The sequence below is a fragment of the Streptomyces sp. BK239 genome (assembly GCF_004217285.1).
Lineage (GTDB): Bacteria > Actinomycetota > Actinomycetes > Streptomycetales > Streptomycetaceae > Streptomyces.
Genome location: NZ_SHKS01000001.1, coordinates 168,523 through 283,611, shown reverse-complemented (window position 1 = coordinate 283,611; position 115,089 = coordinate 168,523). Strand labels below are relative to the sequence as shown.

General features: G+C 72.1%; 98 protein-coding genes, 2 tRNA genes and 1 pseudogene (2 of these 101 cut by a window edge). 58 read left to right on the top strand and 43 right to left on the bottom strand.

From position 1 onward, the window contains the following. From iolD to iolC, 4 genes are all read right to left on the bottom strand, one after another. A protein-coding gene (gene iolD, locus EV567_RS01265) for a 3D-(3,5/4)-trihydroxycyclohexane-1,2-dione acylhydrolase (decyclizing) (RefSeq protein WP_130436692.1) crosses the window boundary here: on the bottom strand, positions 1-1,597 show its 5' portion. 281 nt of this gene lie to the left of the window's left edge; 1,597 of the gene's 1,878 nt are visible here — the first part of the coding sequence; the start codon lies at positions 1,595-1,597; its stop codon lies off the left edge, out of view. Then, a complete protein-coding gene (iolB, locus tag EV567_RS01260) occupies positions 1,594-2,415 on the bottom strand; it encodes a 5-deoxy-glucuronate isomerase (RefSeq protein ID WP_130436691.1) in 822 nt (273 codons plus the stop codon). Before iolB ends, iolD begins: the two co-directional genes overlap by 4 nt. A gap of 7 nt (positions 2,416-2,422) precedes the next feature. Next, complete coding sequence (locus EV567_RS01255) at positions 2,423-3,283, bottom strand: deoxyribose-phosphate aldolase (RefSeq protein ID WP_130437523.1); 861 nt, start codon at positions 3,281-3,283, stop codon at positions 2,423-2,425. Positions 3,284-3,396: 113 nt separating this feature from the next. Beyond that, the gene (gene iolC, locus EV567_RS01250; RefSeq protein ID WP_130436690.1) at positions 3,397-4,347 is read right to left on the bottom strand and encodes a 5-dehydro-2-deoxygluconokinase; all 951 of its coding nucleotides are present in this window, start codon (positions 4,345-4,347) and stop codon (positions 3,397-3,399) included. A 186-nt stretch (positions 4,348-4,533) separates the two neighbouring features. Between iolC and EV567_RS01245 the strand changes: the two genes are divergently transcribed. The 3 genes from EV567_RS01245 (at position 4,534) to EV567_RS01235 (ending at position 6,749) form a co-directional block, all read left to right on the top strand. After that, positions 4,534-5,472 (top strand): sugar phosphate isomerase/epimerase, encoded by a 939-nt coding sequence (locus tag EV567_RS01245; RefSeq protein ID WP_130436689.1) that lies wholly within the window; start codon positions 4,534-4,536, stop codon positions 5,470-5,472. A gap of 460 nt (positions 5,473-5,932) precedes the next feature. Continuing rightward, on the top strand, positions 5,933-6,133 hold the full coding sequence (locus EV567_RS01240; protein ID WP_130436688.1) for an AlpA family transcriptional regulator: 201 nt from the start codon (positions 5,933-5,935) through the stop codon (positions 6,131-6,133). A gap of 52 nt (positions 6,134-6,185) precedes the next feature. After that, the gene (locus tag EV567_RS01235) at positions 6,186-6,749 is read left to right on the top strand and encodes a GNAT family N-acetyltransferase (RefSeq protein ID WP_207228646.1); all 564 of its coding nucleotides are present in this window, start codon (positions 6,186-6,188) and stop codon (positions 6,747-6,749) included. On the opposite strand, the gene EV567_RS01230 is transcribed toward EV567_RS01235, so the two are convergent. After that, positions 6,730-7,770: a zinc-dependent alcohol dehydrogenase family protein gene (locus EV567_RS01230; RefSeq protein ID WP_130436687.1), complete on the bottom strand. Its 1,041-nt coding sequence runs from the start codon at positions 7,768-7,770 to the stop codon at positions 6,730-6,732. The two genes, EV567_RS01235 and EV567_RS01230, sit on opposite strands and share 20 nt — an antisense overlap. Before the next feature lie 101 nt (positions 7,771-7,871). Continuing rightward, on the bottom strand, positions 7,872-10,106 hold the full coding sequence (locus EV567_RS01225; protein ID WP_130436686.1) for an MMPL family transporter: 2,235 nt from the start codon (positions 10,104-10,106) through the stop codon (positions 7,872-7,874). A 261-nt stretch (positions 10,107-10,367) separates the two neighbouring features. Here EV567_RS01225 and EV567_RS01220 point away from each other — a divergent pair, with 261 nt between their 5' ends. The 3 genes from EV567_RS01220 (at position 10,368) to EV567_RS01210 (ending at position 13,878) form a co-directional block, all read left to right on the top strand. After that, entirely contained in the window at positions 10,368-11,051 is a 684-nt protein-coding gene (locus EV567_RS01220; RefSeq protein WP_242620637.1) for a TetR/AcrR family transcriptional regulator, read from the top strand. Positions 11,052-11,178: 127 nt separating this feature from the next. Beyond that, positions 11,179-11,418 (top strand): heavy-metal-associated domain-containing protein, encoded by a 240-nt coding sequence (locus EV567_RS01215; protein ID WP_130436684.1) that lies wholly within the window; start codon positions 11,179-11,181, stop codon positions 11,416-11,418. 183 nt (positions 11,419-11,601) lie between these two features. Next, positions 11,602-13,878, top strand: a complete 2,277-nt coding sequence (locus EV567_RS01210) for a cation-translocating P-type ATPase (protein ID WP_130436683.1) — start codon at positions 11,602-11,604, stop codon at positions 13,876-13,878. Positions 13,879-14,827: 949 nt separating this feature from the next. Here EV567_RS01210 and EV567_RS01205 read toward each other — a convergent pair. The 3 genes from EV567_RS01205 to EV567_RS01195 all read right to left on the bottom strand — a co-directional run bounded on the left by EV567_RS01205 (position 14,828) and on the right by EV567_RS01195 (position 19,029). Beyond that, positions 14,828-16,126, bottom strand: a complete 1,299-nt coding sequence (locus tag EV567_RS01205) for a citrate synthase (protein ID WP_130436682.1) — start codon at positions 16,124-16,126, stop codon at positions 14,828-14,830. Positions 16,127-16,388: 262 nt separating this feature from the next. Further along, entirely contained in the window at positions 16,389-18,644 is a 2,256-nt protein-coding gene (locus EV567_RS01200; protein ID WP_130436681.1) for an ATP-dependent RecD-like DNA helicase, read from the bottom strand. A 61-nt stretch (positions 18,645-18,705) separates the two neighbouring features. Beyond that, positions 18,706-19,029 carry a hypothetical protein gene (locus tag EV567_RS01195; RefSeq protein ID WP_130436680.1) on the bottom strand — a complete coding sequence of 108 codons (324 nt, stop codon included), beginning with the start codon at positions 19,027-19,029 and terminating at the stop codon, positions 18,706-18,708. 217 nt (positions 19,030-19,246) lie between these two features. Between EV567_RS01195 and EV567_RS01190 the strand changes: the two genes are divergently transcribed. The 5 genes from EV567_RS01190 (at position 19,247) to rbsD (ending at position 25,145) form a co-directional block, all read left to right on the top strand. Continuing rightward, on the top strand, positions 19,247-20,287 hold the full coding sequence (locus EV567_RS01190; protein WP_130436679.1) for a LacI family DNA-binding transcriptional regulator: 1,041 nt from the start codon (positions 19,247-19,249) through the stop codon (positions 20,285-20,287). Then, positions 20,284-21,858 carry a sugar ABC transporter ATP-binding protein gene (locus EV567_RS01185; protein WP_130436678.1) on the top strand — a complete coding sequence of 525 codons (1,575 nt, stop codon included), beginning with the start codon at positions 20,284-20,286 and terminating at the stop codon, positions 21,856-21,858. The genes EV567_RS01190 and EV567_RS01185 overlap by 4 nt, the downstream gene beginning before the upstream one ends. Then, positions 21,848-23,791: a substrate-binding domain-containing protein gene (locus EV567_RS01180; RefSeq protein ID WP_130436677.1), complete on the top strand. Its 1,944-nt coding sequence runs from the start codon at positions 21,848-21,850 to the stop codon at positions 23,789-23,791. The genes EV567_RS01185 and EV567_RS01180 overlap by 11 nt, the downstream gene beginning before the upstream one ends. Positions 23,792-23,856: 65 nt before the next feature. Beyond that, positions 23,857-24,759 carry a ribokinase gene (locus tag EV567_RS01175; RefSeq protein ID WP_130436676.1) on the top strand — a complete coding sequence of 301 codons (903 nt, stop codon included), beginning with the start codon at positions 23,857-23,859 and terminating at the stop codon, positions 24,757-24,759. Next, on the top strand, positions 24,756-25,145 hold the full coding sequence (gene rbsD / locus EV567_RS01170; protein WP_130436675.1) for a D-ribose pyranase: 390 nt from the start codon (positions 24,756-24,758) through the stop codon (positions 25,143-25,145). Before EV567_RS01175 ends, rbsD begins: the two co-directional genes overlap by 4 nt. Positions 25,146-25,300: 155 nt before the next feature. Here rbsD and EV567_RS01165 read toward each other — a convergent pair whose 3' ends face one another. Further along, the gene (locus EV567_RS01165) at positions 25,301-25,558 is read right to left on the bottom strand and encodes a winged helix-turn-helix domain-containing protein (protein WP_130436674.1); all 258 of its coding nucleotides are present in this window, start codon (positions 25,556-25,558) and stop codon (positions 25,301-25,303) included. A gap of 164 nt (positions 25,559-25,722) precedes the next feature. On the opposite strand from EV567_RS01165, the gene EV567_RS01160 reads away from it, so the two are divergent. The 3 genes from EV567_RS01160 to EV567_RS01150 all read left to right on the top strand — a co-directional run bounded on the left by EV567_RS01160 (position 25,723) and on the right by EV567_RS01150 (position 26,931). Next, positions 25,723-25,944, top strand: coding sequence for a hypothetical protein (locus EV567_RS01160; protein ID WP_207228645.1), 222 nt, complete (start codon positions 25,723-25,725; stop codon positions 25,942-25,944). After that, positions 25,941-26,201 (top strand): hypothetical protein, encoded by a 261-nt coding sequence (locus tag EV567_RS01155; RefSeq protein ID WP_130436673.1) that lies wholly within the window; start codon positions 25,941-25,943, stop codon positions 26,199-26,201. Before EV567_RS01160 ends, EV567_RS01155 begins: the two co-directional genes overlap by 4 nt. 364 nt (positions 26,202-26,565) lie before the next feature. Beyond that, positions 26,566-26,931 (top strand): toxin-antitoxin system YwqK family antitoxin, encoded by a 366-nt coding sequence (locus EV567_RS01150; RefSeq protein WP_130436672.1) that lies wholly within the window; start codon positions 26,566-26,568, stop codon positions 26,929-26,931. Positions 26,932-27,006: 75 nt separating this feature from the next. Here the strand turns inward: EV567_RS01150 and EV567_RS01145 are convergent, their stop codons facing one another. Next, entirely contained in the window at positions 27,007-28,827 is a 1,821-nt protein-coding gene (locus EV567_RS01145) for an alpha/beta fold hydrolase (RefSeq protein ID WP_130436671.1), read from the bottom strand. A gap of 249 nt (positions 28,828-29,076) precedes the next feature. On the opposite strand from EV567_RS01145, the gene EV567_RS01140 reads away from it, so the two are divergent. Next, entirely contained in the window at positions 29,077-29,550 is a 474-nt protein-coding gene (locus tag EV567_RS01140; protein ID WP_130436670.1) for a carboxymuconolactone decarboxylase family protein, read from the top strand. A 65-nt stretch (positions 29,551-29,615) separates the two neighbouring features. Here EV567_RS01140 and EV567_RS01135 read toward each other — a convergent pair whose 3' ends face one another. The 3 genes from EV567_RS01135 to EV567_RS01125 are packed head-to-tail and all read right to left on the bottom strand — an operon-like array spanning position 29,616 to position 32,757. Further along, entirely contained in the window at positions 29,616-30,416 is an 801-nt protein-coding gene (locus EV567_RS01135; RefSeq protein WP_130437521.1) for a sugar phosphate isomerase/epimerase, read from the bottom strand. A 35-nt stretch (positions 30,417-30,451) separates the two neighbouring features. Continuing rightward, positions 30,452-31,603: a dihydrodipicolinate synthase family protein gene (locus EV567_RS01130; protein WP_130436669.1), complete on the bottom strand. Its 1,152-nt coding sequence runs from the start codon at positions 31,601-31,603 to the stop codon at positions 30,452-30,454. Next, positions 31,600-32,757, bottom strand: coding sequence for a Gfo/Idh/MocA family protein (locus EV567_RS01125; RefSeq protein ID WP_130436668.1), 1,158 nt, complete (start codon positions 32,755-32,757; stop codon positions 31,600-31,602). The genes EV567_RS01130 and EV567_RS01125 overlap by 4 nt, the downstream gene beginning before the upstream one ends. 308 nt (positions 32,758-33,065) lie before the next feature. On the opposite strand from EV567_RS01125, the gene EV567_RS01120 reads away from it, so the two are divergent. Next, entirely contained in the window at positions 33,066-34,112 is a 1,047-nt protein-coding gene (locus tag EV567_RS01120; RefSeq protein WP_130436667.1) for a LacI family DNA-binding transcriptional regulator, read from the top strand. Between the two features lie 574 nt (positions 34,113-34,686). Here EV567_RS01120 and EV567_RS01115 read toward each other — a convergent pair. Continuing rightward, complete coding sequence (locus EV567_RS01115; RefSeq protein ID WP_130436666.1) at positions 34,687-34,890, bottom strand: hypothetical protein; 204 nt, start codon at positions 34,888-34,890, stop codon at positions 34,687-34,689. A gap of 11 nt (positions 34,891-34,901) precedes the next feature. Further along, positions 34,902-35,552: a transcriptional regulator gene (locus EV567_RS01110; protein WP_130436665.1), complete on the bottom strand. Its 651-nt coding sequence runs from the start codon at positions 35,550-35,552 to the stop codon at positions 34,902-34,904. Between the two features lie 60 nt (positions 35,553-35,612). Between EV567_RS01110 and EV567_RS01105 the strand changes: the two genes are divergently transcribed. Both EV567_RS01105 and EV567_RS01100 read left to right on the top strand, forming a co-directional pair. Continuing rightward, positions 35,613-36,413 (top strand): sugar phosphate isomerase/epimerase, encoded by an 801-nt coding sequence (locus EV567_RS01105; RefSeq protein WP_130436664.1) that lies wholly within the window; start codon positions 35,613-35,615, stop codon positions 36,411-36,413. Between the two features lie 176 nt (positions 36,414-36,589). Then, a complete protein-coding gene (locus tag EV567_RS01100; protein ID WP_130436663.1) occupies positions 36,590-38,011 on the top strand; it encodes an MFS transporter in 1,422 nt (473 codons plus the stop codon). A 43-nt stretch (positions 38,012-38,054) separates the two neighbouring features. On the opposite strand, the gene EV567_RS01095 is transcribed toward EV567_RS01100, so the two are convergent. Next, complete coding sequence (locus tag EV567_RS01095) at positions 38,055-38,687, bottom strand: GNAT family N-acetyltransferase (RefSeq protein WP_130436662.1); 633 nt, start codon at positions 38,685-38,687, stop codon at positions 38,055-38,057. Positions 38,688-39,076: 389 nt separating this feature from the next. Next, positions 39,077-39,991: pseudogene (locus EV567_RS01090) on the bottom strand (EamA family transporter); the annotation flags it as partial. Between the two features lie 94 nt (positions 39,992-40,085). Here EV567_RS01090 and EV567_RS01085 point away from each other — a divergent pair. Beyond that, positions 40,086-40,997 (top strand): LysR family transcriptional regulator, encoded by a 912-nt coding sequence (locus EV567_RS01085; protein WP_130437520.1) that lies wholly within the window; start codon positions 40,086-40,088, stop codon positions 40,995-40,997. Positions 40,998-41,392: 395 nt separating this feature from the next. After that, entirely contained in the window at positions 41,393-43,180 is a 1,788-nt protein-coding gene (locus tag EV567_RS01080; protein ID WP_130436661.1) for a glycoside hydrolase family 3 protein, read from the top strand. Between the two features lie 44 nt (positions 43,181-43,224). On the opposite strand, the gene EV567_RS01075 is transcribed toward EV567_RS01080, so the two are convergent. From EV567_RS01075 to EV567_RS01060, 4 genes are all read right to left on the bottom strand, one after another. Next, positions 43,225-44,649, bottom strand: a complete 1,425-nt coding sequence (locus EV567_RS01075; RefSeq protein WP_130436660.1) for a S28 family serine protease — start codon at positions 44,647-44,649, stop codon at positions 43,225-43,227. 104 nt (positions 44,650-44,753) lie between these two features. Continuing rightward, entirely contained in the window at positions 44,754-45,155 is a 402-nt protein-coding gene (locus EV567_RS01070; protein WP_242620636.1) for a hypothetical protein, read from the bottom strand. A 168-nt stretch (positions 45,156-45,323) separates the two neighbouring features. Further along, positions 45,324-49,037 (bottom strand): ABC transporter ATP-binding protein, encoded by a 3,714-nt coding sequence (locus EV567_RS01065; protein ID WP_130436659.1) that lies wholly within the window; start codon positions 49,035-49,037, stop codon positions 45,324-45,326. Positions 49,038-49,142: 105 nt separating this feature from the next. Next, a complete protein-coding gene (locus EV567_RS01060) occupies positions 49,143-49,997 on the bottom strand; it encodes a serine hydrolase (protein ID WP_130436658.1) in 855 nt (284 codons plus the stop codon). A gap of 181 nt (positions 49,998-50,178) precedes the next feature. Between EV567_RS01060 and EV567_RS01055 the strand changes: the two genes are divergently transcribed. Both EV567_RS01055 and EV567_RS01050 read left to right on the top strand, forming a co-directional pair. Then, a complete protein-coding gene (locus EV567_RS01055) occupies positions 50,179-52,509 on the top strand; it encodes a glycosyltransferase family 39 protein (RefSeq protein ID WP_130436657.1) in 2,331 nt (776 codons plus the stop codon). A gap of 208 nt (positions 52,510-52,717) precedes the next feature. Further along, positions 52,718-53,527 (top strand): endonuclease I family protein, encoded by an 810-nt coding sequence (locus tag EV567_RS01050; RefSeq protein WP_130436656.1) that lies wholly within the window; start codon positions 52,718-52,720, stop codon positions 53,525-53,527. 28 nt (positions 53,528-53,555) lie between these two features. On the opposite strand, the gene EV567_RS01045 is transcribed toward EV567_RS01050, so the two are convergent. Together EV567_RS01045 and speB are read right to left on the bottom strand one after the other, a co-directional pair. Beyond that, on the bottom strand, positions 53,556-55,241 hold the full coding sequence (locus EV567_RS01045; RefSeq protein WP_130436655.1) for a thiamine pyrophosphate-binding protein: 1,686 nt from the start codon (positions 55,239-55,241) through the stop codon (positions 53,556-53,558). Next, positions 55,238-56,218 carry an agmatinase gene (gene speB, locus EV567_RS01040; RefSeq protein ID WP_130436654.1) on the bottom strand — a complete coding sequence of 327 codons (981 nt, stop codon included), beginning with the start codon at positions 56,216-56,218 and terminating at the stop codon, positions 55,238-55,240. The genes EV567_RS01045 and speB overlap by 4 nt, the downstream gene beginning before the upstream one ends. A gap of 176 nt (positions 56,219-56,394) precedes the next feature. On the opposite strand from speB, the gene EV567_RS01035 reads away from it, so the two are divergent. Both EV567_RS01035 and EV567_RS01030 read left to right on the top strand, forming a co-directional pair. Then, positions 56,395-57,894 carry a PucR family transcriptional regulator gene (locus EV567_RS01035; protein ID WP_130436653.1) on the top strand — a complete coding sequence of 500 codons (1,500 nt, stop codon included), beginning with the start codon at positions 56,395-56,397 and terminating at the stop codon, positions 57,892-57,894. Between the two features lie 100 nt (positions 57,895-57,994). Further along, entirely contained in the window at positions 57,995-58,783 is a 789-nt protein-coding gene (locus tag EV567_RS01030) for a phosphatase (RefSeq protein WP_130436652.1), read from the top strand. Positions 58,784-58,798: 15 nt separating this feature from the next. Here EV567_RS01030 and EV567_RS01025 read toward each other — a convergent pair whose 3' ends face one another. The 4 genes from EV567_RS01025 to EV567_RS01010 all read right to left on the bottom strand — a co-directional run bounded on the left by EV567_RS01025 (position 58,799) and on the right by EV567_RS01010 (position 62,215). Beyond that, a complete protein-coding gene (locus EV567_RS01025) occupies positions 58,799-59,080 on the bottom strand; it encodes a hypothetical protein (RefSeq protein ID WP_207228644.1) in 282 nt (93 codons plus the stop codon). A gap of 308 nt (positions 59,081-59,388) precedes the next feature. Beyond that, the gene (locus EV567_RS01020; RefSeq protein WP_130436651.1) at positions 59,389-60,255 is read right to left on the bottom strand and encodes an acyl-CoA thioesterase II; all 867 of its coding nucleotides are present in this window, start codon (positions 60,253-60,255) and stop codon (positions 59,389-59,391) included. 35 nt (positions 60,256-60,290) lie between these two features. Continuing rightward, positions 60,291-61,448 (bottom strand): acyl-CoA dehydrogenase family protein, encoded by a 1,158-nt coding sequence (locus tag EV567_RS01015; RefSeq protein ID WP_130436650.1) that lies wholly within the window; start codon positions 61,446-61,448, stop codon positions 60,291-60,293. 164 nt (positions 61,449-61,612) lie between these two features. Further along, on the bottom strand, positions 61,613-62,215 hold the full coding sequence (locus tag EV567_RS01010; protein WP_130436649.1) for a TetR/AcrR family transcriptional regulator: 603 nt from the start codon (positions 62,213-62,215) through the stop codon (positions 61,613-61,615). Positions 62,216-62,311: 96 nt separating this feature from the next. Here EV567_RS01010 and EV567_RS01005 point away from each other — a divergent pair, with 96 nt between their 5' ends. The 11 genes from EV567_RS01005 to EV567_RS00955 all read left to right on the top strand — a co-directional run bounded on the left by EV567_RS01005 (position 62,312) and on the right by EV567_RS00955 (position 76,432). Next, positions 62,312-63,928: a carboxyl transferase domain-containing protein gene (locus EV567_RS01005; RefSeq protein ID WP_130436648.1), complete on the top strand. Its 1,617-nt coding sequence runs from the start codon at positions 62,312-62,314 to the stop codon at positions 63,926-63,928. 11 nt (positions 63,929-63,939) lie between these two features. After that, entirely contained in the window at positions 63,940-65,871 is a 1,932-nt protein-coding gene (locus EV567_RS01000) for an acetyl-CoA carboxylase biotin carboxylase subunit (protein ID WP_130436647.1), read from the top strand. Further along, positions 65,868-66,821 (top strand): hydroxymethylglutaryl-CoA lyase, encoded by a 954-nt coding sequence (locus tag EV567_RS00995; RefSeq protein ID WP_130436646.1) that lies wholly within the window; start codon positions 65,868-65,870, stop codon positions 66,819-66,821. The genes EV567_RS01000 and EV567_RS00995 overlap by 4 nt, the downstream gene beginning before the upstream one ends. Beyond that, on the top strand, positions 66,821-67,981 hold the full coding sequence (locus tag EV567_RS00990; RefSeq protein WP_130436645.1) for an acyl-CoA dehydrogenase family protein: 1,161 nt from the start codon (positions 66,821-66,823) through the stop codon (positions 67,979-67,981). Before EV567_RS00995 ends, EV567_RS00990 begins: the two co-directional genes overlap by 1 nt. A 178-nt stretch (positions 67,982-68,159) precedes the next feature. Continuing rightward, the gene (locus EV567_RS00985) at positions 68,160-69,206 is read left to right on the top strand and encodes an ABC transporter substrate-binding protein (protein ID WP_130436644.1); all 1,047 of its coding nucleotides are present in this window, start codon (positions 68,160-68,162) and stop codon (positions 69,204-69,206) included. Positions 69,207-69,358: 152 nt separating this feature from the next. Beyond that, positions 69,359-70,222 (top strand): siderophore-interacting protein, encoded by an 864-nt coding sequence (locus EV567_RS00980; RefSeq protein ID WP_130436643.1) that lies wholly within the window; start codon positions 69,359-69,361, stop codon positions 70,220-70,222. A 192-nt stretch (positions 70,223-70,414) separates the two neighbouring features. Further along, on the top strand, positions 70,415-71,881 hold the full coding sequence (desA, locus tag EV567_RS00975) for a lysine decarboxylase DesA (RefSeq protein WP_130436642.1): 1,467 nt from the start codon (positions 70,415-70,417) through the stop codon (positions 71,879-71,881). Beyond that, positions 71,865-73,142 (top strand): lysine N(6)-hydroxylase/L-ornithine N(5)-oxygenase family protein, encoded by a 1,278-nt coding sequence (locus EV567_RS00970; RefSeq protein ID WP_207228643.1) that lies wholly within the window; start codon positions 71,865-71,867, stop codon positions 73,140-73,142. The genes desA and EV567_RS00970 overlap by 17 nt, the downstream gene beginning before the upstream one ends. Then, positions 73,139-73,702: a GNAT family N-acetyltransferase gene (locus EV567_RS00965; RefSeq protein WP_130436641.1), complete on the top strand. Its 564-nt coding sequence runs from the start codon at positions 73,139-73,141 to the stop codon at positions 73,700-73,702. Before EV567_RS00970 ends, EV567_RS00965 begins: the two co-directional genes overlap by 4 nt. Beyond that, positions 73,699-75,474 (top strand): IucA/IucC family siderophore biosynthesis protein, encoded by a 1,776-nt coding sequence (locus tag EV567_RS00960; RefSeq protein ID WP_130436640.1) that lies wholly within the window; start codon positions 73,699-73,701, stop codon positions 75,472-75,474. Before EV567_RS00965 ends, EV567_RS00960 begins: the two co-directional genes overlap by 4 nt. Positions 75,475-75,544: 70 nt before the next feature. Continuing rightward, on the top strand, positions 75,545-76,432 hold the full coding sequence (locus EV567_RS00955) for a DUF4429 domain-containing protein (protein WP_130436639.1): 888 nt from the start codon (positions 75,545-75,547) through the stop codon (positions 76,430-76,432). Between the two features lie 21 nt (positions 76,433-76,453). Here the strand turns inward: EV567_RS00955 and EV567_RS00950 are convergent, their stop codons facing one another. After that, entirely contained in the window at positions 76,454-78,016 is a 1,563-nt protein-coding gene (locus EV567_RS00950) for a metallophosphoesterase family protein (RefSeq protein WP_130436638.1), read from the bottom strand. A gap of 186 nt (positions 78,017-78,202) precedes the next feature. Here EV567_RS00950 and EV567_RS00945 point away from each other — a divergent pair, with 186 nt between their 5' ends. Together EV567_RS00945 and glmS are read left to right on the top strand one after the other, a co-directional pair. Beyond that, entirely contained in the window at positions 78,203-78,460 is a 258-nt protein-coding gene (locus tag EV567_RS00945) for a hypothetical protein (protein ID WP_130437517.1), read from the top strand. 24 nt (positions 78,461-78,484) lie between these two features. Then, positions 78,485-80,302, top strand: coding sequence for a glutamine--fructose-6-phosphate transaminase (isomerizing) (glmS, locus tag EV567_RS00940; protein ID WP_130436637.1), 1,818 nt, complete (start codon positions 78,485-78,487; stop codon positions 80,300-80,302). Between the two features lie 93 nt (positions 80,303-80,395). Here glmS and EV567_RS00935 read toward each other — a convergent pair whose 3' ends face one another. Beyond that, complete coding sequence (locus tag EV567_RS00935) at positions 80,396-80,923, bottom strand: universal stress protein (protein ID WP_130436636.1); 528 nt, start codon at positions 80,921-80,923, stop codon at positions 80,396-80,398. 310 nt (positions 80,924-81,233) lie between these two features. Here EV567_RS00935 and EV567_RS00930 point away from each other — a divergent pair, with 310 nt between their 5' ends. The 4 genes from EV567_RS00930 (at position 81,234) to EV567_RS00915 (ending at position 84,198) form a co-directional block, all read left to right on the top strand. After that, positions 81,234-81,626 (top strand): hypothetical protein, encoded by a 393-nt coding sequence (locus EV567_RS00930; protein WP_130436635.1) that lies wholly within the window; start codon positions 81,234-81,236, stop codon positions 81,624-81,626. A 386-nt stretch (positions 81,627-82,012) separates the two neighbouring features. Next, entirely contained in the window at positions 82,013-83,275 is a 1,263-nt protein-coding gene (locus tag EV567_RS00925; RefSeq protein ID WP_130436634.1) for a helix-turn-helix domain-containing protein, read from the top strand. 140 nt (positions 83,276-83,415) lie between these two features. Beyond that, positions 83,416-84,018, top strand: coding sequence for an oligoribonuclease (gene orn / locus EV567_RS00920; RefSeq protein ID WP_130436633.1), 603 nt, complete (start codon positions 83,416-83,418; stop codon positions 84,016-84,018). Between the two features lie 107 nt (positions 84,019-84,125). After that, positions 84,126-84,198: transfer RNA gene (locus EV567_RS00915), tRNA-His, on the top strand. 156 nt (positions 84,199-84,354) lie between these two features. Here the strand turns inward: EV567_RS00915 and EV567_RS00910 are convergent. Continuing rightward, a complete protein-coding gene (locus EV567_RS00910) occupies positions 84,355-85,410 on the bottom strand; it encodes a LacI family DNA-binding transcriptional regulator (protein WP_130436632.1) in 1,056 nt (351 codons plus the stop codon). Positions 85,411-85,800: 390 nt separating this feature from the next. On the opposite strand from EV567_RS00910, the gene EV567_RS00905 reads away from it, so the two are divergent. The 4 genes from EV567_RS00905 to EV567_RS00890 all read left to right on the top strand — a co-directional run bounded on the left by EV567_RS00905 (position 85,801) and on the right by EV567_RS00890 (position 90,670). Further along, positions 85,801-87,171 (top strand): ABC transporter substrate-binding protein, encoded by a 1,371-nt coding sequence (locus tag EV567_RS00905; RefSeq protein ID WP_130436631.1) that lies wholly within the window; start codon positions 85,801-85,803, stop codon positions 87,169-87,171. A gap of 5 nt (positions 87,172-87,176) precedes the next feature. Beyond that, positions 87,177-88,187, top strand: a complete 1,011-nt coding sequence (locus EV567_RS00900) for a carbohydrate ABC transporter permease (protein WP_130437516.1) — start codon at positions 87,177-87,179, stop codon at positions 88,185-88,187. 11 nt (positions 88,188-88,198) lie between these two features. Next, a complete protein-coding gene (locus EV567_RS00895; protein ID WP_130436630.1) occupies positions 88,199-89,101 on the top strand; it encodes a carbohydrate ABC transporter permease in 903 nt (300 codons plus the stop codon). 132 nt (positions 89,102-89,233) lie between these two features. Continuing rightward, positions 89,234-90,670, top strand: coding sequence for a GH1 family beta-glucosidase (locus EV567_RS00890; RefSeq protein WP_130436629.1), 1,437 nt, complete (start codon positions 89,234-89,236; stop codon positions 90,668-90,670). 74 nt (positions 90,671-90,744) lie between these two features. Here the strand turns inward: EV567_RS00890 and EV567_RS00885 are convergent, their stop codons facing one another. The 6 genes from EV567_RS00885 to EV567_RS00860 form a co-directional block, all read right to left on the bottom strand. Beyond that, positions 90,745-90,996, bottom strand: a complete 252-nt coding sequence (locus tag EV567_RS00885; protein ID WP_130436628.1) for a hypothetical protein — start codon at positions 90,994-90,996, stop codon at positions 90,745-90,747. A gap of 190 nt (positions 90,997-91,186) precedes the next feature. Then, on the bottom strand, positions 91,187-92,074 hold the full coding sequence (locus EV567_RS00880) for a carbohydrate ABC transporter permease (protein WP_130436627.1): 888 nt from the start codon (positions 92,072-92,074) through the stop codon (positions 91,187-91,189). Then, on the bottom strand, positions 92,071-92,991 hold the full coding sequence (locus tag EV567_RS00875; RefSeq protein WP_130436626.1) for a carbohydrate ABC transporter permease: 921 nt from the start codon (positions 92,989-92,991) through the stop codon (positions 92,071-92,073). The genes EV567_RS00880 and EV567_RS00875 overlap by 4 nt, the downstream gene beginning before the upstream one ends. Next, entirely contained in the window at positions 92,991-94,307 is a 1,317-nt protein-coding gene (locus tag EV567_RS00870; protein ID WP_130436625.1) for an ABC transporter substrate-binding protein, read from the bottom strand. The genes EV567_RS00875 and EV567_RS00870 overlap by 1 nt, the downstream gene beginning before the upstream one ends. A 204-nt stretch (positions 94,308-94,511) precedes the next feature. Then, positions 94,512-95,909: a HAMP domain-containing sensor histidine kinase gene (locus EV567_RS00865; protein WP_130436624.1), complete on the bottom strand. Its 1,398-nt coding sequence runs from the start codon at positions 95,907-95,909 to the stop codon at positions 94,512-94,514. Further along, the gene (locus EV567_RS00860) at positions 95,906-96,631 is read right to left on the bottom strand and encodes a response regulator transcription factor (RefSeq protein WP_130436623.1); all 726 of its coding nucleotides are present in this window, start codon (positions 96,629-96,631) and stop codon (positions 95,906-95,908) included. The genes EV567_RS00865 and EV567_RS00860 overlap by 4 nt, the downstream gene beginning before the upstream one ends. A gap of 133 nt (positions 96,632-96,764) precedes the next feature. On the opposite strand from EV567_RS00860, the gene EV567_RS00855 reads away from it, so the two are divergent. Next, a complete protein-coding gene (locus EV567_RS00855; protein ID WP_130437515.1) occupies positions 96,765-97,346 on the top strand; it encodes a hypothetical protein in 582 nt (193 codons plus the stop codon). Positions 97,347-97,368: 22 nt separating this feature from the next. Here the strand turns inward: EV567_RS00855 and EV567_RS00850 are convergent, their stop codons facing one another. Beyond that, entirely contained in the window at positions 97,369-98,235 is an 867-nt protein-coding gene (locus EV567_RS00850) for a spermidine synthase (RefSeq protein WP_130436622.1), read from the bottom strand. Positions 98,236-98,266: 31 nt separating this feature from the next. Then, positions 98,267-98,659 carry a hypothetical protein gene (locus EV567_RS00845; protein ID WP_130436621.1) on the bottom strand — a complete coding sequence of 131 codons (393 nt, stop codon included), beginning with the start codon at positions 98,657-98,659 and terminating at the stop codon, positions 98,267-98,269. Positions 98,660-98,956: 297 nt separating this feature from the next. On the opposite strand from EV567_RS00845, the gene EV567_RS00840 reads away from it, so the two are divergent. Next, complete coding sequence (locus tag EV567_RS00840; protein ID WP_130436620.1) at positions 98,957-100,423, top strand: tetratricopeptide repeat protein; 1,467 nt, start codon at positions 98,957-98,959, stop codon at positions 100,421-100,423. Positions 100,424-100,531: 108 nt separating this feature from the next. Here the strand turns inward: EV567_RS00840 and EV567_RS00835 are convergent, their stop codons facing one another. After that, on the bottom strand, positions 100,532-101,125 hold the full coding sequence (locus tag EV567_RS00835) for a histidine phosphatase family protein (RefSeq protein WP_130436619.1): 594 nt from the start codon (positions 101,123-101,125) through the stop codon (positions 100,532-100,534). A 212-nt stretch (positions 101,126-101,337) separates the two neighbouring features. Between EV567_RS00835 and EV567_RS00830 the strand changes: the two genes are divergently transcribed. The 8 genes from EV567_RS00830 to EV567_RS00800 all read left to right on the top strand — a co-directional run bounded on the left by EV567_RS00830 (position 101,338) and on the right by EV567_RS00800 (position 107,841). Further along, positions 101,338-102,294, top strand: coding sequence for a phosphatase PAP2 family protein (locus tag EV567_RS00830; protein ID WP_130436618.1), 957 nt, complete (start codon positions 101,338-101,340; stop codon positions 102,292-102,294). Beyond that, complete coding sequence (locus EV567_RS00825) at positions 102,245-103,366, top strand: hypothetical protein (RefSeq protein ID WP_130436617.1); 1,122 nt, start codon at positions 102,245-102,247, stop codon at positions 103,364-103,366. Before EV567_RS00830 ends, EV567_RS00825 begins: the two co-directional genes overlap by 50 nt. Further along, the gene (locus EV567_RS00820; RefSeq protein WP_130436616.1) at positions 103,357-104,970 is read left to right on the top strand and encodes a hypothetical protein; all 1,614 of its coding nucleotides are present in this window, start codon (positions 103,357-103,359) and stop codon (positions 104,968-104,970) included. Before EV567_RS00825 ends, EV567_RS00820 begins: the two co-directional genes overlap by 10 nt. Continuing rightward, positions 104,967-106,307 (top strand): AAA domain-containing protein, encoded by a 1,341-nt coding sequence (locus EV567_RS00815; protein ID WP_130436615.1) that lies wholly within the window; start codon positions 104,967-104,969, stop codon positions 106,305-106,307. Before EV567_RS00820 ends, EV567_RS00815 begins: the two co-directional genes overlap by 4 nt. After that, on the top strand, positions 106,295-106,444 hold the full coding sequence (locus tag EV567_RS27730; RefSeq protein ID WP_165430282.1) for a hypothetical protein: 150 nt from the start codon (positions 106,295-106,297) through the stop codon (positions 106,442-106,444). Before EV567_RS00815 ends, EV567_RS27730 begins: the two co-directional genes overlap by 13 nt. 178 nt (positions 106,445-106,622) lie before the next feature. Beyond that, positions 106,623-106,991, top strand: coding sequence for a hypothetical protein (locus tag EV567_RS00810; RefSeq protein ID WP_130436614.1), 369 nt, complete (start codon positions 106,623-106,625; stop codon positions 106,989-106,991). A 153-nt stretch (positions 106,992-107,144) separates the two neighbouring features. Beyond that, a complete protein-coding gene (locus EV567_RS00805; RefSeq protein ID WP_242620635.1) occupies positions 107,145-107,777 on the top strand; it encodes a bifunctional DNA primase/polymerase in 633 nt (210 codons plus the stop codon). Beyond that, positions 107,768-107,841, top strand: a tRNA-Lys gene (locus tag EV567_RS00800). Before EV567_RS00805 ends, EV567_RS00800 begins: the two co-directional genes overlap by 10 nt. Positions 107,842-107,929: 88 nt before the next feature. Here EV567_RS00800 and EV567_RS00795 read toward each other — a convergent pair. After that, positions 107,930-109,198 carry a M6 family metalloprotease domain-containing protein gene (locus tag EV567_RS00795; protein ID WP_130437513.1) on the bottom strand — a complete coding sequence of 423 codons (1,269 nt, stop codon included), beginning with the start codon at positions 109,196-109,198 and terminating at the stop codon, positions 107,930-107,932. Positions 109,199-109,512: 314 nt separating this feature from the next. On the opposite strand from EV567_RS00795, the gene EV567_RS00790 reads away from it, so the two are divergent. Beyond that, positions 109,513-111,375, top strand: coding sequence for a bifunctional diguanylate cyclase/phosphodiesterase (locus EV567_RS00790; RefSeq protein WP_130436613.1), 1,863 nt, complete (start codon positions 109,513-109,515; stop codon positions 111,373-111,375). Here the strand turns inward: EV567_RS00790 and EV567_RS00785 are convergent. Together EV567_RS00785 and EV567_RS00780 are read right to left on the bottom strand one after the other, a co-directional pair. Then, positions 111,354-112,427, bottom strand: a complete 1,074-nt coding sequence (locus tag EV567_RS00785) for an LLM class flavin-dependent oxidoreductase (RefSeq protein ID WP_165430308.1) — start codon at positions 112,425-112,427, stop codon at positions 111,354-111,356. The genes EV567_RS00790 and EV567_RS00785 overlap by 22 nt on opposite strands. Before the next feature lie 204 nt (positions 112,428-112,631). Next, complete coding sequence (locus EV567_RS00780) at positions 112,632-113,363, bottom strand: aspartate/glutamate racemase family protein (protein ID WP_130436611.1); 732 nt, start codon at positions 113,361-113,363, stop codon at positions 112,632-112,634. A gap of 329 nt (positions 113,364-113,692) precedes the next feature. Here EV567_RS00780 and ehuB point away from each other — a divergent pair, with 329 nt between their 5' ends. Together ehuB and ehuC are read left to right on the top strand one after the other, a co-directional pair. After that, the gene (ehuB, locus tag EV567_RS00770) at positions 113,693-114,607 is read left to right on the top strand and encodes an ectoine/hydroxyectoine ABC transporter substrate-binding protein EhuB (protein ID WP_130436610.1); all 915 of its coding nucleotides are present in this window, start codon (positions 113,693-113,695) and stop codon (positions 114,605-114,607) included. Next, positions 114,604-115,089, top strand: the 5' portion of a protein-coding gene (ehuC, locus tag EV567_RS00765; protein ID WP_130436609.1) for an ectoine/hydroxyectoine ABC transporter permease subunit EhuC. The gene runs 159 nt beyond the window's last position; the window shows 486 of its 645 coding nt (coding positions 1-486); it begins with the start codon at positions 114,604-114,606; its stop codon lies beyond the right edge, outside the window. The genes ehuB and ehuC overlap by 4 nt, the downstream gene beginning before the upstream one ends.

Below are 115,089 nucleotides of genomic sequence, written 5' to 3'. Positions count from 1 at the left end.
GCGCGCCGGTGAACGTGCCGTCGTCGGAGGTGAACCGGTACGCGGTGCCGAACCGCTCACCGCCCACCGACTCCGACAGACCGCCGATCGAGGCGTATCCGTGGTTCTGCACGAGGATCATCTTGATCGCGATCCCCTCCTGCACCGCCGTGACGATCTCCGTCGGCATCATCAGGTACGTGCCGTCGCCGACCAGCGCCCAGACGTTGCGCTCGGGAGCCGCGAGCTTCACACCGATCGCGGCGGGGATCTCGTAGCCCATGCAGGAGTAGCCGTACTCCAGGTGGTACTGGTCCCGTGAGCGCGCCCGCCACAGTTTGTGCAGGTCGCCGGGGAGCGAACCGGCCGCGTTGATGATCACGTCCGACTCGTCGACGAGGGCGTCCAGCGCGCCGAGCACCTGCGGCTGCGTCGGGCGTACGTCCGGCTCCTCGGCCTCGTAGCAGGCGTCGACGCGCTGCTCCCAGCGCTCCTTGTCCTCGGTGTACTGGGTGACGTACTCCTCCGCGACCCGGTGGCCGTGCGTGAGCAGCGCCGCGGTCAGCTCCTCGAGGCCGCTGCGGGCGTCCGCGACCAGCGGGAGTCCGGAGAGCTTGTGACCGTCGTAGGGGGCGATGTTGAGGTTGAGGAAGCGGACGCCGTCGGCGGCGAAGAGGGTGTTGGAGGCGGTGGTGAAGTCGCTGTACCGGGTGCCCACGCCGATGACCAGGTCGGCGGTGCGGGCCAGTTCGTCGGCGGTCGCGGTGCCGGTGTGGCCGACGCCGCCGACGTCCTGCGGGTGGTCGTGGCGCAGGGAGCCCTTGCCGGCCTGGGTGGAGGCGACCGGGATGCCGGTGGCGCCGGCGAACTCGGCGAGGGCCTCCTCGGCGCGGCTGTGGTGGACGCCGCCGCCCGCGACGAGCAGCGGCCGCCGGGCCGACCTGATCGCGCGGACCGCCTCGGCGAGTTCGGCCGGATCGGCCCCCGGGCGACGTACGGCCCAGGTGCGCTCGGCGAAGAACTCCTCCGGCCAGTCGTAGGCCTCGGCCTGGACGTCCTGGGGCAGGGCGAGGGTCACCGCGCCCGTCTCCACGGGGTCGGTGAGCACGCGCATCGCCTGGAGGGCGGCCGGGATCAGGGCCTCGGGGCGGGTGATCCGGTCGAAGTACCTGGACACCGGCCGCAGGCAGTCGTTGACGGACACATCGCCCGCGTAGGGCACTTCGAGCTGCTGGAGCACCGGGTCCGCGGGCCGCGTGGCGAAGACGTCGCCGGGCAGGAGGAGCACCGGGAGGTGGTTGATCGTGGCGAGCGCGGCGCCGGTGACCAGATTGGTCGCGCCGGGGCCGATGGACGTCGTCACGGCGTGCGTGGACAGCCGGCCCGACTGGCGGGCGTAACCGACGGCCGCGTGGACCATCGACTGCTCGTTGCGCCCCTGGTGGAAGGGCATGTCGTCGGCGTACTCGACGAGCGCCTGGCCGAGGCCTGCGACGTTTCCGTGGCCGAAGATGCCCCAGGTCGCGCCGATCAGCCGCTGCCGTACGCCGTCGCGCTCGGTGCGCTGCGCGGCGAGGAAGCGCACCAGCGCCTGGGCCACGGTGAGCCTGGTGGTCATCGGTAACCCCCTTCTACGTGGTCCGGGTGGAAGCAGATCCGCCACTCCCGGGTCTCGCCCGGACCCGCCATGACGTTCAGGTAGTACATGGCGTGGCCGGGCTGGGCGATCGACGGGCCGTGCCATCCGTCGGGGACGAGGACGGCGTCGCCGGAGCGGACCTCGGCGAGGACGTCGGCGCCGCCCTCCCGCGAGGGGGACACCCGCTGGTAGCCGAAGCCGCCGGGGCCGTCGATCTCGAAGTAGTAGATCTCCTCGAGCTCCGCCTCCTCGCCCGGCCGGTGCTCGTCGTGCTTGTGCGGCGGGTACGAGGACCAGTGGCCGCCGGGGGTGACGACCTCGACGGCGATCAGCTTGTCGCAGTCGAAGGCGTCGGCGGAGGCGAAGTTGCGCACCAGACGGGCGCAGTCGCCGCTGCCGCGCTCTTCGACGGGGACCTCCGGCGCGGGGCCGTAGCGGGCGGGGAGTCGTCGCTCGCACTTCGCTCCTGCCAGGGCGAAGCGGCCTCCCGCGCCGGAGGCGATCTGGACCCGGGCGTCGCGGGGAACGTACGCGAAGTCGGAGACCGACGCGAACACGCTTTCCCTGCCCAGGAGTTGGAACTCGTTCTGGTCCGTTCGCACCGTACATCCGCCTTCGAGGGGGAGGACGATCCACTCGCTGTCGCCCGTGTCGAAGTCGTGGCGGCCGTCCGGCTCCAACTCGACGATCCGCAGACCGCTGTGGGTCCAGCCGGCCCGCTCGGGGTCGATGGCGAGGGAGTAAGTGCCGTCAGCCGTCGTGCCCTTGGGGACGTACAGGTCTTCGTGCTTGGTCATGCCACCCTCACAGCAGTCCTACGGCGGTGTCCACGGCGGCGGCGACGTCCCCGTCCGCCGGGTACAGCAGGGAACGGCCGACGACCAGCCCCCGGACGGTGGGCAGTCGCAGCGCCCCCCGCCACTTCTCGTACGCGGCCTCCTGGTCCTCGACGGAGCCGCCGACCTCGCCGCCGAGGAGCACGGCGGGGAGGGTGGAGGTCTCCATGACCTCGGCCATGTCGTCGGGGTTGTCGGTGACCGGCACCTTCAGCCAGGTGTAGGCCGAACTGCCGCCCAGGCCCGAGGCGATGGCGATGGACTTGGTGACGGCCTCGGGCGAGAGGTCGTTCCTCAGCGTGCCGTCGGGGGTGCGGCGGCTGATGAACGGCTCGACGAACAGGGGCAGTCGGCGGGCCGCCATGTCGTCGATCGCGCGGGCCGTGGCCTCAAGGGTGGTGAGGGAGCCCGGGTCGTCGTAGTCGATGCGCAGCAGCAGTTTGCCCGCGTCGAAGTTGAGGCGCTCGATGTCCTCGGCGCGGTGGCCGGTGAAGCGGTCGTCGAGCTCGAAGACCGCGCCCTGCAGGCCGCCCCGGTTCATCGAGCCCATGACGACCTTGCCATCGAGGGCGCCGAGGAGGAGCAGGTCGTCGAGGATGTCGGCGGTCGCGAGGACGCCGTCGACGCCGGGGCGGCTCAGTGCGAGACACAGGCGTTCGAGCAGGTCGGCGCGGTTGGCCATGGCGAGCCTGTCGCCGCCCGCGCTGAGCGCGCCGCGGGCCGGATGGTCGGCGGCGACGATCATCAGCCGGCCCGAGTCGGCGACCAGCGGGCGGCGGGGGCGGCGGGCGGCCGCCTCGGCGATCGCCTCGGGGTGGTGGGTGCGCAGCCGGACGAGCTCGGAGACGTCGACCTTGGGGAGGGGCGTGGTGGCGGGGCTGCTGTCGTGGTGGGCCGGGGTTCGGGGCGCCGGCGGGGCGGCTTCTTCCCTGTGGTCCGCCCTCACCGCACCGCTCCGGCGGTGAGCGCGGCCTCGACCTCGGCCGGGGTCGGCATCGCGGAGGAGCACTCCAGGCGGGAGGCGACGATGGCGCCGGCGGCGTTGGCGTGCCGCATGGTCGTCTCCAGGTCCCAGCCGGCGAGCAGCCCGCGGCACAGGGAGCCGCCGAAGGCGTCGCCCGCGCCGAGGCCGTTCAGGACGTCGACGGGCAGCGGCGGCACCTCGGCCGACTCGCCGTGGCTGTTGACGGCGAGCACGCCCTTGGGCCCCTGCTTGACGACGGCCAATTCCACGCCGGCGTCCAGCAGTGCCCGCGCCGCCGCGTGCGGTTCGCGCACCCCGGTGGCGATCTCCACCTCGTCCAGGTTGCCGACGGCGACCGTGGTGTGTTTGAGGGCCTCGGCGTAGAAGGGGCGGGCCGCGTCGGGGTCGGTCCAGAACATGGGGCGCCAGTCGAGGTCGAACACCGTGGTGCCGGCCTTGGCGCGGTGCGCGAGGGCCGCCAGCGTCGCCGTGCGGCTGGGCTCCTCGCTCAGGCCGGTGCCGGTGACCCAGAAGACACGGGCGTCGCGGACGGCGTCCAGGTCGAGCTCGTGGGCGTCGATCTCCAGGTCGGGCGCCTTGGGCCGGCGGTAGAAGTAGAGCGGGAAGTCGTCCGGCGGGAAGATTTCGCAGAAGGTCAGCGGCGTCGCGAGCCCGGGGACCGAGGTGACCCAGCGGTCGTCGACGCCGAAACCGCGCAGCGCCTCGTGCAGGTAGACGCCGAAGGGGTCGTCGCCGGTGCGGGTGATCACCGCGGTGTCCAGGCCGAGGCGGGCCGCGGCGACGGCGACGTTCGCGGCCGAGCCGCCGAGGAACTTCCCGAAGGACGTGACCTGCGGGAGCGGCACGCCCGTCTGCAGCGGGTACAGGTCCACCCCGATCCGCCCCATAGTGATCAGGTCGTACGCCATCGAGTTCCCTTCGTGTCGGCCCACACCCGTGTCGGCCCTCACCCGTGCGGGTGCGTCGCCGGATGCGCCGCCGTGTCGGCTCTCCACGGCTTTCTAGTCCCGCACGGTGCGCCCTGTCAATGTTTTGTCCAGACATTCGGACCAGGCCCTTGACACCCCTGACGGCGAGACTTCACGCTGACGGCCATGACGTCGTTGTCACCTCAGCCCTCGCCCCAGTCCCCCGCTCCCGGCGCGTCCCGCATCCGGATCGGTTCGGCCCCCGACAGCTGGGGCGTCTGGTTCCCGGACGACCCGCAGCAGGTGCCCTGGCGGCGCTTCCTCGACGAGGTCGCGCAGTCCGGCTACGAATGGATCGAGCTGGGCCCCTACGGGTACCTGCCGACCGACCCGGCCGTCCTCGGCGAGGAGACCGCCAAGCGTGGCCTGAAGGTGTCGGCCGGCACGGTCTTCACCGGGCTGCACCACGGCGAGGCCGTCTGGGAGAAGACCTGGGCGCACGTCGCGGACAACGCGGTGCTCGCACAGGCCATGGGCGCCTCCCACCTGGTCGTCATCCCGTCCTTCTGGCGGGACGACAAGACCGGCGAGGTGCTGGAGCCGGACACGCTGACGCCCGAGCAGTGGCGCAACCTGACCTCGCTGACCGAGCGGCTGGGCAAGGAGGTGCGGGAGCGGTACGGGTTGCGGATCGTCGTCCACCCGCACGCCGACACCCACATCGACAGCGAGGAGAACGTCGTCCGCTTCCTCGACGGCACCGACTCCGACCTGGTGTCCCTCTGCCTCGACACCGGGCACTACGCGTACTGCGGCGGCGACAGCGTCAAGCTGATCGAGACCTACGGGGAGCGGATCGGCTACCTGCACCTCAAGCAGGTGGACCCGGAGATCCTCGCGGACGTGCGGGCGAAGGGCACGCCGTTCGGCCCCGCCGTCGCGCAGGGCGTGATGTGCGAGCCGCCGTCCGGGGTGCCGGCGCTGGGTCCCGTGCTGGAGGCGGCGCGGAAGCTGGACGTCGACCTGTTCGCGATCGTCGAGCAGGACATGTACCCCTGCGAGCCGGACACCCCGCTGCCGATCGCTCAGCGGACCCGGGCGTTCCTGCGGTCTTGCGGGGCCTGAGGGGGCCTCCGGCGGTTGTGCGGGGCGCGTCGGGTTGCGAGTGGGGCGGGTTGTCGGGCGGGTGCGGGTTGGCCGGGGCTTGTCGCGCAGTTCCCCGCGCCCCTCAGGGGCAACTTCCGCGCCCCTCGTCAGGCGGGTGCGGGTTGTCTGTGGTTTGTCGCGCAATTCCCCGCGCCCCTCAGGGGGGCACCTTCCGCGCCCATCATCGGGCGGGTGCGGGTTGTTCGGGGCTTGTCGCGCGGTTGCCCGCGCCCCTCAGGGGCGCCTTCCGCGCCCTCTGTTACAAAGTCACGCATGTCCGCGTTTGACGGGTGGGGTGTCACAGGCCGCCCACAGCCGTAGCCGCACCGTCACCGTGTGTCGTTGGGCGGGCGATGGCTTGGTGATCGTCAGTGCAGTGCCGGGCTCCCCCGGGTGGCCTTCCGGCCGCCGCCCCGGCGCGCGCAGGGAGGTGCGGCCCATGACCGACCGACGGCTGTGGTCCTACAAGGAGATCGCGGCGCACATCAGCGTGCAGCCCGACACCGTGCGGTCCTACCGCAAACACGGGCTGCTGCCCGCGCCCGACCATGTGGAGGGCGGTAAACCGTTCTGGTACGCGGACACCGTCCGGGCCTGGGTCGCGTCCCGGCCCGGCAACCGCGGTCGCGGCCAGGGCTGACAGCGGAAAAAGCGTTCTGTGCCCCGCCTCCGGGTGGGGCACAGTGCTGCCCATGGACTTCACCGTCAAGCCGACTCTCACCGGCGAGAAGACCGTCCTGCGGCCCTTCACCGAGGCCGACGCGGAGACCATGTGGGAGATCATCGGCGACCCCGAGGTGGTCCGTTTCACCTTCCCGGCGAGCGGCGACCTCACCCTGGACCGCGTGCGTTCCTGGTACGCGACCCGCTCCGCCCAGCCCGACCGGCTCGACCTCGCCGTCACCGACCGCGCGAGCGGCCTCCTCGTCGGCGAGGTCGTCCTGCACGACTGGGACCCGGACGCCCGCGCCTGCACCTTCCGCACGCTGATCGGGCCCGAGGGGCGCGGCCGGGGTCTCGGCACCGAGGCGACCCGGCTCATCGTCGGGCACGCCTTCGAGCGACTGGGTCTGCACCGGGTGCAGTTGGAGCTGTACGGCGACAACGCGCGCGCCCGGCGGGTCTACGAGAAGGTCGGCTTCACGGTCGAGGGCGTGCGGCGGGAAGCCGCGTTCCGGGGCGGGAAGTGGGTGGACGAGGTGCTGATGGCGCTCCTGGACCGGGAGTGGGCCGCCCTCACCGCCACGGCTCGATGACCGTCACTCCCGCTCCCGGCGCCGCGCCCAGCGCGGCCAGCGCCTTCGGTACGGCGTCCAGCGCGATCGTCGACGTCACCAGCAGGTCGGGGCGCAGCACGCCGGCCCGGACCAGTTCCAGCATCTCCGGGTAGGCGTGGGCGGCCATGCCGTGGCTGCCGAGGAGTTCCAGCTCCAGGGCGACGGCTCGGGCCAGCGGGACGGGGGTCGTGCCGTCCGGCGAGGGCAGCAGGCCGACCTGGACGTGCCGGCCGCGGCGGCGCAGGCCGTTCACCGACGCGGCGCAGGTGGCGGGCGAGCCGAGCGCGTCCAGGGAGAGGTGGGCGCCGCCGGTCAGCTCGCGGATCGCGGACGCGGTGTCCGGTGTCTCCCGCGCGTCCAGGCACACGGTCGCGCCGAACCGCCGCGCCAGTTCCAGGGCCTGCGGGGAGACGTCCACGGCGACCGTCCTCGCCCCGCAGGCCGCGGCGATCATCACCGCCGACAGACCCACTCCGCCGCAGCCGTGCACGGCGACCCACTCCCCCGCCGCCACCCGGCCCTGCCGCACGACCGCCCGGAACGCGGTCGCGAACCGGCAGCCGAGCGAGGCCGCGGTGGCGTAGGACAGCTCGTCGGGGATCGCGACCAGGTTCACGTCGGCGTGGTCCAGGGCCACGTACTGGGCGAAGGAGCCCCAGTGGGTGAAGCCGGGCTGGGTCTGGCGCTCGCACACCTGGTGGTCGCCCGCCGCGCAGGACGGGCAGGCGCCGCAGCCGCACACGAACGGCACGGTCACCCGGTCCCCGGGGCGCCGGCGGGTGACCTGGTCGCCCACCTCTTCGACGACTCCTGCGAGTTCATGACCGGGGACGTGCGGCAAGGTGATGTCGGGATCGTGGCCCATCCAGCCGTGCCAGTCGCTGCGGCACAGGCCGGTGGCCTCCACGCGCACGACCACTCCGTGCGGGGCGGGCCTAGGGTCGGCCACCTCCCGCACCTCGGCCGGCTCGCCGTACCGCTCGAACACCACAGCCCGCATGCGCCCTCACCCTCACCTTCGCCGTCGCCCTGGCCGTCCGCGGCACTTGGGACCACCGGGCTCGCCCCGGACCACCGGGACCACAGGGACCACCGCGAACGCTAGCCTCGCGCCCCCACGGTGTCGTGCTCGGGTGAGGTCTCGGCGGCCGGGGCCGGGCCTCCTCCCTCGCTGACTCCGAAGCGGGCGTGGAACCGGCGCAGGGGGGCCGGCGCCCACCAGGTGGCCCTGCCGGTGAGCCGCATGATCGCCGGCACCAGGAGGCTGCGGACGACCATCGCGTCCATCAGGACGGCCAGCGCGATGCCCAGGCCGAGCATCTTGGTGTTGGTCACGCGCGAGGTGCCTATCGCGACCATCACCACGGCCAGGATGACGGCCGCCGCGGTGATCAGACCGCCCGTGCGCTGGAGGCCCAGGCGGACCGCCCCTTCGTGGTCCCCGGTGTGGTCGTACTCCTCCTTGATCCGCGAGAGCAGGAAGACGCCGTAGTCCATGGAGAGGCCGAAGGCGACGCAGAACATCAGGACGGGCAGGGTCGTCTCGATGGAACCGGGGCTGGTGAAGCCCAGGAGGCCGGAGAGGTGGCCGTCCTGGAAGACCCAGACCACCGCGCCGAACATCGCCGTCAGGCTGAGCGCGTTGAGCAGGACCGCCTGGACCGGTATGAGCACGCTGCCCGTGAGCAGGAAGACCAGCAGCAGGGTGACGATCGCGATGACGGCCAGCGCCCAGGGGAGCCGCTCGGCGATCGCGTGCTTGGAGTCGACCAGGACGGCCGCCGTGCCGGTCACCTTGGCGTCGAAGGGTGCGTCGAGCGCGCGCAGGTCGCCGACCAGGCGCTGGGCGGAGTCGCCCACGGCCTCGCCCTCGGGCTGCACCGTGAAGTAGGCGGTGTCGCCCTTCACCAACGGGCCGTCCACCCGGGCCACTTCAGGCAGGGCGGCGACGCGCTGCCCGTACTCCGCGTACTGGGACGCGCTCGCCCTGCCCTCGGCGAGGACTTCCAGCGCGCCGCCGGGGCTGCCCGGGAAGCCGTCCCGGATGTGCTGCTGCACGACGTGGGACTCGGCGGATGCGGGCAGCTGACGGTCGTCGGCGGTGCCGAATCGGACGCCCAGGAAGGGCAGGCCGAGGAGGACGAGGACGGCTGTGGTCGCCAGGGCGAAGAAGGGGGCGCGGCGCATCACCAGCGTCGCCGTGCGCGCCCAGGCCGTGCCGCTCTCCCGGCCGGTCCCGCCCACGGGCTCCGCTGCCCGCCCGCCCCTGCGGAACAGGCGGCGCAGGTCCAGGGCGTCGACGCGGTGGCCGAGCAGGATGAGGGCGGCCGGCAGCAGGATCAGGGCCGCCGCGGCGGCCAGCAGCACGACCGCGATGCCCGCGTAGGCGAAGGAGCGCAGGAAGTACTGGGGGAAGACGAGCATCGCCGCGAGGGACACCGCGACCGTGAGCGCGGAGAACAGCACGGTGCGGCCCGCCGTGCGCAGCGTGGTGGCGATGGCCGTCGGCGGCTCGGCGCCGGTGGCGAGCTCCTCCCGGAAGCGGCGGACGATGAACAGGGCGTAGTCGATGGCGAGTCCGAGGCCGAGGGCCGTGGTGAGGTTCATCGCGAAGATGGAGACGTCGGTGAACTCCGCGAGGCCGCTGAGAACCGCGTTGGTGCCCAGGATGGCGACGATGCCGATGCCGAGCGGGAGCAGGGCGGCGACCGCGCTGCCGAAGACCATCACCAGCAGCACCAGGGTGATCGGCAGGGCGATGATCTCGGCGCGGAGGAGGTCCTCCTGGATGGTCGTCTGCATCTCGTGCCGCACGGCGACCATGCCGCCGAGCGTGACCTTCACCGGGCCGTGCGCGCCCCGGTAGGTGGGGGCGATGCGTTCGAGGGTCTCGCCCGTGGTCTTCTCGTCACCGGTGAGCCGGGCGGCGATCAGCGCCTCATGGCCGTCCTCGGCGCGCAGGGCGGGGGCCCGGTCGGCCGGCGCCTGCCAGTAGGAGCCCACGCCGACGACGCCCTTCTCGGCGGCCAGCCGCTTCACCAGCCGGCCGGCTTCGGCGGCGACCGCCGGATCGTCGACCGAGGCCCGGCCGGTGTCGACGAGCAGCAGCAGGTTCGGCTGGGAGTCGGGGAACTCGCGCTCCAGGGCCTCGGTCGCGTACGTGGACTGCGCGGCCGGGTCCTGCCAGCCGCCGCTGCCGAGCCGGTCGGCGACTCCGCTGCCGGCCAGCACCGCGAGGGCGGTGAGCACCAGCGCGGCGAGCAGGGTCAGCCGGGGGCGCGCGATCACGCGCCGCGTCCAGCCCCCGACGCGCGGCGGGCCGTCGACTTCGGTCATCGTGCGGTGCCCCTTCACCTTGACTCCCCCTACCGGACTCACTGAACGCGCCGCGACCCGGACACACCGAACGCGCCGGACGCGCCGCGACCGCGGAGCGCGTCACGCCCCGACGGCCGCGGACAGGCAGCATGGATCTGCCACAGCCACAGGCACAGCCATAGACTGGCGAACACGAGACGTCGCTCGCGTTTCACCGGATCCAGAATGCGAGCGCCCGCTCGTGTTTGTCAATCGTGTTCGGAGAACTGGGGAAAACGCGTGCCCGAGACCGCGCCAGACACCGCGCCCGAGACCGCGCCCGACGCCGCCGGGAGCCAGGAGAAGGAGCAGCCGCGCCGCCGCCAGGCCCGCGGTGAGCGCCGTATCGCCCAGCTCCTGGAGGCCGCCGCGTCCGTCTTCTGCACCACCGGCTACACGGCCGCCAGCACCAACGCCATCGCCCGCGAGGCCGGCGTCTCCCCGGGGACGCTCTACCAGTTCTTCCCCAACAAGGAAGCGATCGCGATCGAGCTGGGCGGCCGGCTCATGCACGAGATGCGCGAGACCTACGGCGAGGCGCTCGCCCCGGTCGACCCCGCGACCCCGCTGGAGGAGGCCGTCGGCGCCGCCGTCGACCGGTTCATCGCCTTCAACTGCGAGCACCCGGTGTTCTTCGCCCTGATGCACGGCCCCGACATCCCGGGCCGCGTGGCCGAGCAGCACGACGCGCTGCACACCACGCTGCTCTCCCGGATCGAGGACCTCCTCGCCTCGCTCCTGCCCGACACGCCGCCCGCCGCCCTCACCCGCACCGCCCACATGTGCCTCGGCATCTACAAGTCGGGACTGGAACTGGTCCTCGGCCACGAGGGCGCCGAGCGGGACGCGTACGTCGAGGAGCTGAAGAACGTCCTCGTCCGCTACCTGCGACCACTGATGGACGACCGCCCCGGTCAGGGCTGACGACACCCCCCGCCTCACTCCGCCCGGGGCCGGGGTTCCTTGGATAAATACCCCCTAGGGGTATAGTCTCGTAAGCGGAGGCTCCCACAGGCCCCCTCAGTCCCACGCCCCGACGAGGAGTAACGACATGACCGCCCACACCGACACTCCGGGCTCCGTCACCACCGTCTTCAAGGTGAGCGGCATGAGCTGCGGCCACTGCGAGGGCGCCGTCTCCGGCGAGATCTCGGAGCTTCCGGGCGTCAGCTCGGTACAGGCCGTCGCCTCCAGCGGCGAGGTCACCGTCGTCTCCACCGAGCCGCTGGACGAGGAGGCCGTGCGCGCCGCCGTCGACGAGGCGGGCTTCGAACTGGTCGGCCGCGCCTGAGACGCCCCTCGCCGGGCACCCGTTCCCACGGCGCCCGCCCCCGGGCGCCACACCCCGAGCGCCCTTGAGCTCATCGAGCTCCGCGGGCCGCCTCGGGCGCTCCGCCCTCACCCTCCCCCGCATCGGGCCGTACCGACCGCGTCGCCGGGTCCGTACGGCCCGTTCGCTCTCAGGAGTACGGACATGTCCAGCACCACAGCCACAGGGACCCCGATAGCCGGCGCCGCCACCCTGACCGACGCGGGCGGCACCACCGAGGTCGAGCTGCTCATCGGCGGGATGACCTGCGCCTCCTGCGCGGCCCGCGTGGAGAAGAAGCTCAACCGCATGGACGGCGTCACCGCCACGGTCAACTACGCCACGGAGAAGGCGAAGATCTCCTACCCCGCCGGGACCGAGGTCGCCGACCTGATCGCCACCGTCGTGAAGACCGGGTACACCGCCGAGGAGCCCGCGCCCCCCGCCCCGGACCCCGAACAGGCGGAGGAGGCCCCGGCCGACCTCGAACTGGCCGCGCTGCGCGGCCGGCTCGTCGTCTCCGCCCTCCTCGCCGCGCCCGTCGTGCTGCTCGCGATGGTCCCGGCGCTGCAGTTCGAGAACTGGCAGTGGCTGTCGCTGACCCTGGCCTCGCCCGTGGTCGTGTGGGGCGCCCTGCCGTTCCACCGGTCGGCGTGGACGAACCTTCGGCACGGCGCCTCCACCATGGACACGCTCGTCTCCGTCGGCACGCTTGCCGCGTTCGGCTGGTCGCTGTGGGCGCTGTTCTTCGGCGACGCGGGCATGCACGGCATGCGGCACTCCTTCGAGCTGACCGTCTCGCGGACGGACGGCGCGTCGGCGATCTATCTGGAGGTCGCCGCCGGGGTCACCGCTTTCATCCTCCTCGGCCACTACCTGGAGGCCCGATCCAAGCGCCGCGCGGGAGCGGCGCTGCGGGCGCTGATGGAGCTGGGCGCCAAGGACGTCGCCGTGCTGCGGGACGGGCGCGAGGTGCGGATCCCGGTGGACCGGCTGGCCGTAGGGGACCGGTTCGTCGTACGGCCCGGAGAGAAGATCGCCACCGACGGGACCGTCGTCGAGGGCGTGTCCGCGGTGGACGCGTCGATGCTGACCGGCGAGTCGGTCCCGGTGGACGTCGGACCGGGCGACGTCGTCACCGGCGCCACCGTCAACGCCGGCGGGCGGCTCGTCGTGGAGGCCTCCCGGATCGGCGCCGACACCCGGCTCGCGCGGATGACGCGGCTGGTCGAGGACGCGCAGAACGGCAAGGCCGAGGTGCAGCGGCTGGCCGACCGGGTCGCCGGGGTCTTCGTCCCGGTGGTGCTGCTGATCGCGGCGGCGACCTTCGGCGCGTGGATCGCGCTCACCGGGGACACCGCGGCCGCGTTCACGGCGGCGGTCGCGGTGCTGATCATCGCCTGCCCGTGCGCCCTGGGGCTCGCCACGCCCACCGCGCTGCTGGTGGGGACGGGACGCGGCGCCCAGCTGGGCATCCTCATCAAGGGGCCGGAGGTCCTGGAAAGCACGCGGCGCGTGGACACCGTGGTCCTCGACAAGACGGGCACGGTGACCACCGGCCGGATGACCCTCCACGAGGTGTACGCGGCCGAGGGCGTCGACGAGAAGCAGGTGCTGCGGCTCGCGGGCGCCCTGGAGCACGCCTCCGAGCACCCGGTCGCCCGCGCGGTGGCCGCGGGCGCGGAGGAACGGGCCGGCCGGCTGCCCGTGGCCGAGCACTTCGAGAACGTGCCCGGGCGTGGCGTACGCGGGCGCGTGGAAGGCCACGAGGTGGCCGTGGGGCGGCTCGCCGAGCACGCCGGGAGTCTCCCGGCGGAGCTGGCCCGCGCCAAGGACGAGGCCGAGCGGGGCGGACGCACCGCGGTCGTCGTCGGCTGGGACGGGGCCCCGCGCGGGGTGCTCGCGGTCGCCGACGCGGTCAAGGAGACCAGCGCGGAAGCGGTACGGCGGCTGCGCGCGCTGGGGCTCACGCCGGTGCTGCTGACCGGCGACAACCGGGCGGTGGCCGAGGCGGTGGCCGCGCGGGTCGGGATCGACGAGGTGGTGGCCGAGGTGCTGCCGGAGGAGAAGGTCGCCGTCGTCGAGCGGCTGCAAGGCGAGGGACGGGTCGTCGCGATGGTCGGCGACGGCGTCAACGACGCGGCGGCGCTCGCCACGGCCGATCTGGGCCTGGCCATGGGGACGGGCACGGACGCGGCGATCGAGGCGGGCGACCTGACCCTGGTCCGCGGCGACCTGCGGATCGCCGCGGACGCCATCCGGCTCTCCCGGCGGACCCTGGCCACGATCAAGGGGAACCTGGTGTGGGCCTTCGGCTACAACGTGGCCGCGCTGCCGCTGGCCGCGGCGGGGCTGCTGAACCCGATGCTGGCGGGGGCGGCGATGGCCTTCTCGTCGGTGTTCGTGGTGACGAACAGCCTGCGGCTGCGGACGTTCCGCTGACGCGGTCCGGGGCGGCCACGCAAGTTACCTACGGTTAGGCCAACCCGAAACAACAGTCCCCCTGGAGTCCGGCGCGAGCCTCACATAAGCTCTTCACAAGGCTCGCGCATCATCCTTACGCTTGGGCCTCGGTCGCTGTATCCGGGCTCTTGCGCATCTTTCAGGACATATGCAAGAGACACAGATCACAGTGATGCGAACGTAACCATCGAAGGGGTTCGAAGGTCTAAGTTGACGATGTCAGCAAGCGTCTTGGGGGGCGCGACCTGACATCTGGGGATGTCTTGGGGGACTTCCTCAGAGATGCGTTGCCGGGGCACGCACACCGGGAAGCTTTGAGCGGCCCTCCCAGCGTGCGTTGTCCCGGCAGACCGCACACGGCAGGAGTACGGCGAGTTCTGCTCGTTCTGCTCAACTCCCGCCGGCACGACAACCGCATATCGGCATCAGCGATTCAGGCGCTGTGTCCTCACAAGCGCCCGGCCGGATCCCGTGGGGGGAATCCGCACCGGGACATGGGAAGGCGCCCTGGTCGTCGGCCCGTGGGGGGACCGGCGCACCAGGGCGCCTTCTGTATGCGCCGACACGCAAAGGAGCCGCCCTGACGGACGGCTCCTGTTTCACTCCGGTTCGGCAGCCCACCGGGGGCCCAGGGAACTGCGCGCCGAGCCACGACGGCACAGCCAGGCGCTTCCGTACGCCAACACGCCGCAGGGGCCACCCTCACGGACAGCCCCTGCTTCTCACGATCACAGCACCGTCGACACTTCAGCGCGGCCGAGGCGGGACGAAGTCCACTCCGGTCCGGCAACGCCCTGAGGGGCGCGGGGAACTGCGCGACCAGCCACGACGGTGCCGCAGACGATCGACGGCAGGCCACGCGCCACTTCCGGCCGGAGACCGCTGCACCCGCGGCCCACCGAACCCTCCGCACTCAGCCCCGCAGGGCTCAGCGCTCCTCGACCGGGACGAAGTCCCGCTCCACCACACCGGTGTAGATCTGGCGCGGGCGGCCGATGCGGGAGCCGGGCTCCTTGATCATCTCGTGCCACTGGGCGATCCAGCCCGGGAGGCGGCCCAGGGCGAACAGGACCGTGAACATCTCGGTCGGGAAGCCCATGGCCCGGTAGATCAGACCGGTGTAGAAGTCGACGTTCGGGTAAAGGCTGCGCGAGACGAAGTAGTCGTCGGAGAGCGCGTGCTCCTCCAGCTTCAGCGCGATGTCCAGCAGCTCGTCGGACTTGCCGAGGGCGGACAGCACGTCGTGCGCGGCGGCCTTGATGATCTTGGCGCGCGGGTCGAAGTTCTTGTAGACCCGGTGGCCGAAGCCCATCAGGCGGACGCCGTCCTCCTTGTTCTTCACCTTGCGGATGAAGGTGTCGACGTCGCCGCCGGAGTCGCGGATGCCCTCCAGCATCTCCAGCACCGACTGGTTGGCGCCGCCGTGCAGCGGGCCCCAGAGCGCGTTGATGCCGGCGGAGATCGAGGCGAACATGTTCGCCTGCGAGGAGCCGACCAGGCGGACCGTGGAGGTCGAACAGTTCTGCTCGTGGTCGGCGTGCAGGATGAGCAGCTTGTCCAGGGCGGAGACGACGACCGGGTCGAGCTCGTACTCCTGCGCGGGGACCGAGAAGGTCATGCGCAGGAAGTTCTCGACGTAGCCGAGGTCGTTGCGCGGGTAGACGAACGGGTGACCGATCGACTTCTTGTACGCGTACGCGGCGATCGTCGGGAGCTTGGCGAGCAGCCGGATGGTCGAGAGGTTGCGCTGCTTCTCGTCGAACGGGTTGTGGCTGTCCTGGTAGAACGTGGACAGCGCGGAGACCACCGAGGACAGCATGGCCATCGGGTGGGCGTCGCGCGGGAAGCCGCGGTAGAAGTTCTTGACGTCCTCGTGCAGCAGGGTGTGCTGCGTGATGTCGTTCTTGAACAGGGAGAGCTCGTCGACGGTCGGCAGCTCACCGTTGATCAGCAGGTAGGCCACCTCCAGGAAGGTGGAGCGCTCGGCCAGCTGCTCGATCGGGTAGCCGCGGTACCGCAGGATGCCGGCTTCGCCGTCGAGGTAGGTGACGGCGGATTTATAGGCGGCGGTGTTGCCGTATCCGCTGTCCAGGGTCACCAGACCGGTCTGGGCGCGGAGCTTCCCGATGTCGAAGCCCTTGTCGCCGACGGTGCTGTCGATCACCGGGTAGGTGTACTCGCCGTCGCCGTACCGCAGTACTACAGCGTTGTTGGTGTGCTCGCTCACGTCATCCCTCACCGACGTTGTGCCTCTTCTTCGAGGTTGCCCTGACTGTCTCTACCATCCCCCATTTGGCGCACGAGAGTGCACTCGGGGTCGACCATTGGGCTTGCCGACGGCACTCAGTGCCGCCAACTTGCTCATCCTGCCGTCTGCGTCACGCTTGCGGAAGTGCTCTGTGACCTTCACGACTCATTTGATCGATCATTTTTGACCGGGCCTCCGCCGAGGCCTCGGCAAGGGCTTGCCGGGGGGCTCGGAGGCGAGGTCAGGAGCCCGCGAGACGGAAGTCGAGCGCCGTGCAGCGCCGCCCCGCCGACACCGTGCGCACGGCCTGGCCGATCGCCTTGCGCGAACCGACGAGGACGACCAGCCGCTTGGCCCGGGTCACCGCCGTGTACAGCAGGTTCCGCTGCAGCATCATCCATGCTCCGGTGGTGACGGGGATCACCACGGCGGGATATTCACTTCCCTGTGAACGGTGGATGGTGACCGCGTACGCGTGGGCCAGTTCGTCCAGTTCGTCGAACTCGTACGGCACCTCCTCGTCCTCGTCCGTCACCACCGTGAGGCGCTGGTCGACCGGGTCGAGCGCGGTGACCACGCCCACCGTGCCGTTGAAGACACCGTTCTCCCCCTTCTCGTAATTGTTGCGGATCTGGGTGACCTTGTCGCCGACGCGAAAGACCCGGCCGCCGAACCGCTTCTCGGGGACGTCGGGGCGGCCCGGGGTGATGGCCTGCTGGAGCAGGCCGTTGAGGGCGCCGGCGCCGGCGGGACCGCGGTGCATGGGGGCCAGGACCTGCACGTCCCGGCGCGGGTCGAGCCCGAACCTGGCCGGGACGCGGCGGGCGGCCACGTCCACGGTGAGCCGGCCGGCCTCCTCCGTATCATCCTCGACGAAGAGGAAGAAGTCCTTCATGCCGTCGGTGACCGGATGCCGCCCGGCGTTGATCCGGTGAGCGTTGGTCACCACGCCGGACTGCTGGGCCTGGCGGAACACGCGCGTGAGGCGCACGGCGGGCACGGGACCGCCCTCGGCGAGCAGATCGCGCAGCACCTCGCCCGCGCCGACGCTGGGCAACTGGTCGACGTCGCCGACGAAGAGCAGGTGCGCGCCCGGCGGGACGGCCTTCACGAGCTTGTTGGCGAGCAGCAGGTCCAGCATCGAGGCCTCGTCGACGACCACCAGGTCGGCGTCGAGCGGGCGGTCGCGGTCGTAGGCGGCGTCGCCGCCGGGCTTGAGCTCCAGCAGGCGGTGGACGGTGGAGGCCTCGGCGCCGGTCAACTCGGCCAGCCGCTTGGCGGCGCGGCCCGTCGGGGCGGCGAGCACGACCTTCGCCTTCTTCGCGCGGGCCAGCTCCACGACCGAGCGGACGGTGAAGGACTTGCCGCAGCCGGGGCCGCCGGTGAGCACGGCGACCTTCTCGGTGAGCGCCAGCCTGACGGCGGCCTCCTGCTCGGGAGCGAGGTCGGCCCCGGTACGGCCCTTGAGCCACGCCAGCGCCTTGTCCCAGTCCACCTCGCCGAAGGCCGGCATCCGGTCCTCGCCGGTGCGCAGCAGGCGTGACAGCTGGGCGGAGAGGGAGAGTTCGGCACGGTGGAACGGGACGAGGTAGACGGCGGTGACCTCTTCGCCGCCGTCCGGGCCGGGCACCTTCTCGCGTACGACGCCGGGTTCACCGGATTCCTCGTCCGGCCGGGACAACTCGGCGAGGCACTCGATGACCAGCCCGGTGTCGACCTGGAGGAGCTTGACCGCGTCGGCGATGAGCCGTTCCTCGGGCAGATAGCAGTGGCCCTGGTCGGCGGACTGCGAAAGGGCGTACTGCAGGCCCGCCTTGACGCGCTCGGGGCTGTCGTGCGGGATGCCGACCGACTGGGCGATCTTGTCGGCGGTGAGGAAGCCGATGCCCCAGACGTCGGCGGCCAGCCGGTAGGGGTGGTTCTTCACGACGGAGATCGAGGCGTCGCCGTACTTCTTGTAGATGCGCACCGCGATGGAGGTGGAGACCTCGACGGTCTGGAGGAAGAGCATGACCTCCTTGATCGCCTTCTGCTCCTCCCATGCGTCGGCGATCTTCCTGGTGCGCTTGGGGCCGAGCCCCGGCACCTCGACGAGGCGCTTCGGCTCCTCCTCGATGATCCTGAGCGTGTCGGTGCCGAAGTGCTGGGTGATGCGGTCGGCGAACACCGGACCGATGCCTTTGACCAGGCCGGATCCCAGGTAGCGGCGGATGCCCTGGACGGTGGCGGGCAGGACGGTCGTGTAGTTCTCGACGGTGAACTGCTTGCCGTACTGCGGGTGGGAGCCCCAGCGGCCCTCCATGCGCAGGGACTCCCCCACCTGCGCGCCGAGCAGAGCCCCGACGACCGTGAGGAGGTCGCCGGCTCCCCGGCCGGTGTCCACGCGCGCGACCGTGTAGCCGTTCTCCTCGTTGGCGTACGTGATGCGTTCGAGCACGCCTTCGAGCGTGGCCGTGCGCCGCTCTCCCGCCTGGGAGGCCCCCGCCTGATCGGACATGCTCCGACGGTACCGCCCGGCACCGACAGGGCGGGCCGCCCGCCGGCGCCGGGCGGCCGGGTCAGTTCTCCGTGATCGTCACACAGGTGCCGACCACGTACCCGGTGACGCCGCTTCTCGTGACCTTCACCCAGCGCTTGCTGACGATGTCGCACTTCTCGTACGAGGCGCTGCCGTAGTACATGGTGCAGGAGGCGGACGCGCTCTGGCCCTTGTTGAGCTGGGCGAGAGCCGTGCCGCCGGTGCTCGTCGTGGACCGGATGACCACCGTCTCCAGGGCCTTGGCCGTGCACCCCGCCGCGGCCGCCGGACCGGCGACGACGAACGAGGTCCCGACCAGGCCGGCGGCGCCCACGGCCACACCGAGTATCCGAGCTGCGCGCATAGCTGATTGCTCCCCTGTGGATTGGCGCGGGCATGCCACCCGCGTCGGACAGGGGCAGCCTAGAACCCGGGCGGTTACGCCTTGGGGGTTCATCACGGTTCGATTTCGGCCACTCCGAGGTCTTGATTCCGAGCATGTAATCGATTCCAATCATCCGCACATGTCGATGTAATCGATTCCACGACTGCATCAAGTTCCACGAGGAGGTGGACCGGCGATGGCGAGCATCAAGGACGTCGCCGCCGAGGCGGGGGTCTCCGTCGCCACGGTGTCGCGCGTCCTGAACGACCACCCGTCCGTCAGCGCCGAGGCACGCACGCGCGTGCTGGCCGCCGTCCAGACGCTGGACTACCGCCCCAACGCCGTCGCCCGGTCGCTGCGCACCGACCAGACCCACACCCTCGGCCTGGTCATCAGCGACGTGCTCAACCCGTACTTCACCGAACTGGCCCGCTCCGTCGAGGAAGAGGCGCGCGCCCTCGGCTACAGCGTCGTCATCGGCAACGCCGACGAGCGGCCCGACCTCCAGGACCACCACGTCCGCAACCTGCTCGACCGGCGCATCGACGGTCTGCTCGTCTCCCCCACCGACGGCGGCTCCCCGCTGATGCTGGACGCCGCGCGCGCGGGGACGCCGATGGTGTTCGTCGACCGGTGGATCCCGGGCGTCGACGTGCCGGTGGTGCGCGCGGACGGCCGGGAGGCCGTACGGGACCTGGTCGCACACCTGCACGGCCTGGGGCACCGCAGGCTCGCCATCATCGCGGGCCCGGCCGCCACCACCACCGGCAGTGAACGCGTCGAGGCCTTCCGGGCCGCCATGGCCGAATACGGACTCCCGCTGCCCGACGCCTACATAGGGCAGGGCGACTTCCAGGCCGAGAGCGGACGGCGGGTCACCGAGGGCTTCCTCGACCTGCCCGAGCCGCCCGAGGTGGTCTTCGCGGCGGACAACCTGATGGTGCTGGGCGCGCTGGACGCCGTACGCGCGCGTGGGCTGCGCGTCCCGGACGACATCGCGCTGGCCGCGTTCGACGACATCCGCTGGTTCGTGCACACCGATCCGCCCATCACCGCCATCGCCCAGCCCACCGGCGAACTGGGCCGGGCCGCCGTGCGCGCGCTCGTCGACCGCATCGAGGGGCGGCCCCCGCTGTCCGTCACCCTCACCGCCCGGCTCGTCGTACGCCGCTCGTGCGGCGAGCCGGGCCCCTCGCAGTCCCCCGCACAGTCCCCCGTACGAAGGAGTACGTCGTGAGCAACCCGGACGAGTTGCTGCGCATCGAAGGCATACGCAAGACCTTTCCCGGTGTGGTCGCGCTCGACGGCGTCGACTTCGACCTCCGGCGGGGCGAGGTGCATGTGCTGCTCGGCGAGAACGGCGCGGGCAAGAGCACCCTCATCAAGATGCTCTCCGGCGCCTACACGCCCGACGCCGGGCGGATCCTGGCCGGCGGCGAGGAGGTGCGCATCCAGGGCGCGCAGGACGCCGAACGCCTCGGGATCGCCACCATCTACCAGGAGTTCAACCTCGTCCCCGATCTGACGGTCGCCGAGAACATCTTCCTGGGACGGCAGCCGCGCCGCTTCGGGATGATCGACCGGCGGCGGATGGAGGCCGAGGCGGCCGTCCTGCTGGAGCGCGTCGGCGTCCAGGTGTCGCCCCGCGCACGGGTGCGCGAACTGGGCATCGCCCGGCTCCAGATGGTCGAGATCGCGAAGGCGCTGAGCCTGGACGCGCGCGTGCTGATCATGGACGAGCCGACCGCCGTGCTCACCTCCGAGGAGGTCGACAAGCTCTTCGCGATCGTGCGCAGGCTGCGCGAGGACGGCGTGGGCGTCGTGTTCATCACGCACCACCTGGAGGAGATCGCCGCCCTCGGCGACCGCGTCACCGTCATCCGCGACGGCAGGAGCGTCGGCCAGGTGCCCGCCTCCACCGCCGAGGACGAACTCGTCCGGCTCATGGTGGGCCGTTCCATCGAGCAGCAGTACCCGCGCGAGCGCCCCGGCGCCGGAGAGGCCCTGCTGACCGTGGAGGGGCTCACCCGCGACGGCGTCTTCCACGACGTCAGCTTCGAGGTGCACGCCGGTGAGGTCGTCGGCGTCGCCGGGCTCGTCGGCGCCGGTCGTACCGAGGTCGTACGGGCCGTCTTCGGGGCGGACCCCTACGACCGGGGAGCCGTACGGGTCGGGGGCGCCGCGCTGAGGCGTCATGACGTGAACGCGGCCATGGCGGCCGGGATCGGTCTCGTACCGGAGGACCGCAAGGGCCAGGGGCTGGTGCTGGACGCCTCCGTGGAGGAGAACCTCGGTCTGGTGACCCTGAGGTCGGCCACGCGCGCGGGGCTCGTCGACCTCAAGGGGCAGCACGAGGCCGCCGACCGGATCGCCCGGCAGCTCGGGGTGCGGATGGCGGGCCTCGGCCAGCATGTGCGCACCCTGTCCGGCGGCAACCAGCAGAAGGTCGTCATCGGCAAGTGGCTACTCGCGAAGACCCGGGTGCTGATCCTCGACGAGCCGACGCGCGGCATCGACGTCGGCGCGAAGGTCGAGATCTACCAGCTGATCAACGAGCTGACGGCCGCCGGGGCCGCCGTCCTGATGATCTCCAGCGACCTGCCCGAGGTGCTCGGCATGAGCGACCGGGTGCTGGTGATGGCCCAGGGCCGGATCGCCGGGGAACTGCCGGCCGGCGAGGCGACGCAGGACGCGGTGATGGCCCTCGCGGTGAGCACCCCCGGCGGCGAGGACGCCGCCGGCACCCGTACGAGCTCCAGTACCCCTACCACCCCTACGAATGAAGTGGAGGCCGGCCGTGGCCGCTGACACGCTCAAGAGCACCACGGGCGCCGGTGGCGGCGCCGCGGCGGTCCGCCGTCTGCTCCTCGACAACGGCGCGCTCACCGCGCTCATCGTCCTCGTCGTCGCCATGTCGGCGCTGTCGGGCGACTTCCTCACCACGGACAACCTGCTGAACGTGGGCGTCCAGGCGGCCGTGACCGCCATCCTCGCCTTCGGCGTGACCTTCGTGATCGTCTCGGCTGGCATCGACCTGTCGGTCGGCTCGGTCGCGGCCCTGTCGGCGACCGTGCTGGCGTGGAGCGCCACCCAGCAGGGCGTGCCCGTGGCGATCGCCGTCGCGCTGGCCGTCGTCACCGGCGTCGTGTGCGGTCTGGTCAACGGGTTCCTCATCGCGTACGGCAAACTCCCGCCCTTCATCGCCACGCTGGCGATGCTGTCGGTGGCGCGCGGACTGTCGCTGGTGATCTCCGAGGGCTCCCCGATCGCCTTCCCCGACTCGGTCTCGCACCTCGGCGACACGCTGGGCGGCTGGCTGCCCGTGCCGGTGCTGGTCATGATCGTCATGGGTCTGGTCGCGGCGTTCGTGCTCGGCCGTACCTACATAGGCCGTTCGATGTACGCCATCGGGGGCAACGAGGAGGCGGCCCGGCTGTCGGGGCTGCGGGTGAAGAAGCAGAAGCTCGCCATCTACGCCCTGTCCGGCGTGTTCGCCGCCGCCGCGGGCGTCGTGCTCGCCTCCCGGCTGTCCTCGGCTCAGCCGCAGGCCGCCGACGGCTACGAACTGGACGCGATCGCCGCCGTCGTCATCGGCGGCGCCTCCCTCGCGGGTGGTACGGGTAAGGCCTCCGGCACCCTGATCGGCGCGCTGATCCTCGCGGTGCTGCGCAACGGGCTCAACCTGCTGAGCGTGTCCGCGTTCTGGCAGCAGGTCGTCATCGGCGTCGTCATCGCGCTGGCGGTGCTGCTGGACACGGTGCGCCGCAAGGCCGGGGCGACCCCGGTCACCGCCGGCGGCGGCAAGGGCAGGCAGGCGGCGACGTACGGGCTCGCGGCCGTGGTCACCGTGGCGATCGTCGGTGCGACCTCGTTCCTGCACGGCGGTTCCCCCGCGACGGCGAACCCGAGGGTCGGGCTGGCGCTGTCCACCCTCAACAACCCGTTCTTCGTGCAGATCCAGTCGGGCGCGAAGGCCGAGGCGAAGAAGCTGGGCGTGGACCTGACCGTCACCGACGCGCAGAACGACGCCTCGCAGCAGGCCAACCAGCTGCAGAACTTCACCAGTTCCGGCGTGGACTCGATCATCGTCAACCCGGTGGACTCGGACGCGGCGGGACCGTCGGTGCGGTCCGCCGACAAGGCGGACATCCCGGTGATCGCGGTCGACCGCGGCGTCAACAAGGCGACCACGGACGCGCTCGTGGCCTCCGACAACGTCGCCGGCGGTGAGCTGGCGGCGAAGACGGTCGCCGAGAAGCTGGGCGGCAACGGCAAGATCGTGATCCTTCAGGGGCAGGCGGGCACGTCGGCGGCCCGGGAGCGGGCGGAAGGGTTCGCGAAGGGGCTGAAGGCCTTCCCCGGAATCCAGGTCCTGGCCCAGCAGCCGGCCGACTTCGACCGCACCAAGGGACTCGACGTGATGTCGAACCTGCTCCAGGCGCACCCGGACGTGCAGGGCGTCATCGCCGCCAACGACGAGATGGCGCTCGGCGCGATCAAGGCGCTGGGCGCCAAGGCCGGGACGTCGGTCCAGGTCGTCGGCTTCGACGGAACTCCGGACGGGCTGAAGGCCGTTGAACAGGGGACGCTGTACGCGTCCGTCGCGCAGCAGCCGTCGCAGCTGGGCCGGATCGCCGTGGACAACGCGCTCAAGGCGCTGCGCGGCGAGAAGGTCGAGCAGACGGTGAAGGTGCCGGTGAAGGTGGTCACCAAGCAGAACGTGGCCGGGTTCAGCGGCTGACACCGGCACGCGGGCGGGCGGTCGCCAGGCCGCCCGCCCCGGCCACGCTTCAGGGGAGTTTCTTCATGTACGACTACGACCTCCTGGTCGTGGGGTCGGCCAACGCCGACCTGGTGATCGGCGTCGAACGGCGGCCGGGAGCCGGGGAGACGGTCCTCGGCTCCGACCTGGCCGTCCATCCGGGCGGCAAGGGCGCCAACCAGGCGGTGGCGGCGGCCCGTCTGGGCGCCCGTACGGCGCTGCTGGCCAGGGTCGGCGACGACGCGCACGGGCGGCTGCTGCTGGACGCGCAGCGGGCGGCCGGGGTGGACACGGTGGGCCTGCTGGTGGGCGGGGCGCCGACCGGGGTCGCGCTGATCACGGTGGACCCGTCGGGTGACAACAGCATCGTGGTGTCGCCGGGCGCGAACGGCCGGCTGACGCCGCAGGACGTGCGGGCGGCGGCCGGTCTCTTCCACGCCTCGCGGGTGGTGTCGGCGCAGCTGGAGATCCCGCTGGAGACGGTCGTGGAGGTCGTGCGCTGTCTCGCGCCCGGCAGCCGTTTCGTCCTCAACCCCTCCCCGCCGCGCCCGCTGCCCGCCGAGGTGCTGGCGGCCTGCGATCCGCTGATCGTCAACGAGCACGAGGCGAGGGTGATCCTCGGGGACGCGGCGGTGGGCGACGAGCCCGAGGACTGGGCGCGGATCCTGCTGGCGAAGGGGCCGCGCTCGGTGGTCGTGACGCTGGGCGCGGACGGCGCGCTGGCGGCCTCGGCCGAGGGCGTGGTCCGGGTGGCGTCGGTGCCGGTGGACGCGGTGGACACGACGGGCGCGGGCGACTCCTTCACGGCGGCGCTGGCCTGGAAGCTGGGGACGGGCTCGTCGCTGGCGGAGGCGGCGGCGTACGCGGCGCGGGTCGGGGCGGCGGCGGTCACCCGACGGGGTGCGCAGGAGTCGTTCCCGACGGCGCAGGAGGTGGCCGCGCTGTGAGGAAGGCGGGGATCCTCAATCGTCATCTGGCGGGTGCGCTGGCGGAGTTGGGCCACGGGGACGGGGTGCTGGTGTGCGACGCCGGTATGCCGATACCGGACGGGCCGCGCGTGGTGGACCTCGCGTTCCGGGCGGGGGTGCCGTCTTTCGCGGAGGTGCTGGAGGGTCTGCTCGACGAGCTGGTCGTGGAGGGGGCGACGGCGGCGAGCGAGGTGCGCCGGGCCAATCCGGCGGCTTCGGCGCTGCTGGACGGGCACTTCCCGGGGCTGGCCCTGGTCCCGCACGAGAAGCTGAAGGAGCTGTCGGCGCGGGCCCGCCTGGTCGTGCGCACGGGCGAGGCGCGGCCGTACGCGAATGTGCTGCTGCGGTGCGGGGTGTTCTTCTGAGGGGGCGCTGCGGAAAGCTTCGAGGGGCCCGGTCCGTCGACCGGGCCCCTCGGCGTCCCCCTCCCGACGCCAAGACCCCCACGATCCCCCCGGATCCCCCTCCAAGAGCCCTGACGCCGTGTATGACACGCGGGGGGCGGGGAGGGTTGCACGTCCTACGGGTGATTCTCCGGAGGGAGGGGGTCGGAGACGAACGATCCCCGAGCGCGAACCGTCACCACCAGTCCTCTGTCCCGGAGGATGTCCAGAGCGCGGCGGACTGTGCCAGGACCAACTTTGTGCTCGTGCGTCATGGTCAGTTCGCCCGGCAGCCGCGTGCCCGGCGGGTACTCACCGGAACGGATCTTCCGTTCGATGATCGCGGCGAGCTGTTCATAGACGTATTGCGGCGAGTCGGGGCTGATCTTGTCCACCCGTCGACCGTATGCCGCCGCCTTCCACCACGCATTACCCACTACTACTACCAACCACTACCCACCACTATCCTCCTCACGATAGAGTCCCAGAAACGAAGACGCCCCGACGGGAAGGTGAAAGCTTCACGCCGGGGCTCAGCCGACTGAAACGGAGTCGACCTATGCGCAGCCTACTGGCCGCGATCCTCACCCTCTTCCTGCCGCCTCGCGGAGCGCACCGCGCCCTAACCCCGCCCTCGCCCCCCTTCGCCCAGTGGTCCGCCCCCGCACCCCGGGCACGGCTCCGCCCCGCGGACGTGATCCTCGCCGACGGCCTGCCCCTGGTGCGGCCGTACCTCGCGACTCTGGGCCAGTGCCACGTCACGGCGGAGGCCGCCGCGTGAGCGCGCGGAGCTTTCGCAGCGTCGGCGTCGACCCCGCCACCGGCAAGGAGGCGTTCGTGGTCACGCGCCCTGGCGGTGTGCTGGAGGAACTGGCCGACGCACACGCCCTCAAGGCCGCCGCGGTCCTGGTGACCGTCGTCGGGGCCGTGCTGGAGGGAGGCAGGTCGTCCGACACCGAACTCGCCGCCTTCGTGCCGTCGCTCCACGCGGCGCTGGAGGAATGCGTGGGCATCATGGCGGCGGACAGGGAGCGGTGACGTAGAGCGGGGAGCCAGGGCCTCCCCTCCCCCGCCAGGTCGGCCTCTGGAGTGCTTCGGAGGCCGGCCTCGGGTCGTTCACACGGCGACCAGGCGCGATCGCCGCGGCCCGCAGTCACAGGACGTCCCGCGGGTCTGGCACCGGGGGTCGGGTGCGCGTCCAGGTCCAGCAGAAGTGAAAAGGTTTTGAGGATGCCCTGAGGGAGGGAAGCCCGACCAGGGAGAGGTACGAGCGCCTGACCTCAATTGAGTTCGCCGACGACGAATCTCTCCACCACTATCTTCAGTCCATGTACGACTACCTGTACGGCAACCAGCCCAGGCAGCCATTTCCTGCGCTAAGAAACTGGAGACAGTGACCCGGGTGGACATCTCTCCGCGAATCGGCATCGACGATCCCGAAGTAGACATGGATGACGGGCAGCGGCTGCTCTACCGAGGTGAGCCGTTCACCGGTGAGGTGACTGAGCACCTCGGGGGCAAGCTCGTGAGTCTGGACGTCTATGTCGAAGGGGTCCAGAGCGGTCCGTCGCGGGAGTGGTACAAGGACGGGGCCCTGCGGTCGGAGGGCACCGTGCGTGATGGCTTGCCTCGTGGAGAATTCCGGGAGTGGCATCCGAACGGGACGTTGGCGTCTCGGAAGGTATTCGCCGACGACGGTCTCACGCTCTGCGAAGACCACCAGTGGGACGAGAGCGGCCGGCAGACAAGGAACTGGGCGCGTCGATGAACGATCAACCGGCTCGGCGGGTTCGCGGGGCTGACGCGGCCGCCGTCGCCGCCGGCCCCGCGAAACGGTCGCGGATCATTCACGGGTACCGGCTCCCCCATCGCCGATGACGAACGGCTCCGGCTTCACCGAGTTCACGCACCGGGTGTCCGGGTTGTCGGGGTTGTCGAAGAAGGAGGTGATCACCTTTGTCCCGCACGGATGGTCGAACGTCCCGTGGGCGACACCGGCCAGGGTCACCACCGTGGAGCGGGAGAGCGTCCGGGTCACGTAGCGCCCCCACTGAGCGCCGGTCTGAGCGTCGAAACTCCCGGAGACGGCCAGGGTGGGGATGCCGCTCCGAGTGACCGCACGAACGGAGTCGGGTGCCTTCGGAACGTCCCAGGCCTGGCATGCCTGGCGCAGGAAGGGCAGTTGGGGAGCCTGGGCCAGGACCGAGCGGGGGAGCTCGGGAAAGGCTCGCAGCCCCTTGGCGAGCTGTTCGCCGGGGGTCTCGAACGGAACCCATTCGCTGCACCAGACACTCAGCGACAGCCCGTGAGCGAACATCCCTCGCGAGCCGGGAAGCCAGGCGGCCGCCCACTGCTCGGCGATGCGCTCGGGGTGGCCGTGGGCCAACTCGTCCACGCCCAGCGGGAAGGTGTCGGGGGCGTGACTGGCACGAACCATCCAGTTCAGCAGCGCCCCGCCGTCGAGGACCACCTTCACCTTCCCGACCTGCGGCACCGTCACGTGCGTGGTGACCGGACGGGCATCCAGCTGACGCACCATGCGCAGGAAGGCGGCGCCGATGTCGGGGTAGCGCTGACGGCAGGAGGGCTGGGCCGCGCAGGCGCTCACGATGTCGTCGAACGACTCCCTCATGCTGCTCCACGTCCACCCGGGCGTCGCCACGGACGGCGGTACGACGCCGTCGACGGTCACGGAGCGGATCCCTTCGGGGAACATGCGCATGTAGGTCAGCGCCAGTTGCGTCCCGTAGGAATGTGAGAGGACGTTCCACTGCCGGATTCCCAGGGCTTCGCGCAGATCGGCCGCGTCGGCGGCGTTCTCACTGGTGTCGTAGGCGGCCGGATCGGTTCCCCGGGCCGTCAGGCGCTCGCGGCACCGGGCCGCCGCCCGGGCGTACCGGTCCCCGGTGGAGGGTGCGTCGTAGAGGAGGTGGACCCGCTCCTGGTAAAACCGGTCGATCTCGGGACACGTCAGCGGCCGCTGGGACGAGAGGGTCCCGCGCTGGGACAGGACGACCAGATCGCGGTCGCGGTTCAGCCCGGCATCCGTGAGTTCCGTTATGTTCCCGATGGCGTCCGCGCCGGGCCCGCCGGCGAAGAACACGATCGGATCGGGGTGCGGCCTCGGCGCGGCCGAGCGGACGAGCGCGACGGCCAGGCGAAGGGTTCGCGAGGACGGGTGGGCCCGGTTTTCCGGCACGACGAGGAAGCCGCAGCGGGTGTCCTTCAGTTCCCCGTACGTGGTCGGGCACGGAGCGGGCACGAACCGCGACGACGGATGCGGCCGCGCGGCCGGGGGCTGGGGCAGGGCGAGCACGGTTCCCGGAAAGATCCGGTGGCCCCGGTCGCTGGAGGCGTATCCGTGCCGACGGGCCTCGTCCTCGATGGTCTGCCGGTTGAGGGTGTAGACGCTGTCCCACCGCAGGGCGTCGCCGAGGGTCTGCCGGGCGATGTCCCACAGCGTGTGTCCGGAGGCGACGGTATGCGTGGCGGCCTTGGAACGGGCGGGCACGGCGTCACCGGCCGTCCGTCCGGGTGACAGATGTTGCTGGGGGCGGGTGGCGGCCACGCCGGGTGTGCCGTGGGCCGGGGCCGCGCACAGCACCGTCAGACCGGTCAGGAAGATGGCGGCTGCGGCGGCTGTGCGGCGGTTGCGTATGGGCATGTCGTCCTTCCGCATCGGCACCGGGCGGCTCAAGGGCACCGATCGAACTCGTCACACGTGGCGGGGTCGTCTGACGCCAGCCTGCGAAGACCACTCGTGCCCCGCACTCCCAGGGGCCCAATGGGGTCACACACGCGCCCGTCGGCGACGGTGCGCAAGGGACGCGGAAGAATTCTCGAGCCGCGTGTCACATTCCGGCGGCCCCGGGTGTCAAAGAGGTAACCCACCACCACGACACAGGAGCCCACCATGGACGCTCGATTCGACCTCTTCGGCAACCCGGTCGCGATGAAGTTCCTCCGGTACGTCAACTCGGCGGGCAAGGTGATCGCGGACTCGACCCTGCCGAGCGCGACGCAGGAGCTGGTGAAGATCCGCGCCAGCCAGATCAACGGCTGCGGTTTCTGCACCGACATGCACACCAAGGACGCCACCGCCGCCGGGGAGACCGCGCAGCGCCTCCACATGGTCGCGGCCTGGAGGGAGGCGAAGGTGTTCACGGACGCGGAGCGCGCCGCGCTGGAGCTGACGGAGCAGGGCACCCGTATCGCCGACGCGGCCGGTGGAGTGACGGACGCGGCCTGGGAGAACGCCGCCAAGCACTACGACGAGGACCAGCTCGCGGCCCTGTTGTCCCTCATCGCCCTGATCAACGCGTACAACCGCGTGAACGTCATCGTCCAGCAGCCCGCCGGCGACTACCAGCCCGGCATGTTCGAATGACGAGATGACGAGAGGGGCGGGCGGGCGTCCACAAGGCGCGGATGCCCGCCCACCCCTCGACCACGTCAGCGGTCCACGTGCTCCACGAACCGCGCCGCCGTCTCCGCGAGGACCTCGTGGCCGTCGCGGGACCACAGGACGTCGTTGAAGAGTTCGACCTCGATCGGGGCGGTGTATCCGGCCGCCTCCACGTAGCCCTGCCACTCGCGCATGTCGATCGCGCCGTCGCCGATCTGGCCGCGGCCGGTGAGGACGCCCTCGGGCAGCGGGGTGGTCCAGTCGGCGAGCTGGAAGGAGTGGATGCGGCCGCCGGCGCCGGCGCGGGCGATCTGCGCGGGAGCCTGGTCGTCCCACCAGATGTGGTAGGTGTCCACCGTGACGCCGACCTGGTGCGCGGGGAAGCGTTCCGCGAGGTCCAGGGCCTGGGCGAGGGTGGAGACCACACAGCGGTCGGAGGCGTACATCGGGTGCAGCGGCTCGATGGCCAGCCGTACGCCGTGTTCCTCGGCGTACGGGCCCAGTTCGGCCAGCGCGTCCGCGATGCGCTCGCGGGCGGCGCGCAGGTCCTTCGAGCCGGGCGGGAGACCGCCCGAGACCAGGACCAGGGTGTCCGTGCCGAGGGCCGCGGCCTCGTCCACGGCCCGGCGGTTGTCGGCCAGGGCGGCCGTCCGCGCGTCCGGGTCGATCGCCGTGAGGAAGCCGCCCCGGCACAGCGTCGTCACCGTCAGGCCCGCGTCGCGGACCAGCTTCGCAGTCGCCTCCAGACCGTACTCCCGGACCGGCTCGCGCCACAGGCCGACGTTGACGACGCCCAGGTCGCGGCAGGCGTCGACGAGTTCGGGCAGCGACAGCTGCTTCACCGTCATCTGGTTGATGGAGAAGCGGCTCAGGTCCGGGTTGCTCACTGGGTGACTCCGTACAGGGCGAGCAGGTTCTTCATCCGCTCCTCGGCCAGCTTCGGGTCGGGGAACAGGCCCAGCCCGTCGGCGAGTTCGTAGGCGCGGGCGAAGTGCGGCAGGGAGCGGGCCGACTGGAGGCCGCCGACCATCGTGAAGTGCGACTGGTGGCCGGCCAGCCAGGCCAGGAAGACCACGCCCGTCTTGTAGAAGCGGGTGGGCGCCTGGAAGAGGTAGCGGGACAGCTCGACGGTGGGGTCGAGCAGGGCCCGGAAGCCCGCCGTGTCGCCGGTGTCCAGGACCCGGACGGCCTCGGCGGCCAGCGGCCCCAGCGGGTCGAAGATGCCGAGCAGGGCGTGGCTGAAACCCTGCTCGTCGCCCGCGATCAGCTCGGGGTAGTTGAAGTCGTCGCCCGTGTAGCAGCGGACGCCCTGCGGGAGGCGGCGGCGGATGTCGATCTCGCGCTGCGCCTCCAGGAGGGAGACCTTGATGCCGTCGACCTTGTCCGGGTGGGCGGCGATGACCTCTAGGAAGGTGTCGGTCGCCGCGTCCAGGTCGGCGGAGCCCCAGTAGCCCTCGAGCGCCGGGTCGAACATCGGGCCCAGCCAGTGCAGGACCACCGGCTCGGAGGCCTGGCGGAGGAGGTGCCCGTAGACCTCCACGTAGTCCTCGGGTCCCCGGGCGGCGGCGGCCAGCGCGCGCGAGGCCATCAGGATGGCCTGGGCGCCGGAGGCCTCGACGAGGGCGAGCTGCTCCTCGTAGGCGGAGCGGACCTCGGCGAGCGTACCGGCGGTGAGCTGGTCGGTGCCGACGCCGCAGGCGATGCGTCCGCCGACCGCCTTGGCCTCGGCGGCGCTGCGGCGGATCAGCTCCGCCGCGCCGGCCCAGTCCAGGCCCATGCCGCGCTGGGCGGTGTCCATGGCCTCGGCGACGCCCAGGCCGTGGGACCACAGATGGCGGCGGAAGGCGAGGGTGGCGTCCCAGTCGACGGCGGCGGCCGAGTCGGGCGACACGTCCGCGAAGGGGTCGGCGACGACGTGCGCCGCCGAGAACACCGTACGGGAGGCGAGGGGGGCGCCCGGGGTGAGGGCGAGGGGCTCGATGCGGGGTTCGTACGTCCGCAACGTGCCTGACGTGTCCGGGAGTTGGATGGTCACAGGGAGATCTCCGGGACGTCGAGGCGGCGGCCCTCGGCCGAGGACTTCAGGCCCAGCTCGGCGAGCTGGACGCCGCGGGCGCCGGCCAGCAGGTCCCACTGGTAGGGGGCGTCGGCGTAGACGTGCTTGAGGAACAGTTCCCACTGGGCCTTGAAGCCGTTGTCGAACACCTGGTTGTCCGGGACCTCCTGCCACTGGTCGCGGAACACCTCGGTGGCCGGGATGTCCGGGTTCCACACCGGCTTGGGAGTGGAACTGCGGTGCTGGACACGGCAGTCGCGCAGACCGGCGACGGCGGAGCCCTCGGTGCCGTCCACCTGGAACTCCACCAGCTCGTCGCGGTTGACGCGGACGGCCCAGGAGGAGTTGATCTGGGCGATCGCGCCGCCCTCCAGCTCGAAGATGCCGTAGGCGGCGTCGTCGGCGGTGGCGTCGTACGGCTTGTCGTTCTCGTCCCAGCGCTGCGGGATGTGGGTGGCGGTGAGGGCCTGGACGGACTTCACGCGACCGAACAGCTCGTGGAGCACGTACTCCCAGTGCGGGAACATGTCGACGACGATGCCGCCGCCGTCCTCGGCGCGGTAGTTCCAGGAGGGGCGCTGCGCGGTCTGCCAGTCGCCCTCGAAGACCCAGTAGCCGAACTCGCCGCGGATGGACAGGATCCGGCCGAAGAAGCCGCCGTCGATGAGGCGCTTGAGCTTGAGCAGTCCGGGGAGGAAGAGCTTGTCCTGGACGACGCCGTGCTTGACGCCCGCCGCGTCGGCCAGGCGGGCCAGCTCCAGCGCGCCTTCGAGGCCGGTGGCGGTCGGCTTCTCGGTGTAGATGTGCTTGCCGGCGGCGATCGCCTTCTTGATCGCCCCCTCGCGGGCTGAGGTCACCTGGGCGTCGAAGTAGATGTCCACGCTGTCGTCGGCGAGGACCGCGTCCACGTCCGTCGAGATGCTGTCCAGGCCCAGGCCGTGCTGCTCGGCGAGCGCCTTCAGGGCGTGCTCGCGGCGGCCGACGAGGATGGGTTCCGGCCACAGCACGGTGCCGTCGCCGAGGTCGAGTCCGCCCTGTTCGCGCAGGGCCAGGATGGAGCGGACCAGGTGCTGGCGGTAGCCCATGCGCCCGGTCACGCCGTTCATGGCGATACGCACCGTCTTGCGTGTCACGTCGGTCCCTTCATAGGCGTCGTAGGCGGCGCTGTGCTCGTCTCGTACGCGGCTTGTCCCGGATGAGCGCTGCGCCGACGCCTTGTCCTGATCAGCGATGCAGCAAGCGCTTTCTATCTGATGAGAAGCTAGCCTCTGACCACTGGTCCGGACAAGACCGTGTCCATCCCGAGTTGTTCGAGGGGGCGAACAAACGGGGCTCCTGGCCGTAAGGTCTGCTCGGCACGCCCGGGAACCATGCCCCCTGCATGGCTGCCCACATGGGCGAACGACGGATACGACGAGATGCGCGACCGGAGGACGACGAGATGACGGTGACCCTGGCGGACGTGGCGGCCCGCGCGCAGGTCTCCCCCGCGACGGTGTCGCGCGTGCTGAACGGGAACTACCCCGTGGCCGCAACCACCCGTGAGCGGGTGCTGCGGGCGGTGGACGAGCTGGACTACGTGCTGAACGGGCCGGCGAGCGCGCTGGCGGCCGCGACCAGCGACCTGGTGGGCATCCTGGTCAACGACATCGCCGACCCCTTCTTCGGGATCATGGCGAGCGCGATCCAGTCGGAGATCGGGGGGCCGGGCGGCAGAGCCGGCGGCGAGCGGCTGGCGGTGGTGTGCAACACGGGGGGCTCTCCCGAGCGGGAGCTGACGTATCTGACCCTGTTGCAGCGGCAGCGGGCGGCGGCCGTGGTGCTGACCGGCGGCGCCGTGGAGCACGAGCCGCACGCCTCGGCGGTGGCGGCGAAGCTGCGCAAGCTGGCGGAGGCGGGGACGCGGGTCGTGCTGTGCGGGCGCCCGCCCGCCGACGACACCGGCGCGATCGCGCTGACCTTCGACAACCGGGGCGGGGGCCGGGAACTCACCGAGCACCTGATAGGGCTCGGCCACCGCAACCTCGGCTACATCGCGGGCCCGGAGGAGCGGACCACGACCCGGCACCGGCTGGAGGGCCACCGGGCCGCGCTCGAAGCGGCCGGGATCGAGGACGACCCCCGGCGGACGGTGTACGGACGCTACGACCGGCAGTCCGGCTACGAGGCGACGCTGGAACTGCTGCGCCGCGACCCGTCCCTGACTGCGGTCGTCGCCGCGAACGACTCCGTCGCCCTGGGCGCCTGCGCCGCGCTGCGGGATTCGGGGCTCCGCATCCCCGATGACGTCTCGGTCGCCGGCTTCGACGACCTCCCCTTCAGCATCGACGCGGTGCCCTCCCTGACGACGGTACGACTGCCCCTGACCGAGGCGGGGGCACGGGCGGGCCGCATCGCCATGGGCCGCGAGGAGCCCCCACCGGGCGGGATCACCACGGTCCGGGGGGAGCTGATGGTACGGGGGTCCTCCGGGGTGCCGCGGGGCTGACGGGCGGCTGCTCCGGGGTGCTGCTTGGGGCCGACGCAGGGCCCGACCGGGGTGCCGCGCGGTTGACGGGCGGCCCCTTCAGCGTGCTGCGGGGCTGACGGAGTGCCCTTCGGAGTGCCGGCTGACGGACAGCCCGCCCGGGATGCCACCCGGCTGACGCAGGGCCCGACCGGGGTGCCGCGCGGTTGGCGGTCGACCACCGGGATGCCAGGCGGCTGGCGTGGACTCCCTCGGGGTGCCGCGCGGCTGGCGGTCGGCTCCCTCGGGGTGCCCCGCGGCCGGCGGTCGGCCCTTCGGGGATGTCGCGCGGCTGGTGGTGGGCTCCTCGGGGATGTCGCAGGGCTGATGGAGGGCTCTTCGGGTGCCGCAGGGCCGGCCGAGGATCCGTCGAGGTGTCGCGCGGCTGGTGGGTGGGCTCCTTCGGGGGGCCGCAAGGCTGACGGCTCCCTCGGGTACCGCGGGGCCGGCCGAAGGGAATTGGGGACCGTCGGGGCGGCGGCGCGGCCTGAGGAACCGCGCCGCCGGTCGCCACGGTGCCGCCGGCGGGCCGGCGCACCCGGTGTCGCCGGTGTTGTCAGCGGAGGGCCCCGGGGAGTGCGATCGTCGTCGGTCGGGGGGTGGCGGCCAGGCGGAGGCCGAGTTCCACGAGGGTCCAGCCGAGGCGGGCGCGTACGGCACGGGGCCGGCGCGCCGCCGCCGCGAGGCGGTGGGCGTCGGCGTCGGCGCGGAGTGCGGCGGTGTGGGCGCGGTGCAGGGCGAGGTGGATCTCAGGATGCATCGGGCGGCCTCTCAGTCCGAGGGGTTAGTGGGGTCGGTCGGGTCCGTTCGGTCCGTGCGGGTGGGGATCACGTGCGTGTGGACGCGGACCCGCTCCGCGCCCGGGGCGGCGCCGTCACCGAGGGCCGACGCGCGGTAGCGGCCCACGAGTTCGTGCATCTCGCCGATGAGCTCCAGGGCTTGACCGGGCGTCAGATCCAACGTCCAGTCGCTCATGTCCGAGGAACGGTTCCACTCCTCGGACCACTCGTGCCGGGTGCCGAGCCAGGTCGCCAGCTCCCGGGTGTGGTGGTTGGCCACCTCGTGCAGGAACAGGTCGGCGGCGCCCCGGACTTCGGGATCCTGGTCCTCCAGCAGCCCGCCGTCGAAGCTCACGCCCCCGTGGACCGACTTCCACCACCGCTCGCGCCCCTTGCCCCGCTCCGGCGCGTCCTCGACGAAGCCGTGCGCGGCGAGCTGACGCAGGTGGTAGCTGGTGGCCCCGCTGGACTCGCCCAGTTTCGACGCGAGTTGGGATGCGGTCGCCGGCCCTTCGTGCCGCAGCTCGTTCAGCAGCCGCATGCGCAGCGGATGCGCGAGCCCGCGCAGCGAGCGCGCGTCGAGACTGTGGATCAGCGGGTCCTGGGCGCCTTGCGGACCCGAGGGCTTCTTGGGCTCGTCCATAGTTACAAAGATAGCTTTGCAAAGGGTCCTTTGCAACCCCGTGGAGTAGGGTCGATCAGTATGAAGTTCGCCTTCTCCACCCTCGGTGTCCCCGGACTGTCGATCGACGAGGTGCTGCGGCTCGCGTCCGCGCACGGCTATCACGGCGTCGAGTTGCGCGCCCACCCGGAGGAGCCGGTGCACCCCGGCCTCCCGGCGGACCAACGGGCCGAGGTCGCGGCCGCGTTCAAGGCCTCCGGGGTCGAGCTCCTCGCCGTCGCGGGGTACGCGCGCGTGGCCGCGCCGGGTGACGACGACGCCGTCATCGAGGAGATTCGCGACCTGGCCGAGCTGGCCCGCGACCTGGGCGCCTCCTACGTCCGGGTCTTCCCGGGCGGCGCCGACGGGCAGTCCCCCGCCGAGGCGGACGCCGTCGCCGCCCGGCGACTCGGGGTGGCCGCCGAGTTCGCCACCGACCTCGGCGTACGGATCCTGCTGGAGACCCACGACTCGCATCCCACCGGCGCCGACGCGACGCGCGTCCTCGGCCTGGTCGGGCACCGGCAGGTGGGAGCGGTGTGGGACGTGATGCACACCTGGCGGGGCGGCGAGCAGCCGTTGGAGACGTACGCGGCGCTCTCGCCGTATCTCGGTTACGTCCAGGTCAAGGACATCGCCTCGACCGAGGACACCACCCCGTTGGCGCTGGGCGCGGGCGTGCTGCCGCTCGCCGAGTGCGTGGAGGTCCTCTCCCGGCACGGCTGGGACGGCTGGCTGTGCTGGGAGTACGAGAAGCGGTGGTACGAGGCCGCCGAACCGCTGGAAGGGCTGCTGGAGGCCGGCCGGCGGCATCTGGGGCGGCTGCTGAACGAGTCGGCGTGAGCGACCGGCCGTAGGGCAACCCGGCTGTGGGGCAGCCCGGCCGTAGGGCAGCCCGGCCGTAGGGACCTGCGAGTCGGCCGTTAATCGGCTGGCGGGGTGGTGGCGGCGCGGGTTAACGTCCGCGCCGTGCCTCAGCCCTCCGCGCGTCCCGCGCCGCCCGTCGCGCCGTCGGCGTCATGAGTCTCGGCCGTGCCCTCCTCGACGTCCGCCCCCTTCGCACCTCCCCCGTCTTCCGGCGGCTGCTGATCGGGCGCACGGTGTCCACGCTCGGCGGCTTCATGACCATGGTCACCGTGATGTTCCAGGTGTGGGACGTGACCCACAGCGCGTTCTGGAGCGGGGCGGTCGGACTGGCGCAGGCGGTGCCGATGGTCGGCGTCGGGCTGTTCGCGGGGGCGTGGGTGGACCGGGCCGACCGGCGCCGGGTGTATCTGATGGCGACGGTCGGACAGGCCGCCTGTTCCGTGCTGTTGGCGGTGCAGGGCTTCACGGGACACGTGCCGGTGCCCGTCGTGCTGGCGCTGGTCGCGGTGCAGGCGTCGTTCGGGGCGGTGGGGGCGCCGGCGGCGGGCGTGTTCGTGCCGCGGCTCCTGCCCCGGGACCAGGTGGCCGCGGGGCTGGCGCTGAACCAGGTCACGGGCCAGGCGATGATGCTGCTCGGCCCGGCCGTCGCCGGCGTCGTCCTCGGGTGGTGGGGCATCGGCGTCTGCTACCTGCTGGACGCCCTCAGCTTCGGCCTCGCCTTCCACGGCGCGTTCGGCCTGCCCGCGCTGCCGCCCGAGGGCGAGAGGTCCCGCCCGGGCCTGTACGGCGTCCTCGACGGACTGCGGTTCCTGACAGGGCATCGGGTGGTGCGCGGCGCGCTGCTGACCGACCTCGCCGCGACCGTGCTGGCGATGCCCACGAGCCTGTTCCCGCTGGTCAACGCGGAACGCTTCGGCGGTGATCCGCACACCCTGGGCCTGTTCCTGTCGGCGCTCGCGGTGGGCGGGGTGGCTGCGACCGCCTTCTCGGGGCCCGTCACGCGGCTCGCCCGTCCGGGGCCGGTGATGCTGTGCGCCTCCGCCACCTGGGGCGTGGCCCTGGCCCTGTTCGGGCTGATGCCGAACGCGTGGGCCTGCCTCGGGATGCTCGTCCTGGCGGGCGCGGCGGACGCGGTGGCGGTGCTGTCCCGTACGACGATCGTGCAGACCCGGACTCCGGACTCCCTGCTCGGCCGGGTGACGGCGGCCGAGACCGTCGTCGGCCAGGCGGGCCCGCACCTCGGCAGTCTGCGCGGCGGTGTCGTGGCCGGCTGGACCTCGGGCGCGACCGCCCTGGTCGGCGGCGGCCTGCTGTGCCTCCTCGCGGTGACGGCGGTGGCCGCCATGACACCCGAACTGCGGGGCAGGGCCGCGTCCGGGAGAGTGCGGTCGAGGAGGGGCGCGTCGGATCGGCTGCCGCCGAAGGAGGCTCCGCCGCGCGGAGCCGCCGGTCCGTCGCACGAGCACCCGCCACGACTCGCCGCCCCGCCCTCGGCCCCGCCGGAGCCGGCCTCGCCCGGCGGTGCCGCTCAGGAGCCCGAAGGGCCGCAGGCCGCCGCTCCGGCGGGCCCCTGAGCCCGTCCGCGGAGGGCTCGACGTAGGCCCGTGGCGGCCGGTGTCACCTCGTCCGTGACCGGAACCTCGCCACCCGTTCCTCCAGCCGGACACGCCGCTCGGGCCATTCGTCCGCCGTGATCGAGAAGACCGCCGTGTCGCGCAGGCGGCCGTCCTCGCCGGGGGCCCAGGAACGGGACCAGTTGCGCAGGACGCCCTCGAAGCGGGCGCCCACGCTCTCGATGGCCGCCCGGGAACGGCTGTTGCGGGCGTCCGACTTCAGGTCGACCCGTGAGACGCCCCACTCCTCGAAGGCGTGCCGGAAGAGGAGGAACTTGGCCTCGGCGTTGACGCCGGTGCCCTGTGCCGAGCCCGCCAGCCAGGTGAACCCGATCTCCACGGCGTCCAGGCGGTCCTCGTCCAGCCAGGAGCGCGGCTCCCAGTACGACGTTGCGCCGAGCGCCCGGCCCGTGGCGAGCGAGATCTGGGCGTACGGGGCGAGCCGGCCCGTCGCCGCGCGGGCCAGCTGCGCGTCGACGTAGTCGCCGACCTCGTCGGCCCGCGGGACCCACGTGTACGCGTACGTCCCCCGGTTCTCCTCCGCCGCCACCGCCAAGTCGTCGGCGTGCCTGTGCTCCAGCGGCTCCAGGCGCACGAGCGCGCCCTCGAGAACCGGCCCCTCCAGTCGGAAACTCACCCGGCGATGTCCTTCCGCGGCTGTGCGAGCGTGTCGTCGAATCCGGGGGAAGTCTCGCCGACGCGACGGGAGTCGTCGAACGGGTTTCCGGAACGCGCCGGAACCGAGGCCGGGACCGGAGCCGGGGCCGGGACCGACGCCGGGGCCGGAGCCGTGACCGGGACCGGGGCCGGGACCGGGGCCGGGGCCGGGACCGGGGCCGGGACCGGGACCGGGGCCGGGACCGAAGCCGGAGCCGAAGCCGGGACGGAAGCCGAAGCCGGGACCGAAGCCGGGGCCGGGACCGAAGCCGGGGCCGCGGTCGGGGCCGAGGCTGGAGCCGGTGACCGTCGGTCAGCTGGCGTGACGGAAGCCGACGGCGTCCCCGGCTCCTTCAGCTCCCCGGACTCCCCCGGTGTCCCCGGCGGCGTCCCGGGCGGCGTCCCCGGCATCCCCGCCGCCCTCCCCCGACCCGCCGGTGCCAGTGACGTCAGTGCCACTCCGCCCACCAGCAGCGCCGCCGCGCTGCCGCGCAGGCCGCTCACCGGTTCGCCCAGGATCACCGCCGCCGCGCTCATGCCGAAGACGGGGACCAGGAGGGAGAACGGGGCCACCATGGATGCCGGATGGCGGTGCAGGAGCCAGCCCCACGCGCCGAAGCCGAAGACCGTCGACACCCACGCGACGAAGGCGATCGTGCCCACGCCCTGCCAATCCAGCGTGCGCAGCGCCTCCCAGTCCCGGGACGGGCCTTCCGTGAACAGGGACAGGGCCAGCAGCGGCAGGACGGGGACGGTGCTGACCCACACCATGAAGTTCAGGGCGTCCGGCGGCGAGGCCTTGCGGGTGAGGACGTTCGACGCGCCCCAGCACGCCGCCGCCGCCACGACCAGCGCGAAGGCGCCGAGCGGGCCCGAGGAGCCCTCGTCCACGGCGGCCACGGCGATGCCGGCGAGGGCCACGGCCATGCCCGACAATCGCAGTGGGGCGGGGCGTTCGCCGAGGACGACCGCGGCGATACCCGCCGTGAATACCGCCTGTATCTGGAGGACCAGGGAGGTCAGTCCAGCCGGCATTCCCGCGTCCATCCCGACGAACACGAGCCCGAACTTCGCGACCCCGAGCACCAGGCCCACCGCGACGATCCACTTCCACGCCGTCCTGGGGCGGCCCACGAAGAACACGGCGGGCAGCGCGGCCACGAGGAAACGCAGGGCGGAGAAGAGGAGCGGTGGGAAGTGGTCGAGGCCGATCTCGATGACGGTGAAGTTCACGCCCCAGACGGCTGCGACCAGGACGGCGAGGGCGAGATGGGCGGGAGGCAGGCGCATGCGTCGAGGATCTCCCCGCGTGACTGTGAAGCACCAGCGAAGTCTGCTGCATGATGGGATGAAGCAACGCTTACGTGAGGAGCCCGTCGTGCTCGACCTCCAGCGCCTGCGCGCCCTGCACGCCGTCGCCGTGCACGGCACCGTCGGCGGCGCGGCCGCCGCGCTCGGCTACACGCCGTCGGCCGTGTCCCAGCAGATCGCCAAGCTGGAGCGGGAGACCCGGACCACTCTGCTGGAACGGGAGGGGCGCGGCGTCCGCCTGACCGACGAGGCGCTTCAACTAGCCTCGACGGCGCAGGAGTTGCTGACGATCATCGAGCGGGCGGAGACCGGTCTCGAGGAGCGCAGGGGTGTTCCGGCGGGGCGGCTGAGCGTGGCCGCGTTCGCGTCGGCGGCGCGCGGTCTGATGCCCGCCGTGCTGGCCGACCTCGCGGACCGGCATCCGGCGCTGGACGCCCGTCTCACCGAGGTCGACCCGGACCTGTCCGTGGACCTGGTCGCGAAGGGCGCCGTCGACCTCGTCGTCGCCCACGACTGGGACATCGCGCCGCTGCCCGCCCCGGCGGGGGTGGAGCAGGCGGTGATCGGGGACGACCTGTGCGACCTGCTGGTTCCCGCGGGGCATCCATTCGCCGGGCGGAGCGCCGTCCGCAGGGAGGAGCTGGGCGGCGAGCGGTGGATCTGCCAGCCGCCGGGCCGGGTCTGCCACGACTGGCTGCTGCGCACGCTGCGCGCGGCCGGGCACGAGCCGGATCTCGTCCACCAGGCCGAGGAGAACCCGACCCTGGTCGCCCTGGTCGCCGCCGGCCTCGGTGTCGCCCTCATCCCGCGGCTGGGGCGCGGGCCGCTGCCGTCGGGGGTGGTGGAGGTGCCGCTCGACCCGATGCCGGTGCGGCGGCTGTACGCGCTGTGGCGCACGGGCGCGGCGCGCCGGCCGGCGATCGCGGAGACGGTACGGACCCTGCGGGAACACTGGCCGAGGGTGGCGGCCGCCCACTGACCCACCCGCCGGGCGCGCACGAGCCCCGTCGCAAGGCCACGGCCGCCGTGCCGACTGGTCCGGGCCGGTCGGGCCAGGCCGGATCCAGCCGTGCAGGACTGAGCCGAGCCGGACCGAGCCCGACCGAGTCAGGTGACAACACCTGGCCGGAGACGCGGGCCGCCCACACCGACCCGTGCCGTACCGAGCCCGCCCGGGCCTGGTGACAGCACCCGGCCGGAGGCCCGGGCCGGGCTGGGCGGGACCGGGCCGTTCCGTTCGGAGTCCGCAGCGGCCCGCCGTCGGCGCGCCCCCTCCAATGCGCCGATGGCGGCCCCGCCACGGGTACCGTGCGCCACCGGAAGCCCTGCCCGGCCCCCGGCCGGATCCCCCGCCGGTCCCCGCAAGGAGCGCACATGCCCTCCCGACGTACCGTTCTCGCCGCCGCCGCCGGTCTCACCGCGGCCCTCTCCCTCAGCGGCACCGCCCGCGCCGACGACCGCCGCCTGCGCGCGCTGATCGCTCGTATGTCCGTCGAGGAGAAGGCCGGCCAGCTCTTCGTCACCCGGGTGTACGGCCACTCGGCGACCGACCCGGACCCGGCCGACGCCGAGGCCAACCTGAGGGAACTGGGCGTGCGCAGCGCCGCCGAGCTGATCGACCGTTACCACCTCGGCGGGATCATCTACTTCACCTGGGCCCACAACACCCGCGACCCGCTCCAGACCGCCGACCTGTCCAACGGGATCCAGCGGGCCTCGCTGCGGCGGCCGCGCGGGCTGCCGGTGCTGATCTCCACCGACCAGGAGCACGGGATCGTCGCCCGTGTCGGCGCGCCGGCCACGCTGTTCCCGGGCGCGATGGCGGTCGGTGCCGGCGGTTCCCGCGCAGACGCCCGTACGCTCGGGCGGATCGCGGGCCGGGAGCTGCGCGCGATGGGCATCCGGCAGAACTACTCCCCCGTGGCCGACGTGAACGTCGACCCGGCCAACCCGGTGATCGGGGTGCGCTCGTTCGGGGCCGTCCCGGAGGCGGTGGCCGGCTTCGTCGACGCGGAGATCAGGGGCTACCGGTCGGCCGGGGTCGCGGCGACCGCGAAGCACTTCCCGGGGCACGGCGACACCGCCGTCGACAGTCACTTCGGCTTCCCCGTCGTCACGCACAGCCGGCAGGTGTGGGAGGAGCTGGACGCCGTGCCGTTCCGGGCGGCGATCGCGGCCGGCGTCGACTCGGTCATGACCGCGCATCTGCTGATGCCGGCGCTGGACGCGGCCGGCGGCGACCCGGCCACCCTCTCGCGGCCCGTCGTCACCGGTCTGCTGCGTGAACGCCTCGGCTACGACGGGGTCGTGGTGACCGACGCCCTGGACATGGCGGGCGTGCGCACCAAGTACGGCGACGACCGGGTCCCCGTGCTGGCGCTCAAGGCGGGCGTCGACCAGCTCCTCAACCCGCCGAGGCTGGACGTCGCCTTCGACGCCGTGGTGAGGGCCGTGCGGGAGGGGGAGCTGACGCGGGCGCGGCTCGACGAGTCGGTCCTGCGGATCCTGCGGCTGAAGTCGAGGCTGGGCCTGTTCGCGGACCCGTACGTCAGCCGGTCCGGTGTGCGGCGGACGGTGGGCGCGAGGGCGCATCTCGCGGCGGCGGACCGGATCGCCGAGCGGACGACGACGCTGCTGGTGAACGAGGGCCCACTTCTGCCGCTGTCGCCCCGCAGGCACCGCCGGCTGCTGGTGGTGGGCGCCGATCCGGCCTCCCCGACGGGCACCACGGGCCCGCCGACCTCCGTGCTCGCCGCCGCCTTCGGTGAGTTGGGCTTCACGGCGACCGCCCTGTCCACGGGGACGGCCCCGTCCGCCGCCGTCATCGAGCGGGCGGTGGCGCGGGCGGGCGAGGCCGACGCGGTGGTGGCGGCGACGTACGAGGTCACCGCGGACAGCGCACAGCGGACTCTGGTGGAGCGGCTGCTGGCGACCGGGCGGCCGACGGTCGCGGTCGCCGTCCGCAACCCGTACGACGTGGCTCAACTCCCTCGGGTGCGAGCCTACTTGGCGGCCTACTCCTGGACCGACGTCGAACTGCGCGCCGCGGCCAGGGTGATCGCCGGAGTCGTGCCGCCGCACGGGCGGCTGCCGGTGCCGGTGCGGCGCGCCGACGATCCGACGCGCACGCTGTACCCGGTCGGCCACGGCCTGACCTACTGACCTCGGGGCGCCGCGCCCTGTGTGGCGCGGCGCCCGAGGCGGTGTCACGGACGCAGGGCGGGCTCCCGCTCCACGTCGCGCACGTCCAGCTTGGCGTCGAACCTGGCCAGCGGCTTGGCCTGCGCGGCGTCGGCCTTGACGGCGGCCGGGGCGACGCCCGCCCACTCGAGGATGCGGGCGGTTGCGAGGGCCTTCTCGTCGGCGACCAGTCCGGCGACGTTCGCGCCGTGGTTCATGCCGGGCGCGGTGAAGACGTAGGAGTCCTTCGAGCCGGCCCCGAGGCGGAACGGCTCCGCGCCCCACGGGTCGTTCTGGCCGTAGACGAAGAGCATGTGGCGGGCGTGGTGGCGGACCCAGGCGTCGACGTCCCCCATGGCGAACTGCTGGAAGCGCATCGGGATGTCCCGGGGGACGAAGTTGCGCGGAGGCTGGTAGCCGTAGCGGATGTACCGGCGCTCGATGTGCGGGAAGCGGATGGTGGGCGCGCCGAGCTGGGTGCCCGCCTGGTAGTAGTACGGCGTGTACGCCGCGAGGCCCTGGTCGGCGTAGGCGGAGAACCCGGAGATCGTGTCGATGGAGGTCCAGATCTCTTCGTCCGTCGCGGACTTGGCGTCGGCGGGGATGGAGTCGCAGTCCGACAGCAGGCTGTACTGCCAGAAGCCCCACACGTAGTCGAGGACGACGGCCTCGTAGGCGCGGTCCAGGCCGCCGATGGTGTCGAAGGTCAGGCCCTCGGTCGCGGCGTACTCGGTGTACCGCTTCTCCAGCGGCTCGCGGCGCACCAGCGCCTCGCGCTGGACGGCGTTCAGACGGTCGCGGCACTCCTTGGTGCCGACCTTGGCGAAGAAGCGGTCGTAGGCCGAATCCTCGTCGTTCACCACGTCGTTGGGGGCGACGTAGGCGACCACGCCGTCCATGTCACGCGGGTAGAAACGCTCGTAGTAGGTGGCCGTCATGCCACCCTTGGAGCCGCCGGTGGAGATCCAGTTCTTCGGGTAGATCGCCTTGAGGGCCGTGAAGATGCGGTGCTGGTCGCTCGCGGCCTGCCAGATGTCCAGCTTGGACCAGTCGGCGGGCTCGGGGCGGGACGGGGTGAAGAAGCGGTACTCCATGGAGACCTGGTTGCCGTCCACGATCTGTGTGGGCTCGCGGCGGCCGGGGTTGGTGGAGACGCTGTAGCCGCCGGTGTAGAAGACCGTGGGCCGGCTGACGTCCTTGTGCAGCACGGTGATCCGCTGCTGGAACGTGCCCTTTGCGGGGTCCCGGTGGTCCACCGGCTGGGTGAAGTTCAGTACGAAGTAGCGGTAGCCGGGGTACGGCTTCTCCTGAATCAGGCTGACGCCCGGTATGGAGAGCAGCCGGTCCTTTATGTCTGCGGCTTGGGGCTGTGCGGCGGTGGCCGCGTGGGCCGTGCTCACCATGCCTATGAGCACGGTGAACGCCAGCAGCCATCTGAGCGCCTTGCGCATGCGCGTGCACCCTTCCCTGTGAGTCGGATGTGCCGGAAGCTATCGGAGCAACACCCTTCACACCAGAGGGGGTTGGGCGGCGGTGTCCGCAACGCCCGTATCTGTCAGGAGCGGAACCAGCCCGAACTGCCCGAGCCGGCGCCGACGGAGCCCCTGACCAGCACCCAGCGGTGGCCTGCGTAGACGTCGACCGGGCCGATCCGGGCGGTCCGGTCGCCGGCCAGCTGCCGGGGCCGGTGGCCCCGCGCCTGGAGACTGACCGACATCCGCTTGTTCGCGCCGGGACGTTTCTGCACGGTGTAGGCGCAGACCATGCCGCGGTTGTTGTAGACGTGCACCGAGCCGGTGGAGAACGTCACGGTCCGCACTTTCCGGCCGGCGCAGGGGGCGGCCGCGGCGGCCGCGGCGCTGCCCGGCGTGAGCAGCCCGATGAGGACCGAGGCGACGAGCACGGCCAGTGCGGTCAGTGCGGCTGTCGGCCGCCCATGTGTCTCACCAAGGTCCACGGTCCGCGCCTCCCGCTCCGCCGCCATCTCGTACAGACATACGGCAGCACTGGTGTGCCGCCGTACTGATGTACGGACGCACCGGACGGGGTGAACGGTTGCCCCGCCGCGGCCCGGGACGCGGCGGGGCAGGTGGGGCGGGACGCGGCGGGACGGGCGCGGCCGCCGTCAGCTCGATGTGGCGACCGGCTCCCCGACGAAGGTCCGCCACAGCGCCGCGTACCGTCCGCCGCGCGCGAGCAGTTCCTCGTGGGCGCCGTCCTCGACGACCCTGCCGTGGTCCATCACGACCACCCGGTCCGCGCGCGCCGCCGTGGTCAGCCGGTGGGCGACCACGAGCGTGGTACGGCGGCCGGCGAGCCGGTCGGTGGCCTGGTTGACCTGGGCCTCCGTCGCGAGGTCCAGGGCGGCCGTCGCCTCGTCCAGCAGCAGCACGTCGGGGTCGACGAGTTCGGCGCGGGCCAGCGCGATCAACTGCCGTTGCCCGGCGGACAGGTTGCGGCCCCGCTCGGCGACCTCGTGCAGATAGCCGCCGTCCAGCGTGGCGATCATCTCGTGCGCGCCGACGGCCCGCGCCGCCGCCTCCACCTCGGCGTCGCCGGCGTCCGGCCGGCCGTAGGCGATGGCGTCGCGGACCGTGCCGGGGAAGAGGTAGGCCTCCTGCGGGACGACGCCGAGCCGGTGGCGGTAGGAGGTGAGGTCGAGGGAACGCAGGTCCGTGCCGTCGACCAGCACCCGGCCCGAGGTCGGGTCGTAGAACCGGGCCACCAGCTTGACCAGCGTCGACTTGCCCGCGCCGGTCTCGCCGACGAAGGCCACGGTCTGTCCGGCGGGGATCCTCAAGTCGATCCCGGTCAGGGCCTCTTCGGGGTCGTCGGCGGGGCCGTAGCGGAAGTGCACGTCCTCGAAGGCGATCTCGCCGCGCAGCGACAGCACCTGGAGCGGCTCGTCGGCGGACTCCGTGGACGCCGGCTCGCGCAGCAGCTCCTGGATGCGGCCGAGCGAGACGGTGGCCTGCTGGTAGCCGTCGAAGACCTGGGAGAGCTGCTGCACGGGGGCGAAGAACAGGTCGATGTAGAGGAGGTAGGCGACCAGGGCGCCCGTGGTGAGCGTCGCGTCGTCGATCCGGCCCGCGCCGACCACCAGGACGGCCGCCGCGGCGGCCGACGACAGGAACTGCACGAACGGGAAGTACACCGAGATCATCCACTGGCCGCGGATACGCGCCCGGCGGTAGCCGTCGCTGCGCTCCGCGAACCGCGCGGCGCCGTCCCGCTCACGCCGGAACGCCTGCACGATCCGCAGCCCGGCCACCGACTCCTGGAGATCGGCGTTGACCAGCGCGACCCGCTCGCGGGCGAGTTCGTAGGCCTTCACGCTGGCCCGGCGGAAGAAGTACGTGGCGACGACCAGCGGCGGCAGGGTCGCGAACACGACGAGCGCGAGCTCCACGTCCAGCACCAGCAGGGCGACCATGATGCCGAAGAACGTGACGAGCGAGACGAACGCGGTGACCAGGCCCGTCTGCAGGAACGTCGACAGCGCGTCCACGTCGGTGGTCATCCGCGTCATGATCCGGCCGGTCAACTCCCGCTCGTAGTAGTCGAGCCCGAGCCGCTGGAGCTGGGAGAAGATCTTCAGGCGCAGCGCGTACAGGACCCGCTCGCCGGTGCGGCCGGTCATCCGGATCTCACCGCTCTGCGCGGCCCACTGGGCGAGGACGGCGCACAGGGCGAGCAGCGAGGCCGCCCACACCGCGCTCAGCGCCGCCCGGCCGACCCCGTCGTCGATGCCGTGCCGGATCGTCACCGGCAGCAGCAGGCCCATGCCGGCGTCCACGGCGACCAGGCCGAGGCTGACCAGCAGGGGCCGCCCGAAGCCGCGCAGCAGCCGGCGCAGGCCGTAGGAGTCCTCGGGGGTGACCGCGCGGGACTCGTCGACTTCGGGGACGTCGGTCGCCGGCGGGAGCGCCTCCACCTGGGCGAGCAGCTCGGGCGTGGCCGGGGTGCCGTCGAGCGCGGCGTCCCGGGGGGTGCGCTCGCCCGTCCACAGCCGGGGGGTGAGGCCCAGCTCGGCGTCGAACTCGGCGTCGAGCTCCTCGCGCACCGACGTGTCCTCGCGCGGCGGTGCGGGGTGGGTGTGGCCCGGGGAGACGCCGCCGAGCTCGTCGGGGTCGGTGAGGAGGCGGCGGTAGAGCGCGGAGCGTTTCTGCAGTTCCTCGTGGGTGCCGAGGTCGGCGAGCCGGCCGTCGTCGAGGACCGCGATGCGGTCGGCGAGGTTCAGGGTGGAGCGGCGGTGGGCGATGAGCAGGGTCGTGCGGCCCGCCATGACGTGCTTGAGGGCCTCGTGGATCTCGTGCTCGACCTGGGCGTCCACGGCGGAGGTGGCGTCGTCGAGGACGAGCAGGCGCGGGTCGGTGAGGAGGGCGCGGGCGAGGGCTATCCGCTGGCGCTGGCCGCCGGAGAGGGTCAGGCCGTGCTCGCCGACCTTTGTGGCGTAGCCGTCGGGCAGCTCGTCGATGAACCGGTCGGCGCGCGCCGCGTGGGCGGCGGCCCTGATCTCGTCGTCGGTGGCGTCGGGACGGCCGTAGGCGATGTTGGCGCGGACGGTGTCGGAGAAGAGGAACGAGTCCTCGGGGACCAGGCCGATGGCGGCGCGCAGCGAGTCGAGGGTGAGCTCGCGCACGTCGTGGCCGCCGACGAGGACGGCGCCGCGGGTGACGTCGTAGAAGCGCGGGAGCAGCAGGGAGACGGTCGACTTGCCGGAGCCGGAGGAGCCGACGACGGCGAGGGTCTCGCCGGGGCGGATCTCGAAGGTGAGGCCGTCCAGGACGGGGCGGCCGTCCTCGTAGGCGAAGGAGACGTCGTCGAACTCGACGGTCGCGGGCGCGTCGGCGGGCAGCTCCTTGGCGCCCTCCCGGATCGACGGCTCGGTGTCGATCAGCTCCAGGACCCGTTCGGTGCCGGCGCGGGCCTGCTGGCCGACGGTGAGGACCACGGCGAGCATGCGGACCGGGCCGACGAGCTGGGCGAGGTAGGTGGAGAAGGCGACGAACGTGCCGAGGGTGATGTGCCCGCGCACGGCGAGCCAGCCGCCGAGGGCGAGCATCGCGACCTGGCCGAGGGCGGGGACGGCCTGGAGGGCCGGGGTGTAGCGGGCGTTCAGGCGGATCGTGCGGAGCCGGCCCGCGAAAAGCCTGCGGCCGACCTCCCTGAGCTTCCCGGTCTCCTGCTCCTCCTGCCCGAAGCCCTTCACCACGCGCACCCCGCTGACCGCGCCGTCGACCACGCCGGCCACGGCCGCCGCCTGGGCCTGCGCGTACCAGGTCGCGGGGTGGAGCCTGCGGCGGCTGCGCCGGGCGATCCACCACAGGGCGGGGGCGACGGCCAGCGCGACGAGGGTGAGCGGCGGGGACAGCCACGCCATGACGGCGAGGGAGATCAGGAAGAGCAGGACGTTCCCGATGGTCATCGGGAGCATGAACAGCAGACTCTGGATGAGCTGGAGGTCGCTGGTGGCGCGGCCGACGACCTGCCCGGTGGACAGCTCGTCCTGCCGGCGCCCGTCGAGCCGGGCGATCGTCGCGAACATGTCCGTGCGCAGGTCGTGCTGGACGTCGAGGGCGAGCCGGCCGCCGTAGTAACGGCGGACGTAGGTGAGGCCGTAGACGAGGACCGCGGCGGCGACCAGGGCGCCCGCCCAGGGGGCCATGGAGCGGGTGTGGCCGCCGATGACGTCGTCGATGATCACCTTGGTGATCAGCGGCACGACGGCCATCACGGCCATGCCGGCGAGCGACGAGACGAGCGCCAGGACCACGTCCGCCGGATGGCGCCACGCGTAGCTCGCCAGTCTCCTCGCCCATCCCCGTTGCGGTTCCACGCGGTGCCCTCCGGTCGTCCTGATCTACCGGAAGGCACCAACGCCGAGGGAAGCGGATTTCATCCCTCCGTCACACTCCGGCCCACGACGGGGTGAGGCGGGGGCTCAGGAAGCCGCGAGATCCCGGTGGATGACCTTGGCGACGCCCTGGATGGTGGCGATGCCGTAGTTCATCGTGCTGTTGCCCTGGGTGAGGACGGTGATCTGGTAGTCGTGGCCGCCGCCCTTGAAGGTGCCCAGGCTGTGCACGCGCCAGCCGTTGGTGGCCCGGGACAGCCAGCCGTTCTTCACCTGGAGGGTGACGTTCGCGGGCTTGCCGTACGGCGTCCCCCAGCGCTGGCTCGCCACGACCTGGCCCATGAGCCGGAGGACGTAGGCGCGGGAGGAGTCGAGGAGCACCGCGTTCCTGGCGGTGAGCAGCCCGAGCAGCTTCTGCTCGTCGGTGACGGTGATCTGGGTCAGGCCCCAGTATCCGTTCGCGCCCGGCTTGGTCTGCGTCATCTTCGCGGCGGCGAGGAAGCCCCTGATCTTGGTCAGCCCGAGCTGGTTCCACAGGGCGGTGGTGGAGGCGTTGTCCGACTTGGTGATCATGGCCGTGGCGAGGGTCCGCTCACGGGCGGTCAGGCCCCGCTTGGTCTTCTGCGCGTCCCACAGCAGGGCGGACAGGACCGTGACCTTGACCACGCTGGCGGAGTCGAAGGCGGTGGAGGCGCGCAGGGTGCAGGTGGTGTTGGTGCTGCGGTCGTAGAGGCCCACGGCGACGGTGCCGGCGCGGCCCGCGAGCGCGGCGGTGATGTCCTTCTTGAGTTTGGCGGCGAGTCCCGCCTTGGCCGAGGTGCAGCTGACGGCGGCAGGAGCGGCCGCGGCAGGCGAGGCGGCGGCCACCCCTGTGACGAGGACGCCCACGCCGATCGTGGTGGCCAGCAGTCTCCTCGTGCGTCTGAATGTCCGGTGAGTCATGCGAGGTTGACACACGGGTTCGACGAAAAGTTGTACGGCTGCGGGGTCTTGGTGTTCGAAGCGCTGAAGGGCCCGCGAAGGGCGGACGTCTTGAGGCCCTCACCGGGGCCCGAGTGGCTTCACAGGAGACGGCCAGGTCCGGCACAGCGGCCACCCACGACCGGCCTGCAGCATGCGAAGGGTGACCTCAGCCACCGATCCCCTCCCCCAGCCGACCGCCTCCCCCGACCGGCCCGCGACGGCCACGTCGTCGCCTGCGCCGGCGTCGTCAGCCGCGCCCACGCCACCGGAGCGGGCGCCGCGCTGGTCGCTCCCCGCACTGCTCGCGATTCTCGCCCTGGCGGCGGCGCTGTACTCCTGGAACCTCTCGGGCTCGTCCCTCAACAGCTTCTACAGCGCCGCCGTGCTGAGCGGCACACAGAACTGGAAGGCCTGGTTCTTCGGCTCGTTGGACGCCGGGAACTTCATGACCGTCGACAAGCCGCCCTTCGCCCTGATGGTGATGGGCCTGTCCTGCCGGCTGTTCGGTTTCGGCACCTGGCAGATGATGCTGCCGCTGATCCTGGCGGCCCTCGCCACGATCCGGGTCGTGCACTCCTCGGTGAAGCGGGTGTGGGGCCACGGCGCGGCGGCCCTCGCCGCGCTGGTGCTCGCGCTGACCCCGATCACCGTCGCCATCAACCGCGACAACAACCCCGACACGCTCCTGGTGTTCCTGATGGCGGGCGGCGCGGCGCTTGCCCTGCGGGCCGTGCGCGACGGCAGGCTGCTGCCGCTCGTCGGCTCAGCGGTGTGCTTCGGGCTGGCCTTCAACACCAAGATGCTCCAGGGCTACATCGCGCTGCCCGCCGTCTTCGCGGTCTACCTGTACGCGGCCAGGCCGACGCCGGTGAGGCGGATCGTGAACCTGCTGGTCGCCGGGGTGGCACTGGCCGTGTCCAGCTTCTGGTGGGCGGCGGCCGTGTCCCTGGTCCCGGCCGGTGAGCGGCCCTACATCGGCGGCTCCACCGACGGCAGCGCCTGGAACCTGATCATGGGCTACAACGGTCTCGGCCGGATCTTCGGCGGCGAGGGCAACGGCGGGGGCGGCGGGGGCGGAGGCGGCGGCTTCTCCGGGGCCGCCGGCATCGGCCGGCTGTTCAACGACGTCCTCGGCGGGCAGATCTCCTGGCTGCTCCCCTTCTCGGCCATCGCCCTCGTCGCCGGCCTCGTCCTGTGCGGCCGTGCACCGCGCACCGACCTCACCCGCGCCGCGCTGCTGCTGTGGGGCGGCTGGACGCTGCTGCACTACCTGACGTTCGCCCTGGCCGAGGGCACCATGCACCCGTACTACACGACCGCGCTCGCCCCCGGCGTCGCGGTCCTGTGCGGGGGCGGCGGCGTGATGCTGCTGCGCGCGTTCCGCGCCGACCGGCGCTGGGCGTGGGCGCTGCCGCTCGCGCTGGGCGTCACCGCCGCATGGGCGATCGTGCTGCTGCGCCGGGCGTCCGGCTGGAACACCTGGCTGTGGCCGTCCGTGGGCGTGGTCATGGCGCTTGCGGTCACGGGCCTGTTCGTGTTCCGTTCCGGCGCCCGGGCACGGCTGCTGGCCGCCTCGGTGGCGGCGGCGGTCGTCGCGGCGGTGGCGGGCCCGGCGGCGTACGCCTGGTCGGTGCCGGCGGGCACGGGCGGCGGCATGGGCGGCGTCAACCCGACGGCCGGCCCGACCACGGGCAGCGGGGGCTTCGGGGGCGGCCCCGGCGGCGGTGGCGGCCGGGGAGGGTTCCCCGGCGGCGGCCAGGGCGGGGCTCCGAACGGCGCCCAGCGCGGCGGCCAGGACGGCGCTCCGGCCGGCGGACAGGGTGACGGTCAGGCCGAAGGGCAGGATGACGATCAGGCCGGCGGGCAGGCCGGCGGCTTCCCCGGCGGGGGCGAACTGCCGGGCGGCGGAGCGGCCGGCGGCACGCCTCCCTCCGGCGCGGGCACGGGCGGCGGGACGGCCGGAGGCGGCGGGACGTCGCGAGGCGGAATGACCCCAGGCGGAACGGGCGGCGCGAGCAGCGAGCTGATCGCGTATCTGAAGAAGAACCAGGACGGCGCCAAGTGGCTGCTGGCGGTGTCCAGTTCGCAGAGCGCGGCGCAACTCGTCCTCAGCAGCGGCGTGCCGGTGATCTCGATGTGGGGCTGGTCCGGCAGTGACAACGCGATGACCCTGGCCAAGCTCAAGGAGCTGGTGAAGAAGGGCGAGTTGCACTACGTCCAGCTCGGCGGCGATGGGGGTGCCCCCACGCGAGCGAATTCGAGCGTGGGGGAGGGCGGCCGCGGCGGCGGCTCCACCGCGAGTTCCGAGGTGACCGCGTGGGTGCAGAAGAACGGGACGGCGGTGAACGAGAGCGAGTACAGCTCCGCCGCGGCGACGCAGGAGTCGGCTTCGGGCGACACGTCCGGGAACGGGAACTCCTCCGACTCCGGCTCGGGCGGCGACTCCGACTCCTCGACGATCTACCGCCTGGACGCCTCCGACGTGAGCTGACGCTCCGTCACCACAGCGCCGACGGCCCCCGCTCGACCGAGCCGGGGGCCGTCCTCGTACTCCCATCGCGATCAACTCGCGTAGACAAAACCTGACTTGCCGCTTTCCGTCATCCACTCGACACGTCGGATTCATTTACAAGGCCGCATGTGCATGTCACGCTCCCGATTGCCGCCTCCCCTCAACCCGCGTAGATCGGACACCCCACATGCTGGCTACGACGACCCGCTCACGCCGGTGGAAGACGATGGCCCTCGCCACCTCCGCCGTCCTGGTCGGTCTCACCGCCCCCGCCCTGACCGCGACCCCCGCCGCGGCCACCACCACCGCGTACGACCAGACGTACTACAAGAACGCGATCGGCAAGTCGGGGACGAGCCTGAAGTCGGCCCTGCACACGATCATCACCCCGCAGACGAAGATCTCGTACTCCGCGGTCTGGAACGCGCTGAAGGTCACCGACCAGGACCCGAACAACAGCAGCAACGTGATCCTGCTGTACAGCGGCGTCTCACGCAGCAAGTCCCTCAACGGCGGCGACCTCGGCGACTGGAACCGCGAGCACACCTGGGCCAAGTCCCACGGCGACTTCGGCGAGGTGACCGGCCCCGGCACCGACCTGCACCACCTGCGCGCCGCCGACGTCCAGGTCAACAGCATCCGCGGCAACAAGGACTTCGACAACGGCGGCAGCGCGGTCAGCGGCGGAGGCGGCAGCCTCACGGACTCCGACTCCTTCGAGCCGCGCGACGCGGACAAGGGCGACGTGGCCCGCATGATCCTCTACATGGCCGTGCGCTACGACGGCGGCGACGGCTTCGCCGACCTCGAGCCGAACGAGAAGGTCGACAACGGCAGCAACCCCTACATGGGCAAGCTGTCCGTCCTCAAGCAGTGGAACGAGCAGGACCCGCCGAGCGCCTTCGAGGAGCGCCGCAACCAGGTCATCTACGACACCTACCAGAAGAACCGCAACCCGTTCATCGACCACCCGGAATGGGTCGAGGCCATCTGGTAGCCGAGCCCGTCCGGCAGGGGGAACGCCGTCAGCCCAGGTGCGTCGGCGCGAACATGCGCAGGACCGCCGGGAGCACGACCACCGACGGGCCCGGGGCCGCGAGGGCCCGCGCCAGGTCGGCTCGCAGGGTCTCCGGGGCCGTGCGCGTGGCCGGCACGCCGAAGGACTCCGCCAGGGCGACGAAGTCCGGGCCTGTCAGCTCGGTCCCCGTGGCCCGGCCGAACGCGTCGGTCATGTACTCGCGCAGGATGCCGTAGCCGCCGTCGTCCACGATCAGCCAGGTCACGGGCAGGTCGTGCTGCCTCGCGGTCGCCAGCTCGGCGACCGAGTACATCGCGCCGCCGTCGCCCGACACCGCCAGCACCGGGCGGGTCGGGTCGGCGGCCGCCGCGCCGAGCGCCGCCGGGAAGGCGTAGCCGAGGCCGCCCGCGCCCTGGGCGGAGTGCATGAGGTTGGGCCCCTTGGCGTCGAACGCCGACCAGGCCCAGTACGCGAGGATCGTCATGTCCCAGAAGGACGGGGAGTCGGCCGGGAGTGCCCCGCGCACCGACGCCAGCACCTCCTGTTCCAGGGTGAGTTCCTGGGCGGCGATGCGGTCGGCGACCTTCGCGAGGAGGACGCGGACCCGCTCCGGGGCGGCAGGGTCCCGGCGCTCGTCCACCGTCTCCAGCAGCGCCTGGAGCGCGAGGCGGGCGTCCGCGTGGATGCCCAGCGCGGGGTGGTTCGCCTCCAGCTTGCCGAGGTCCGCCTCGATCTGGATCACCCGGCCCCGGGGCGCGAACGTGTGGTAGTTGGACGACAGTTCACCCAGGCCCGAGCCGACCACCAGCAGGACGTCCGCGTCCTGAAGGAAGTCGGTGGTGTGGCGGTCCTCCAGCCAGGACCTCAGGGAGAGGGGGTGGGTCCATGGGAAGGCGCCCTTGCCGCCGAAGGTCGTCACCACGGGCGCGTCCAGCCGTTCCGCGAGCTTGCGCAGCTTGCCCGAAGCGTCCGCCCGGACCACCCCGCCGCCCGCGATGATCGCCGGGCGCTCGGCGCGGGAGAGCAGGTCGGCTGCCACGGCGGTGAGTTCGGGGCGCGGGGGCAGTTCCCCGGGGAAGGCGTCCCCGACCGTCACCGCCGGGAGCGGCGTGGCCGCCGACAGGACGTCCTGCGGGATCTCCACCCACACCGGGCCGTGCGGGGCCGTCAGCGCGGACTTCCAGGCCGCCTCGATCGCGGACGGGATCTGGGACTGGGCGCGGACGGTGTGGACGGACTTGACGATCCCCCTGAACGACGCGGCCTGGTCGGGGAGTTCGTGCAGATGGCCGCGGCGACCGCCGCCCAGCCCCGCCGTCGGCACCTGGCTGCAGATCGCCAGCACGGGCGCGCTGGCCGCCGCCGCCTCCTGGAGCGCGGCGAGCGACGTCAGGGCGCCCGGGCCCGTCGACAACAGCAGCGGCGCCGCCTCGCCGGTGACACGGCCGTACGCGTCGGCGGCGAAGCCCGCGTTGTTCTCCACCCTCAGGCCGACGTACCGCAGGTCGGAGCGGCGCAGCGCGTCGAACACGCCGAGGGCGTGCTGGCCCGGCAGGCCGAACACGGTCGTCGCGCCGAGCCCGGCCAGCGTCTCCACGACCAGGTCTCCGCCGGTGCGGCCGGGAGGAGGGTTCAGCGCGGCCTCCGTCTGGGCGGCGGTCGGGCGGAGCACCAGGTCGTGGTCGTGGGTCACTTGCCCTCGTTCTCCTCACGCGCCGCGGCGATCTGGCGGGACATGATCGTGGTCAGTTCGTACGCCGTGTGGGACGCGGCCACCGACGTGATCTCCGCGTGATCGTACGCGGGCGCCACCTCGACGACGTCCGCGGAGACCAGGTTGCAGGACGCCAGGCCGCGCAGGATCTCCAGCAGCTCGCGGGAGGTCATGCCGCCGGCCTCGGGCGTGCCGGTGCCGGGCGCGTGGGCCGGGTCCAGGCAGTCGATGTCGATGGAGATGTACAGCGGCCGGTCGCCGATGCGCTGGCGCAGCTGGTCGGCGACCTCGTCGGCGCCGCGCCGGTAGACGTCCGCCGAGGTGACGATGCCGAAGCCCATCTTCTCGTCGTCGGTGAGGTCCTGCTTGCCGTAGAGCGGGCCTCGGGTGCCGACGTGGGAGAGCGCCTCGGTGTCGAGGATGCCCTCCTCGACAGCCCGGCGGAACGGCGTGCCGTGGGTGTACTCGGCGCCGAAGTAGGTGTCCCAGGTGTCGAGGTGGGCGTCGAAGTGGAGCAGCGCGACCGGGCCGTGCTTCTTGGCGACCGAGCGCAGGAGCGGCAGGGCGATGGTGTGGTCGCCGCCGAGGGTCATCAGGCGGGCGCCGGTGCCGAGCAGGTCGTCGGCGGCCGCCTCGACGGTCTCGACGGCCTCGTGGATGTCGAAGGGGTTCACCGCGATGTCGCCGCCGTCCGCGACCTGCGCGAGGGCGAACGGGGAGGCGTCCTGCGCCGGGTTGTACGGCCTGAGCAGCCGGGAGGCCTCGCGGATGGCGTTGCCGCCGAAGCGGGCGCCCGGCCGGTAGGAGACGCCCGAGTCGAACGGCACGCCGACGACGGCGACGTCCGCGCGGCCGACCTCGTCGAGGCGGGGCAGCCGGGCGAAGGTCGCGGGACCGGCGTACCGGGGGATCCGCGAGGAGTCGACCGGGCCGCGCGGCGTCTCGTTGCTGCTCATGAACTGCCTTCTTTCCTACGCGTCGCCGCGTATGTACTGCTCTGTACCGCTGATGACGACTGTACTGGGGGGCCACGACCGGGTCGGACACGAGTTCGGACCTCGGTCGCGTGCCGACCCTAGGTGGCCGCGACGAGGCCGGGAAGTGTACGTTTCCTCCACTCCTGGCGCTCGACATGAACGGATTGCACACCGTGCCCGATCCCGCGGTCCCGCCCACTCCGCCGGTGCCGCTCGACGCCCTGCTGGCCCGCGAGGACCTGGGCCTGCGGCAGATCGCCGGGCCGTCCGGGCCCGGCCTGGCCGTCCACTGGGCGCACACCTCGGAGATGGCGGACCCGTACCCGTACCTGCTGGGCGGTGAGCTGCTGCTGACGGCGGGGGTGCACATCCCGGAGGCGGCGGGCCCGGAGGAGCACGTCGACGCGTACGTCGCCCGGGTCGTCGCCGCGGGCGGGGCCGCGCTCGGTTTCGGGCTGGCGCCGGTGCACGACAGGGTGCCGCCCGCGCTGGTCGCGGCCTGCGACGCGCACGGGCTGCCGCTGCTGGAGGTGCCGCCGCAGACGACGTTCTCCGGGGTCGCCCGCGCGGTCTGGCAGCTGATGGCCGAGGCCCGGCACGCCGAACTGCGCCGGGTGGCGAAGGCGCAGCAGAGCCTCGCCGCCGCGGCGTCCCGCCCGGATCCCGTCCCCTCGGTCCTGCGGCAGCTGGCCCGGCGCGTGGGCGGCTGGGCGGTGCTGTACCGGCCCGAGGGCGTCCAGCTCGCGGCGGCGGGGCGGGAGCCGGGGAGCGGGACGCGGGAGGCGCTGGCGGAGCTCGCGCGGGCCGTCGTCGCGCGGGCCTCCGCCACCGCAAGCGACACCGCCCCGGGCGGCGAGCCTCTCACCGCGTACGTGCTGGGCGCGGGGCGCGGTCTCGTGCTCGGGGTGGCCGCCTCGCGGCGTGAACCCGGCGACCACACCGTCGTCTCCGTCGCCGCCGTGCTGCTGTCGCTCCTGACCGCCGGGCACCGGACCGCCACGGGGGCGGCCCACTCCTCGGCCCTCGTGCGCCTCCTCCTGGGCGCCGCCCCCGAGGAGGTGGCCCCGCTGCTGGGCGGTGGGCGGTGGCGGGTGGTGCACGGGCGGCCGCAGGGCCGGGCACCGGACGCCATGGCCGCGTCGGCGCTGGGGGCCGCGCTCGGGTCGGCGCTGGTCGACTCCGGGGAACGAGTCGAGGAGGGGGCCGGGGACGGGGTCGTACGCGTGCTCGTGCCGGCCGGGCGGGAGCCGGCCGCGCAGGAGGGGTGGACGCTCGGGGTGAGCGCCGCCGTGGAGCCCGGCGAGTGGGCGCTCGCCGACGTGCAGGCGGCCCGCGCCCTGGCCCGCGCCCACGCGACGCGCACCCCGCTGGTCCGGCACGGCGCCCGCTCCGCGCTCACCGACCTGGTCCCGGCCGACGACGCCGAGGCCCACGCCCGCGCCCTCCTGGCGCCGCTCGCCGACGCCCCGGCGCTCACCGAGACCCTGCGCACGTGGCTCTCCCTGCACGGCAGTTGGGACCGGACGGCGACCGCGCTGTCCGTGCACCGCAACACCGTGCGCCAGCGGATGGCCCGCTGCGCCGCCCTCCTGGCCGTCGACCTGAACGACCCGGACGTGCGCATGGAACTGTGGTTCGCGCTGAAGCGCGGGTGAGACGCCCCCTCGTGAGACTGACGAGGCCGGACGGGCGGTCGCGGCCTCATGACGGCGATCACTGCCTCATGACGGCGGCGGCTGCCTCACAATGAGGAGCATGCCGATACCCGGGACTCCCAGTCGCGACGAGCTCGTCGCCCATCTCGTCCGAACCCGTATCGCGGGGGACGTCGCCACGCCGCGCGAGAACAACCTCTCCCACTACCGCCAGCTCGCGAACGGCGTGCGCAACTACTGGCTCGGCCTTGAGCTCGGCGACCGCTGGACCGACGAGCAGGACGTGCTCGCCGTGATGGCGGAACGGGTCGGCGTCAACGACGACCCCGAGTTCCGCTACGGGCAGGACACCATCGACCCCGAGCTGACCGTGGACGCCCTGGACCGGCTGGCGGGCCGGCTGCGCAAGGCGGCCGAGGACCGCCAGCGGGTGCTGTTCGCCACCGGCCACCCCGGCGGCCTGCTCGACGTGCACCGCGCCACCGCGGCGGCCCTGCGCCGGGCCGGCTGCGAGATCGTCGTCATCCCGGACGGGCTGCAGACGGACGAGGGGTACGTCATGCAGTTCGCGGACGTGGCCGTCCTCGAACACGGCGCCTCCCTGTGGCACACCCACTCGGGCGAGCCGATGAAGGCGATCCTGACCGGCCTGGAGCGCGAGGGCCGCCCGCTGCCCGACCTGGTCGTCGCCGACCACGGCTGGGCGGGCTACGCCGGACAGCACGGCGTCGACTCCGTGGGCTACGCCGACTGCAACGACCCCGCGCTGTTCCTCGCCGAGGCGGAGGGCACCGTGCAGGTGACGGTGCCCCTGGACGACCATGTCGTCAGCCCGCGCTACTACGACCCGATGACCGCGTACCTGCTCGCGGCGGCCCAACTGTCGTAGCGGGCGCGGCCGGTGTCAGCCCCTGAAGCCTCCGAAGACGTCCCAGACGTTCCCGTAGAAGAAGTTGTAGGGGTTGAAGAACGGGTTCAGGCCGTAGAAGCCGCTCACGTTGCCGGGGAACCCCCGATTGCAGTTGTCGTACCACCAGTAGCCGTCGTAGCAGTGGCGGCTGTGGTTGCGGTCCAGGGAGGCGGTCGACGCCGACGCGGTGCCCGCCGTGCCCACCGCGATGCCGCCGGCCAGCAGCAGGCCGGCGGCGGACGTCGCGGCGAGACGCCTCACCCGTTGTGCTCGCATGGGAATCACCTTTCGCTCCATCGTCGCCCGCGCGCCCTTCGCAGGAGTTCCCCACGGGGCGCCGGAGGGGTGGATGGCCGCAGCCGCGAATCAGACGTCGCGGGAGGGTCCTCCGGATGTCACCGCAGGCGTCGAGAGGGCACGGTGGCGGCCGGCGAGGTCTCGGGGCGATCGCCGGGGGACGCGTTCCGCGTGATGCGGGAACCGGTCAGCCGGGTGTGCCGCGCGTGCGGCGTTCGGACTTCGAGCCTAGTCGCGGGGCGGCGCCCCGGCATCTCGGCAACCGCCCCGCCCGTCCCGCCCGCACGTCACCGCGGGACCCGGACCACGCCCTCCTGGATCACCGAAACGGCGAGGCGTCCGTCCTGCGTGTAGATGCGGGCCTGGCCGAGGCCGCGGCCGCCGTGCGCCGACGGCGACTCCTGGTCGTACAGCAGCCATTCGTCGGCGCGGAACGGGCGGTGGAACCACATCGCGTGGTCCAGCGAGGCACCGACGACGTCACCGACCGCCCATCCGCCGCGGCCGTGCGCGAGGAGGACGGAGTCCAGGAGCGTCATGTCGGAGACGTAGGTGGCCAGCACGACGTGCAGCAGCGGATCGTCCGCGAGCTTGCCGTTGGTGCGGAACCAGACCTGGCTGTGCGGTTCGCGCGGCTCGCCGAACCTGCCGTACGGCGGCTCGTCGACGTACCGCAGGTCGATGGCCTCGCGGGCCTCCAGGAACTTCTCGACGACGACCGGGTCGAGATGGTCGTAGCCGCGCAGCCGCTCCTCGGAGGTGGGCAGGCTCACCGGGTCGGGCGAGGACGGCACGGGGGTCTGGTGGTCGAGGCCCTCCTCGTACGTCTGGAAGGACGCGGAGAGGGTGAAGATCGGCCGGCCGTGCTGGACGGCGACCGCGCGCCGGGTGGTGAAGGAGCGGCCGTCGCGGATGCGCTCGACGTTGTAGACGATGGGCGCGCCCGGGTCGCCCGTGCGCAGGAAGTACGCGTGCAGGGAGTGGGCGTGCCGGTCCGCGGGGACGGTGCGCCCGGCGGCGACCAGCGCCTGGGCCGCGACCTGCCCGCCGAAGACGCGCGGGACGACGGCGGACCGGGACTGGCCGCGGAAGATGTTCTCCTCGATCTGCTCGAGGTCGAGCAGATCGAGGAGATCCTGAAGTGCCTGGCTCATGGAGTCAGTTGTATCCGCCGGTAGTTGCGTGCGGCTTACAGGCCCATGTCCTTCGCGATGATCGACTTCATGATCTCGCTGGTGCCGCCGTAGATGCGGTTGACGCGGTTGTCCGCGTACAGGCGGGCGATCGGGTACTCGTTCATGAAGCCGTAACCGCCGTGCAGCTGGAGGCAGCGGTCGATCACACGGTGCGCGACCTCGGTGCAGAACAGCTTCGCGGAGGCGGCCTCGGCGGGAGTCAGCTCACCGGCGTCCAGGGCCTCCAGCGAGCGGTCGGCGACGGCCTCGGCGGCGTCCACCTCGGCCTGGCAGGCGGCCAGCTCGAACTTCGTGTTCTGGAACGACGCGACGGTCTTGCCGAAGACGGTGCGCTCCTGCACGTACTGCTTGGCGAACCGGACGGCGGCCTTGGCCTGCGCGTACGCGCCGTAGGCGATGCCCCAGCGCTCGGAGGCCAGGTTGTGGCCGAGGTAGTAGAAACCCTTGTTCTCCTCGCCGAGGAGGTCCTCGACGGGCACCTTCACATCGACGAACGCCAGCTCGGCCGTGTCGGAGGTCTTCAGGCCCAGCTTGTCCAGCTTGCGGCCGACCGAGTAGCCCTCCGCCTTGGTGTCCACGACGAAGAGGGAGATGCCGTAGCGGCGGTCCTCGGCGGTCGGCGCGGAGGTGCGGGCGCAGACGATCATGCGGTCGGCGTGGACGCCGCCGGTGATGAAGGTCTTGGCGCCGTTGAGGACGTAGTGCGTGCCGTCCTCGGAGAGCTTGGCGGTGGTACGCATGCCGGCGAGGTCCGAACCGGTGCCCGGCTCGGTCATCGCGATGGCCCACATCTCCTCGCCGGAGACGAACTTCGGCAGGAAGCGCTTCTTCTGCTCGTCGGTGGCGAGCAGCTTGATGTACGGCAGGCCGAGCAGCACGTGCACGCCGGAGCCGCCGAAGGTGATGCCGGCGCGGGCGGTCTCCTCGTAGAGGATGGCCTCGAACTTGTAGGAGTCGATGCCGGCGCCGCCGTACTCCTCGTCGACGCGGATGCCGAAGACGCCCAGCTCGGCCAGCTTGTAGTAGAAGTCGCGCGGCGCCTGGCCCGCGGCGAGCCACTCGTCGTAGACGGGGACGACCTCGGCCTCGATGAAGGCCCGGAGGGTCTCCCGGAACGCCTCGTGATCCTCGTTGAACACCGTACGGCGCACCGCCGGCCCCTCTCTGCGCCTCAACCGGCGCCGCTCTCGCGGATGTGGTGCTCGCCGTCGGGGTTCTCAATTCAATGGTTGCGGCCCCATTGGCTAAGCGCTTGCTCAGGGCAACCGTACCGGCGGGTAGGGAGGGGAGTCCAGGGGGGTGTTCGTAACGCTCGTCACTCCTGTGGGGGTGCGGCCGACGCGAACGCGCCGCGGGCCATGCGGTGCAGGAGCTGTGCCGTGGCCGAGCGGCCGGGGAGGGAGCCCGGGCGGCCCAGGTGGGGGGTGGAGTTCAGCAGGCCGAAGACCGAGTGGACCGCCGAGCGGGCGGCGGGCTCGGGCAGGTCCGGGTACACCGCGCGCAGCGCCTCCACCCACAGCTCCACGTACTGCCGCTGGAGCTGGCGGACCAGCTTGCGGTCGCTGTCGCGCAGGCGGTCCAGCTCGCGGTCGTGCAGGGTGATCAGGGGACGGTCGTCGAGCGCGAAGTCGATGTGCCCCTCGATGAGCGAGTCGAGGACCGCCTCGGCCGGGTCCCCGTCGGCCTCCGCCAGGCGGCGCCTGGCGCCGGTCAGCAGCTGCCCGCTGATACCCACCAGCAGCTCCGCCAGCATCGCGTCCTTGCCGGGGAAGTGCCGGTACAGACCGGGGCCGCTGATGCCGACCGCGGCCCCTATCTCGTCCACGCCGACGCCGTGGAACCCGCGCTCGGCGAAGAGGCGCGCGGCCTCCCTGAGGATCTGCTCGCGGCGGGTGGGGGCGTCGGTTCTGGTGGCCATGAAAACAATTCTAGACATCGAGGTTAGCGCTCGTTAACCTGATGGAAATGGTTAACGCTCATTAACAGTCGATCACTGGGTGAGGGGACCGCAAGGATGGAGCAGGCACCGGAGCTGACGAGCGCGGCAGACCCCGCGTCGGAGGCCTGGCGGGCCAACGAGGCGGCCCACCGCGCACTCGTCGAGGAGCTGCGCGGCAAGCTCGCCGCCGCCCGCCTCGGCGGCGGCGAGAAGGCGCGCGAGCGGCACACCGCGCGCGGGAAGCTGCTGCCGAGGGACAGGGTCGACGCCCTGCTCGACCCCGGCTCGCCCTTCCTGGAGCTCGCCCCCCTCGCCGCCGACGGGATGTACGAGGGGCAGGCGCCGGCCGCCGGCGTGATCGCCGGGATCGGCCGGGTCAGCGGCCGGAACTGCGTGATCGTCGCCAACGACGCCACCGTCAAGGGCGGGACGTACTACCCGATGACGGTGAAGAAGCACCTGCGGGCGCAGGAGGTGGCGCTGGAGAACCGGCTGCCCTGTCTGTACCTGGTGGACTCCGGCGGCGCCTTCCTGCCCATGCAGGACGAGGTGTTCCCCGACCGCGAGCACTTCGGGCGGATCTTCTACAACCAGGCCCGTATGTCGGGCGCCGGCATCCCGCAGATCGCCGCCGTCCTCGGTTCGTGCACGGCGGGCGGCGCGTACGTCCCGGCGATGAGCGACGAGGCGGTGATCGTGCGCGGGCAGGGCACGATCTTCCTCGGCGGCCCGCCGCTGGTGAAGGCCGCCACCGGCGAGGTCGTCACCGCCGAGGAGCTGGGCGGCGGCGAGGTCCACGCGCGCGTGTCGGGCGTCACGGACCATCTCGCCCAGGACGACGCGCACGCGCTGCGGATCGTGCGGACCATCGTCTCCACGCTGCCGGCCCGCCCGGCCCCGCCGTGGGAGGTCCGCCCGGCCGTCGAGCCCAAGGTCGACCCCTACGGGCTGTACGGCGCCGTCCCCGTCGACTCCCGTACCCCCTACGACGTACGGGAGGTCATCGCCCGTATCACCGACGGCTCCCGCTTCGCCGAGTTCAAGTCGGAGTTCGGGCAGACCCTCGTCACCGGCTTCGCCCGGATCCACGGCCACCCGGTGGGGATCGTCGCCAACAACGGCATCCTGTTCTCCGAGTCGGCCCAGAAGGGCGCCCACTTCATCGAGCTGTGCGACCAGCGCGGCATCCCGCTGCTCTTCCTCCAGAACATCTCCGGCTTCATGGTCGGCCGCGACTACGAGGCGGGCGGCATCGCCAAGCACGGCGCCAAGATGGTGACGGCGGTCGCCTGCGCGCGCGTGCCGAAGCTGACCGTCGTCGTCGGCGGCTCGTACGGCGCGGGGAACTACTCGATGTGCGGCCGGGCCTACTCCCCCCGCTTCCTGTGGATGTGGCCCAACGCCAAGATCTCCGTGATGGGCGGCGAGCAGGCCGCCTCGGTCCTCGCCACCGTCAAGCGCGACCAGTTGGAGGCGCGCGGCCAGGAGTGGCCCCTGGAGGAGGAAGAGGCGTTCAAGGACCCGGTCCGCGCGCAGTACGAGCGCCAGGGCAACGCCTACTACGCCACCGCCCGCCTGTGGGACGACGGCGTGATCGACCCGCTGGAGACCCGGCAGGTACTGGGCCTGGCCCTGACCGCCTGTGCCGACGCGCCGCTGGGAGACCCCCAGTTCGGCGTCTTCCGGATGTGAGGAGGGGACCCTTGTTCGACACCGTGCTCGTGGCCAACCGCGGCGAGATCGCCGTCCGCGTCATCCGCACCCTGCGCTCGCTCGGCGTGCGTTCGGTGGCGGTCTTCTCCGACGCCGACGCCGACGCCCGGCACGTCAGGGAGGCCGACACCGCCGTGCGGATCGGCCCGGCGCCGGCCGCCGAGAGCTATCTGTCCGTGGAGCGGCTGCTGGAGGCCGCCGCCCGCACCGGCGCCCAGGCCGTCCACCCGGGGTACGGCTTCCTCGCGGAGAACGCCGCCTTCGCGCGCGCGTGCGCCGAGGCGGGGCTCGTCTTCATCGGGCCGCCCGCCGAGGCGATCGCCCTGATGGGCGACAAGATCCGCGCCAAGGCGACCGTGCGCGAGGCCGGGGTGCCGGTCGTGCCGGGCTCGTCCGGCAGCGGCCTCGACGACGCGCAGCTGATCGAGGCGGCCCGCGAGATCGGCGTGCCCGTGCTGCTGAAGCCGAGCGCCGGCGGCGGCGGCAAGGGCATGCGCCTGGTCCGTGACCCGGCCGTGCTCGCCGACGAGATCGCCGCCGCCCGCCGGGAGGCCCGCGCCTCCTTCGGTGACGACACGCTCCTCGTGGAGCGGTGGATCGACCGGCCCCGCCACATCGAGATCCAGGTGCTGGCCGACGCCCACGGCAACGTCGTCCACCTGGGCGAGCGCGAGTGCTCCCTCCAGCGCCGGCACCAGAAGATCGTGGAGGAGGCGCCCAGCGTCCTGCTCGACGAGACGACCCGGGCCGCGATGGGCGAGGCGGCGGTCCAGGCGGCCCGCTCCTGCGGCTACCGGGGCGCGGGCACGGTGGAGTTCATCGTCCCGGGCGGCGACCCGACGGCGTACTACTTCATGGAGATGAACACCCGCCTCCAGGTGGAGCACCCGGTGACCGAGCTGGTCACCGGCCTGGACCTGGTGGAGTGGCAGCTGCGGGCGGCGGCGGGCGAGCCGTTGGCGTTCGGTCAGGACGACATCGCCCTCACCGGGCACGCCGTCGAGGCGCGGCTGTGCGCCGAGGACCCTGCCCGGGGCTTCCTGCCCTCCGGCGGCACGGTGCTCAGGCTGCGCGAGCCGCAGGGGGACGGCGTCCGCACCGACTCGGGGCTCGTCGAGGGCGCCGAGGTCGGCAGCCTGTACGACCCGATGCTGTCCAAGGTGATCGCGTACGGCCCCGACCGGGCGACGGCGCTGCGGAAGCTGCGGGCGGCCCTCGCGGAGACGGTCACGCTGGGCGTGCAGACCAACGCCGGGTTCCTGCGCCGGCTGCTGGCCCATCCGGCGGTCGTGGCGGGCGAGCTGGACACCGGCCTGGTCGAGCGGGTCGCGGAGGACCTGGTCCCGGCCGACGTGCCCGAGGAGGTCTACGAGGCCGCCGCGGCCGTACGCCTTCAGGCGCTGAGCCCGCGCGGGGACGGCTGGACGGATCCCTTCTCGGTGCCGAACGGCTGGCGGATGGGCGGTGTGCCCCGGCCGGTCGCCTTCCCCCTGCGGGTGACCGAGCCCGTTCAGTACACGGCGCGCGGCTCCCACACCGTCACCGAGGACCGCGTCCACGTCACCCTCGACGGCGTCCGGCACTCCTTCCACCGGGCCGGCGACTGGCTGGGCCGGGACGGCGACGCCTGGCACGTGCGCGACCACGACCCGGTCGCCGCCTCCCTGTCGGGGGCCGCGCACGCGGGCGCCGACTCGCTGACCGCGCCCATGCCGGGCACGGTGACGGTGGTGAAGGTCGCCGTCGGCGACGAGGTGGCCGCCGGGCAGAGCCTGCTGGTGGTGGAGGCGATGAAGATGGAGCACGTCATCTCCGCCCCGCACGCCGGCACGGTCGCCGAACTGGACGTCGCACCGGGCACGACGGTCGCCATGGACCAGGTCCTGGCGGTCGTCGCACCGCACGAGGAGGCCGCGGGATGACATCGCCGGACACCCTGCGCGGGCTCCCCATGGTCGTGCCGGCCGGGGGCCTGCCCGCGCGCGTCAGGATCCACGAGGTCGGGGCGCGCGACGGGCTGCAGAACGAGAAGACGGCCGTGCCGACCGAGGTGAAGGCGGAGTTCGTGCGCCGGCTCGCCGGGGCGGGACTGACGACGATCGAGGCGACCAGCTTCGTGCACCCCAAGTGGGTGCCCCAGCTGGCCGACGCCGAGCAGTTGTACCCGCTGGTGTCCTCACTCCCCGTCGAGCTGCCCGTCCTGGTGCCCAACGAACGCGGACTGGACCGGGCGCTCGCCCTCGGCGCCGGCCGGGTCGCCGTGTTCGCCAGCGCCACCGAGTCCTTCGCCAAGGCCAACCTCAACCGCACGGTGGACGAGGCGCTCGGCATGTTCGAGCCGGTCGTGGCCCGTGCGAAGGCGAACGCCGTCCATGTGCGCGGCTACCTCTCCATGTGCTTCGGCGACCCCTGGGAGGGCGCGGTCCCGGTCCCCCAGGTGGTGCGGGTGTGCCGGGCGCTGCTCGACATGGGGTGCGACGAACTGAGCCTCGGCGACACGATCGGCGTCGCCACCCCCGGCCACGTCGTGGAGCTGCTCACCGCGCTCGGCGAACAAGGCGTCGCGGCGGGCGTGTTGGGCGTGCACTTCCACGACACCTACGGGCAGGCCCTCGCCAACACCCTGGCCGCGCTCCAGCACGGCGTCACCACCGTCGACGCCTCCGCGGGCGGTCTCGGCGGCTGCCCGTACGCGAAGTCCGCCACCGGCAACCTCGCCACCGAGGACCTCGTGTGGATGCTGCGGGGCCTCGGCATCGACACCGGGGTCGACCTCGGCCGTCTCGTCGCCACAAGCGTCTGGATGGCCGAACAGTTGGGCCGACCCAGCCCCTCCCGCACCGTGCGGGCCCTGTCCCACAAGGAGCAGTGATGGACCACCGTCTCTCCCCCGAACTCGAGGAACTCCGCCGCACGGTGGAGGCGTTCGCCCATGACGTCGTCGCCCCGAAGATCGGCGACTTCTACGAGCGGCACGAGTTCCCGTACGAGATCGTCCGCGAGATGGGCCGGATGGGCCTGTTCGGGCTGCCGTTCCCCGAGGAGTACGGCGGCATGGGCGGCGACTACCTGGCGCTCGGCATCGCGCTGGAGGAGCTGGCCCGCGTCGACTCCTCCGTCGCCATCACCCTGGAGGCGGGCGTCTCGCTGGGCGCCATGCCGCTGCACCTGTTCGGCACGGAGGAGCAGAAGCGCACGTGGCTGCCGCGTCTGTGCTCCGGGGAGATCCTCGGCGCGTTCGGCCTGACCGAGCCCGACGGCGGCTCGGACGCGGGCGCGACACGCACGACGGCGCGGCTGGACGAGACGACGGACGAATGGGTGATCAACGGCACGAAGTGCTTCATCACCAACTCGGGCACCGACATCACCGGTCTGGTCACGGTCACGGCGGTCACCGGCCGCAAGCCCGACGGCAGGCCGCTGATCTCCGCCATCATCGTCCCGTCGGGCACGCCCGGCTTCACGGTCGCCGCCCCCTACTCCAAGGTCGGCTGGAACGCCTCCGACACCCGCGAGCTGTCCTTCGCGGACGTGCGCGTCCCGGCGGCGAACCTGCTCGGCGAAGAGGGCCGCGGCTACGCCCAGTTCCTGCGCATCCTGGACGAGGGCCGGATCGCGATCGCCGCCCTGGCCACCGGGCTCGCCCAGGGCTGCGTGGACGAGTCGGTGAAGTACGCCCGCGAACGCCAGGCGTTCGGCCGCCCGATCGGCGCGAACCAGGCCATACAGTTCAAGATCGCCGACATGGAGATGAAGGCGCACACGGCGCGTCTCGCCTGGCGTGACGCGGCGTCCCGGCTGGTGGCCGGCGAGCCCTTCAAGAAGGAGGCGGCGCTGGCGAAGCTGTACTCCTCGACGGTCGCCGTCGACAACGCCCGTGACGCCACCCAAGTCCACGGCGGGTACGGCTTCATGAACGAGTATCCGGTCGCCCGCATGTGGCGCGACTCCAAGATCCTGGAGATCGGCGAGGGCACGAGCGAGGTGCAGCGGATGCTGATCGCGAGGGAGTTGGGGCTCGCGGGCTGATCCCCGGCGAGCGCGGTGCCCGAAGTGGCCGCGGCGGTGCGCCCGTCGCGGCCTTCGGCACGGCCGTTCCCCGCCCGGACCTGACACCTGAGCGGGACTGGACAAGATCTGAGGTTAGGCTAACCTACATTCGAACTTGCCCTTGGGTCATCAGCCCCGTTCGAAAGCAGCCATTCTCATGTCCAACGCCACCACCCACCTCACCCGCCGCGGCATCCTCGCCGCCGGTGGCGCCCTCGGCCTCGGGGCCGTCCTCGCGGCGTGCGGCGACGACGACGCGAAGAGCGGTGGCTCGGACTCGACCGCCGCCCCCTCCGCCAAGTCGGGCCCCTGGACGTTCAAGGACGACCGCGGCACCACCGTGAAGCTCGACAAGACGCCCGCGAACATCGTCGCCTTCACCGGCGTCGCCGCCGCCCTGTTCGACTACGGCATCCAGGTCAAGGGTGTCTTCGGCCCGACCAAGACGACCGCGGGCAAGCCCGACGTCCAGGCCGGCGACATGGACATCTCCAAGGTCGAGATCATCGGCAACGTCTGGGACGAGTTCAACGTCGAGAAGTACGCGGCGCTCGCTCCCGACGTGCTCATCTCCACCATGTTCGACAACACCGGCACCCTCTGGTACGTCCCCGAGGCCTCCAAGGACAAGATCGCCAAGCTGGCCCCGAGCGTCGGCATATCCGTCTACGACCGCCAACTCACCGCGCCCCTGGAGCGCATGTGGGCGCTGGCCGGGTCCCTCGGCGCGGACCTGACCGCCGCCAAGGCCACCGACGCCAAGAAGCGCTTCGAGGCCGCGGCCACCCGGCTGCGCGCCGCCGCCAAGGCCAAGCCCGACATCAAGGTGCTGGCCGGTTCCGCGAGCGCGGAGCTGTTCTACGTCTCCGGCACCAACCTCTCCATCGACCTCGAGTACTTCAAGGCCCTCGGCGTGAACTTCGTCGAGCCGCCGGAGAGCGCCAAGGCGCAGGGCGGCGGCTGGTTCGAGTCGCTCAGCTGGGAGAACGTCGACAAGTACAAGGCCGACATCATCATGCTGGACGACCGCTCGCAGGCGCTGCAGCCGTCGGCGATCACCAAGCCGACGTGGAAGCAGCTGCCGGCCGTCAAGGCGGGGCAGGTCATCGGACGGTCGCCGGAGCCGATCCTGTCGTACGACAAGTGCGTGCCGCTGCTGGAGAACCTCGCGAAGGCGCTGGAGTCCGCGAAGAAGGTCGCCTGACCGGTGGGGTGGCTGTGGAGCGTGGGCGACCGCACACCGGACCGGGCTGGTCGCGCCCACGCGGCTGAGCCGCACATCGACACAGCCCCGCGCCCCTTCGCGAGCCGCCCCGCCCCCCGTTGACACCTGACGCGACATCAGGAGAGCGCCTCATGACCACCGCCGTCGCAGCACCGTTCCGCTTCTTCGCCCTCCGGGTCGCCCGGACGACACGGCTCGACGCCTCTCTCGTCCGGGTCACCTTCACCGGGGAGGACCTTCAGTACTTCTTCTCCGACGGGTACGACCAGTCACTCTCGCTCTTCCTGCCGCACCCCGGGCAGAGCGAGCCGCGGATCCCGTACGAGCTCGGGGACGGCTGGTGGCAGGCGTGGCGCGAACTCCCGGACGACGTGCGGGCGGTGATGCGCTCGTATACGCTCCGGTCGCTGCGCCGGGACACCTCGGGGCGGACCACGGAGATCGACGTGGACTTCGTGCTGCACACCCCGGCCGGTCCGGCCTCCCGGTGGGCCGCCCGGGCCGCCGCCGGGGACCGGGTGGTGCTGCTCGGCCCGGCGATCGCCGACAACCGGGCGATCCGCTTCCGGGCGCCCGAGGACACCGACCTGGTACTGCTGTGGGGCGACGAGACGGCGCTGCCCGCGATCTCCTCGATCCTGGAGTCGCTGCCGGCCGGTCTGCGGGTGCGGGCCTGGCTGGAGGTCCACGACGCCGGGAGCGTGCGGGGCCTCGCGACGGCGGCCGACGCCGAGATCACCTGGCTCGTGCGCGGCGAGGGCGACCACACCGGCGCGGAGGGCGACGAGGGTTCCCCCATGGCCCTCGGCGCCCTGCGCGCCGCACGGCTGCCGTCCGCCGAACGGCCGTACGTGTGGATCGCGGGCGAGTCGGGGTGCGTGAAGCGACTGCGCCGGCACTTCGTCGGCGAGCGCGGCATCGACCGGCGCCGGGTCACGTTCGTCGGTTACTGGCGCCGGGGCCTGTCCGAGGAGCAACTGCGCGAGCAGGAGTGAGAGCGGGCGACAGGAGTGTCCAACGCCCTTTGCAAAAAAGGAAGTTGACTGCCCGACAAACGTGAGGACCGTCACGGGACAGGCCGGACTTGAGGCGCTTTAACTTAGGTTAGGCTTGCCTAAGTCGAACCCGAGGTTCCGCCCCTGCGTCCGTTCCCCGAGCGGACCGTCCCCACCCGGAGGACCCCCACCATGCGCTCGCACCTGCTCAATGACACGACCGCGGAGCACTACCGCCGCTCCGTGACCGAAGGAGTCGAGCGGGTGGCCGCCAAACTCGCCGCCACCGACCGTCCGTTCACCGGCGTCTCGGTCGACGACCTCGCCCCCCGGATCGAGGGCATCGACCTGGACAAGCCCCTGCACGACACCGCGGCCGTCCTGGACGAGCTGGAGGAGGTCTACCTCCGCGACGCGATCTACTTCCACCACCCCCGCTATCTCGCGCACCTCAACTGCCCGGTCGTCATCCCCGCCGTCCTCGGCGAAGCCGTCCTCTCCGCCGTCAACTCCTCCCTGGACACCTGGGACCAGTCGGCCGGCGGCACCCTCATCGAGCGCAAACTGATCGACTGGACGGCCGAGCGCATCGGTCTCGGTCCCGCCGCCGACGGGGTCTTCACCTCCGGCGGCTCGCAGTCCAACCTCCAGGCGCTGCTGCTGGCCCGCGAGGAGGCCAAGCCGGCACGCGACGGCTGGGAAGGGCCGGCCGCCCTCGGCAAACTGCGCGTCTTCGCCTCCGAGGCCAGCCACTTCAGCGTGAAGAAGTCCGCGAAACTGCTCGGCCTCGGACCGGACGCCGTGGTGTCCATCCCCGTCGACCACGACAAGCGCCTGCAGACCCTCGCCCTCGCCCGCGAGATGGAGCGCTGCACCGAGGCCGGCCTGATCCCCATGGCCGTCGTCGCCACCGCCGGCACCACCGACTTCGGCTCCATCGACCCGCTGCCCGAGATCGCCGAGCTGTGCGACCGGTACGGCGCATGGATGCACGTCGACGCCGCCTACGGCTGCGGCCTGCTCGCCTCGGTGAAGTACCGCGACCGCATCGACGGCATCGAGCGCGCCGACTCCGTCACCGTCGACTACCACAAGTCCTTCTTCCAGCCGGTGAGTTCCTCCGCGGTGCTGGTGCGCGACGCGGTCACGCTGCGGCACGCCACCTACCACGCCGAGTACCTCAACCCGCGCCGCATGGTGGAGGAGCGCATCCCCAACCAGGTGGACAAGTCCCTGCAGACCACGCGCCGCTTCGACGCGCTCAAGCTGTGGATGACCCTGCGCACGATGGGCGCCGACGGCATCGGCGCGCTCTTCGACGAGGTGTGCGACCTCGCAGCCGAGGGCTGGGAACTGCTCGCCGCCGACCCCCGCTTCGACGTCGTCGTCCAGCCCTCGCTGTCCACGCTCGTCTTCCGCTACATCCCCGCGGCCGTCACCGACCCGGCCGCGATCGACCGCGCCAACCTCCACGCCCGCAAGGCCCTGTTCGCCTCCGGCGACGCCGTGGTCGCGGGCACCAAGGTGAACGACCGCCACTACCTGAAGTTCACCCTGCTCAACCCCGAGACCACGACCGCCGACATGGCCGCCGTCCTCGACCTCATCGCCGGCCACGCCGAGCAGTACCTGGGAGAACCCCTTGACCGCGCTTCCTGACACCACGGACACGACCTACGACTTCGTGGGCATCGGGCTCGGCCCCTTCAACCTCGGCCTGGCCTGCCTCACCGAGCCCATCGAGGAACTGAACGGGATCTTCCTGGACTCCAAGCCCGACTTCGAGTGGCACGCCGGCATGTTCCTCGACGGCGCGCACCTGCAGACGCCGTTCATGTCGGACCTGGTGACCCTCGCCGACCCGACCTCGCCGTACTCCTTCCTCAACTACCTGAAGGAGAAGGGGCGGCTGTACTCGTTCTACATCCGCGAGAACTTCTACCCGCTGCGGGTCGAGTACGACGACTACTGCCGCTGGGCCGCGAACAAGCTGAGCAACGTCCGCTTCTCCACGACCGTCGGCGAGATCGTCCACGACGGCGAGCGGTACGTGGTGCGCACCACCGCCGGCGAGGAGTTCCGCGCCCGCCGGCTGGTCCTCGGCACCGGCACCTCGCCGCACTACCCGGAGGCGGTCAGCGGCCTGGGCGGCGACTTCTTCCACAACTCCCGCTATGTGCAGAACAAGGCGGAGCTGCAGAAGAAGCGGTCGATCACGATCGTCGGCTCCGGCCAGTCGGCCGCCGAGATCTACCAGGACCTGCTGAGCGAAATCGACGTCCACGGCTACCAGCTGAACTGGGTCACCCGCTCCCCGCGTTTCTTCCCGCTGGAGTACACCAAGCTCACGCTGGAGATGACCTCCCCGGAGTACGTCGACTACTTCCGCGCGCTGCCCGAGGCCACCCGCTACCGGCTCAGCGCCCAGCAGAAGGGCCTGTTCAAGGGCATCGACGGCGACCTCGTCAACGACATCTTCGACCTGCTCTACCAGAAGAACCTCGGCGGCCCGGTCCCCACCCGCCTGCTCACCAACTCCGCCCTCACCGGCGCCGCGTACGAGAACGGCGCCTACCGCCTGTCCTTCCGCCAGGAGGAGCAGGAGAAGGACTTCGAGCTGACCTCCGAGGGACTGGTCCTGGCCACCGGATACGCCTACACGGAGCCCGAGTTCCTCCGGCCGGTCCGCGACAGACTCCGCTACGACTCCCGGGGCAACTTCGACGTCGCCCGCAACTACGCCATCGACAGCACCGGCCGGGAGGTGTTCCTGCAGAACGCGGGCGTCCACGCCCACAGCATCACCTCGCCCGACCTGGGCATGGGCCCCTACCGCAACAGCTACATCATCCGAGAGCTGCTCGGCAGCGAGTACTACCCGGTCGAGAAGACCATCGCGTTCCAGGAGTTCGCCGTATGACCCCCACCACCGGCTCCCCCACCGACATCGGGCCCCTCACCCTCCGGCCCCTCGACCCCCTGAAAGACGCCGAGTCGCTGCACGGGTGGGTCACGCACCCCAAGGCCGCCTACTGGATGATGCAGGACGCGACGCTCGTGGACGTCGAGCGGGCGTACATGGAGATAACCGCCGACGAGCACCATCACGCCCTGCTCGGGCTGCACCGCGGCGCACCGGCCTTCCTGATGGAGTACTACGACCCGGCCCACCGTGAACTGGTCGGGCTGTACGAGCCGCAGCCCGGCGACATCGGCATGCACTTCCTGGTCGCCCCGACCGACCAGCCCGTGCACGGCTTCACCCGCGCGGTCATCACCGCCGTGGTGGCCCACCTGTTCGAGGACCCGGCCGTGCGGCGCGTCGTCGTCGAGCCGGACGTCTCCAACACGGCCGTGCACGCCCTGAACGAGGCCGTCGGCTTCGTGCCGGAGCGGGAGATCGTCAAGCCGGAGAAGAAGGCGCTGCTGAGCTTCTGCACGCGGGAGCAGTTCGCCGCCGCGACGGGGGTGGCCGTATGAGCATCGCCGACTCCGTGGCCCACCTCTCCCCCGAGCGCTGGGAGACCGCCAACCGTCTGCTGGTGCGCAAGGCCCTCGCCGAGTTCGCTCACGAGCGGCTGCTCACCCCCGAGCCGGAGGGCGGCGACGGCCGGTACGTCGTCCGCAGCGACGACGGGCTGACCGACTACCGCTTCGCCGCCGTGCGCCGCGCCCTCGACCACTGGCAGGTCGACGCCGACTCCATCACCCGCAGCCGGGACGGCGTCGAACTCCCCCTCGCCGCACTGGACTTCTTCATCGAGCTGAAGACGACGCTGGGCCTGAGCGAGGAGATCCTCCCGGTCTACCTGGAGGAGATCTCCTCCACCCTCTCCGGCACCTGCTACAAGCTCACCAAGCCGCAGCTCACCTCGGCGGAGCTCGCGCGCGCGGGCTTCCAGGCCATCGAGACCGGGATGACCGAGGGCCACCCCTGTTTCGTCGCCAACAACGGGCGGCTCGGCTTCGGCGTCCACGAGTACCTGTCGTACGCGCCGGAGACGGCGAGCCCGGTGCGGCTGGTGTGGCTGGCCGCCCACCGGTCGCGGGCGGCGTTCACCGCGGGCGCCGGTATCGAGTACGAGTCCTTCGTCCGGCAGGAGCTGGGCGAGGAGACGGTCGAGCGGTTCGAGGCGCTGCTCACCGACCGGGGGCTGGACCCGGCCGACTACCTGCTCATCCCCGTCCACCCCTGGCAGTGGTGGAACAAGCTGGCGGTCACCTTCGCCGCCGAGGTCGCCCGGGGGAACCTGGTGTGCCTGGGCGAGGGCGAGGACGAGTACCTGGCGCAGCAGAGCATCCGGACGTTCTTCAACAGCTCGCACCCCGAGAAGCACTATGTGAAGACGGCGCTGTCCGTCCTCAACATGGGCTTCATGCGCGGCCTGTCGGCGGCGTACATGGAGGCGACCCCGGCGATCAACGACTGGCTGGCGCGGCTCATCGAGAACGACCCGGTGCTGAGGTCGTCGGGTCTGTCGATCATCCGGGAGCGGGCGGCCGTCGGCTACCGGCACCTGGAGTACGAGGCGGCGACCGACCGCTACTCGCCGTACCGCAAGATGCTGGCCGCGCTGTGGCGGGAGAGCCCGGTGCCGTCCCTGAAGGACGGCGAGTCGCTCGCCACGATGGCCTCGCTGATCCACGTGGACCACGAGGGCAGGTCGGTGGCCGGCGCGCTGATCGAGCAGTCGGGGCTGGCGCCCACCGAGTGGCTGCGCCACTACCTGGAGGCGTACTACACGCCGCTGCTGCACTCGTTCTACGCCTACGACCTGGTCTTCATGCCGCACGGCGAGAACACCATCCTGGTGCTGCGGGACGGGGTCGTGCAGCGGGCGGTCTACAAGGACATCGCCGAGGAGATCGCGGTGATGGACCCGGACGCGGTGCTGCCCCCGGAGGTGCGGCGGATCCGGGTGGAGGTCCCCGAGGACAAGAAGCTGCTGTCGATCTTCACGGACGTCTTCGACTGCTTCTTCCGCTTCCTCGCCGCCGACCTCGCCGCCGAAGGGATCCTGGACGAGGGCGAGTTCTGGCGCACGGTCGCCGAGGTGACCCGTGCGTACCAGGACGCGAACCCCGAACTGGCCGAGCGGTTCAAGCAGTACGACATGTTCGCGCCGGAGTTCGCCCTGTCCTGCCTCAACCGGCTCCAACTGCGCAACAACAGGCAGATGGTGGACCTGGCGGACCCCTCGGGCGCCCTTCAGCTGATCGGAACCCTGGAGAACCCCGTCGCCGGGTTCTGATCGAAAGGGACGGGCGCCCCCGAGTACGGTCCTCGGGGGCGCCCGTCGCCGTCTTTGGAAGAATCCTCCCATGGCGGAAATCATCCAGAAGGACGGCACCTGGGTCTTCGACGGCGACGCGCTGCGACTGACCCCGGGGAGGGACAAGAACGTCGGCCTGTTACGCCGTACCCTCGGCGAACTCACGGTGCCGCTGGAGGCGTTGGCGGGGGTCTCGTTCGAGCAGGGGAAGAAGGCAGGACGGCTGCGGCTGCGGCTGCGGGACGGCGCCGACCCGTTGCAGCACGCGACGGGCGGCCGGCTCAGCGAGCCGCACGACCCGTATCAACTCCTCGTCGAGGGCGACCGTTTCGGTGTCGCCGAGTACTTCGCGGACGAGGTGCGCAACGCGCTGCTGCTGGAGGAGGTCCCCTCCGGCGCTGTGGAGTCGTATCTGCTGCCGGGGCCGTCGGTGCCGCTGTCGGTGTCCGCCGGGGACGGCACGGCGAGCTTCGACGGCGAGTGCGTGAAGCTGGAGTGGAACTGGAAGACGGAGGAGGCCAAGGCGGCCGCCGGGGCCCGCACACTGCCCGTCACCGAGATCACGGCCGTGGAATGGCATCCGGCGGCGGGCCTGGGCAACGGGCATCTGCGCTTCACCGTCCGCGGCGCGGCCACCAAGGCGCCGCCCAAGTACGACCCGAACGCGGTCGAGTTGTGGGGCTTCAAGAAGGACCCGCTGATGGCGCTGGTGGCTGCGGCCGTGCAGGCGCGGCTGCCGCACCCTTCGGGCGCCCCGGAGGACGCCGCGCCCGGGTCGCGCGAACCGCTCGCTCCCGCTCCCCCGGCCGTCCCCGCCGGGGACGAACACGACGTGCTGCTGCGGCGGTTGCGGGAGCTGGGCGGGCTGCACCGGGACGGGGTGCTGACCGACGAGGAGTTCGCCGTGGCCAAGCAGGCGGTCCTCAGGCGGATGTGAGGACCGCCCGCGCGCACGCGGCTACTTCGCCTTGCGCGCCACCGTGAAGTGATCGACCCGCTCACCGCTCTCGGCGATGCCGCTCACGGTGAGCGTGGCCGTGCGGCCCTCGGCGGCGGGAGCGACGTCGACGCGCAGGAACGAGTAGTCGAGGTAGCGCACCCGGGACCAGGCGACGGTCTCGTTCTGCTTGCCGTCCTTGGTGTTGACGAACGAGGCGACGGACTCCACGTCGTCGACATGGCCCTCGTAGGACAGCGGGGCGGTGAAGGAGTACAGGCTGCGGCCCGCTGCGCCCGCGGTGACGTAGACGACGCCGTCGGTCTCGGGGTAGGCGGTGCCGCCGACGGGGAGCTCGCGGGTGACCTTGCCGCCCTTGATGACGTCGGTGCGCTCGTACTGGTGGTTGTGGCCGTTGATGACGAGGTCCACGGTGTACTTCTCGAACAGCGGCACCCATTCCTGGCGCACTCCCCCCTCGGAGGCGTGCGCGGTGGAGGTGCAGTAGGCGCAGTGGTGGAAGAAGACGACGACGAAGTCGACGTCCTTCGCCGCGCGGTACTTCTTCAGCTGGGCTTCCAGCCAGGTGGTCTGGGTGCCGCCGGAGATGCCGAGGTTGGCCGGGATCTCGAAGGAGACGTCGTTGGCGTCGAGGGAGACGACCGCGGTGTTGCCGTAGACGAAGGAGTAGACGCCGGGGAGGTTCCTGCGGTCGGGGCCGTTGCCGGGCAGGTTCCAGCGGGCCTCCTCGCCGCCGTAGCCGTTGGGCGAGTACCAGGCCTCCATGTCGTGGTTGCCGAAGGCCGGCATCCACGGGACGGACTTGGCGACGGACTCGGTCTGAGCGAGGAACTGGTCCCAGATCCGGGAGTCGAAGCCGGTGTCGGCGGTCTTGCCGGAGCCGGAGGGGTCGGCGTAGGCGATGTCCCCGGCGTGCAGGTGGAAGGCGGGGTTCTGGCCGAGGAGGAGGCTGTTGTTGGCGAGGCCGTGGTAGCTGACGCCCTCGTCGCCGAAGGCGGTGAAGGTGAACGGCTCCTTGTGCGCGGGGGCGGTGGTGAAGGTGCCCACGGTGCCGGCGAAGCGCGGGTCGGCCGGGTCGAAGCCGGCGTGGCCGACGCCGTAGAAGTACGTCCTGCCGGGCTTGAGGCCGGTCAGCCTGGCGTGCACGTAGTACTGGGTGTGGTTGCCGCTCACGCCGACGCCCGCCGGGGTGAAGAGGGTGCGCACCTCGGCGTCGATCTTGACGGAGAGGTGCGAGGCGTGGGTGCCGATCCGGACGAAGGGCTTCTTCACCGCGAGCGGCACCTGCCAGGAGATGCCGATCTCCGTGCGGGGGTCGTCGCCGAAGGCCAGGTGGCGGCCGAAGGGGGCGACCAGGGAGCCGTCGACGGTCTCCGCGGCGGTGAAGGTCTGCGTGGGTACGGCGGCCTGTGCGGTGGCGCCGGGGACGAAGGCGCCGCCGGCGACGGCGCCCAGGGTGACCGCGCCGCCCCTGATCATCGTGCGCCGGGAGAATCTGGTGCGCAGGTACTCGTGCTGCTCGGCCATGCTCATGCGGGCGGCGAGCCGCTCGGGTACGCCCATGCGAGGAGTGTCCATGAGGCCCGAAACTCGCTGCCCCGGGCAACGGTTCGCGGGCGCGGGGGTGGACGGCGCGCGAACAGCCACTCATGACAGATCCAATGTTGTGCCAAAGATCGTCCGCAAGCGGTTGCCCGTAATCGGGCAGGATTCTTGCGAAACCCGCTCCGGTACCTCAGGATCTACCGGGTGCACGACGAACTCGTTGATCATCTGACGCGCTCCTCGCCCCTGCGGCGGGGCGAGGCGCTGCGGGTGATCCAGGACGTGCTCGCCTACTTCGACGAGACGACCGAGGACTACGTCCGTCGCCGCCACCGCGAGCTCCAGGCCCAGGGCCTGGTCAACGCGGAGATCTTCGAACGGATCGAGGCGGACCTGAAATACCGTGCGGTGGCCCCGCCGGAGCTCACGCTCCGGCAACTGCGGCGCATCGTCTACGGGTGATCGAAAGCTTGGGGATACGTATACATGTGCGGAATCGTCGGATACATCGGGAAGCGTGACGTCGCCCCGCTGCTCCTGGAGGGCCTTCAGCGCCTGGAGTACCGCGGCTACGACTCGGCGGGCCTCGTCGTCACCTCCCCGAAGGCGGCCGGCCTGAAGATGGTCAAGGCCAAGGGCCGCGTCCGCGACCTGGAGGCGAAGGTCCCGGCCCGCTTCAAGGGCACCACGGGCATCGCCCACACCCGCTGGGCCACCCACGGCGCCCCCTCCGACGTCAACGCCCACCCGCACATGTCGGCCGACCTGAAGGTCGCCGTCGTCCACAACGGCATCATCGACAACGCCGCCGACCTGCGCCGCAAGCTGGAGGCGGACGGCGTCGAGTTCCTCTCCGAGACGGACACCGAGGTCCTCGTCCACCTCGTCGCCCGGTCCCAGGCCGACAAGCTGGAGGACAAGGTCCGCGACGCGCTGCGCGTGGTCGAGGGCACCTACGGCATCGCCGTCATGCACGCCGACTTCAACGACCGGATCGTCGTCGCCCGCAACGGCTCGCCGGTCGTCCTCGGCATCGGCGAGAAGGAGATGTTCGTCGCGTCGGACATCGCCGCCCTGGTCGCCCACACCCGCCAGGTCGTCACCCTGGACGACGGCGAGATGGCCACCCTCAAGGCCGACGACTTCCGCACCTACACCACCGAGGGCACCCGCACCACCGCCGAGCCCACCACCGTGGAGTGGGAGGCCGCCTCCTACGACATGGGCGGCCACGACACCTACATGCACAAGGAGATCCACGAGCAGGCCGACGCCGTGGACCGCGTGCTGCGCGGCCGCATCGACGACCGCTTCTCCACCGTGCACCTCGGCGGCCTCAACCTGGACGCCCGCGAGGCTCGCCAGATCCGCCGGGTGAAGATCCTCGGCTGCGGCACCTCGTACCACGCGGGCATGATCGGCGCCCAGATGATCGAGGAGCTGGCCCGCATCCCCGCCGACGCCGAGCCGGCATCGGAGTTCCGCTACCGCAACGCGGTCGTCGATCCCGACACGCTGTACATCGCCGTCTCCCAGTCCGGTGAGACGTACGACGTGCTGGCCGCCGTCCAGGAGCTGAAGCGCAAGGGCGCGCGGGTGCTGGGCGTGGTGAACGTGGTGGGCTCGGCGATCGCCCGTGAGGCGGACGGCGGCATCTACGTGCACGCCGGCCCCGAGGTGTGCGTCGTCTCCACGAAGTGCTTCACCAACACCACGGTCGCCTTCGCCCTGCTCGCGCTGCACCTGGGCCGCACCCGCGACCTGTCGGTGCGCGACGGCAAGCGGATCATCGAGGGGCTGCGCAAGCTGCCCGGCCAGATCGCGGAGATCCTGGAGCAGGAGGCCGAGATCGAGAAGCTGGCCGAGCAGTTCGCCGAGGCCCGTTCGATGCTCTTCATCGGCCGCGTCCGGGGCTACCCGGTGGCCCGTGAGGCCTCCCTGAAGCTCAAGGAGGTCTCCTACATCCACGCCGAGGCCTACCCCGCCTCGGAGCTGAAGCACGGCCCGCTGGCGCTGATCGAGCCGGCCCTGCCGACGGTCGCGATCGTCCCCGACGACGACCTGCTGGAGAAGAACCGCGCCGCCCTGGAGGAGATCAAGGCCCGCAGCGGCAAGATCCTCGCGGTGGCCCACGAGTGCCAGGAGAAGGCCGACCAGACGATCGTCGTCCCGAAGAACGAGGACGAGCTCGACCCGATCCTGATGGGCATCCCGCTCCAGCTGCTCGCGTACTACACGGCGAAGGCCCTCGGCCGGGACATCGACAAGCCGCGCAACCTGGCGAAGTCGGTCACCGTCGAGTAGAAGAAGCGACGCGGGTGGGCCCCCTGACGTGCCGTCAGGGGGCCCACCCGCATGTGACGCCTCAAGTCACTCCGACGAGGGACGCGTCGGGGGTCACGGGATGACGACGACGGGCCGCTTCGCGCGCTTGGCGAGACGGCCGGCGACGGAGCCGAAGATCCGCCCGACGATGCCGTGCGTCGAGCCGACCACGATCGCGTCGGCCTCGTACTCCCGCCCCACCTCTTCGAGTTCGTGGCAGATGTCACCGCCGCGCTCGACCAGGATCCAGGGCACCTCGGAGAGGTAGTCGGCGCAGGCGAGCTCCAGACCGAGCACCTCGGTGCGGTGGTCCGGCACATCGACGAAGACCGGCGGCTCGCAGCCCGCCCACACCGTGGTGGGCAGCCGGTTGGCCACGTGGACGATGATCAGCCCCGAGCGGGAGCGATGGGCCATGCCGATGGCGTACGCGAGGGCGCGCTCACTGGACATGGAGCCGTCGAAACCGACGACCACACCGTGCTTGAAAGCGGGATCGCAGGACGGGCGTGTCTCTTCCGCCGCCAGGGGCTCGGCCGCCGTCGGGTCGGCGACGGGCCGCTTGCGGTCCGCGGGTTCGAAGAATTCGTGACCGGCCATGGCTGTCTCGGCGTATCGATCCTTAATACGGGTGGGACGAGCGTGAGCGGCGGAGCATGTCCGGGAATCGCCTTCCCCGGCCCATACCCCCAAGGGTACGGCGGCAAGCCCCGTTGGCCCAGATCCCGCGCTTGTCCCCTGGGGGGTTCCAGGGAGCATGCACGAGGGCCGCCCGTAACGCAATGGTTGCTGCCCCGTACAGGCGGTTTGCACAGGATGCGCTCACCGGGGACAGTGACCGACCCGTCGGAGGGGCGTTGAACCCCTTGAGCCATCGCCCCTCCGGAAGTGGCCAGGAAGAAGCCGCCCCATGCCCGCAGCCCGCCGAGCCCCCGACGCCCGCACCGGGGACGACCGGACCACCGACCTGATCCGCTGGGCGGCCTTCAGCTGTGTCCTGGTCCCGGTGGTCCTGGTCTGGTTCGGCGCCTCCCTCGCCGGCGCCCTCGGCACCGCCCTGGGCCTGGCCGCCGTCACCGCGGTCTGCCGGCTGCTGCTGCGCCGCTCCGAGCGGTGCGCCGCCCGGCAGCGGGCGCGGGAACAAGCGGCTCACCTCTCGCAGAGCTCCCGCGTGTCACATGGGTCACTGGGGGAACACCAGGCACAGGCCCCCTACCGGTCCCGGCGCGGGGCCCGGCATCGCACCGGGGGCGGAGCGCGGCGTGGCGGTCGTCACAGCGGCGGAAGCGCACCGGTCGGCTGACCGGTTTTCACACCCCGAGGCATCTGTTTTCAGCCAACTTCCAAGAACCCCGCACCTCTTGCCCCGACCACCCCCCTCCCCCCGTCCCACCTGCGCGAAGAGGGTCTGACGGGCCCCGCGCACCCTACGTGGATTGGCCACTGCCACAAGGCGCACTTCCCTGCACGGCCCGTGAGTGCAACGCTTCGTGATCGAATGCTTCACGCCAAGTTGCCATGTCGACAATCTGTCGGGTGCTGAACCGGCCACGCCGGCGGCGCACGACACAGTAGATTCGATCTTGACTGTCTACGGCGGGGGACTCGTGCAGGACCGAGGGGAAACGTGCAGGAGCGACAAGCCCGACAAGTTAGGGGCGCCGCGACCACCGAGGGGGGCTTAGCAGGATGAGCCACGACTCCACCGCCGCGCCGGAGGCCGCGGCCCGGAAATTGTCGGGGCGACGCCGCAAGGAGATCGTCGCGGTGCTGCTGTTCAGCGGCGGCCCGATTTTCGAGAGTTCCATTCCGCTGTCGGTGTTCGGGATTGACCGCCAGGACGCCGGCGTGCCGCGCTACCGACTACTGGTGTGCGGCGGTGAGGACGGCCCACTGCGGACCACAGGGGGCCTGGAACTCACCGCACCACACGGCCTGGAGGCGATATCCAGGGCCGGCACGGTCGTCGTGCCGGCCTGGCGTTCGATCACCTCCCCGCCGCCCGCGGAAGCGCTCGACGCACTGCGCCGGGCGCACGAGGAAGGCGCCCGCATCGTGGGCCTGTGCACCGGCGCGTTCGTGCTGGCGGCGGCGGGCCTGCTGGACGGGCGTCCGGCCACCACACACTGGATGTACGCGCCGACGCTGGCCAAGCGCTATCCGTCGGTGCACGTCGATCCGCGGGAGCTGTTCGTCGACGACGGCGATGTGCTGACGTCCGCGGGCACGGCGGCCGGGATCGACCTGTGTCTGCACATCGTGCGGACGGACCACGGCAACGAGGCGGCCGGAGCGCTGGCCCGCCGGCTCGTGGTCCCGCCGCGCCGGTCCGGCGGTCAGGAGCGCTACCTCGACCGGTCTTTACCGGAGGAGATCGGCGCCGACCCGCTCGCCGAGGTTGTCGCCTGGGCGCTGGAGCACCTCCACGAGCAGTTCGACGTGGAGACGCTCGCGGCGCGCGCCTACATGAGCCGGCGCACCTTCGACCGGCGGTTCCGCTCGCTCACCGGCAGCGCTCCGCTGCAATGGCTGATCACCCAGCGGGTGCTTCAGGCGCAGCGGCTGCTGGAGACCTCCGACTACTCCGTCGACGAGGTCGCCGGGCGGTGCGGGTTCCGCTCGCCGGTGGCGCTGCGCGGGCACTTCCGGCGGCAGCTCGGCTCGTCCCCGGCCGCCTACCGGGCGGCGTACCGGGCGCGCCGGCCGCAGGGAGACCGGCCGCAGACCGACAGTGAGCCGCCCGCGCCGGTTCCGCCGGGGCCGGGCATGGGCGGGCTGCACCCGGAGGCGGGTGTGCCGCCGCAGGTGCGGCGCACGCCGGGACCGGCCGCGCCGGCGGGCGCGCCGCACACGGCGTCGGTCACGGCTCTGTCCGCGGAGCACGGCCAGCACGCACGGGACGCCTTCGCGGGATCGCGGGCGAGCCTGCCGGGACCGCGCAGCGGCATGTGAGGACGGGCGGGGCGGCGGGGGCCGGGGCGCCCCCGCCGCCCCGTCCCTCCCGTCCTGTTCCGCCCTCCGGGTCTGAGCCCCGGGGCAGTCGCGGCCACCGGGGGCATCGCATCGGCCGATGTCAGCCTTAGGGTGGTCGCATGAACGATCGCATGGTGTGGATCGACTGCGAGATGACCGGCCTCTCGCTGTCCGACGACGCTCTCATCGAGGTAGCCGCCCTCGTCACCGACTCCGAGCTGAACATCCTCGGCGACGGCGTCGACATCGTCGTCCGTCCGCCGGACTCGGCGCTGGAGACGATGCCGGAGGTGGTGCGTCAGATGCACACCGCTTCCGGACTGCTGGACGAGCTCGCCGCCGGCACCACGCTGGCCGACGCCGAGGAGCAGGTCCTCGCCTATGTGCGCGAGCACGTGAAAGAGCCCGGCAAGGCCCCGCTGTGCGGCAACTCCGTCGGCACCGACCGCGGCTTCCTGCTGCGCGACATGCCGACCCTGGAGGGCTACCTCCACTACCGGATCGTCGACGTCTCCTCGATCAAGGAGCTGGCCCGGCGCTGGTACCCGCGGGCGTACTTCAACAGCCCCGAGAAGAACGGCAACCACCGCGCCCTCGCCGACATCCGCGAGTCCATCGCCGAACTGCGCTACTACCGCGAGGCCGTCTTCGTGCCGCAGCCCGGCCCGGACTCGGACACCGCCAAGGCGATCGCCGCGAAGCACGTCCTGCCGGGGCGGTGACGACGCAGATCCGGCCCCCCGGGAAAGCCGTGCGCGAGCACCCCTTCGGACCCTGTACACTTTTTCTCGGCCGGTAGGGGAAACCACCCAGTGAACCGCCGGTCATGGTGGGTGTAGCTCAGCTGGTAGAGCACCTGGTTGTGGTCCAGGATGCCGCGGGTTCGAGTCCCGTCACTCACCCTCACCCGTCAAGGGCTGATCCGTGAAAGCGGGTCAGCCCTTGACGCGTTTCGCCTCTTGTACAGGACACTTCCCGCACAGCGCCCTCCCCGCCGGGCGGTGAGCTTCACCACCGCCACGCTCGAAGGGCCCTGCGCGGGACTCGACGCGCCCCGCTTACGACGACGCCCGCTGCACCAGTTCCGTCGCCAGGACCACCTGGCGGGGTTCCAGTTCGCGGGAGGCCGCCGGACGGCGGTCCGCGATCTCGGTGAGGAGGAGGTCCAGCATGCGGCGGCCCATCTCCTCGATGGGCTGGCGGACGCTGGTCAGCGGCGGGTCCATGTGGCGGGCGATCGCCGAGTCGTCGTAGCCGACCAGGGCCACGTCGTCGGGGATGCGGCGGCCCGCCTCGCGGAGCGCCTGGCGGGCGCCGGCCGCCATGACGTCGGAGCCCGCGAAGACGGCGTCCAGTCCCGGAGTGCGGGCGAGCAGGTCGGCCATCGCACGCCGGCCGCCCTCCTCGGTGAAGTCGCCGGGCTGCACGAGACCCTCGTCCACCTCGCACCCCGCGTCGCTCAGGGCGTCGCGGTAGCCGTCGACGCGGCGCTGGGCGCCGTACACGTCGAGGCGGCCGGTGATGTGCGCGATCCTGCGGCGGCCCTGGGCGAGCAGGTGCTCCACGGCGGAGCGGGCGCCGCCGTAGTTGTCGGAGTCGACGGACGGCAGGGTCTCCGCGGCGGAGCGGGGGCCGCTGATCACGGCCGGGATCTCCAACTGGGTGAGGAGGTCCGGGAGCGGGTCGTTCGCGTGCACCGAGACCAGCAGGACGCCGTCCACCCGGTGGGCCGCGAGGTACTGGGCCAGCCGTCGCCGCTCACGGTCGCTGCCCGCGAAGATCAGCAGCAACTGCATCTCGGTGTCGGAGAGTTCGGCGCCCACACCGCGCACGATGTCCGAGAAGTACGGTTCCGCGAAGAAGCGGGTCTCCGGCTCGGGGACGACGAGGGCGATGGCGTCCGTGCGGTTGGCGGCGAGGGCGCGGGCGGCGGTGTTGGGGACGTAGCCGAGTTCCGCCACCGCCGCCTCCACGGCCGCGCGGGTCGCGTCGCTGACCCGGGGCGAGCCGTTGATGACCCGCGAGACCGTGCCCCGGCCCACACCGGCGCGCGCGGCCACCTCTTCGAGGGTGGGCCGCCCACCGCTCCGGCTCCGCGCTGAGTGGCTTGCCATGAGCCCCGCCTTCCCGCGTCGTCATCCCGCTGGCCTGGAATCTAACAGTCCCGCCCGTTCGGCCCGCCGTCACCGGGGCTCTCACCTCGGCTCCCTCGGGCCCGCGGCCACCGGTCGCCCTCGCACCCGCCCGCCCCGGTCCCGGCCGAAAAACATCACCCGCCGGAGTTAGCTAACAGGCCGATAACTGAACACATCCTTCCGCGCTCCCGCCCTTGACACCCCCGGCCGAACCCGCGACTCTTCAACACATCACTTGTGGGAGCGCTCCCACGGTACCTGACACATACACATCCCGCACGTTCCCCGCCCGAGCCGCAGCGAGAAACTAACGGGTCCAACCATGCAGTTGGCCGGGGGGTCGGCACGTCAGGGCAACAGGAGGACGCAATGCGAGCACGTACCCTCCCCCACTCCCGGCTTCGGTCGGGCGGGGGCACCCGTATCGCCCGCGGGACGCGCAGGACGGTCGTCATCGCGGCCGTGGCCGCACTGGGCGCCGGGCTGCTGGCAGGCTGTGCCGACGACGGCAAGAAGGACGACGACAAGGGCTCGTCCGGAGACGGCAAGGGCAAGACCACGATCACGCTGGGCCTGTTCGGCACCATGGGCTTCAAAGAGGCCGGCCTCTACGCCGAGTACGAGAAGCTCAACCCGAACATCAAGATCGCCGAGAACGTGATCGAGCGGAACGAGAACTACTACCCGGCGCTGGTGAACCACCTCACCACCAACAGCGGCCTGCAGGACGTCCAGGCCATCGAAGTCGCGAACATATCCGAGGTCACCACCACCCAGGCCGCCAAGTTCCAGGACATGTCCAAGGTTTCGGGCGTGAACAAGAGCAACTGGCTGGACTGGAAGTGGGCGCAGGCCACGACCAAGGACAACAAGACGATCGGGCTCGGCACCGACGTCGGCCCGATGGCCATCTGCTACCGCACGGACCTGTTCAAGGCGGCCGGTCTGCCCACCGACCCGGCGGCGGTCGGCCAGCTCTGGGCGGGCGACTGGAACAAGTTCATCGAGACCGGCAAGAAGTACAAGTCGAAGGCCCCTGCGGGCACCTTCTTCATGGACTCCCCCGGCGGTCTGCTCAACGCCGTCCTCTCCAGTGAGAAGGAGAAGTTCTACGACTCCTCCGGCGAGATCATCTACAAGACGAACCCCGCCGTCCGGGCCGGCTTCAACCTGACCGCGAAGGCCGCCCAGGAGGGCCTGGTGCAGGGGGTTCCGCAGTTCCAGCCGAGCTGGGACCAGACGATCGCGAACAGCAAGTTCGCCACCGTGGCCTGCCCGCCGTGGATGCTCGGCACCATCAAGGGCAAGTCGAAGCCCGACTCCTTCGGCAAGTGGGCCGTCGCGGTGGCCCCGAAGTCCGGCAACTGGGGCGGCAGCTTCCTGGGCGTGCCCTCCAGCGGCAAGCACGTGAAGGAGGCCGAGAAGCTGGTCGCCTGGCTGACCGCGCCCGAGCAGCAGGCCAAGCTGTTCAAGGTGCAGGGCTCCTTCCCGAGCGCGCCCGGCGCGTACACGATGCCCGAAGTCACCGGCGCCACCAACCAGATGACCGGCAGCGCCAACATCGGCACGATCTTCGCCGAGGCCGCCAAGTCCGCCCCGGTCCAGGTGATCGGCCCGAAGGACCAGATCATCCAGCAGGGCCTGAGCGACAACGGCGTCATCCTGGTGACGAAGGGCAAGTCCACCGAAGAGGCCTGGGCGAACGCCACCAAGACCATCGACAACAGCCTGGACAAGTGACCCGCATGGCCACCCGCCACGACACCGCCGCGCCCCCCGTGAAGGAGGGGGGCGCGGCCCCGGGCCGCCCGCCCGTCGCACCGACGGAGGCGGAACTGCGGCGCCGCTCAAGGCTGTCCCGCCGCTGGCAGCGGGACCTGCGCTGGAGCCCGTACGCCTTCGTCTCGCCGTTCTTCCTGCTGTTCCTGGCGTTCGGACTGTTCCCGCTGCTCTACACGGGCTGGGCGTCGCTGCACCAGGTGGAGATGACCGCGCCCACCGACATGCACTGGGTCGGGCTGCGCAACTACACCCGGATCTTCGACGACGAGTTCTTCTGGAACGCGGCGCGCAACACGCTCACGATCGGCATCATCTCCACGGTGCCGCAGTTGCTGATGGCGATGGGCATCGCACACATCCTCAACTACAGGCTGCGCGCCTCGACCTTCTACCGGGTCGCGATGCTGGCACCGTACGCGACGTCCATCGCGGCCGCCTCGCTCGTCTTCGTGCTGCTCTTCGGGCGCGACTACGGCATGATCAACTGGGCGCTGGACCTCGTCGGAATCAGCCCGGTCGACTGGCAGAACGACAAGTGGCCGTCGCAGTTCGCGGTGTCCTCGATCATCATCTGGCGCTGGACCGGCTACAACGCGCTGATCTACCTGGCGGCGATGCAGGCGATCCCGCAGGACCTCTACGAGTCGGCGGCGCTGGACGGCGCGAGCCGCTGGCAGCAGTTCTTCCATGTGACACTGCCGTCGCTGCGGCCCACGATCCTGTTCACCGTGGTCGTCTCCACCATCGGCGCGAGCCAGGTCTTCGGCGAGCCGCTGCTGTTCGACCCGAACAAGGGCGCGTCCGGCGGCGCGGAACACCAGTTCCAGACGCTGGGCCTGTACCTGTACGAGCAGGGTTGGGTGAACCAGCACCTCGGCCGCGCCTCCGCGATCGCCTGGACCATGTTCCTGATCCTGATCGTGATCGGCATCGTCAACTACGTCATCTCGCGCCGGCTGCGCGCCAGTAGTTAGGAGTACCGGCCGTGACGACGACACTGACCCCGCCGGATACGACCGTGAGGAAACCCGGCCGTGTGCGGCGGCCCAAGTCGGCCCGCGCCGGCGGCACGCTGCACGCCGGCCCCCTCTCGTACGTGATCCTGGGCCTGTTCACCCTCGGCTCGCTGTTCCCGCTGCTGTGGACGGCGATCGCCGCCTCCCGCGACAACAGCCGACTGGCGCAGACGCCGCCGCCGTTCTGGTTCGGCTCGAACCTGTTCACCAACCTCGACGAGGCGTGGAACGGCGCCAACCTGGGCACGGCGTTCGTCAACACGACGATCGTGGCCGGGACGTCGGCGGCCACCATCGTGTTCCTGTCCACGATCGCCGGTTTCGCCTTCGCCAAGCTGAGGTTCAGGGGCCGGGGCGCGCTGATGCTGATCGTGATCGGCACGATGATGGTGCCGCCGCAGCTGAGCGTGATCCCGCTGTACATGATGGTCGCCAAGCTGCAGTGGACCGACCAGCTCCAGGCGGTGATCCTGCCCTCGCTGGTCAGCGCCTTCGGCGTGTTCTTCATGCGGCAGTACCTGATGCAGGCGCTGCCCGACGAGATCATCGAGGCCGCCCGGGTGGACGGCGCGAGCAGCTGGCGCGTGGTGTGGCACGTGGTGTTCCCCGCGGCGCGCCCCGCGATGGCGGTGCTCGGCATGCTGATGTTCGTCCAGACGTGGAACGACTTCCTGTGGCCTTTCCTGGTGCTGAGCCAGACGGGCAACCCCACCGTGCAGGTCTCGCTCGCGGCACTGGGCCGCGGCTACACGCCGGACCAGTCGCTGATCATGGCGGGCGCGCTGCTGGGCACGCTCCCCCTTCTGCTGGTCTTCGCGATCTTCGGCAAGCAGATCGTGGGCGGCATCATGCAGGGCGCGGTGAAGGGCTGAGGCCCGCCCGTCCCTGTCTCCTGGCGGGGCCGGGTCATCGCCGCCCCGGCCCCTCCGTACCACCGCATCACCTCACCCCCCATCCTCCGTCGGTCGGCGACGACCTCGACGACCAACCATGGGAGCGCTTCCATGCCTGAGTCCGCACAGTCGGCCACCCCGGTGACCTTTCCGCCCGCCTTCCTCTGGGGCGCCGCGACCTCCGCGTACCAGATCGAGGGGGCGGTGCGGGAGGACGGCCGCACCCCGTCGATCTGGGACACCTTCAGCCACACGCCGGGCAAGACCGCCGGCGGTGAGACCGGTGACATCGCCGTCGACCACTACCACCGCTACCGCGACGACGTGGCGCTGATGGCGGAGCTGGGCCTGTCGGCGTACCGCTTCTCCATCTCGTGGTCGCGGGTCCAGCCGACCGGGCGCGGCCCCGCCGTCCAGGTGGGCCTGGACTTCTACCGCCGCCTGGTGGACGAGCTGCTGGACAAGGGCATCAAGCCGGCGATCACCCTGTACCACTGGGACCTCCCGCAGGAGCTGGAGGACGCGGGCGGCTGGCCGGAGCGCGACACGGCGCACCGGTTCGCCGAGTACGCGCAGATCGTCGGGGAGGCGCTCGGCGACCGGGTGGAGCACTGGATCACGCTGAACGAGCCGTGGTGCAGCGCGTTCCTCGGATACGCCTCCGGTGTGCACGCCCCGGGCCGCACGGACCCGGCGGCCTCGCTGCGCGCCGCGCACCACCTGAACCTGGCGCACGGCCTGGGCACGTCGGCGCTGCGGTCGGCGATGCCGGCCCGCAACTCGATCGCGATCAGCCTCAACTCCTCGGTGGTGCGGCCCCTTTCGCAGACGGAGGCCGATCTCGCCGCCGTCCGCACGATCGACGACCTGGCCAACGGCGTCTTCCACGGCCCGCTGCTGCACGGGGCCTACCCCGAGACGCTGCTCGCCTCGACGTCGTCGGTCACGGACTGGTCGTTCGTCCTCGACGGCGATCTGCGCGCGATCCAGCAGCCGTTGGACGCGCTGGGCCTCAACTACTACACGCCCACGCTCGTCTCGGCGGCGGACGCCGACCCGAAGGGCCCGCGCGCGGACGGTCACGGCGCGAGCTCGCACTCCCCCTGGCCGGGCGCGGACGACGTCGCCTTCCACCAGACGCCGGGCGAGCGCACGGAGATGGGCTGGACCGTCGACCCGACGGGCCTGCACGACCTGATCATGCGGTACACCAAGGAGGCCCCGGGCCTGCCGCTCTACATCACGGAGAACGGCGCGGCCTACGACGACAAGCCGGACGCCGACGGCCGGGTGAACGACCCGGAGCGCGTCGCCTACCTGCACGGCCATCTGCGGGCGGTCCGCCGTGCCATCGCGGAGGGCGCTGACGTCCGGGGCTACTTCCTGTGGTCCCTGATGGACAACTTCGAGTGGGCGTACGGCTACCAGAAGCGGTTCGGCGCGGTGTACGTGGACTACGCGACGCTGGCCCGCACCCCGAAGTCGAGCGCCCTGTGGTACGCCCAGGCGGCGAAGACGGGGACGCTGCCGCCGCTTGAGACCACCTGACCCTCCGGGGGAGCGGGGGACGGGGCGCGGCACACCGGGGGGTGTGCCGCGCCCCGCTGTGCCACGAGCACCGGTTACGCCCCGTCGAACAGCTCTTCGGCGGCCGAGGCGGTGAGAGAGCGGTCGAGCCAGGTGCCCAGGGCGTCCAGATCGGTGCAGGACGTGACACTCTCCCGCACCGCCTCGGACACCTCGATGCCACGCCGGTCGAGAATGCGGAGGATGTCCGCGGCGCGCCCCTTGGCCTCGCCTTTTGCCTCACCCTCGCTCATGGCTTCCTCGACGAGCGTGCCCCTGCCGGGGAAACGGGGGGTGTACGTGGCCATGAGGTGCCTCCACAGTGCACGGGCCGGGCTGTCACCCAGGCCGACTTCGGTGAATTCCGCCCATCGCTTCGCGGTCTCGCCGCCGGTATCGGTCACCGCCGCCGCCAGCGCGTCCAGTAGCGCAGGCAGGGGCCGGCCGCCGGTGGCTGTCCGTCCGGCGGTGGCCTAAATGTGTCTCGCGGAGCGGGTCTCAGCCCTTGTTGGCGCCCAGTGTCAGGCCGCTGACGAACTGCCGTTGCAGTGCGAAGTACACGACGAGCGTGGGGATCGCGGTGAGCAGCGCGCCGGCGGCGACGAGGTTGGGGTCGGTGAAGTACTGGCCGGAGAGGTTGTTGAGGGCGGAGGTGATCGGCATGTTCTCGCCGGTGGAGATCAGGACGATGGCCCAGAAGAAGTCGTTGTAGATCCAGATGGAGAGCAGGGTGGCCAGGGCCGCCATCGCGGGCTTGCACAGGGGCAGCACGATCTGCCGGTAGAGCCGCCACACGGAGGCGCCGTCGACGAGGGCGGCCTCGGTCAGCTCGTGCGGCAGGGAGCGCATGTAGTTGCTCAGCACGAAGGCGCAGAAGCCGGACTGGAACGCCACGTGGATGAGCACGAGCCCGAGGGCGGAGTCGTACAGCTTGCCGCTCACCGTGATGCCGGGCAGGTCGACGAGCAGGTACAGGCGGTACAGCGGGGTGATGATGACCTGTTGCGGGAGCAGGTTGCCGGCGGTGAAGACCAGCAGCAGCGCCAGGTTGAGGCGGAAGTCGAAGCGGCTGACGTAGAAGGCGACCATCGACGACAGGAACAGCGTCAGTACCACCGCCGGGACGGCGATGATCAGCGTGTTGCCGAAGTAGTGCAGCATGTCGGACTGCTCGAACGCGTTGGTGAAGTTGTCCAGGCTCAGCTTGTCGGGCCAGGAGACGTAGCCCTTGGTGCTGGTCTCGGCGTACGGGCGCATCGCGGCGAGCAGCGCCCACAGCAGCGGGGCGAGCCAGGCCAGGGCGGTGACGACCAGGAAGGCGTGCAGCAGGATCCGGGCGGGGCGGACGGGGGTGCGCTGCTTGCCCGCAGCGCTCGCGGTGCTCATGCGCGCCGCTCCTTACGGAAGGTCGCCACCAGGTAGGGGATGATCACGACGAGGGAGATCACCAGGAGGACGACGGCGATGGCGGAGCCGTAGCCGATGCGGCTGGACTCGCCGATGATGTTGTCGGTCACCAGGATCGACAGCAGTTCGGTGCCCTGGGCGCCCTTGTTGAAGACGAAGACGAGGTCGAAGGCGCGCAGGGCCTCGATGATCGTGACGACGAGGACGACGGTGTTGGTGGGGCGCAGGGCGGGGAAGACGACGTTCCTGAACGTCTGCCACTCGCCCGCGCCGTCCAGTGCCGAGGCCTCGCGCAGCGCCGGGTCGACGCTCTTCAGACCGGCCAGGTAGAGGATCATCATGTATCCGGCGTGCCGCCAGGAGGCGGCTACCAGGACGGCCCAGAGGTTGAGGTCGGGGTCGCCGATCCAGTCGATGTAGTGGCCGGGCCGGTTCGCTCCGATGAGGCTGTTGATCAGCCCGGTGTCGGGGTTGTAGACGAGCTGCCAGACGAACCCGATGACGGCCATGGACACCACGACGGGCAGGAAGAACGCGGTCTGGTAGACCCGGCTGAAGCGGATCTTCTTGTCCAGCTGCACGGCGAGGAACAGGCCGATCGGCGTCGGGATCAGGATGAGGACGACGAACCAGATGACGTTGTGCTCGACGGCCGGCCAGAACTGCGGGTTGGTGGTGAACAGTTCCTTGAAGTTGGCGAGGCCCACCCAGCGGATGGAGTCGAAGCCGATGCCGTCCCAGGTGGTGAAGGCCAGCGCGATCGAGGCGAGGGCCGTGACCCAGACGAGGGCCACGTGCAGGACCGTGGGCACACCCGCCATCAGCCCGAGCGTGAAGCGGTCACGCCGGGTGAGCAGACGGCGGTGGCCCGTCTTGTCGTGGATGTCGGTGCTCATCAGCCGGACGCGAAGATCGTCTTCTTCTGCCGCTCGATCGAGGTCAGCAGGCTGTCGACGCCCTTGGGGTCGCGGATGAACTTCTGCAGCGCGGGCTGCATCACCGTGGAGGTGAAGTCGGGCCGGCTGTCGCGGTCCATGAACTGGGTGAGGCTCTTGGCGCCGGTGATCATCGCGTACGCCTTCTTCTGAAGGGCGGTGTACGAGGAGGTGTCGGCCTTGGTGGAGGCGGCGACGACGCTCGGGTCGGCCTTGAGGTAGACCGCCTCGGCCTGCGGGGTGCCGAGGTACTCCAGCAGCTTGAGGGCTCCCTGCTTGTTCTTGGGGGCCTTGCTGAGCATGAACCCGTCGGTGGGCGCCTCGACGGTGTCCTGTCCGTACGCCGGGTCGATCTCCGGGAAGGCGAAGAAGTCCAGGTCGTCGAGGTCGGCCTGGTCGGTGAACTGCTGCGCGACGAACGTGCCCAGCAAGTACATGCCGGCCTTCTTGGAGACGAGGGTCTGCGCGGCGTCCTGCCAGGTGCGGCCCACGGCGCCGTCCTGGTGGTAGGGCAGGATCTCGGCCCAGTGGTCGAAGGTCTTGCGCACCTTGGCGTCGGTCCAGGAGGCCTTGCCCGCCATCAGCTCGACGTGGAAGTCGTAGCCGTTGGTGCGGAAGTTGATCTGGTCGAAGGTGCCGAGCGCGGGCCAGGCGTCCTTGTCGCCGAAGGCTATCGGCACGAGCTTGTCCTGCTGCATCCGCTTGCACAGCGCGACGAGCTGGTCCCAGGTGGTGGGGACGGTGTAGCCGTACTGCCGGAAGACGCTTTTGCGGTAGAAGAGCGCCCACGGGTACGTGTACAGCGGGACGAAGTAGTACTTGCCGTCCTCGCCCTTGCTGAGCGCCTTCATGGCCTCGGGGAAGTCGCCGCCGATCTTCTGCCACACCTCGTCGACCGGGGTGGCGAGCTTCTTGGCCGCGAAGAACTGCATGCGGTAGCCGGCGAACCAGTGGAACACGTCGTCCGGGGTGCCCTGGAGGTAGGAGTTGATCTGTTCCTGAAAGGTGTTGTGGTCCTTGGTGTTCACGCGGACCTTGATCCCGGACTGCTGGGTGAAGGCCGCGTAGATGTCGGCGAAGGCCTTCTTCGGCACGGGGTCGGACGCGTTGGAGCCGACGGTGACCGTCTTGGGGTCGGCGGCGGCCGTGCCGCTGCCGCCGCAGGCGCTCAGCAGGGGGATGCCGGCGCCGAGGACGGCGGCGCCGCCCATGCCGCGCAGGAGGGTGCGGCGGCTGGGGGCGCGGTGGGCGAGGCCGGAGGGGGAGAGGTCGTGCATGTACGGCTCCAGGGGCAAGGTTCGGCCACGCGGCCCGGCTGGAAAGCGGACCTTAATTGACCAGAAACGAACTTGACCGAACACGGTTGCGCAATGACAGCCCCGTTTCCCGGCACGCGTCAAGAGCTGAGAGCGCCGGTTGTCGAACCGTAATCGACCCGACTGGGCCCGTTTCGCCCGGTGTGAGATCCACGACGGGGCAGGTCACGCGCGGGGGAAGACCGATCCCGAGCGGCGCTGGCGGCCCGCGCGGCGTCTGCGGACGGCCCCGCGGTGTCCCCGGCGCGGCGGCTCGTGCCCGCTCAGCTGGAGCCGGACGCGCACCTCGGTCCCGCCCAGCACCGAGGACCCGATCCGCACGTCCCCGCCGGTCGACTCCGCGAGCCGGCGCACGATGTCCAGCCCGAGCCCGGTCGACCCCGTGTTCCCGGAGCCCCGGCCGCGCGCCATCGCCGCCTCGGGGTCGGGTATGCCGGGGCCGGCGTCCGACACCAGCACGATCACCGCGTCCTCGGCGTCGTGCACGTCGACGGCGAAGGCGGCGCCCTCCGGGGTGTGCCGGAACACGTTGCCGAGCAGCGCGTCCAGCGCCGCGGCGAGGTCGGCGCGGGCCACGGGGACGCGCACCGGCCGGTCCACTCCGGCCACCCGCACGGTGCGGTCCTCGTCCTCCGCGAGGGCGGACCAGAACGCCATCCGCTCCCGCACGACCTCGGCCGCGTCGCAGCCGGCGCCCGGTCCGGCGGCGGCCGTCTGCGGCTTGGCCTCGCGCGCGGTGCGGATGATCGTGTCGACCTCCCGCTCCAGCTGGGCGACCGCGGCCCGGGTCTGCTCGGCGGCCGGGGAGTCGCCGAGGGAGGCCGCGTTGAGCCGCAGCACGGTCAGCGGCGTCCGCAGGCGGTGAGACAGGTCTGCCGCCAACTCTCTCTCGTTCGCCAGGAGTTGTACGACCTGGTCGGCCATGGAGTTGAACGCGACTGCCGCCAGCCGCAGTTCGGCCGGCCCCTCCTCGGGCACACGCGCCCCGAGCTTGCCCTCGCCCAGTTCGTGCGCGCCCTCCGCCAGCCGCCGGGCCGGTCGCACCATCCGCACGCCCAGCCGGTCGGCGACGGCCACCGAGCCGATGATCAGCGCGACGCCGACCCCGGCCAGCACCGCCCACGCCGTGGCGACGCCGTTGCTGACCTCGACCTCGGGGACGTACACCTCGATCACCACGGTGCCCAGGCCCAGCGCCACGGGCTGGAGCAGCACGGAGCCTCCGGGCACGCCGGCGGTGGAGGCACGGCCCAGGGCGCGCACGGCCTCGACGTCGGAGCCGGCGGCACGCGGGCGGCCCAGGCGGGCGGCCGGGCGGCCCTCGCCCGCCGGCAGGTGCACCGCCATGTCGTCGCCGGAGCCGGCGGAGGCCACGACCCGCTCCAACTCGCCCCGGTCGGTGGTGATGGACAGCGCGGGGACCACGACGGCGGCCTCCCGCTCGGCGTTGGAGAAGGCGCGGTCGCGGGCCATCTCCTTGATCACCAGTCCGAGCGGGACGGCGAAGGCGACCACGACCATGGCGGTGACCGCCAGACAGACCTTGACCAGAGCCCACCTCACGGCGGCCCCCCGGGGTCCTGCGGCGAGTCCTGGGCCGCGGGCGGTTCCAGCTTCACGCCGACGCCGCGCAGGGTGTGCAGATAGCGCGGGCGGGCCGCCGTCTCGCCCAGTTTGCGGCGCAGCCAGGACAGATGGACGTCGATGGTCTGGTCGTCGCCGTAGGACTGCTGCCAGACCTCGGCGAGCAGTTCACGGCGGGGCACGACGACGCCGGGCCGGCCGGCGAGGAAGGCGAGCAGGTCGAACTCGCGGCGGGTGAGGTCCAGCCGGGACCCGTCCAACTCCGCCTGGCGGCGCAGCGGATCGACCGTCAGTCCGCCGACCCGCAGCACCGCGGCCGGCGGGGCCGATCCCGCCCCGGCCCGGGACCGGCGCAGGACGGCTGCCATCCGTGCGGAGAGGTGCTCCACCGAGAAGGGCTTGGTGAGGTAGTCGTCCGCCCCGGCGTTCAGCAGCCGGACGATCTCCGTCTCGTCGTCGCGGGCGGTGGCGATGATGACCGGCACGTCGGTGATGCCGCGCAGCATCTTCAGGGCCTCGGAGCCGTCCAGGTCGGGCAGTCCGAGGTCCAGGACGACGACGTCGAAGCGGAAATGGGCGACCTCGCGCAGCGCCTCCAGCGCCGTCCCGACGCTGCGCACGAGGTGCGAGGCGTCGGTCAGGTGCCGGATCAGCGCCGAACGCACGAACTGGTCGTCCTCGACCACGAGCACACTTGCCATGCGCGGCAACCTACGCCATGCCGGCGAGCCCGGTTCGGGCCTGTGGACAACTCGTCGCATGGGGACAACCGGTGAGGTGTCCATGCGGTCCAGGCGCACATCCGTGCGGCAACCGTGGGGCGCGTGGGGCAAGATGGCCGCGATGCGCAGCGGACTCGTACACCTGCTCGCGTGGTCGCTCGCCACGGGCGCGGCGGTCACGCTGTCGTGGTGGGGCGTCCACACGGTGATGGCCGGCACGGCCTACGACCCGCCGCGCGCCCTGCCGCTGACGGCGGGTGAGGCGACCGAGGGGGCCGGGGCGAGCGAACCGCCGGCGTCCGGGACGAGCGGCCCCTCGCCCTCCCCCTCCGGCGACCCGTCCCCGGCACGGCAGAGCCGCACGCCGGACACGTCGTCGGCGCCGCCTCCGTCCCCTTCCAACCCGTCCGCCTCGGGCACGTCCGCCTCCGGCGCTTCCAGGGCGGCGGCCCCCGGCGGGCCCGGCTCGTCGGGCGAGGTCAAGAGCTATGACACCGAGGGCGGCCGGGTGGTCCTCGACCTCGGCAGGACGTCCGCCTCGCTCGTCTCGGCGACGCCGGGCGCGGGCTGGTCCATGCAGGTGTGGAAGACGCACGTGTGGATCCGGGTGGACTTCGCCTCGGGCGCGGACCGGGTCACGGTGTTCTGCACCTGGCACGACGGGCCGCCACGGGTGGACGTCAACACCTACTGAACTCCGGTGCGGGGTTGGACTTTCATTCGAAGACCGAGGGCGGCGGGGCCGGCGACGCCACGGCCGAGGCGTCGGTGACCGGTGCGGCTCCGCCGGTGAAGTCGAGGAGCGGCCTGCCGTGTTCGACGCGGCCGGGGTGCGGGTCGGAGGCGGCCCGGCGGGTCAGTTCGGCGACCGGCAGGGGCAGGTCGCAGGCGACCAGGACGGCGTTGCCGAACCGTCTGCCGCGCAGCACGGCCGGGTCGGCGACCAGGGCGAGTTCACGGAAGCGGGCGGCCGCGGTGGCTATCTGCCCGCGCAGATGGGCCAGCGGCGGGCCGTCGGCGACGTTGGCGGCGTAGAGCCCGCCGGGCTTCAGCGTCCTGCGGACCTCGTCGAGGAACTCGCCGGACGTCAGGTGCGCGGGCGTGCGGGCCCCGCTGAACACGTCGGCCATGACCACGTCGGCCCATCCGTCGGGCACCTTGCCGAGTCCTTCGCGGGCGTCGGCCGACCTGACCCTGATCCGCGCCCCGGGGTCCAACGGCAGTTCACGCCGGACCAGTTGGACGAGACGCGCGTCGCGTTCGACGACCTGCTGGGTGGAGCGGGGGCGGGAGGCGGCGACGTACCGGGCGAGGGTGAAGGCGCCGCCGCCGAGGTGCACAACGTGCAGAGGCTTGCCCGGAGGCGCGGCGAGGTCGAGGACGTGGCCGAGGCGGCGCTGGTACTCGAAGGACAGGTACGTCGGGTCGTCGAGGTCGACGTGCGACTGCGGCGCCCCGTCGACCAGCAGCGTCCAGGCCCGCGCGCGGTCCCGGTCCGCCACCAGCCGGGCCTGCCCGCCGTCGACGGGTTCCACGACGGCTTCGGCGTCGCGCTCGCGACGAGAGGTGCGGGACCGTGCCATGAGGGCATTCTCGCAGGTGCGTCGCCGGGGCTCAGCGGCAGTTGTCCGCCGCCTCGATCACGCGGGCCGCCTCGCCCAGCGCTCTTCGCAGCACCGCGGGATCCGTCGCGAGGTCCGCCTCGCCGGGCGGGACCAGCCAGTCCGCGCCCTCGACCGGCGGCTCGGGGGGCAGCCGCAGCCCGCGGCCGTCCGTCCCCGTACAGGTGCTGCCGGGCACGTCCCACGCGGCCGCCGTGCCCGCGGGCACCACGAAGCCGAGCGTCCCGCCCCCGTCGTCGTGCAGCACGGGTCCCACCGCGTCTCCCGGACCCCGCCTGCGCAGGATGTCGACGGCCTCCAGCCCCTGCCGCGTGGGGACGGTGACCACGTCACACCCCGGCTGCGGCTCACTGCACTCGACGTCGACGTTCCGGCTGGTCTGCATCCCGGCCTCCACCACTGAACCCCTCCTTCGGCGAGCGGCGCGGGAGTCGGGCGGCTCCCGGTCCACAGGGCTCAACGCGTCACGCCCGTCAAGGGCTACGGCGGAAGTCCGCCGCAAAGGATGGCAGTTCATGGCAGATCTCGTAGGAGATATCCGGTTTGTGGCCAAACACCGCGTGGCGGTCCGGTCACAGCAGGTACGTTCTTGCCGCCGGACCACAGGGTGATCACCTCGGACGATCGATCGGCTCGCCCCGCACCCGGCATGGTTGGACGGTTCGCACGAGAGGACCCGGCCATGGCGTCGTCGACGGTGCCCCCACCACGGCCCGACCGGCCCCAACGACCCAACCTCGCCTTCCGGCGACTGCGCGGACAGCGCTCGCCGGCCGAGTTCGCCGCGCTGGTTCGGCGGGCCGCGCGCGAGATCGGCGAGCGGGTCAGTTGCGACGCGCGCTACATCGGCCGGGTCGAGGCGGGGGAGATCCGCTGTCCCAACTACGCCTACGAGCGGGTGTTCCTGCACATGTTCCCCGGCCGCACACTCACCGACCTGGGGTTCGCACCCCGTTCGTCCGTACGCGGGCGGGGGGCGCGCATGGAGGAAGCGCCCCTGGCGCACCCCGGCCGCCCGGCGCGTTCCCCCGCGGACGCGCCGGGCGCCCGTGAGACGCGCCGGACGTACGAGCCGTATGACACGCAGGACCCGTACGACACGCACCACGACCACGAGGAGAGCGACGTGCTGCGTCGCGCATTCATGACCGGCGGAGGCGCCACGGTGGCCGCCGCCTCGCTGGGCCCGCTCGGGTTCGCCCTGGAGGCGCCCGCCCCGGAGCGTCCCGTCCGCCGCGCCTCGAGCAGCCATGCCGGCGCCCTCGAAGAAGCGGTCCGCAGGATCCGGCTGCTGGACGACCGGCACGGCGCGGACGGTCTCTACCGGCGCGCCGCGACACCGCTGCGCGCCGCCTACGCGCTGCTGGACGCCGGGGCGACCCGGCAGGCCACCGTCGACCGGCTCCACTCGGGCGCCGGCGAACTCGCCATCTCCGTCGGCTGGCTGGCGCACGACTCCGGCCGTTTCGACGACGCCCGCTCCCATTACGCCGAGGCTCTCGCCACCGCCCGGATGACCGGCGACCACGCGCTGGAGGCGCACGCCTTCTGCAACACCGCGTTCCTCGCACGCGACGCGGGCCGCCCGCGTGAGGCGGTGCGGGCCGCCCAGGCCGCGCAGCGCGTCGCCCGCCCGCTCGGCTCACCCCGGCTGATGTCCCTGCTCGCGCTGCGCGAGGCGGGCGGCTGGGCGGGGCTCGCCGACCGCACCGGCTGCGAGCAGGCCCTCGCCCGCGCCCAGGCCCTCTACGCGCGGGGCGACACGGACGCCGACCCGGAGTGGATGTCGTTCTACGGCGAGGCCGAACTGGAGGGGCTGGAGGCGCAGTGCTGGTCGACGCTGGGCGACTGGCCGCGCGCCGCACGCCACGCGCGCCGGGCGGCGGACCTCCAGGACCCGCACTTCACCCGGAACATCGCCCTGTACACGGCCGAGCTGGCGGACGACCTCGCGCGAGGGGGCCGGCCCGACGAGGCCGCGGCGGCGGGCCTGCGGGTCCTGAACCTGCTGAGCCAGGTGCAGTCCTCCCGCATCCAGACCATGCTCGCCGGCACAGCCAGGGTGCTTCTCCCTCACCGCCGTGCCTCGGGAGTGTCGGACTTCCTGGAGAAGCACGCCTCGACACCGCGCGGGGTGACGCCGGCGTGAGGCGGGCGTGACGCGGCACCCGGCACCCGCCCGGCACGGGGCGCCCGGGCCTCGAGCCGGGCGCCCCGGGGCAAGCTCCCTGCGCCGAGTACCTGTGCCGACTCCCCTTTACGCCAGGTGCCCCACGTCGTTCCAGCTCTCGATCGCCGGCTCCCCGTAAGCCCATCCCAGCACCGACAGCGACGTCGGGTTCAGCCGTATCCGCCCGGCGAAGGACAACGGCAGTCCCAGCCACCGCGCCCCGATCGACCGCAGGATGTGCCCGTGCGCGAACACCAGCACATCCCGCTCGGCCGAGCGCGCCCACGCCACGACCTCGTCCGCCCGCGCCGTGACCTCCGCGAGGGACTCACCGTCCGGCACCCCGTCCCGCCAGATGAGCCAGCCCGGCCGCAGCGCCTGGATGTCGTCCGGGGCCAGCCCCTCGTACGCCCCGTAGTCCCACTCCATCAGCGTGTCCCACCGCGCGGCCCGCTCGCCGAAGCCCGCGATCTCGCACGTCTCCCGCGCGCGTGCCAGCGGGCTGGTGCGGACCTCGACGTCGGGCAGCCCGTCGAACGGCGCCCGCCGCAGCCGCTCGCCCAGCAGCTTCGCGCCCCGGCGACCCTCCTCCAGCAAGGGCACGTCGGTCCTGCCGGTGTGCTTGCCGGACAGCGACCACTCGGTCTGTCCGTGCCGGGCCAGCAGGATGCGCGGTGCCATGGGGGACCTTTCCGGGAGAACCCTGGGAAATCCAGGGGACGATTCGGCGGCGAAGTCCCTCCATCATCGCTCACCCTGGGTGTGGGCAACCCGACGGGCGGCCCCGGCGTCTATGAGGGCCGGGGACGTCCTTGCAGGGGGCGCGAGCACACGCCGTACAGTGGCACCTCCGTGCCACCGGCGCGGCAGCGACGAGAAGGGGGAGGCATCGGATGCCGCAGACCGAGACACCGGACACCGGGGCTATCCCGCGGACCCGGCTGCGCTGGTGGACCGAGCTGCCGCTGATCCTGCTGGTGTACGCCTGCTACACGGCGGGCCGTCTGCTCGCGCGCGGAGACGTCACCACGGCCGTCGACCACGGCCTGGCCATCCTGCGCGTGGAGAAGTTCCTCCGCATCAACGCCGAGCACCCGCTCAACCGCCTCTTCACGGACCAGGCGTGGATCGGCATACCCGCCGACTTCTGGTACGCGTCGCTGCACTACGTGGTGACGCCGGCGATCCTCGTCTGGCTGTTCCGCTCGCGCGCCCTGCACTACCGCGCCGCCCGCACCTGGCTGATGGCGTCGACCCTCATAGGCCTGATCGGCTTCACGCTGCTGCCCACCTGCCCGCCCCGTCTGCTCTCGGCGGAGCACGGCTTCGTCGACACGATGGCGCAGTACAGCTCGTGGGGCTGGTGGGGCGGCGCGGCGAGCGCCCCGCGCGGCATGGGCGGCATGACCAACCAGTACGCGGCCATGCCCAGCCTGCACGTCGGCTGGGCGCTGTGGTGCGGAGTGATGCTGTGGCGGCACGGCCGCACCCGGCTGGCGAAGACGGCGGCCGTCGTCTACCCGCTGGTGACCACGATCGTGGTGATGGGCACCGCGAACCACTACTTCCTCGACGCGGTCGCGGGCGCGGCCGTGATGGGGGTCGGTCTGCTGGTGACGCCGCTGGTGCTGAGCCGCGCCGAGCGGGTCCGCCAGTGGCGCGCGGCGCGCACCGGGCTCGCCCCGACGGCGGCCTCTGTCGCCACTCCCGCCCCGATTGTCAGTGGCGGATGCCAGACTTCCACGGGTGAGCGAATTCCACGGCAGCGCGAGTCACGGTCCGGGAGCGGAGCCGAACCAGGTGCCTCCCCCTCGGACGCGGGGGACGGCGCTGCGGCGGCGGCTCGCTGAGCTGCGCGGCCCCGGCGTACCGGCCAAGGCGCTGGACGCCCGTGCCCTCGCGGCGCTCGCCGCGAACCCGGGATGCAGCCGGCGCGCCATCCTCGACGGCGCCGGGGTGAACAAGACGGCTCTGGCGAGCGCGCTGGGCTCGCCGTCGGCCTTCGGCCAGTCGCAGTTCGCCCTCACGCGCGGCAACGCCTTCGAGGCGAAGGTGAAGGCGGACGGCGGCACGGAACTGCTGCGCCTGGTGCACGAGAGGCTGGACCCGCACGCCGAGCCCCCCGCCGGGGCGAGCGTGCCCGACCTGACGGCGGTCGGCCCCGAGGGCCGCACCGCACGGACGGCGCTGGCCCTGCGCGAGGCCACCGCCGCGGCCGGGACGTGGACGCTCCTGGACCATCCGATGCTCGCGCTGGACGTCGCCGGCTCCCCCGCCTTCCTGGAGCCGGACGCCGTCGTGGTGCACCCCGACGGCAGCTGGACCGTCGTGGAGATCAAGTCGTTCCCGATGCTGGACGGTTCGGCGGACCCGGCGAAGGTCGGCGCGGCGGCCCGGCAGGCCGCGGTGTACGTGCTGGCGCTGGAGCGGGTCGCCGCCCGGCTCGACCCCGCGCCGCCCGTGCGCCACCGGGTGCTCCTGGTGTGCCCGAAGGACTTCTCCAACCTGCCCACCGCCTCCGCCGTGGACGTCCGCAAGCAGCGCGCGGTCACACACCGCCAGCTGGCCCGGCTCACCCGCATCGAGGACATCGCCGACGCCCTCCCGGAGGGCACCTGCTTCTCCCCGGAGCTGCCCGCCGACCGACTCCTGGCCGCCGTCGAGTCGGTCCCGGCGACGTACGCGCCCGAGTGCCTTTCCGCGTGCGAGCTGGCGTTCCACTGCCGCGGCCGCTCCCGCGAGGCCGGCGCGGTGACGACTCTGGGCCGGCCGGTCCGCGCCGAGCTGGGCGCGCTGACCACCGTCGAGGACGTGCTGGCGGCCGCGCGCGGGGAGGCCGGCGATCCCGACGACCCGGCGGTCGCGGCCCTGCGGCGGGCGGCGCGGCTGCGCGGCGAGGCGCTGGAGGCGATGTGTCGCTGATCACGACCCTCGCCCGGCTCGAGGCCGTCGCCACCGGGCGGGCCCAGCCCGCCGCGACCGTCCGCCACCGGCATCTGTCCGCGCGGCCGCTGGTCTTCGTGCCGCTGACCACCGCCGGCGAGGCCGGCGCCCCGCTGGGCGCGCTCGTCGGCGCCGACCGTGACGCGCCGCGCCTGCTGGTCGTGCCCCAGCCGCGCGACCGCGACCAGAGGTTCGCCTTCCTCGCCGAACTCGCCGACGTCGTCCTGCCGTACATCGACTCCTACGCCGACGTCGTGGAGGCGGCCGAGCGCACCGAGACCGACCCGGAGAGCGGCAAGCGGGTCAAGGTCGAGGTCGACCTGTGCGCCGACGCCCCCCAGCTGATCGTGCCGAGCCGCGCCGGCGTGGAGTTCGTGAGGCTCCTGGGCCGTTCCATGCGGTTCCGGCGTACGGCGGAGCAGGACCCGGAGACGCCGTATCCGGCGCCCCCGCGCGTGCCGCTGCTCGGCCGGTGGCTGACGCACTACGCGGAGCGGGCCCGGGTGCCCGGCTCCTCGCTTCTGCTGGCCGCGACCGAGGTGCTCGGCCGGCACTGGGCCACGGGGCAGTCCAGCCTGGAGGACCAGCACCTCGGGGCGCTGCTCGCCTGGATCGACCCGCCCGGGGACGCCACGGGCGCCGAGGCCGCGCTGCGCGCCGAACTCGCGCGTGACGCGCAGGGTCAGCTGCTGTGCCCGCCGGCCGGTCCGGCGACCGACCCGGCGTTCGACAACAAGCTGCTCGCCCCCGCCGTCGAGCGCTACGACAGGGCGCGTGTCGCCCTGGCCGCCGCCGAGGACGGCGTGGAGGCCGACGAGCGGCTGGGCGCGCTGTCCGCCGCCGAGCGGGAGATCCGCGACCTGGTGGAGAGCCGGACGCGGCCCACCTGGGACGCGGTGTGGCGCGGCCTGGACCTGCTGCGGACGCTGCCCGAGGGGGCGCACGTCGAGGAGCGGTGGACGCGCGACCGCTGGTCGTTCACCGGCCACCGCGACCGGGTCGTGGCCGGCGAGCCCCCGCAGCCCCGCCGCGACGACGCCGTCACCGCGGCCGGCAAGCTCGCCACACGCGAGCGTGAGCAGGCCCGGCTGGAGGCGCAGGAGGCGCTCGACGACCCGCTGGTGATGGCGGGACGGCGGCTGGCCGGGGAGGCGTTCGCGGGCGAGGTCGTCGACGTCGTCATGGCGTACAGCGAGAGCAAGCGGCCGAGTCCCCGCCCGCTGGTCACGGTCCGCACGGACGACCGGCCGCATCTGCCCGAGCGGGCGAAGGTGTACCGCTCCCTGGGCGGCAAGCCGCAGACCGCGGAGTTCGCGGGCCGGGAGGAAGGGGACGACGGGGCGCGGGACGGCGGGGAGCTGCTCGTGCTGCGGATCGTCGACAAGATGGGCCGCGGCAGGGAACCCGAGCCGGGGTCGGTGCCCGAGAAGGGCGACCGGGTCTGCTTCACGCTCTTCGAGCACGAGCAGCGCGGCGGTGCGAAGCTGCCCGACCCGGAGGAGACGCCGTGGACGCACGGCGGACCGCCGGGTGAACAGGCCCCCGAAGCACCCGACTCCGTCACCCGGGAGGACCTCCTGTGACGACCGACACCGCCCTCGACCCCGGTACGGCCGCCGCGCGCGCCACCGACGCGATCCTCCGCGACACCCTGCACGGCACCGCGCGCGGCGTCGTCGTGGACTCCCCGCCCGGCGCGGGCAAGTCCACCCTCGTCGTCCGCGCGGCGCTCGAACTCGCCGACGCCGGACGCCCGTTGATGGTGGTGGCGCAGACCAACGCGCAGGTCGACGACCTGGTGCTGAGGCTCGCCGCGAAGAACCCCGAGCTGCCGGTGGGCCGGCTGCACAGCAGCGACGCCGACGCCTACGACAAGGCGCTGGACGCCCTGCCGAACGTGAGGACGTCGGCGAAGGCGGGCGAGCTCTCCGGTCTGCCCGTGGTGCTGTCCACGGCGGCGAAGTGGGCGCATGTGAAGGTCGACGAGCCGTGGCCGCACGCCATCGTGGACGAGGCCTACCAGATGCGCTCGGACGGGCTGCTGGCCGTGGCCGGGCTGTTCGAGCGGGCGCTGTTCGTGGGCGACCCGGGGCAGCTGGACCCGTTCGCGATCGTCGGCGCCGAGCAGTGGGCGGGTCTGTCCTACGACCCGTCGGCGTCGGCGGTGTCGACGCTGCTGGCGCACAACCCGGAGCTGCCGCAGCACCGGCTGCCGGTGTCCTGGCGGCTCCCGGCGTCGGCGGCGCCCCTGGTCTCCGACGCCTTCTACCCGTACACGCCGTTCCGCAGCGGCACCGGCCACGGCGACCGGCGGCTGTCCTTCGCCGTGCCGTCGGACGGCTCCGGCCCGGACCGGGTGATCGACGAGGCGGCGCGGTCCGGCTGGGGGCTGCTGGAGCTGCCCGCGCGGCGCACGCCCCGCACGGATCCGGAGGCGGTGCGGGCGGTGGCCGCGGTCGTGCGCCGCCTGTTGGACCGGGGCGGCGCGGCGACCTCCGAGAGCTCGGACGCGCCCGCACCGCTGACCGCCGACAGGATCGCCGTCGGCACCGCCCACCGCGACCAGGCGGCCGCGATCCGCGCGGCGCTCGCCGAGCTGGGCGCCGCGGGCGTCACCGTCGACACGGCGAACCGGCTGCAGGGCCGGGAGTACGACGTCACGGTGATCCTGCACCCGCTCTCCGGCCGCCCCGACGCCACCGCCTTCCACCTGGAGACGGGCCGCCTCTGCGTCCTGGCCTCCCGCCACCGCCACGCGTGCGTGGTGGTCTGCCGCGAGGGCGTGAGCGACCTCCTGGACGACTACCCGTCGACGGAACCGGTCCAACTGGGCACGCTGGTCCGCTTCCCCGACGGCTGGGAGGCGAACCACGCGGTGCTGTCCCACCTCGCAGAACACCGCGTGCGATGGCGCCCCTGACCGCCACTGCCCCCCTCGGCCGGACGGAGTCCGGCACGCCGCCGGAGGCGGCCGACGGGCACAGTCCCGACGGCTGGGAGGCGAACCACGCGGTGCTGTCCCACCTCGCAGAACACCGCGTGCGATGGCGCCCCTGACCGGTGCTCGGTCGGGTGGCTCTCGGCGTCGTCAGGGGGCCTCGGGGTGGGTAGGGAACAACGCGGGGAGCGGGGGCCTTGAAGGGTCGGGGCTCAGGCCCCCTTGTGTGAGCGGGGGACAATGGAAGGTGGTCCGCTCACCAGTGGCGCCATCCCGACCATAGGAGGAGGACCAGACATGGCGGAGCCCACGCCGCGTCGGAACGAACCGCGGCTACGCCCCGCGCCCCTGCTCTTCGAGCCCGCGGAGGCCGCCGGCGATCCGGAGCACTTCTTCGACCTGGAGTCGATCGACGACCCGGGCGCGCTGCTGGCCCGTGCGACGGAGCTGACGGTGGCGTTCCAGGCGGCGGCCGACCGGGCGCTGGAGTTCCAGGCGATGGCCGCGGCGCAGCTCGCCGATCCGCGCCGGTTCGACCGGATCACCCCGGCGGACATCGCCGCGCGGGCGGAGTGGACCGAGGACTACGCGAAGAAGATGGTCGAGTTCGGCCGGGACCTGCTGCGGGGGGACGTAGAGGGCCGGGGGCACGTCGATCCCGTCTGACCCCGCCGGCGACACCGCGCCGCACACCACGAGTGAAGGCATGGCATATGCCAGGCGGGCAACTCGCGGGCAAGATACCGTCTCCCGCCCGCTCCCGTCCCGGATTCCGGCAACCCTGGGCGATCATACCCTCACCCCCTGTAGACATCAGGCATGAGCAGCGCTTGGGACGCCTCCGCCTCTCCCGCCCCCCTCACCGGCCACGCCGGTCAGTCGGGCGTCGCCGCCGTCACGGCGGACGGCGCCGCCTGGCTGGCCTCCGCCGGCGCCTACCCGCGCAGCACGCTCGCCCTGTGGGAGGAGCGGCCGCACGCCCCGGTCGTCCTGCCCTGCGGCCCCGTCTTCGACGTGGTGAGCGCGCCCGTGATGTTCGGCCGGCTGATGCTGGACCGGCTGTGGGGCGAGGGGCCGGGCTCCGGGCCGGTGGCCGCGTTCCGCGGGCGGACGCTGCTGTTCGCCGCCCCCGGCACCGCCCAGCGGCTGCCCTCGCTGCTGGAGTGGGAGGAGTGGAGCGCCGACGGACGCCCGGACGGCCGTACGGGCACGGTCCCGCCGCTCCTGTGCCACGGCAACGGGGACGCGGTCACCGTGCCGGCGCCGCTCGCCTCCCCGGGGGACACCTCCACCCGCTGGGTGGTCGCCCCGGACACCCGTCATCCGTGGCTTCCGGGCCCCGAGATCCTGCTCTGGGCGGCCGTGCGGGCGGCCCGGTCAGCTGTGCGGATATCGATTTCTCACCCCGCCGACCAGGATGCTAAGGTCTACGACGTCAGCAGGCGCCGCTAGCTCAGTTGGTTAGAGCAGCTGACTCTTAATCAGCGGGTCCGGGGTTCGAGTCCCTGGCGGCGCACGACAATCGACGGCGGGGCCGGTTCACACAGTGACCGGCCCCGCCGTCGTCATGCGTGCCCCGTGGAGCCGTCCCGCAGGCGCACGCTTCACACCCGTCGCCCCGTGCTGATGTCCACCGTCCACGCCCCCGCCAGGGTCCGCCCCCGCACCTGGACCCGCACGTCCTCCCCCGGCACGGTGAAGGTCTCGCCCAGGGAGACCGGGGCGTCGGCGAGGGGCGGGTAGACGGAGTTCTCCCAGCAGGCCTCGGAGCCGGGGTGGGCGTCGACCACCTCGACCGGGCCGCGCCCGGACTCCTCGCCGCTGTGGACGCGGTAGACGAGGACGCCCGCACGGCAGGCCGAGCGGTCGTTGCCGACGGGGCCGCGCGCCTCGAAGGCGAGCACGCTGTCGGCTCCGGTACGCACGACGGCGAGTTTCACGCCACCGCCCAGCCCGAACGCCGTCAATCCCGTCGGCAGCGTCATGGGCGTGCCCGGCCCGGCGCCGAGCGGCTCCAGCGTCAGCCGGGCCCGCTCCCCGCCCCGTACGCACACCACCTGCCGCGGGTCGAGCCAGCCAAGCTTCCACTTGTGCCAGGCGAACAGATCCGGGGCCAGTCCGAACTGGCTGCCCATCAGGTCCCAGTCACCCACATGGGTGTCCCAGTCCCCCTTGCCGTCGGCGGGCCGGCGGTAGAGGTCGGGCAGGTCGAAGACATGGCCGGTCTCATGGGCGAGGACCAGCCGGTCCGGCGGATGCCGCTCGAACACGGTGACGATCCGGCGCAGGTCGGCCCCGTCGGCCCGCAGCGGGGAGCGCAGGTTGACGACCTTGGTGGCGTCCGAGTCGACCCCGGGCGCGTCCGGGTCGGCGACGAAGTAGACGACGTCGTAGCGGGAGAAGTCGACCTGGGCGTCGGAGGCGGCGAGCGCGTCGCGCAGATAGGCGGACCGGTCCTTCGCGGCCCAGTCGCGCCGTATGGCGTACGCGGTGGACGGTTTGGGCATCCGGACCCAGCGCCGGAGCGGATGCGGGCGCAGACTGAACCTGCCGTAGGACGCCCGGCGGAAGTAGTCGCTGGTGGCCGGGAAGTGGTCGGCTGCCAGCTCGACCGGGGAGTTCACCGGCTTGAAGTCCGGGAACGACAGGAAGACCATCACGGCGTCCAGCCCGCGGGCCGGCCGCGGATAGGAGGCGTTCCAGGTGTCCAGGCCCTCCGAGTGGTGGGCGGCGGTGCGCTTGAGAGCGCAGGGCGCCGCCGCGTACGGCTCGGTCGGGCGGGCGCTGACGATGCAGCACGAGGCGAACGCCGTGAGGGTGGTGAACAGGGCCGCGGTGCTGCGCAGTCGGGGACGCGAGAGCGTACGCGGCACGGAGACCTCCGGGAACGGTTCACGGGACACCGCACCCAGCCTGTGTGGGTTTGTCGTACTACGCCCTGTTTTTCTGCCCCGGACGAGTGAGAGAGCGGAACCGGGACACCGGCGCCGACACCCCGGAACACTCACGGAACGTCACAAGCGGTCGGCGATCTACGGAACCGGGCCGGGTGCGGGCAGAAACGATCTGTCAGAAGCACCGGTTGTTCCGGGACACTGGGCAGTGGCTGCGCGCGTCCGTGGGCAGCCTCTATGATCGGCACACTTTCCTGCGCGGACAGAGATCGAGTGCACTGCGGGAGCGAGCGGTGAGCGGAACGTCCGAAGGGCCGACGCCCGCGGCAGACCTCGACCGGTCCGCCGCCACAGAGAGTGAGACCCCTGCATCTCCAGGTGGCGAGCCCCTGGACGGCGCCGGCCCGCCCCCGGTCCGTCGCGTCCGCTCCGCCTACCGTTCCGTCTTCGCGGCCGCGCCCCTCGCCATGGCCGTCGTCGACCGCGCGGGCCTGATCGCCAACGCCAACGAGGCGTTCGCCCTGCTGCTCGGCGGCGGAAGCGAACCCCTGGCCGGGCGGCCGGCCGCCGATCTGCTGGAGCTGGCCGCCGACGGCAGCACCCGGCACGCGTACCGCGAGGTGCTGTGCGGCCGCCGGGCCGAACTGCGCTGCACCCGTCGGCTGAAGCAGCCGGACGGCCGAACGCTGTGGACGCAGATCACCCTCACGCCGCTCGACGAGGCCGACGACGGTCTCCTGCTCTCCGTCACCGACATCAGCGCCCACCACGACCTCCAGGCCCGGCTGCGCCACCTCCAGATGCACGACCCGGTCACCCGGCTGCCCAACCGCACGCTGTTCTTCGAGCGGGTCACGGCCGCGCTGGAGGCGGAGGCCCACAACGAGCGGGGCACCGGCCGGATCGGGCTGTGCTACCTGGACATCGACGGGTTCAAGGCGGTCAACGACACCCTCGGCCACCGGGTCGGCGACCGGCTCCTGGCCGCCGTCGCCGAGCGGCTCACCGCCTGCGCCGAGGAGGCGGGGCGCACCCGGCCGAGCGTGCCGCTGGTGGCCCGGCTCGGCGGGGACGAGTTCGCGCTGCTGGTGGCGGACTCCACCGGCACCGAGCAGGTCGCCGACCTCGCCGAGTCGGCGCTCAAGGCGCTCCAGGCGCCGTTCGACCTGTCCGGGCAGCGGCTGAACGTGTCCGCGTCGATCGGGGTCGTCGAACGGCACGCGGCCGGCACCACCGCCACCGGGCTGATGCAGGCCGCCGACACCACGCTGTACTGGGCGAAGGTCGACGGCAAGGACCGCTGGACGCTGTTCGACCCCGAGCGCAACGCCCATCTGATGACCCGCCAGGCGCTGGCCTCCACGCTGCGGCCCGCCATCGAGCGCGGTGAGTTCCGGCTGGAGTACCAGCCGCTGGTGGGCATGGCGGACGGACGGCTGCGCGGGGTGGAGGCGCTGGTGCGCTGGGACCATCCGCGGTTCGGGCCGCTGCCGCCGAATCGGTTCGTCGCGCTGGCCGAGGAGGACGGCTCGATCGTGCCGCTCGGCCGCTGGGTGCTGGACACCGCCTGCCGGCAGGCCCGCCGCTGGCAGACGGACCACCCCGACGAGCCGCCGCTGTTCGTCAGCGTCAACGTGGCGGTCCGTCAGGTGTGGGACTCCGACCTGGTCGCGGACGTGGCGCGGATCCTCGCCGAGACCGGGCTCTCCCCGCGGCTGCTCCAGCTGGAGCTGACCGAGTCGGCGGTGATGGGCTCGGCGGGGCAGCCGTTGCAGACCCTCCAGGCCCTCAGCGACATGGGCGTGAACATCGCCATCGACGACTTCGGCACCGGCTACTCCAACCTCGCCTATCTGAGCCGGCTGCCGGTGTCGGTGCTGAAGCTGGACGGGTCGTTCGTGCGCGGCTTCCAGCACGAGGGGCCGGACGCCCCGCCGAACCCGGCCGACGAGGTCGTCGTCGAGGCGATGATCGCCCTCGCCCACCGGCTCGGGCTGACCGTCACCGCCGAGTGCGTGGAGACCTCCGCGCAGGCCACCCGGCTGCGCAGCATCGGCTGCGACACCGGGCAGGGCTGGCTGTACTCCCGCCCGGTGACGCCGGACCGCATCTCGGAGCTGCTGGAGAGCACCTCCTACGCGGTCGGCAACCCGTAGGCGTCGGCGACGAGTTCGTAGGAACGCAGGCGCAGGTCGCCGCGGTGGGCGTGGCTGGTGAGCATCAACTCGTCGGCGCCGGTGCGCTTGTGCAGGCCGTCGAGACCGGAGCGGACCTCCTCGGCGGTGCCGTGGACGATGTTCGCCGTCCAGGAGTCGACGAACTCCCGCTCCAGCGGGCTGTACTCGTACGCCTCGGCTTCCTCCGGGGAGGGGAACAGGCCGGGGCGGCCGCTGCGCAGCCGGACCATGTTCAGGCCGGTGGCCCGCACCTGGCGGCGGGCCTCGCGCTCGTCGTCGGCGGCGAGCACGGAGACCCCGATGACGGCGTACGGCGCGTCGAGGACCGCCGACGGCCGGAAGGACTCCCGGTACAGGTCGAGCGCCGGAACGGTGTTCTGCGCCGAGAAGTGGTGGGCGAAGGCGAAGGGCAGGCCCAGCAGTCCGGCCAGGCGGGCGCTGAAACCGGAGGAGCCCAGCAGCCAGATCGGCGGGCGGTGGCGGGACTGCACCCCGCCGGGCGAGGTCGCCTGGACCGGGCCGGGCACGGCGTGCACCCGGCGGTAGGGGTGGCCGTCGGGGAAGTCGTCGTCGAGGAAGCGGGTGAGCTCGGAGAGCTGCTCGGGGAAGTCGTCGGCGCCCTCGTGCGGCCGGTCGGTGCGGCGCAGGGCGGCCGCGGTGGCGCCGTCGGTGCCGGGCGCCCGGCCCAGGCCCAGGTCGACGCGGCCCGGGGCGAGGGCCTCCAGGGTGCCGAACTGCTCGGCGATCACCAGCGGGGCGTGGTTGGGCAGCATCACGCCGCCCGAGCCGAGCCGGATGCGGTCGGTGTGGGCGGCGAGATGCGCGAGGATCACGGCCGGCGAGGAGGAGGCGACGCCCGGCATGGAGTGGTGCTCGGCCACCCAGTAGCGGTGGAAGCCGCGGGACTCGGCGAGCCGGGCGAGCTCGACGCTGGTGCGCAGGGCGTCGCCGGCGGTGCGGCCGGAGCCGACGGTGACCAGGTCCAGCACGGACAGCGGTGTGGGGGCTGCGCCGTACGCCTCCCCCCGGATCCCGTCGGCCGCCCGTCGCTCGTCCGCCGGCGTGGGCGTCCCTCCCGGCGTCCGCTCCGGCTCGGGGCCTGCCGGCGTCTCGTCTGCCGCCACGGGTTCCTCCTGAATTCGGCGTGCGCTGTCCTCGCACGGCTAACAGGAGGCTGTCCCCGCTTATTCCTCGTCCCGCGTTCCTCGTCCCGCGCGCCGCGAGCGTGCGCGGGCTCACACCTGCACGATCGGCTCCCGGGTGAACAGCGCGCCCAGGCCCGGCGCGTTGACGCGACGGTCGGCCAGGCGGAGCCCCTCCCAGACGGTGACCTGGTTGGCGGTGAGGACCGGCTTGCCGAGCTCCTTCTCCAGGTCGGGCAGATGGGCGGCCGTGTGCAGGGCGGTGTCGGGGAGCAGCACCGCGTCCGCGTCGGGTGTGTCGGCGGCGCGGGCCAGCGCGAGGACCTCGTCCTCGCCCCACGCGCCGACCTCGGCGGCCGTGACGCTCCCGGAGCTGTGCACCGCGCTCACCTCGATGCCGCCGGTCCGCAGGAACTCGGCGAACAGTCCGGACACGTCCTCCGGGTAGGGCGCGCCCACCGCGACCCTGGCGGCGCCCACCTCCTTGGCCGCGTGCACGAATGCGAAGGACGTCGAGGAGGCCGGCAGCCCCGCCGTCACGGCCAGCGAGCGCACCTGCTCCTGCGCGCCCTCCCAGCCGTGCACGAAGCCGCCGCTGGTGCACGCCCACACCACGGCCTCCGCGCCGGACAGCCGCAGCTGCTCGACGCCCTTCGCCAGCCGCTCCGGCGTGCCGATCTGCCGCAGCACTTCGACGCGGTGGGCGTCCTCGCCGACGTCCGTGTGGACCAGGTCCACCCGGATGTCACTGCCCAGGAGCTGCTCGATGCGGGCGTAGTCGTCCTCGGCGAAGTGGCCCGGGTAGAGGAGTCCGAGTGCGGTCATGACCAGCCTTCCTGCGGTTCTTCCGGCCGTACGGGGGGCCGCTGCCGCGCCCCCTCGTCCGACGGGGCCGCATCGGGCCCCCTCGCCCGGGTACCCAATCGTCGCCGCGCCGCCCACATCGGGGCCGCTTCGGCCGGGATCGCCGGGGTCGGCCGCCGGGACCGCGGACGCTCACCGGCCGCAGCCGCGCCGGATTCGCGAACTCGTCCGCGAAACAACCTGATTCGACCGCACGGCCGGTCATCGCGGAACGTATTCACCGAACAGCGCGGGCACATGACGCGAATCCGGTCCGCATAAGTCGTGTCGTCCCGGGTAGCCGCGCCGCCATGGCTCCACCGAACAGGTATGTCAGACAAAGCCCACGGTCGACGGGCACAAGCCGCCGGTCGCTGCTCGCGGGGGTGGCGGCGCTCGGCGCGCTGGGCGCCGCGGGCTGCTCACGCGTGGCCAAGGCCTCCGTCGAACCCGGCGGTGACCTGCTGGAACGGCTGCGCGCCCAGGGGGTCGTACGGCTCGGGATCGCCGGTGAGATCCCCTTCGGGTACATCGACAAGGACGGCCGGCTGACCGGCGAGGCGCCGGAGTTGGCCCGGGTGATATTCAAGCGGCTCGGCATCGACGAGGTGCAGCCCGTGCCCACCGAGTTCGGTTCGCTCATTCCCGGCCTGAATTCCCAGCAGTTCGACGTCGTGGCCGCCGGGATGTACGTCACCCCGGAACGCTGCGGGCAGGTGATATTCGCCGACCCCGACTACCAGATGCTCGATTCCTTCATCGTGCGGAAGGGAAATCCCAAGAATCTTCACAGTTATCGGGATGTCGTGGAGAAGAAGGCGAAGTTCGCCACGGGAACCGGTTACGCGGAGATCCAGTACGCCGTCGAGGCGGGGTACAAGGAGAGCGACATCCTGATCGTGCCGGACCAGGTGGCCGGTCTGAACGCCGTCGAGGCGGGCCGTGTCGACGTGTTCGCGGGGACGGCGGTGACCACCCGTGAGGTGGTGAAGAAGTCCGCGAAGGCGGAGGCGACCAAGCCGTTCAAGCCGATCGTGGGCGGCGAACCGCACGTGGACGGCGGCGCGTTCGCGTTCCGGCAGACCGAGACGAAGCTGCGGGACGCCTTCAACGTCGAGCTGCGCAAGCTGAAGAAGAGCGGCGAGCTGCTGCGCATCCTGAAGCCCTTCGGGTTCACCGAGGCGGAGATGACCGACCTCACGGCCAAGGAGCTCTGCCGAGGATGACTGCCGGACTCTGGGACCTCGTCCTGCGCGGGATCTGGACGACCGTCCAACTCCTGTTCTTCAGCGCCCTGCTGGCGGCGGCCGTGTCGTTCGCCGTCGGGATCGCGCGCAGCCACCGGCGGTGGATCGTCCGCTTCCTCGCGGGCTTCTACACCGAGGTGTTCCGCGGCACGTCGGCACTCGTCATGATCTTCTGGGTGTTCTTCGTGCTGCCGCCCGCCTTCGGCTGGCAGCTGGTGCCGATGTGGGCGGGCACGCTCGCGCTCGGCCTGACCTACGGCGCGTACGGCTCGGAGATCGTCCGCGGCGCGCTCGGCGCCGTCAACCCCGCCCAGGCGGAGGGCGGCATCGCGCTCGGCTTCACGCCCGGGCAGCGCATGCGCAAGATCCTGCTGCCGCAGGCGGTGCCGGAGATGATCCCGCCCTTCTCCAACCTGCTGATCGAGCTGCTCAAGGGCACCGCCCTGGTGTCCGTCATGGGC

Bases quoted from the DNA above. Each gene is read 5' to 3' on its own strand.
- iolB (WP_130436691.1), bottom strand. From the start codon at position 2,415: ATGACCAAGCACGAAGACCTGTACGTCCCCAAGGGCACGACGGCTGAC.
- iolC (WP_130436690.1), bottom strand. From the start codon at position 4,347: ATGGCGTACGACCTGATCACTATGGGGCGGATCGGGGTGGACCTGTAC.
- EV567_RS01245 (WP_130436689.1), top strand. From the start codon at position 4,534: ATGACGTCGTTGTCACCTCAGCCCTCGCCCCAGTCCCCCGCTCCCGGC.
- EV567_RS01240 (WP_130436688.1), top strand. From the start codon at position 5,933: ATGACCGACCGACGGCTGTGGTCCTACAAGGAGATCGCGGCGCACATC.
- EV567_RS01235 (WP_207228646.1), top strand. From the start codon at position 6,186: ATGGACTTCACCGTCAAGCCGACTCTCACCGGCGAGAAGACCGTCCTG.
- EV567_RS01230 (WP_130436687.1), bottom strand. From the start codon at position 7,770: ATGCGGGCTGTGGTGTTCGAGCGGTACGGCGAGCCGGCCGAGGTGCGG.
- EV567_RS01225 (WP_130436686.1), bottom strand. From the start codon at position 10,106: ATGACCGAAGTCGACGGCCCGCCGCGCGTCGGGGGCTGGACGCGGCGC.
- EV567_RS01215 (WP_130436684.1), top strand. From the start codon at position 11,179: ATGACCGCCCACACCGACACTCCGGGCTCCGTCACCACCGTCTTCAAG.
- EV567_RS01210 (WP_130436683.1), top strand. From the start codon at position 11,602: ATGTCCAGCACCACAGCCACAGGGACCCCGATAGCCGGCGCCGCCACC.
- EV567_RS01200 (WP_130436681.1), bottom strand. From the start codon at position 18,644: ATGTCCGATCAGGCGGGGGCCTCCCAGGCGGGAGAGCGGCGCACGGCC.
- EV567_RS01195 (WP_130436680.1), bottom strand. From the start codon at position 19,029: ATGCGCGCAGCTCGGATACTCGGTGTGGCCGTGGGCGCCGCCGGCCTG.
- EV567_RS01190 (WP_130436679.1), top strand. From the start codon at position 19,247: ATGGCGAGCATCAAGGACGTCGCCGCCGAGGCGGGGGTCTCCGTCGCC.
- EV567_RS01175 (WP_130436676.1), top strand. From the start codon at position 23,857: ATGTACGACTACGACCTCCTGGTCGTGGGGTCGGCCAACGCCGACCTG.
- EV567_RS01160 (WP_207228645.1), top strand. From the start codon at position 25,723: ATGCGCAGCCTACTGGCCGCGATCCTCACCCTCTTCCTGCCGCCTCGC.
- EV567_RS01145 (WP_130436671.1), bottom strand. From the start codon at position 28,827: ATGCCCATACGCAACCGCCGCACAGCCGCCGCAGCCGCCATCTTCCTG.
- EV567_RS01140 (WP_130436670.1), top strand. From the start codon at position 29,077: ATGGACGCTCGATTCGACCTCTTCGGCAACCCGGTCGCGATGAAGTTC.
- EV567_RS01135 (WP_130437521.1), bottom strand. From the start codon at position 30,416: ATGACGGTGAAGCAGCTGTCGCTGCCCGAACTCGTCGACGCCTGCCGC.
- EV567_RS01120 (WP_130436667.1), top strand. From the start codon at position 33,066: ATGACGGTGACCCTGGCGGACGTGGCGGCCCGCGCGCAGGTCTCCCCC.
- EV567_RS01115 (WP_130436666.1), bottom strand. From the start codon at position 34,890: ATGCATCCTGAGATCCACCTCGCCCTGCACCGCGCCCACACCGCCGCA.
- EV567_RS01110 (WP_130436665.1), bottom strand. From the start codon at position 35,552: ATGGACGAGCCCAAGAAGCCCTCGGGTCCGCAAGGCGCCCAGGACCCG.
- EV567_RS01105 (WP_130436664.1), top strand. From the start codon at position 35,613: ATGAAGTTCGCCTTCTCCACCCTCGGTGTCCCCGGACTGTCGATCGAC.
- EV567_RS01100 (WP_130436663.1), top strand. From the start codon at position 36,590: ATGAGTCTCGGCCGTGCCCTCCTCGACGTCCGCCCCCTTCGCACCTCC.
- EV567_RS01080 (WP_130436661.1), top strand. From the start codon at position 41,393: ATGCCCTCCCGACGTACCGTTCTCGCCGCCGCCGCCGGTCTCACCGCG.
- EV567_RS01075 (WP_130436660.1), bottom strand. From the start codon at position 44,649: ATGCGCAAGGCGCTCAGATGGCTGCTGGCGTTCACCGTGCTCATAGGC.
- EV567_RS01060 (WP_130436658.1), bottom strand. From the start codon at position 49,997: ATGACTCACCGGACATTCAGACGCACGAGGAGACTGCTGGCCACCACG.
- EV567_RS01050 (WP_130436656.1), top strand. From the start codon at position 52,718: ATGCTGGCTACGACGACCCGCTCACGCCGGTGGAAGACGATGGCCCTC.
- speB (WP_130436654.1), bottom strand. From the start codon at position 56,218: ATGAGCAGCAACGAGACGCCGCGCGGCCCGGTCGACTCCTCGCGGATC.
- EV567_RS01035 (WP_130436653.1), top strand. From the start codon at position 56,395: ATGAACGGATTGCACACCGTGCCCGATCCCGCGGTCCCGCCCACTCCG.
- EV567_RS01030 (WP_130436652.1), top strand. From the start codon at position 57,995: ATGCCGATACCCGGGACTCCCAGTCGCGACGAGCTCGTCGCCCATCTC.
- EV567_RS01025 (WP_207228644.1), bottom strand. From the start codon at position 59,080: ATGCGAGCACAACGGGTGAGGCGTCTCGCCGCGACGTCCGCCGCCGGC.
- EV567_RS01020 (WP_130436651.1), bottom strand. From the start codon at position 60,255: ATGAGCCAGGCACTTCAGGATCTCCTCGATCTGCTCGACCTCGAGCAG.
- EV567_RS01010 (WP_130436649.1), bottom strand. From the start codon at position 62,215: ATGGCCACCAGAACCGACGCCCCCACCCGCCGCGAGCAGATCCTCAGG.
- EV567_RS01005 (WP_130436648.1), top strand. From the start codon at position 62,312: ATGGAGCAGGCACCGGAGCTGACGAGCGCGGCAGACCCCGCGTCGGAG.
- EV567_RS00995 (WP_130436646.1), top strand. From the start codon at position 65,868: ATGACATCGCCGGACACCCTGCGCGGGCTCCCCATGGTCGTGCCGGCC.
- EV567_RS00990 (WP_130436645.1), top strand. From the start codon at position 66,821: ATGGACCACCGTCTCTCCCCCGAACTCGAGGAACTCCGCCGCACGGTG.
- EV567_RS00985 (WP_130436644.1), top strand. From the start codon at position 68,160: ATGTCCAACGCCACCACCCACCTCACCCGCCGCGGCATCCTCGCCGCC.
- EV567_RS00980 (WP_130436643.1), top strand. From the start codon at position 69,359: ATGACCACCGCCGTCGCAGCACCGTTCCGCTTCTTCGCCCTCCGGGTC.
- desA (WP_130436642.1), top strand. From the start codon at position 70,415: ATGCGCTCGCACCTGCTCAATGACACGACCGCGGAGCACTACCGCCGC.
- EV567_RS00965 (WP_130436641.1), top strand. From the start codon at position 73,139: ATGACCCCCACCACCGGCTCCCCCACCGACATCGGGCCCCTCACCCTC.
- EV567_RS00960 (WP_130436640.1), top strand. From the start codon at position 73,699: ATGAGCATCGCCGACTCCGTGGCCCACCTCTCCCCCGAGCGCTGGGAG.
- EV567_RS00955 (WP_130436639.1), top strand. From the start codon at position 75,545: ATGGCGGAAATCATCCAGAAGGACGGCACCTGGGTCTTCGACGGCGAC.
- EV567_RS00950 (WP_130436638.1), bottom strand. From the start codon at position 78,016: ATGGGCGTACCCGAGCGGCTCGCCGCCCGCATGAGCATGGCCGAGCAG.
- glmS (WP_130436637.1), top strand. From the start codon at position 78,485: ATGTGCGGAATCGTCGGATACATCGGGAAGCGTGACGTCGCCCCGCTG.
- EV567_RS00935 (WP_130436636.1), bottom strand. From the start codon at position 80,923: ATGGCCGGTCACGAATTCTTCGAACCCGCGGACCGCAAGCGGCCCGTC.
- EV567_RS00930 (WP_130436635.1), top strand. From the start codon at position 81,234: ATGCCCGCAGCCCGCCGAGCCCCCGACGCCCGCACCGGGGACGACCGG.
- EV567_RS00925 (WP_130436634.1), top strand. From the start codon at position 82,013: ATGAGCCACGACTCCACCGCCGCGCCGGAGGCCGCGGCCCGGAAATTG.
- orn (WP_130436633.1), top strand. From the start codon at position 83,416: ATGAACGATCGCATGGTGTGGATCGACTGCGAGATGACCGGCCTCTCG.
- EV567_RS00910 (WP_130436632.1), bottom strand. From the start codon at position 85,410: ATGGCAAGCCACTCAGCGCGGAGCCGGAGCGGTGGGCGGCCCACCCTC.
- EV567_RS00905 (WP_130436631.1), top strand. From the start codon at position 85,801: ATGCGAGCACGTACCCTCCCCCACTCCCGGCTTCGGTCGGGCGGGGGC.
- EV567_RS00900 (WP_130437516.1), top strand. From the start codon at position 87,177: ATGGCCACCCGCCACGACACCGCCGCGCCCCCCGTGAAGGAGGGGGGC.
- EV567_RS00890 (WP_130436629.1), top strand. From the start codon at position 89,234: ATGCCTGAGTCCGCACAGTCGGCCACCCCGGTGACCTTTCCGCCCGCC.
- EV567_RS00885 (WP_130436628.1), bottom strand. From the start codon at position 90,996: ATGGCCACGTACACCCCCCGTTTCCCCGGCAGGGGCACGCTCGTCGAG.
- EV567_RS00880 (WP_130436627.1), bottom strand. From the start codon at position 92,074: ATGAGCACCGCGAGCGCTGCGGGCAAGCAGCGCACCCCCGTCCGCCCC.
- EV567_RS00875 (WP_130436626.1), bottom strand. From the start codon at position 92,991: ATGAGCACCGACATCCACGACAAGACGGGCCACCGCCGTCTGCTCACC.
- EV567_RS00870 (WP_130436625.1), bottom strand. From the start codon at position 94,307: ATGCACGACCTCTCCCCCTCCGGCCTCGCCCACCGCGCCCCCAGCCGC.
- EV567_RS00860 (WP_130436623.1), bottom strand. From the start codon at position 96,631: ATGGCAAGTGTGCTCGTGGTCGAGGACGACCAGTTCGTGCGTTCGGCG.
- EV567_RS00855 (WP_130437515.1), top strand. From the start codon at position 96,765: ATGGCCGCGATGCGCAGCGGACTCGTACACCTGCTCGCGTGGTCGCTC.
- EV567_RS00850 (WP_130436622.1), bottom strand. From the start codon at position 98,235: ATGGCACGGTCCCGCACCTCTCGTCGCGAGCGCGACGCCGAAGCCGTC.
- EV567_RS00845 (WP_130436621.1), bottom strand. From the start codon at position 98,659: ATGCAGACCAGCCGGAACGTCGACGTCGAGTGCAGTGAGCCGCAGCCG.
- EV567_RS00840 (WP_130436620.1), top strand. From the start codon at position 98,957: ATGGCGTCGTCGACGGTGCCCCCACCACGGCCCGACCGGCCCCAACGA.
- EV567_RS00835 (WP_130436619.1), bottom strand. From the start codon at position 101,125: ATGGCACCGCGCATCCTGCTGGCCCGGCACGGACAGACCGAGTGGTCG.
- EV567_RS00830 (WP_130436618.1), top strand. From the start codon at position 101,338: ATGCCGCAGACCGAGACACCGGACACCGGGGCTATCCCGCGGACCCGG.
- EV567_RS27730 (WP_165430282.1), top strand. From the start codon at position 106,295: ATGGCGCCCCTGACCGCCACTGCCCCCCTCGGCCGGACGGAGTCCGGC.
- EV567_RS00810 (WP_130436614.1), top strand. From the start codon at position 106,623: ATGGCGGAGCCCACGCCGCGTCGGAACGAACCGCGGCTACGCCCCGCG.
- EV567_RS00805 (WP_242620635.1), top strand. From the start codon at position 107,145: ATGAGCAGCGCTTGGGACGCCTCCGCCTCTCCCGCCCCCCTCACCGGC.
- EV567_RS00780 (WP_130436611.1), bottom strand. From the start codon at position 113,363: ATGACCGCACTCGGACTCCTCTACCCGGGCCACTTCGCCGAGGACGAC.
- ehuB (WP_130436610.1), top strand. From the start codon at position 113,693: ATGGCTCCACCGAACAGGTATGTCAGACAAAGCCCACGGTCGACGGGC.